Below are 115,343 nucleotides of genomic sequence, written 5' to 3'. Positions count from 1 at the left end.
GTTGCGGAACTTGGAATCAACCCTTTTTCAGCTTTGATGTCAATATAGGTATCCAAAGGAATAATCGGCATTTTTTCCAATTCCAATTGGTTATCCGGATTGGGAATATAGTCAAAATATGTGACAATAAATTCTTCTGCGGTAAGCATATGAATTCCTTTCACTGCATTTTCCGTCTGGTCGTATTTAGGGTATTCCTCATCGTTTGCCTGAGCATTATTATTAGTAATCGGTGCAATCGGTGTAGTATCCAAGTCACCGTTCTTTTCCCATTTAAGAACAAGATGTACTTTGATTTTTATTTTGATAAATAATATCTTGAACTTAAATTCAAAGAAGAGTTCTGCAAGGATCAGGAATGGTTTTTCCAGTTCCACACGGAAATAGGTAGAGAGAACTACAGAAACTTTAATAATGAAAAGATTAAGCTCTGCTCCGCCCTCAAAATACATATAACCTCCTAATTGTCGTTTTTCAAAGCTGATATATCCTCCGGTATCTATAATGATCCATGCTTTGAGAATGAATAAATTCAGGTTAATATCTATCCTCATTCCCGCTTCAATCCCTTTGGCCGAAATCATCAGGAAGCCTTGCATTTTCAGACTTAGTATATTTTTGAAAACCGTAATGGTAATTGGTTTCTGCTTAGTTCCGAAATTGATATACCAAGGTTTTTGGTTCTTGAAGAAGAAGCCCATCTGGATTTCTGCTTTAATATCAACGATATAACCGTTTTTCTTATTCAATTGATAATTGGCTCCTGCTCCTAATTCAAGTGAATCATCTCCGATAATGACAAAGGCATAGAATGGAGGTTCTTTAGGATCATCTTCAGCTAAGCCTAAACGACTGCTCAAAATGGTTAATCCTGCATCGATACAAAACATACTAGGAATGGAAAGAAGCATCATCGCTCTCAATGAAGCAATACTTCCAGAGCCATCCATCGTTCCTAACGATGCTCCAAATCCTATGGAGAATGCATTGCTGTAGCCTTGGGTATATTTCGGTCCAATGAATTTATCCATATTGATCCCCCGCTTAGGAGCAATATAGTAATCGTACCAGGAGTCATTATCTGTCATTCCTGGAACGGCTCTTTTCTCTGCTACATAACGGTAACCAATGAGCCCCCTAAACCCAAATATTCCAAAGGTTCCCAAAGGAATGGCGGAAGGAAATTCTACACTCGCATCCACAAAAAAGCCAGGGTATTTCGGGTCAAATGCCATTTCTGCGGAACCGTAGATTTTTGCCTTTGGAAGCTTAATAGAAACTTTTCCTCTGTATTCTGTAGAGACTCCCGGTTCGGGAATAGTTAATGCTCCTTTGATAATCGCTACGGCGCTGTCTGCACTTGCACTTCCCGGTATGATAAGATCTACTTCAAGTGTCGAGATGTGGAAGTATGAGTCTCCGTCTCCTCCGTGCTCGTCGTTATCATTGGTATAATAATATTTCACTCCGTTGCCTTTAACATCCAATCCTAAAGGACTTACACTGATGCCTCCATCAAAGCCGACATAATTATAGCTTCGTATCACTCCATTTCGCTCACGCTGGATTGTTCCGAAATGCAATCCTGTTACAGCCATCTTTACAGGACCAATATCAAGATGGAGATTGGTTGGAATTATGGCTGCTCCACCTATAATCTCAAATTTCCCACTAGCATAATAACGGATTGCCGGCAGATCTAACGGTTTGTTATTAAGAAGCTTTGCTCCGAAAGATCCTTCAGGAAATTCTATTTTTGTATCGGCGGTAATAAAGAAATTATCATTCTGCTTACCAATCTCAATATTCTGAAGATAAAAATCCAAAATATTAAACAAATTCATTTTCAGCCCAGGTGTAAATGCAGCTGATAATTTAAAATTTGCACTGCTCTCCCATTCCCCTAAAATATCTATGTATAAAATTTCAGGATTCCCATTGCTGTCTATTTTTTTGAATTTTTTGATCTCTAACCTTCCTTCTAAATGAGAAGAGGTAACCTGACCATGGAAGAAAGATATATCAAATTTCTTAAAGCCTAATCTCCATGATTTACTTGGCTCTTTCCCAAGACGAAGCCACATATAATCATAATTCCCTGTATAAAAAGAATTAATATATGCACGGAACTGGTCCTGAGTACTAAATTCTTCTATTGTATTTGTCCCTGCTTCTGTTACTGAAAGAGGATATTTAAAGGTGTATCGGCTTTCATCCGGAAGAGAATTGATATAATTTAACAGATCTACATCATCAAGTATCTCAACAGGTACTATTGTTTGATTGGCATCTGTTTTATATGCAGTTACAGGATAATTAAAGGTAAATTTATCTCCATAAAAAGAGGTTACGTTTCCTAAACTATCTGAAACAGCAACCGCTTCCAAGGCAAAAGTCCCCGTAACTCCTCCTGATCCTATGATAAGATTATAACCAGCTATCCGTAAAGTCGACTGAATATCCTGATCTTTACTGAACCATTTTGGAGGAAGTGTTACAGATAGGGCATCTGCATATACTCCGGTAAAATCAGCAGGATAACCAAATGCATCAGCTTCGGGAATATTTTTGGTTTTACTTAAATCTATTTTCAGTCTTTCTATCTGGATAAGAAGCCCTGTGCTGGCGATCTCAGAATAGGCAGTAGGGCCAAGCGTTCCGGCTAAATCCAGATTATATCCTATTCCCGCTTCAGTATCGGCATAAAAGATTGCTTTTGCAAAATCGAAACTCGTCTTATGGCTTTCGTCAGGATCAGGTGTTAATACCAGTGAGCCATTTACATTCTGTGCGATCCATGGCCTTAAAACATTTCTAGGAAATTCTATGGATGCAGAACTTTCCAAGGTAACTAAAGCATGAGGTTTTATGATGCTCTTAATATAGTCTTCTACATCTTGAGGAAGTATTCTCTTAAAAAACAGTTTTAGGTTATTCTTTGTATTGGACAAATTTGAACTATCCAGAATGTACGTAGCAAAAGCAGCACCCTCTCCATAACTTGCATTAATGGACTGTGTGAGCTCCTCTATTCTGTTTTCTGATGTAGGATAAGGGATAGGTGTAGATAATGATGAGCCTAATTCTGCATTAAGATCATCCACAAATTTGTGTATAGGATCTCCAGTTGTATCAGTAAATACATTTATAGCTTCATTAATAACAGTTTCTTCTGAAATATTCAGGCTGACTAAAGCTATATTATAAATTTCTTCCGGAGAGAAAGAAAAACTGTCTAAATTAAATTGCGACAGGTAGGCAATTACAGGCCAGTTGTATTGAACGGTTACAGGAAAAGAAGAAATGCTATTATCCTGATGGTCTCGGTTGAGAACAAATTTTAATCCATAAACCAAATTAAATTCCAATCTGGTTTTGGAAACTATACTCAGGCTGTAAAAGGCACTATTTCCCAATGGGCTTATACTTCCCTGATAGTTTTTATAATATATTTTTGAAAATATGCTTTGGGCAATATTTTTTACAAAATCTAATGAAGATGGCAGACTATCCAGAGTTATTAAATTAGATAACCGGGGATAATAATTGTATGGTGGTGTTGGTGTATTATTTGGCATAGTTATACTATTTTTTCATAGTTTTTTCAATGATATAATTCCCATTTTTAGTTTATATTATATCCTTAGTTTCATATAAAATTTCTATTGTATGTATTTTTTATATTCCGCAGAGTAACAAATTCTAAAAAAGTATATAATCAAATAAATTATTCTTCTAATACTCCCAACTCTACACTATAAATATCTCCTGTTTTCGGACTGATTTTCAGAAGCCAATGTTTTCTATAACTACCAACAATTATTACTTCGTAAAAAGGAACATTATTTTCATTATAAAGTTTATCCAGTCTTACTCCATTTTTACGTATTAGGAGTTTAAATTCTTCGCTTTCCAGTTTAGCATTTTTCTCTGTCAGTTCTTTGCTCCAATCTTTTTGATCATAACTGTATTTTTTTTCCTTTCATCAGTTTGGGAGTCTGCTTAAAAAATTTTTCGGGAAGTTGCTTTAATATTTCTTCTTTGGAGATTGGAAAATCTTTTTCATAATTATGTACTAAAACTCTACCATCTTGATCTACTGTTTTAATATACAAAGGATCATCGAAATTATTATTTTCATTAATACTTTTATATTTTGAAAAAGTATAGGATAAATTATCCAGATTACTACTATCATTAGAATAAGTAAATGACGTTCTATTAATGTAATCGTCTATCCTTATAGTTCTGTCTTTATATATAAGTTATAATTTCCAATAATTTATTGTTTTTGTTATATTTATTTAATTTATATACTTCATGAAAAAGGTCAGGCTGATATTTCACATATATATGATCTCTATATTCCAATTTTAGTATGCTGTTTGCTAAAATAATAGAATTATTTTGTTTAGTATTCCTTAAAATCGAATCATACTTCGCTCTTATATAAAGACCGTATGCCTCTCTATAACTCTTTCTATAAATAAAAATATCTTTACTAATTTGTAGCCGATCATATTCTCTCATAATCTTTTCAACTTCTTCATAATTTTTTCTTCCGTATAATTGTAATGTATCACTGTTCCTGTCCGAAGAGAGCAACAGAGAAAAATAAAAGCAGAGTTTTAATTAACTTCATATATCTTTTATAAGCTTATTATTAGATGTTTTCTTCACTTTTAAGTTTTGCCAATACCATATTAAAGTTCTGGTACTAGAATAATCTATTACATTATCTGTGTCATTATTCCCATCAAAGTCTTCACTACTTTGTTTAAAAGTGTAATCCCCATCTATATCAAAACTGTGATAAAGTTCTAAAGAATGCAATGCCTCGTGAGCAATTGTATTCTTATCTTTTCCTCCTTTTTCGCGTAAGTTTTTTTAATATGCTCCATTTTCATAAATAGGGTCTTGCTTTTTTCTACAGAAGTATCATATCTGGCTTTTATATCATGGTATTTTTGAAATATTATTTCCATATCCATATATTTTTTATTGGTTATTTTTTGCTGACCGTTGCAATTAATAAAGAATAATAACAACCAAATGCTTAGGGTTTTCATTATGTTATTTTGAAACCGAATATTTCTTAGTAGTTTTTTAGTCTCTAGGGATAGATAATCGTATATCAATTACCTCATTTGTCTTTCCATCAATTTTCATTTCCCAAATACCTACATGGCTATCAGGGAAAGATAAATCGTAAAGGGGATAACTGTTCTCATTGTAAGTTTTATAAATTTCTATCTTCTTATAAAAATCGTTCTTTGTTTCTATTGTGGTTTTTAGTTTTTCTTTAAGTTCCTGTACTCTATCTTTTATTATTTTTTCTATTTCATTAGGTGATGCTTTCCTTTTGTATTCTTCTTCTATATATTTTTCATATTCATCTTTGTATTTTCTCATCATGTAATCTAATGCACTATTATAAAAATTATCCGGTAAAGCGCTTAACATTTGTTCTTTACTGACTTTGAAATCTTTTTTGTAATTTCTTTCCAAAACCAATTCATTGTTAATGAATTCTTGGTCAAGCATAATATCTCTTTTACCAGGATCCTGCTCATCTTGTATATATTGTGATAAATACACTTTGTTTTTATTAAAATCATATCGTACGGCTGTCCCTTCAGCTAAATTATCGATTAAATAAACCGTATTATTTTTTTTCTCTACTGTAGCTTTCTCTATCAGTCGGTCTTTTTGATAAGTATATATAGTTTCAGATTGCCCCTCATCTTTTACAAAAATCTCCTTATCACCTTCTTGCAAAAGAAATTTAGATTCTGATTGTAGAGGGTCAATCCATTTATCATTCTTCTCTTGTTTTTCTCTTTCATATAAAGTTTTTTTTAAATATGCTCCATTTTCATATATAAGACTCTGCTTGTTCTTTTTTACGAAGGAATCGTATCTGGCTTTTATGTCACGATATTTTTGAAATGTTGTTTCCATATCCATATATTTTTTATAGGTTATTTTTCTTATATATTTTTTCTGCCCAAAACAAAATGAAACAACCAGTACAAAAATTACATATATGAATTTTCTAAAGAGCATTTCTTTAAGTTATTTAATGTTAAATGGCCTATACATATTTTCTACATATTCATTAGATTTTTCATAATCTATTGATTTTAATACTTTCAAAGTCTCATTGTCTAAATCAACTTTATATTTTTCCAATTTATCAAATTCATGAGTTCCATAATATTGTCTCCCTGTTTCATCCAAATTATAAATTATCTTTCCTGTTTTATCATTTATAATTAGCCATTCCCTCCTTTGCGGTTGCTCTTCGGGAAATCCCTTAAAATCAACTATCCAATAAGAAAAATTATACGGTAAATAAACACCTCTAAAAATAGTTATAGAAGGATAGTCATATGTATCTGCTATTTGAGCCACTTCATAATAGCTCATTTTGAAATGTTTTTCATGGTCTATATGCTGTAGCAAATTTCCCGCTTCATCATATGCGTACCAATTTCCTATAGGAAAATAGCCTTGAGGTGTATAACTAAATTGTCTAATCATTCGTATTTTTTCGTTGGAATAAAAACTTATATCTGTATTTAACCGTTGTTCAAATAATTCTTCACGAGATTTTATTTGAGGGGGGGGAATAGTTCCTATTGCTTTACCCATTCCAACTAGTTTTCCATTTTCATAAAAATAATCAAACCCATTCTTATTAAATTGCAATTTTTTTGTACTCTCACTTATTAGCTTTGAAGAATCATTTGTTTTTTCAAGTACTTTTTTATTTTCTTGGTTTACAAGATCACTTAGTTTAGGGATTTCTAAATTGTCTTTAGTAATATTCGGTATTTCCATTTTATATTTCTTTCTATGGTTTATTTTCTTTACGGGTTTCCTCTGGGCATTACAGTTAATAAACATTAACGATGCTAATAATGCAAATACTATTTTTTTCATCTTTTTATGTTTTTTTGGGCAACTATCCATTGCCAATTATCACCTTCTTGCAAAAGAAATTTAGATTCTGACTGTAGAGGGGCAATCCATTTATCATTCTTCTCTTGTTTTTCTCTTTCATATAAAGTTTTTTTTAAATATGCTCCATTTTCATATATAAGACTCTGCTTATTCTTTTTTACGAAGGAATCGTATCTGGCTTTTATGTCACGATATTTTTGAAATGTTGTCTCCATATCCATATATTTTTTATCTATTATTTTTTGTTGGCTGTTGCAATTAATAAAAAGCAAGAGTAACCAAATACTTAGGATTTTCATTACTTTATTTTGAAACCAGATATTTCTTTGTAAATTTTTTTTAGTCTTTGGGGTTAGATAATCGTATATCAATCACCTAATTCGTCATTCCATCAATTTTCTTTTGGCTTATTTAGAACTTTGGCTTTGCTTTCTGCCACCTCTCTTGTCTGAAAAGATTTTTGAAGCAGCGAAGTCGTTAACTTTTCGTATTCAGAATTCATCTCTGGAAATACCAGTTCTTTATTAAATATTTTTATTTTTTTTAGGCTTTTTAAAATTGAATACATTGTGTGAATTGAGCAAGTAGAAGCAATAAAAAGTCTTTCTCATTTTGTTTTCAATTTTTTGATAATTCTCTCACAAAATCTCTCTGTTCTTATTACATATATCTACATTTCTGATTTAAACTTAGTCCATTACTCTATTACCGTACTTAACTCGATGTGATTAATATCTCCTGTTTTTGGGTTGATTTTCAGAAGCCAGTGTTTTCTATGACTACCAACAATTATTACTTCGTAAAAAGGAACATTATTTTCACTATAAAGTTTATCCAGCCTTACTTCTTCTTTACGTATTAGGAGTTTAAATTCTTCACTTTCCAGCTTGGCATTTTTTGCTGTCAATTCTTGGCTCCAGTCTTTTTGATCATAACTATACTTCTTTCCTTTCATTAATTTGGGAGCCTCCTCATAAAATTTCTCAGGAAGATGTTTTAATATTTCGTCTTTGGAGATTGGAAAATCTTTTTCATAATTACGTACTAAAACTCTACCATCTTGGTTTACTGTTTTAATATATAAAGGATCATCGAAATTATTATTTTCATTAATACTTTTATATTTTGAAAAAGTATAGGATAAATTATCCAGCTTACTACTATCATTAGAATAAGTAAATGACGTTATATTAATGTAATCGTCTATCCTTATAGTTCTGTTTTTATACATGTAAGTTATAATTTCCAATAATTTATTGTTTTTATTATATTTATTTAATTTATATACTTCATGAAAAAGGTCAGGCTGATATTTCACATATATATGATCTCTATATTTCAATTTTAGTATGCTGTTTGCTAAAATAATAGAATCCTTTTGTTTAGTATTCCTTAAAAGCGAATCATACTTCGCTCTTATATAAAGACCGTATGCTTCTCTATAACTCTTTCTATAGATAAAAATATCCTTATGAATTTGCAGCTGATAATATTCTTCCATAATCTTTTCAACTTCTTCATAATTTTTTCTTCCGTATAATTGTAATGTATCACTGTTTCCCTGTCCGAAGAGAGTAACAGAGAAAAATAAAAGCAGAGTTTTAATTAATTTCATATATCTTTTATAAGCTTATTATTATTAGATGTTTTCTTCACTTTTAAGTCTTGCCAATACCATATTAAAGTTCTGGGACTGGAATAATCCATTATATTATTGGTTTTAACATATTCAAAAGTATAGTCTCCATCATTATCAAAAGAATGATATAGACCTATAGAATGTAATGCCTCATGAGCAATGGTAGTATCCGTAATTCCTAACGCAAAAATTCTTGCTCCCAATGCACCTCCAATATAATCATTAACAATGGTTGCTTGTCCGCCTAAGGTTGGGTTTGTAGCACTCTCATTAAAAAATAAAAGCACCATTTGTTTTTGCTGATCAGAGGTTAACAAATTTTTTACAAAATTAAACATGTTTTCATTTGATTCTATTTTTCCGGTAGGAGCATAATTATTTTTAAAATCAGTTACTGTCAGATCTACATCTGTTAAATCAAATTTTGGATCAATTAAAATCTGTCTTAAAAAGTTTTGTAAAATTTCTTTTACTTTTGTTACATTGGAGGGAGGTAATCCTTCCTTTACAGTTCCGTTCAAATCAGTTTTACAATTAACGAGAACAATTTTAATATTATATCTTTCGCTATTTTTTCTTATCCAGCATTTACCTGCTAACTTTTCATCCTTTCCTTGTACAGCAATTACTTCAATAGGTATATCTTGATTGCATTCCCTCAATGCCATAATTTTTATTGAATAATTATTATTGGTACTGGTTATAGGATTTTTGTATTTGTCGCTTGGAATTATAAATTTTCCATACTCATCATTTGCTGTTGCGGTAGCAGTACTATTATTAATGGCAATATATTTTTTATTGTACTTAATGTAAAGCTGATCAGGATTTTTATTTTTACTGAACTTTAAATTTACTGTTACTTCTTTTGCCAAAGAATGAGGTTTCGGGTAAAGCGTTAAATAAGAATCAGCATGTAAGGCTGAATCTCCGTTTGTGAAGCGCCAACGGGTGGGTTTAGAATTATATTTTAAGGCAATTAAATTAAAAAAAGTTTTTCTGTTAACTTTAAATGTATAGTCACTTAAATGTTTGACATCTAAATTTTCAAGATTCCCTGTAGCATTCTTGTAATATTTTCCCAGCAAATTTTCATAAAGTCTACCCCCATCAGATGGGGAAGTATAATAATCATGCCAGAAATAATCGAATCCACACTCATATCCGTTAAGATATGATGACAAATTATACGGTACAAAATCTACTGCTATATTTGCAAACTCTTTTCCATGTTTAAAAGCTGAAGAATAGTCTTTAGTAAAAAAGAAATAACCGTCTACAGTATAAAGGGGAATAGAATTTGCAGTATTTCCTACTGTCCCGTCTTTCTTATCAAACTGCATTTTCATTCTGTATTTTATGAAAGCTGGAGAGGTAGAACCCGTATCTTCTTCTATATTGAAAAAGAAATTGGCAGCATTGATATCTATAGTTTTAGCATCGTTTTCTAACAACAGATATTCTTTTTGGGACATACCTAACTGATATAAAGGCATATTATCATCATTATCTTTTCTGCGATATAGTAAACTGGAAAAATTTGACCCATCTGTAATAATTCCTTTCCAAATTTCCCCTCCTCTGTATATATTGTTTATATATTCCTCCATATCTTTTGCGGAGTAATAGCCGGAAGTAAGAGAGAAGGGATTATCGTCTTTTTTTTGTAATGTAGAATACTGAGGGGATAAAATATAGGTTCTTAGGTTTTTAGATAAAGCCAAATCTACATCTGCGGGATTGCCGGGTAATGCGGGAGGATTCGTATCTGCAATATAATTTCCTTCCAGGATAAGTTTGGTTTGATACATACCTATATCTCTCCCATCTTTTATCAGGATAGGTCGTAGATGGTTTACAAAAGATCCTTGTCCTGTACTGAAGTCTTCTCTTTCGAAAATAGATTTAAGATTTACATTACCGAAAAGGTTACAAAATTCATTTGGATTTGGGAAAGGCAAATCATCTTCATTCAAAAATGTAATATTAAAAAACGATGATACATTTAAATTGTTAAAAGTAAGTATGTTTAACTTAAAATTAATAAGATTAGATATTAAGTTACCTTTACGTGGAATTCTTTTATCTGAATTACTAATTTTTACTTCTTCAAAGAATAATGAATGTATGTAAGCTATATTTTTATCTGAAGAACCTAATGAAATTCCATATTTTTCATCAATTGCAGATTTTATGATCAGGGGCCATTTATTTGTCAAAAAAGATGTTGGTGTCCATGAACTGGAAGGTGTTTGATTAACATCTGTACATTGGTAATAAATTCTTTCATTTTCATTTTTATAAAATTTAAAAGATCTTCCTCTATTACTTTTTATATAAATATAAGTTTTATTCTTATTGTAAAATTTATTTACAACATTTGTATAAATCTCCTCAGGAGTTTTATAAGGTGTAGTGGGTGTTCCATTATTTATTATGCTTCCTCTTTTATTGTCTGTGCTTATGTCTGTAAGATGTGCTCCGTAATAAGCAACCGGATCTAAAAATAAATATACACTCTCTCTAAATACCTTCTCAAAATCAGGATCATTAGGTAAATTTCCGTAATCTTTAGCATCATTATTTTTATCCAGATTTAAAACACATTTTCTGGCCGTAAAATAATCCTGCTTAAAGTCAAAACCTGTATCAGTATGGTCTTGGGAAAAATCTCCTTCATCTACGACTACTTCAAAGCCAAACTCTGCCTCAAAATCCCCTATATGATCTCCTATTTTTACTTTTGGTAAGGTGTATTGGTTCTTAGTAAAAAAAGCTTGATAATTTGCCGGAATAGCAGGGGAAAAACCGATTTTATTTGCCTCAAAAGGAACTGTATTGGCATTAGCAGCTGGTATTTGGTTAAACTCTAAAAACTCATCCCAAATTTTAGTTAGGAAAGGAAGTATATTGGAGTCTTCTTTCTTTAATAATTCATCCACAGAACTTCCTCCTGCTTGAAAATAGTTTCCTTTTTTTATCCCTCTATATACATAGTATTTAATCTTAATCCCTATCTCTACAGGATTAGTCGGTTTCAGAAAAATATTGACTAAGTCCGCACTGTCTTTTTGAGGTACGATAAACAAAATTCCATCAGTGACAGCAAAAGCTTTTGGGATTTCGTTAGGTAGTGTTTTAAAAATATTTGTAAGATTAAATTGTTTTTCAGAAGCAGTACCTGTTCCTACCGGACCAAAGGCTTCACCAGGAAGCTGTGCCTGTATTTTGTTTAATTCTGTAAAAATATATGATATTGGTGTCATAAATGTTAAAATTGTTCTAAGTGATATTACAATAATTAGGAATTCAATTTCTTTTTCTCTTTAGAAAAAATTCTAAAGTGATTTCTTGGCGTACACCAAGGCCACAGAACATGATGCGGCATGTAGCAACCTGATGATGCATTCTGAGTTATTAGGTATTGTGTTTAGTGATTAAACGTGCTGTATTAGATATTCCTGAAATCAGAAATCTAAAAGGGAATTAATGTTGGAATTTTTATATTTCATATTGGCTATTTGTGTTTTGTTATTTCAAATGTATTAAATTATTTCATTCAAAAATGACTGCTAAATAGAAAAATTAAAATTTAACAGTTTTTTAACATTTCGAAATAATTTCAGGCAAAATTTATACATTTATAAGCTGTATGAATATTAATTAATACATCATTATTATATCGTTTTAATTTTAAGTCAAAGATATTTTGTAGAGCGACAAAACTTGACGCATTATACTTTATTTATCTAAATATTTTAATAAAATGCTGATATCCTTCACAGCATTGGCATCATAGAAATTTTGAAGGAAATCTCCTACCGTTTTCAGGCATTAAAAGTCCGCTAAGCCTGCTTTTAGATGTCTTCAAAACCATCCATGGCTGGTAATACTGTACTCCTATTTCTTTATATTTCTTTTTCCTTTCATCCAGTATTTCCAATCCTGCATCCAATGCCTCACCAATTGGAGATTCTCCCTCGGCCTTAAGCAACATTCTCTTAAACTGTTCTTTCTGACGCTTTAAAGAAGCAAACTGAATGATCTGCTTAACCCCGTTTCCAAAAGCAATCACACATATTTCTACGGTATTGCTCGCCAAATCATCTTTCCTGACCGCTTCATAAAAACTTTTAATTCCATCTATCAATTATTAGAACGAAAAATTTCCGTCAACAAGAATGGGTTTATGAAAACGGCTTTTAAAAGAGTGAAGTAAATTAGCGCCGCAAAGTTTCCCACTTTACAGGATAATATAAAACTCCCTTATCTTTTAAATGTGATAATGGAAACAACACAAAATACACCCCTGAAAATCAGGGCTTCTCTTTCGTGTTCCTGTTCTGCTTCGTAAAACTAAAAAAACAAGATCACTTTTGATTACAACAAAAGTCATTTTGGCTAAATTTGTTTTCTGAAGTCGTTGCGACAGATCTTTTATCAACTTTTGTGTGGACATCCGCTTAGTTTTAGAAAATTACCATGGACAGACAAACATCTAATGCGACTGTAACAATTGAGGAAATGACAACAAACAAATAAATCAGAATATGGACAAAATAAAAATTACCCGAGAAAATGTTGTTGAAGCGGAAAACAAACTTTTTTCGGCCCAACTTGTAAGTGATGTGGACATACTTAACCAACTATTGCATGATGATTTGGTTGCACTTGCACCGACAGGACAAATTCTAACTAAAGAAATGGATTTGTATGCACATAAAGCAAAAACAATGATCATTGAAGACGCTTCAACAGAAATTGACAACATTGAAATAATGGGCGACACAGCACTTTCAATCGTTACAATGACAGCGAAAGGAAAAATGATGGGAACACCAATAGAAGGAAAATTCAGATATCTAAGGGTTTGGAAACGCTTTGACGACACATTGAAAGTTATTGGAGCAAGTTTTATGCAGTTACTTGATTAAAAGTATACAAAAAAACTGCCTATGAAAGCACGTCAAGTCTGTTAAGGATTTATTTTTTTTACTTATTACAAGTAATAACCTCCGTTAGCTTAGCACAGAAATCATATCTGTATCTGTAAATTTAACGACTAGAATCAAAGAATGGTTTAGCTTGATACACAAAGATTGCTTTGAAAATCTGTGCATTTTTTGCCGCTGAATGTGTTTCCTTCACCTTTTTTTCTAAATTATTTCTTTGGTTGCTATTAATAGCTTTACCAGAAATGATTTTTTCTCAATCAACTGGCTTTACGATTCAAGATGTAAAGTTTGAAAGTCAGGGTGTCACACTTGCAGGCTCAATTTTAAAGCCAGTCGCACAGCCACTTTTATTTCCTTAAATTTTTTGACAATAACCTCTGATTTATAAGATCTTCCAAATTGTTTTTCTACTATATCACTGTAGTCTACCTCAACAGAATTTTGCGCATCAACCAAAACCTGTCTGGCTTCCTGTGGAGTTATGTTTCTAGTGGTTTGCCACCGCTATTATTCAACCCCTTCAAAAATTCCCTGATACTGAAAGGATCTGCAGATCATTTTCAGCTTTAATATTGTTTACCATAATTAAAATTCTAATGATTAATAGTATGAGTGATAACCCTATTCAGGTCATCAAAGTTTATATTTTTTCAAGTTCCTCAACAACTACTTTTGCCATTTCCTTTGAACTGAACGGGTTTTGCCCTGTTATCAAATTACCGTCAACAACTACATTGGAGGTCATCGGAATAAAAGCTTTTTTTAAGTTAGCACCCCGTTCTTTAATGGCAGCTTCAAGATTGAATGGTACCTCCTGCTTTCTTCTGGCAATTGTTTCTTCAAACCAGTCAAAGCCAGTAATTGATTTTCCTTTGATCAGATATTCAACGTTATTAAGCTTAACATTTAATAACCCACCTACCCCATGACAGATTGCTGCGACCATTTTCCTACTTTCATATTGTTTGCGGATGATTTTTTGAATATTCTCATCATCCGGAAAATCATACATGGTAGCATGACCACCAGCAAGATATACACAATCAAAAGAATCATTAATTACCTCATAGAGATTTTTTGAGTGATTCAGCTCATCCATAAATATTGGATCTTTATAATAATCTTTTGATATTTTGTCAAGAACAAGCGGTTTCAGGCTCTCAGGATCAATAGGTACATGACCGCCCTTCGGACTTGCTATCGTTATGTTCCAATTTTTATCCTTGGCCTTATGATAAATATGTGTCAGCTCACTGAGCCACAGCCCGGTTGGCAGACCACTTGCGTACTTATCGACATTGGTAACTATTAATAAAAGCTTTCTCATGGATCGTTATATTTGACTACTCTAAAATTCGCAATATAGAATGATTTAACAGTAGCTTAATTATGGAAATTTGTAACCGAATCTCTGTATTTCAAATTTCTTTTAAATCGATCTGAATTAATTTAATGATGATCTGAATTCTAATGGAGAAAGAGAAGTACGGCTTTTAAAAAGACGGTGAAAAGACTGCGGATGTTCAAATCCAAGCTGATAGGCAATTTCAGATACCGACATTGAGGTAGTCGAGAGTAATTCTTTTGCTTTTTCGATTAACCTGTTCTGGATATGCTGCTGTGTGGTTTGCCCTGTTTGAACCCTTAGCATATCGCTCAGGTAGTTGGCACTCAGGTGCAGCTGCTCAGCAACGGAGTGAACTGAGGGTATACCGCTAATGATTAATGTATCATTTTTGAAATAATCATCCAATAACATCTCTAATTTTGAAAGAAGATCACTATTCACTTTCTTTCTGGTCAGAAACTGGCGGTTATAATACCGGTCACAATATTTCAACAACAGATCAAGATTTGATATCAGTAAATCCTGTGAAAAGGTATCCATATTACCATCTATTTCTCCACCTACATTATCTATTATATCAAAAATTATTTTCTCCTCCTTTTCAGAGAGATGCAGTGCTTCATTGGCCGTATAGGAAAAATAACCGTATTCTTTAATATCGGCTGCCAGCCCATATCCATGTAGGAAATCCGGCTGTACCACCAGCGCAAACCCTTTTACTCCATTCAGGAGTACATCATCAAACTGAAGAACCTGATGCGGGGCAATAAAATACATAATACCTTCATCAAAATCATAATATTGCTGGCCATATCTGCATTTTCCTCCGGCGCAGTCTTTTTTTAAAGCAATGACATAGAAGTCAGTGGTTATGGCGCTGAGAATGGTTTCCGGTTCCAGTTTGACATCATCAAAATTAAATACACTGATCAACGGGTTCGCAGGCCTTTTTAGCCCTAAAAATTGATGAAGCGTACTTATTGATGATACTTTCTCCGGAGTTTTCATATGCTGATTTTCAGATTTATACATGACTAATTTACTTAATTATTTTATTCCCTGAAAACTGTTCGTCTTTTATGATTCCGATTCCCTGTCTATACGTTGTAACCTGAAAATCCGGAAATTTCTTTCTGAATTTTGAATCATCAAATATATTGTCATGTTCATACCTTGGAAGAAGCTCCAGCAATTCCTTTACACTTTTGTTGAAAAGTGATCCTATTTTGAACATCAATTTTGGAACAACAGAATATTTCAGATCTCTGCTGTAAATTCCTGAAGCAATTCTGATAAACTCTTTATAGGTGGGATGGCTTTTATCCACCGGGAGATGCCATGTCTGACCAAATGCGTCAGGAGTATTTCCGATCAAAGCAGTGGCACGACTCGCATCAGGAGTCCATATCAGGCTTCTTTTCTTATTTGCGCTCAAAGGTATTTTTAGCTTTTTACCATCTTTAATATTGTTAAAAATCAAGGTATTGGTAATACTCTGCGTTTTGCCGGGGCCATAAAATTCGGGAGCACGACAGATCACGGCTTCAAGCTCACCAGAATCAATTTCCTTCAACACCATTTCGGCCATTTTTCTTCTGACTCTTCCTTTTCTTCCCACAGGTGCAAAAGCTGTTTCTTCTGTCAATACATGATCATCCTGGGGATACATATACGTATTGTCAAAGAATACAAGTTTTGTATTGTTGATCTTACAGGCATCAATTACATTACGAAGGATAAGCGGAAACTGTTTCTCCCAGAGGTCGGAGCTGATTGGAAGGCCTAATGTGAAATAAGCAATTTCACTGCCTTTTACTGCTTCAATTGCTTTATCGCGAATGGATAAATCTGCAGAGAAGACTTCGTCCGTATCATTTACCTTTTTTGCATCCCTGCTGACAATTCGTATAGATGAAGTAAAATTTCTTTTAAGCTCTCTTGCGAGCTCTTCGCCAATCTGACCGTTGGCTCCTAATATTGTTTGCATATTGTTATATTTTTTGAAACCAGCTGCATAAAGTTACATCACCTTTTTTAGCCAGTGCATTTTTTTATCTGTATAAGGGGGATATTTCCAATCCGGTTCACCCCAGTTTGTTTTGTCAATCACTGATTTCTGATGGGAGAATGTAAGGAAACCGAATTCGCCATGATAATTTCCTATACCCGAGTTTCCTATACCTCCGAAAGGCAGATAATCGCTAGTAATGTGCATCAGTGTATCGTTGATACATCCACCACCGAAAGAAACCAATGTTAAAAGCTTATCTTTTTCTTCTTCACTATTACTAAACAAATAAGCGGCCAAGGGTTTTTCCCTTTCAATTATTTTATGAAGAATATCATCATAATTGTTGTATGATACGACAGGTAAAACAGGACCAAATATTTCCTCCTGCATTACCGGACCTTCCCAATTTACATTATCCATTATGGTAGGTTCAATATAAAGCGAATCTGCATTATACTTTCCTCCGAATACAATTTTTGAATCATCAACAAGGCCAAGGATACGATCAAAATTCCGTTTATTAATTATACTCGTATAATACTCCGCGCCATCTGAATAATTGGTTTCCTGAAGTTTTTCTTTAATCAATTGCAGAAGTTGGGGTTTTACTGATTCCTCTACCAGCAGATAATCGGGTGCAATACAGGTTTGTCCGCCATTCAGGAATTTTCCCCAGACCAGTCTTTTTGCAGCAACATTAAGATCTGCAGTTTCCGTGACTATGGCTGGTGATTTTCCTCCAAGCTCCAACGTAACAGGAACCAGGTTTTTTGCGGCAGCCTCATAAACGATCTTCCCAACTTTTGGACTCCCTGTGAAAAATATTTTATCAAACCGAAGTTTCAATAGTTCTGTTGTTTCCGGAATGCCTCCCTGCACGACATAGAGATAGTTTGATGGAAAATTATTGTTAATAAGATCTGCTAAAAGATGCATCGTATTTTCGGGAAGTTCACTGGGTTTGATGATACAGGTATTTCCAGCTGCAATGGCACTCACCATAGGGCTCAATGTCAATTGATAAGGGTAGTTCCATGCGCCAATGACAAGTGTAACTCCTAAAGGGTCATAATGAATATAACTCTTACCGGGTTGCAAACTTAGTACTGTTTTGACCTTTTTGGGCCTGCTCAGCTTGTCCAAATTTTTTAGAAAAAAATCTATTTCATTATACACCAGATTGAGCTCTGTAAGAAAGGTGTCAAATTTTCCTTTGCGAAAATCGTTATAAATGGCTTCATAAAGCTGCTCTTCATTTGATTTCAGGAGATTCTTTAGCTTTAACAGAGTTTCCTTTCGAAAAGCAACCCTTTTTGTTTGATGCGAATTAAAAAACTCTTTTTGTGACTGAAATATGCTTGCAAAATCCATTATTATAGTCTTTATCTTTAAAGTTTAAACCTGTTATTTCTTTGTTTTATCGAACGGTTCAGGAGTGTACAATGCGGCCTGAAATTCCGGCTGATAATCATATCTCATCAATTTTCCCAGATCCAATGATTTAATGAATTTCGATAACGGACCCTCAGTAAGATTGAGTTTCACATCTTCTTTCTTTTTACTGGTCGCTTTTTTCAGTGCCCGTACATCTGTGTATCCGTGGGTTAGTTGCCCATTTTTATCCAGGTTGATAAAGTTGGACCGGACGATTTCAGGCTCTGTGCTCTCAATATCTAATTTTTTTCCTCCTATCGAAAAATCCGGCTTACCCGATTCATCATAAAAAGTAAAGTTCATAGCGTCTCCTTTGTCACTATAATCCATCGGGATCAACCATTTCGGCAAGTTATACCCTACTACCCCCCGCACTCTGGCAAGCTCTGTATCTACGGGAAGCTTTACAACGTACCCCCAGAGACTTTTATTTTTTACTTCTCCCAGCAAAGAAAATACACCCCAGTTTCCTGTGTCAGGCTTGGTCGTAACAATAGAAATCGATAACTCGTTATAGGAATCATTATCACAATAATGATACGCATAGGCTGTTATAGCAATTAGCCCTCGTCCCGGTGTTATGGAAATTGGTTTTACAATATCACGTACTTCTTCGGGAATCAGTTTTTTCAGGGTTTTCATATCAGCCGTATAAATTGCTGTGATACTGCTGTTGCTGTAATAAAAATTAGGAGAATAAGTTGTAAATCCAACGTATTTTTTCTCTTTCCGGATGGTTTTGAACCAGCTAAGATCAATATCCGGTCTTTCTTTTTCAATGACAGGTAATGGCGGATTTGAGCGGAATCGGTCATAAAGTCCATCTTTTAACACAGAAACTTTATGACCTGCAAGATCAATAATTGCCTGTTCGGATTTGATAGTGTCCATTGTGATATGATTTTTTGGGGTTACAATTACAGTATTTAAATCAAAAGATTTTTGATATCCAGCCTCATCAAAACTGCCTGCTATTGCTTGTGAGTACATGCCTACAAGTCCTGCGGTTGTCAATATTTTAAAAATATTCATGCTCTTTTATTTTCTATGACAAAGTTCAGAACTACGAACACAACAGGAGTAGCTGGATTAAGGGAAGTTGTAACAGAATCTCTGTTTTTTTAAACAGTTACCAACTCAAATTGGAAAGGTAGAAACAAGAAAGGAAATAAAAAGAAACATTCTACTGTACATTCCTTTTATAAGCTAGATTGAGTTGATAATAAACCAACTCCAATCTAAAAAATGCGTATTTTGACAATCCGAAAAGTCCGAAAACTTAGTAAAATTAACATGATAAAAGGATTCGAGCTGTCTAAATAAAAATACAATACAAATCAACAATATATTCATAAAATCCACTCAAGATAGCGAAGTAAGGTGTTCGATGACAGTCCTTCCAAGTTCACAAAAAACTCACAATAAAAATTGTGAGTTTTTTGTGTTTTTAGACTGTCAATTCTCCTTATTTCTAATCTAAAATACATCAATGATATTTAGTTACGTCTATTGATATTAATCTTCGAAATTCATTTGATATAAAACTTTCCTAACCCTCAATATTATATTAACCAAAGTTTTTTTCAGTAAAAACAATTCAAGCTAACATCATGGTTATTAATCATGTAAAGTTGACAAACCCTAACATCGAAATATTAATGAAAATTTATTTCGTATTTTATTTTTATAATTCAAAAAAACATTCTATATTTGCACCCACAAAAAACAAGGTAATTCTTGTTAAAAAGATGACCCAATCGGGGCGTAGCGTAGTCCGGTCATCGCGCCTGGTTTGGGACCAGGAGGTCGCAGGTTCGAATCCTGCCGCCCCGACAACAATGTATTTTTAGGGTGCGTAGCTCAGCTGGATAGAGCATCTGCCTTCTAAGCAGACGGTCAAAGGTTCGAATCCTTTCGCGCTCACTTATTGATAATTAAGTCTTTACAATAATGTAGAGACTTTTTTATTTTTACTCAGGTCTGGTTTAGGGTCAGGTATTATAGTAAACAGTAGTAAAAGGAATCTAAAATTATCTTAACAAAATTCAAACTCTTCTACTTTTTTAACAAATTTCATCAACATTTTACTTTTACAAAAAACTTTAAAATTAGTTTTCTGCCACAGACCATAGAAAAAAACTAAATTTCTGAGAGGGAGCATCACCAAAATCAAAGGTAGTTAAGCCATATATAAAAGCTGTTTCAACTGTTAAAACGGGGTTTCACATTCTGGATAAAGCCACAGTTCTATTATTGCTATTTGATTTATCTAAATTGGCTATTCTTAAAATCAATTCCAAAACTGAATTTAAGTACTAATATTTCATGTGAAAATGAAATAATGCATGATGCTCAAGCTATCATAAGTTATTAATTATAAATCACTTAACATAATAAAATATTTCTTTTTTTATTGACTTATATTCATATATTTGATCTTCAATTTTTAAATTTATTACAATCATGAAAAAATTATTATTTATTGCTATGGTTGGTATAGCGGGTTTTGCAAGTGCCAAAGGAAACGTGGAGAAAGTAGATTCTAAAGCAAAAGAAGTTACAACGGTTACTAAAAAAGCTGCCTTGTCAAAAAAAAATACTAAGACTAAAGCTAAAGCAGTATTCTTTGCTGAGTGTAGAACAGTAGTAGTATCTTGCATATCTGCATATACTTGCCAAGATTGGTCTGAAGGTCAATGGAATACTTGGGGGTCAAATATTCAAAGTAATTACTGTATGTATGACAGTCCATATACTCCTTAACTATTTCACCACAATGGATATAAAGAATAAAACTTGATTAATTAGATGAATCTAAAAAAGAAATCGTTCCAAAAATAATTTGTATTTACTTTTGAAAAGTTACTTGTTTAATTACAATTAAAACAGAGTGTATACAAAGTTTTTTTGAACGTTTCTTGTAAATGATAAATTATGAATTTTATAAAAAAACAAACTTTAACAATTATATTTTTATTCATTTTCTCTATTTCGTTTTCTCAGACAGCTATGAGTGATTCTTTAAGGGGTGAATTTACCTATTTACTTCAGTACAAGCCTAATACTCTAAATCGAGATTACATTATCAAAGAACTATATTCATTACAAATAACCGATAAACGTTCTTTTTTCAGTAGTGAAAATAAACTGAAATTTGATTCTGCTTTTTCAGCAGCATATAATAAAAAAAGTAATGTTATTGATTTAAGTGGTATTCCTGCCTCGAGGTCTAACTTTTTAATTATTCAAACAAATGAAAATTCAGAATTTTACGAATCAGTAGGGATGACCCTGCTATCATACAATAGTCCAGTAATTCGTAATTGGAAGCTAATTAATGAGACAAAAGTAATTAACTCTATTAACTGTAAAAAAGCAGAAGTAAATTATAAAGGTAGAGACTGGATAGCTTGGTATTCAACCGAAATTCCTTTTCTTTATGGTCCATACAAATTCAGTGGTCTGCCTGGATTAATCGTAAAAATAACTGACAAAACCGGAGATTATGATTATGAATTAGTAAAATCAGTATCTAGTTCTAAATTAAAAGGTAAAACCATTACAATAAAAAAAGTACGATACCAAGGGGCTAAGTTAGTCACACAAAAAGAATTATCAGAAGCAAGAGCAAATTTTAGAGCAAATGCCAAACGTGAGTTAGAAAGTATGGGTACTGTATTTTCACAAGACCAGACCAGACCAAAAATAAGTGAAACAGAGAAAAAAGGACATAACCCTATTGAACTAGAGTGATGAAAAAACGTATTTATTAATACTTTTGAGGTAGCAGAATTTTACACATAAATTAAAGCATATTTTAAGCATTGAAAACAGCTACTAACTGATTAAAATTCAATCCGCCATTTGCAACAATAAAAATATTGATTATCAATAAGTTAATATAAAATATACCTTATGTGTCATTACGAATATATAGATACTAAAATTCCCTCTGAAATTTGGAGGGAATTACTTGTTCTAAACACTGTATAAGGTCTATGCCTGTCTTTTGATTTATAAAGAATTTTTATCTGTAATAATAGCTTTATAATTTGGGTGTGTTCTGGAAAATCTCAACAACTCCTCAAAATACCTGTCATATCTCCTGTTTAGTGGAACTATTTTTACCAAGTCTTTAAATCCACCAACAGTTAACTAATCAAACCATGTTTCCAAAGTTACAGCCAAAGATTCTCCTATGAGTTCCCGTAGATGAGAGTTTATAAAATATTTAAGCATTTTTAAGGATTTACATTTTTTTTATGTTTGCACCATTAATCTAAAATGTAAAAATGACAGGAGTCTGCCTTCTAAGCAGACGGTCAAAGGTTCGAATCCTTTCGCGCTCACATAAAGAGACAACTATTTGATAGTTGTCTCTTTTTTTTATATTATACAAATACATGCCCCAAACTTTTACTATTGGGACATGTATAGTTTGATTTTAAAGCAGAATATTCCCTTTTTGTAAAAATACCACTTGGATCTTGAAAATTTTTTCTTATCTTTTTTCATACTCTTAAAGATAAAGAGTATAAAAAATCTGTACTAACAAAGGCAGCAACTCTATGATCCTTATTATAATAACTAAATAGAATTGTTAATTTGTGTAACTCTACTATTTAAAAAGTTTGAATTTTTATACTTTCGTTAATTGGCTTTCGCTTCTTTGCCAAATTTTTTCAGCGTTAGAAAATGCGAGCGCAGCGCAGATAAAAAGCTCTTATTTTCATTGTAAGGCAAATTAAACTCCATCGCTGTCTTCTTCACAATAACAGAGATCTCTCCATAATGTATATGACAGACTTTAGGAAACAGGTGATGCTCGATCTGCCTGTTCAATCCACCAAGGAAAAATGCCGCGAGCTTATTGTGCGTTGCAAAATTCGCTGTTGTACGCATCTGGTGCTCCGCCCAGGCTTCCTCCATCTGCCCGGCTTCGTTAGGCACCGGGAAATTGGTACCTTCAACAACGTGGGCCAGCTGAAATACCAGTCCCATCGTCAAGCCTTCGGCAATATGCAAAAGCAGAAAGCCGATCAAAAACTGCCACCAGCTTACATCCAGCACCAATAGCGGTAATACAATAAAAAGGAAGTAATAGAGCGTTTTATAAAAAAATAAATTGAAATACTCCAGCTTAGGATGTTTGCTCTGATGTGTGCCAATTTTTTTCTGGAAAAATTTCGCATAATCCTTACGGAACACCCATGACAGAGAGGCCAGACTGTAAAGCGGAAAAGCATACCAATGCTGGTATCGCTGAATGCGATTCACTTGGTCTTCTTCAGCAATCCGGATTAATCCCGGCGCTACCTCAATATCCTCATCATGCCCGGGAATATTTGTATAAGTGTGGTGAACCACATTGTGGGTGATGCTCCAAACATAAGGATTGGCTCCAATCAGATTAAAAATAAACCCAAACAGTTTATTCACTTTTTTATTACCGGAAAGGGCGCCATGTATAGCGTCGTGACATATATTGAAGCCTACAAAGGCACTGAACATACCCAGAACTGCTGCAAGTGGTAAAAGCATCCAGATAGGCAACGGGCCCAAAATAATTATAAGGTAAATTCCGGTGAAACCTGCAAGGAAAAATACACTTTTACCCCACATGTGGGCATTGGCATGTTGACTTAATTGATGCTGACTGAAAAACTGATCTACTCTGCTCCTGAGAGTTGCATAAAAACGAGAACCAGAAGCTGATGAGAATTTTACTTTTTGTGACATAAGATATCTTGTTTGATCTACCTGACGCGAACAAACAGATGTGCTAAAATCGGGTGTTGGAATAAGGAGGGTATTAAGTTTTCCGGCACATTACCGGATTCTATATCTATATAACGCATTAATTGTTAATTTATTATATCTTCATTAAACGCACAGCTGTAAGATTATGTCATTATCTGAATTGATTGCGTTTTATATCTTATTATCTAAATAAAGACGGACAGAACATTAATATATCTCGTTCGTCAGAATGACCCAGAAAGGATTCTACTTTAAAACATAATGTTATATTATTATAAATCAATAAAATACACTCCAATCATTTGAATGTATCGAGTTTAATATCCTTTCTTTTTTTAATATCCACCTTACTCAATAGTAAGAGCCTATGTTATATTATATATTTTTTTCCATTTTGCTATAGTATTTCGGCTCAATTTGAAATGATTTGCCAATTGAGTATTATTTAATTTTTGTTTTTTTTGATAATCTAAAATCTCGAGTATCGTTTTCCTGTCGTATGAACGATGCTGCTGATTAAAATTCAGAATTTCTTTATCTTTTTTATTGAAAAGTCTTTGATTTAGTTTAATAACATCTAACATTGTAAAGTTTTCCTTACATAATATCGGAAGATATTCTTGTTTCTTTTCAGGAAATTTTTCATTAATCAAATCTGTATAAATACTTCTGTAATCCGGTTTTATTTTTTCCATAGTGTTTTCTAGCCATAGTTCAGTTCTCTTTTCTTTCAAAAAATCAAAATACCAAGAGCGCTATTATGTAATTTCCTGTTTCCATTATTACATTTGATTCTCAATATTTTTTCATCCATTTATAAAGGGTAGTTTTGGGTATCTTATATTTATCCATAACCTGCCGCATTGTCATTTCCCTTTTTCTGATTTTTTCTAACATAAATTCTATAATTTCTTTTGTATAAAGGTTCTTTCGAAATTGAGGAAGTGTGGATTTCTTTTTATTCTCTTCCGTGGTTTTATTGTAATCTACAGACGAAGGAGGAGCATACAGAATTAAATGCTGGGAATAGAGTCTGAAAAAATCATATTCCAGGAGCCTGCTCCATTTCAGCAAAACATCCGTCGGCAGATCTTTCTGTGAAAACATATGTTCTGCTTCCTGTACTGTGCACGCAAGGAGATTGCAGATACGGGATATTTCTATTTCTGATTCCGCGACACGCTTTTTAATCAGTGTACCTATATGTATATCTCTAAAGTGATGATCCATTTTTCTACAATTGTTTATTATTATGTATTTGTGTTGATTGCCCAGGGATTTTCCGGATGTGCTTAGCATTTACCCTATCATTTTCACATTCAGGAAACAGAACGGCTCCCAATCCCTATCAGGTTTTGTTTATTTCATAATACCAAACATCTGCGGGATAAAAATTAAAGCCTTCTTGCAATATTTCCAGAACTTCTTTTGGGGAAATGCGGTACTACTTTTTATATGTCGACAACATCCTTTATAAAAATCCCCAACCTGAAGCAATTTTAGAGTAAAAAATTATGAAAGAAAATTACCGGATTGGGGACTTAGTGTGTACTTCCAAAGAAAATCCTTTGACTTTTTTTATATCCTTTTTCATCTTCACCTGCTGATATGGCAATAGCTTTCACTCCTTTTGCCTTCACGGTTTCATAATTCCCGGGGAGCTGCTGCAATAGGTTTTCACATGTATACCTGTCAGGCTTTTTTGGAAACCTGACAGGTATTCTGTGTATAAATTAAAATGCTCTCCAGCCGGCATCACCCTGCGTGCCGTCACCGTTTGCATCGTTCACATACATCTCGCCACGCCCTGTTGTCGTGTTATAGCGCAATGTGCCGAATGCTGCTGTTGCCGGTCTTTGGGCCGTTGTACCCACCGGCACTTTCATACCGTCTGTCCCTTCTACTTCTAGGGTTAAATCGGGTTTGGTCGTGTGTCTGCCGCCTATTTTCGTTTTACCGCTTTTAAGGATGGTAAGGGCGTTGCTATTAGAAGTCGTCATACTATTTCCTATCTGGAATAAAGCATCTGTCGGTTCAAAATCAGATTCAGCGGAGGCAGTAGTGCGTATTGCATTGCCAACCCCTATTACAATTTCATAATGGGACGCCGCCACCAGATTAGTACCCATAGCGAATGAAAGTCTTCCATTGGCGTGTGTGTAATAACCCATAGCAGTTGAATTCCACCCGTTGGCTTCTGTAGCAAAACCCATTGCGGTTGAAGAATATCCGTTAGCTTTTGTTTGTAAACCTGCAGCAAATGAGTAATCTCCGGTTGCCACTCCCCCTCTATTCACTGCAAATGAAGAGAGGCCGCTGGCGATTGTGTTTTCACCCATAGCGACTGAACCATTTCCGATGGCCTCTGTATTATGACCCGTAGCAATTGCACTTTGTCCGGAGGCAGTGCTGACAACACCCAGAGCTACTGAACCAAATCCAGTGGCATGTGTTTGATACCCCATAGCAAATGTATTTCTTGCGCTGGCGTTTGTGTATTCGCCCATAGCGACTGCACCTTGTCCGGTAGCGGTTGTATTAAAGCCCATTGCTACAGCACCGGCGCTGCCATCTTCGGGAATGCTGCCCAAGCCAGCAGTTGTTTCATAACCCATTGCAATTGAGCCTAATCCGTTAGATTTAGTACGAGTACCAAAAGCTACCGAATTCACGCCTATTGGTGATGTACCGTTTAGTTCTTCTGCGTGTGGCACTCCCCCGCGAACAGCACCACGCACATCTAATTTTGCGATTGGGTTGGCAGTTGAGAAATCTCCCAGACCTAAATTACCGTTCTGGTAGATGTTTTGGTTGTTGGCCGTGGCAGGGGTGGTGGTAGATTCCACATTCCACGGTTCCAAACCAGCTGCGGCACCTTTGAAGGCCTGCCATATTTCGCCATCAAAATAATAATAGCCCAAAGCGGTCACGTTTGCGGTTTTGGTTGTGGTATCTGCTGCTGCCAAAGCCTCGGTAACATACACGATGGTTCCGGACTGCGGCGTCTCATACAGCCCGTCTTTGGCTTTCAGATCAGAGCCTTTTAATCTCGGGGCGATTAAGCCGTCCACTTTGGTAAGGTCTGCCGGTTTTGCTGTAATGTCCAGCGTTGCCTTAGGTGTTTCAGTATTGATGCCCACCTGAGCGTAGGCGACAGCTGAGCTTATTAAAGCTCCTAAAAGAATGATGTTTTTTTTCATTGTTTGTATATTGATTTTTTTATCCTAAAAAGTGTTCTTCGGGTTATCTCAGTAGCAGTATATTATTATTTCTGCTTCCTGTACGGTAAAAAAACGGTTTGATTTTTAGCTTGGTGTGAAACATGTGCTACCCAAGCCATTACGGCATATCTGCATATTGCTTATACGTATGGCCGCATTTCCCAGTCGGGAAAATGGAAATTTTCAAAAATTAAAAAGGGCATTGTGTTTTTTTGCGTTGTTAATAAGTTACAAATTGTTCATTCTATTTTTTCAAATCTTTCAGCATCAATGCTGATAATAATTTGCTGGTACCTATAAAAAGCAGTCTCGTGACAGACTACTTATTATTTAATACATTTAATCGTTGAAAGCTCATCATTTGTCTTCTAGAATCTTTGCCTGGCAGGAACTAAACTAAACCGCTTCCGGAATCCTTAAATGCGACTGCAATATTATAAGACTTACATATAAGGTACAATATATTGATGCGGGAATTATTGAAATACTCTCTTTTTTCCGGCAACTTTAACGGGTGATAAGAAAAACAAACAAAACACTGTTTATCAATTATTTAAACAATTAAAAACATGATAAATACAGTATTTATCGTAACAAATTACCAGTTGGAAGATGACCTGTGAAAAATGTCTCAAAAAAAATCATCTTTCCGTAAAAGTTTGACAATATACCCAAAATCCTCAAACAGCTTATAACAATATCAGATGGTTTCCAATCCTGATAATTTTAAGGGACGGATATAAGGTGTATTTTTCAGCGGAGATAAAAACTCCCCTCAAGCCTGAAATGGTAAAGTGCCTTATTTCCAAGAAATCAATTATGCAGGAAACCAGCATAGAAAGACAGACACGGAATGCTATGCCATTATCATGCTTCACATCTTCCTGCAAGTGCTGGCTCCAAGTAACCGGAGGATAAACATTTCCGGGAGTACATTCTGAAAAAGCATATCTCAGGAGCATTGCCCATTCCTGAAATACTGTCTCATTATATTTTTATAAAATTGCAGAAGGCGGGATATTTCTATCCCGCCTTTGCAACCCCTTTCCACTCATTGTCCTGGGTGGATATTTTTGTAATCCATCATTGTTATTACTTTCACCGGAACAATTCCGATGCTACTTATCTGCAATGAATCTCCTGTTGAGGCTTTTTGACTGCCCTGCGAAGGTTTGTCCAGTCGTTTACAGAATGGTGCATTTCAGCTATCAGTCACAGACCATTGCCTTACTTCACGTAAAGCTGAAGAATCCGTCCTTCATAATTGCCGCTTCTCAGGTTGAAGTTATGAGGTCTCCAGTTTGACCATCCCTGCGTACAGTCTGATGCTCCTCCAAAATCGTCTGAACTGTTGCCGCAGGTACCAATATGATGGTTCAGCTGCCGCTCACTATTAATATACAAACCAAACAAGTCGTTGATATCGTATTTTTTAAACGTGAACGTTTTGGATGGATCAGAAGTATAGGTATACGTCACATTGTTCGCAGGAATGTCTGTGGCAACATAGCTTCGGGCTCCATAAAAACCGGTAAAGAAACCTGTAGAATTATAATATCCCGGAACACTTACCCGGAAAGCAGTTCCGTTGAAAAAATAATTAGAATTCGATGCAGATGGTTTCGTCAAAGGTATATTGAAAATTTTACCTTCTTCTACATTATTCTGGCTTACATAATTACCTGTATACGGGTTTCCTCCGCCAATACTGTTGACATTCAGGTAATTTTCTTTTGCCCAGCCATCATTGACAGGTGCCGTCGTACTGTTTTCAACATCCGTAAGTGCAGTCCCTGTATGCCCCTGCTGTTTTATAATCATTCTTACCTCTTTTGCAGGGTTATTATTGCTTATGTTATTCGTTACCGAAGCAGGAAGGGAGAAATTATACTCGTTGAAAACACCCGTTTGCGTGGTAACAGTATTTACTGCCGTCTGAGCTCCTAAAGCAAAATTCTGTGTCTTATCTATGACAAGCATTTGTCTTTCAGAACGGGAGTTAATCAGCGTCCATCCTCCGTTGCTCATATCACAGTAGGTTTTGAATTTATTGTTGGAAGTATCTTTTATCCAGTAGTATCCGTCGGCTGTGCTTCCTGCATTCATAATTTCAAGGCATCTGTTGGCCGGATTTGCAAAAGTACCCACCGAAGATGCTACCGCGACAGATATGGAACAGGCCGATGACCCCGGAGCCGTAAAGCTGTAGGAATTGGTTCCTGTACTAACCGGTGTTCCTGAACCGTACAGTCTGACGGACGTAGTAGAGGCATCTACTATAATACTTCCTGAAGAGAATTTAATACCATTGATAACAGCTGTTTCTACCGTTGCTGCTCCCGGAGTTGTAACAGCGGTAACCGGAACATCTATATAATCTGACCCGTCTAAAGCTATTCCCTGGAGATAAGTTCCGTGTAGAGTGGCTCCGGCACAATTCACGGTAAACTCTGTCGTGCTGCCTTCCACATTGATACCCGGAAGCGTACAGGGTGGCGATACGTTTATTCCGTTGAACACAACAGAAGATACGGCATCTGTCTGTGGCCCGTTCGTAGGCGCTCCCTGCCCTTCCAGAACGATATTCACCGTTCCTGTTTCAGTAAAAGTCCCTGATTTGCTAAAAGAATATCCGTTGTTGGTTTTTACCAGAATGGTATAAGTTCCCGGGGAAGTAACATTCAGTTTAAGCGTATATGTATTGGCCGCGTTTAGTGAGGTTCCTTTTTTGTAAGTCCCGGCAGGCCCGCTCGGCTCAGTACAGTCTACAAGATTAAATGTTGCAGGGTCGAGCGTACCGCAAAGGCTCAGCCATTTTGAAGCTGTGCTGTCATAGTAGTTGAAACAGTTGGTAGATACGTTATAAATAAGCAATCCGTTGGCAAGTGTTGCCGGGATAGCATCTCTTTGCTCCGTCGTTAATCTCGGAAGCAAAACGCCTTTTGTACTGGAAGCAACATCCAGTTGCGCATTGGTGTCTATGGTAGAAGAGCCTACGCCTATCTGCCCTGTCTGGTAGATGTTTTCTGAATTGGTGGTAGCTCCGGTGCCGGTGGTTTTGCTGTACCAAGGCTCTTCATTTCCTCTTCCGAAGATTTGCCATACTCCCGCTACAGCATCATAATAAAAGTACCCCGACCGGGTTAAATTTATGGTTTTGTCTGTAGGGTCTGTCACTGCTGAAGTTACATACACCAGCGTGCCGTTTTGATCATTTCCGTAAGCAGTGTCTTTCGCTGCAAGTTCATCGCCTGTCAGTTTTGGAGCGATAATGCCGTCGGGCGATGTTATTTCACTGTTTTTCCCTACAACCTGTAAAGTTGCCTTAGGCGTTTCAGTATTGATACCAATCTGCCCGGAAGCGTTGATGCCCGCTATAAGAAGCATTAATAAAAATTGGATTCTTCTCATGTGTTTAATATTAAATTATCTTTATTTTCATGTGGATTTCAGGTTGTATTAGTTAGATTATCAATTACTGAATAGACCTACCCCAATAGGCTCTGCCAAATTTTCAGCTTGGCGATTGCAATATGATGTGCAAAACATCAACTCTTAACATATTATATACACCTGCAATATTATAATACTGATAATCTAAGCGCAACACAATAATGCGGTAATTATTGAAATGGTCTCTATTTTTTTTGTAACTTTAATACATTGTAAAAAAGCATACAAAATATTGTTTTTCAATAATTTACACCACTAAAAAACACGATAAATACGGTATTTTACGCAACATATTCACAAGTAGAAATAGGGATTTTTTATCTTTACCGGAAAAATACACAACAGGCTTACCATAGTCTGAAATAATGAAAAAAATAATTATGAAAAATTTTTTATTATCTCTTTTATTTCTGACCTTCTTTTTTCAGATATGCGGTGCACAGCATAAACCGCTGAATGAAAACGAAATTCAAAAACAGTATGATTATCTTGCCCAGCAAGAACATAATGAGAAATACTTTAAAGCAGTACTCCTGCTATATAAAGCCTCACAAAAAATAAATTATCAAGAAGGAATAATAAGAGGAGCCGATAAGCTAACAGACTATTATTTTACGGTAGGTGACTATCAAAAAGCAATAACCTTTAATGAAGAAGCCAAAAAACTTGCAGAAAAACTTGGGGATGCCAAAGCTCTTTCTAATGTCCATAATAATAGAAGCGTATTCTATTCTATGCAAGGTTTTGAGACAGAATCCTTCAAGGAAAATAGGCTGTCTCTAAAGTTTGCCGGGCAAATCAAAGATCCCGATCAGCGGCATTTTTCTCTTTCTATGGCATATAATAATATGGCTGCACGATATACAACCTTTAAAAAACCCAAAGATTCTATATTATTATATCTAAAAAAAAGCCTGAATGAAGCCGAACAAATAAATGATGCTAAAAAATGGTATGTAATAAAATATGACAGGCTTATATTTCAGAACAGCAATATAGGAAATTTTTATACCGGTGTACATACACCTCCCAGACTGGATCTGGCAGAGCCCTATTACTTAAAGGCATTAGAATATCAAAAGGCACATCCTGAAATTTCCAAAAAAACAAAGATGCAGGGACTGAATTTTGCCGGAAGATTTTATGTGGAAAAAGGGAATTACAAAAAAGCCACAGAACTTTCGCAGGAAGTCCTCGAGCTGGAAAAAAATAACAAGAATCCAAGGGAAAGAATGATTGCTTATATGAATCTTGCCAATTCCTATGAAGAACTGAAAGACACGGCTCTTCAGGCTAAATATACAAGTTTGTTTTCTTATCTGAATGACAGCCTCAATATGACCGCCAAATTAAGCGTGAATAAAGGCTCCCAACAGATCATGTCAGTTGAAAAAAATAAATTCTCTCAAACCACCCGGAATATCATCTGGGTGGTAGCAGGAGCATTACTGCTTATCGCAACAGCAACATATATATCATGGAAAAATACCAATAAAAAGCTTTATACAAAATATGAAGCCCTGATAAAAAAAATCAGCTTTGAAAAAGAAAAGAAAGTAACTACTTCCTCTGAAATGAAAAGGAATTCTTCCTTCAATATTCCTGATGAAACGGTATCTGCACTGCTCGCCAAGCTGGAAAAATTTGAAAATACGGAGAAATACCTGAAAAAAGGAACTGATCTTTCTTCACTTGCCCATCAGCTGAATACCAACCCCAAGTATCTTTCCGAGGTGATAAAACAACATAAAGGAAAAAACTTTAACAGCTATATCAACGGTCTCAAAATAAACTATATTACAAAAAAACTGTACGAAGATTCGCAATACAGGCAGTATAAAATAAGTCATCTTGCCGAATTGTGCGGGTTTTCTTCACGGGATGTTTTTACTTCTACCTTTAAGAAAGAGACAGGTATGAGCCCGTCCTATATCATATCCCAGCTGAATAATGAAAAAAATGAAACGAAAGAATAAATGCGGTTGCATTACCATTTCCTAACATTCTAAAAGATGTATTAGCTTTCATCTTTACTAAAGATACACCTAAAGTAGACCAGCCGTCAATAAAAACATATCATGAAAAATATTCTATTCTCTTTTTTATTTTTTGCCTTCTTTTTTCAGCTATGTAGTGCACAAAGCACTCCTGTGACTGAAAAGGAAATCCAAAAACAGTATGACCACCTTGATCAACAAGAAACCAGTGACGAAAACTTCAAAGTAATACAACAGTTATATACAACCTCACAAAAATTACATTATAAGGAAGGAATAACAAGAGGAGCCTATACATTAGCAAATTATTATATTAATAAAAGTGACTATCAAAAAGCAACAGACTTCAACGAAGAAGCCAAAAAACTTGCAGAAAAACTTGGGGACACTGGAGCTCTATTTGCCGTTCACAACAATAAAAGCAGAATCTATGCTGCACAGGGACTGGAAGCAGAATCCTTCAAAGAAAACCATTTATCAATAACATCCGCACGACAGATCAAAGATCCCGATCTGCGGCATTATACTATTTCCATAGCCTATCAGAACATAGCCGGTAATTATGAAAGTTTTAAAAAACCGCAAGACTCGGTATTATTATACCTAAAAAAAAGTCTCGGGGAAACTGAGCAGATGGGTGACGGCAAAAAATGGTACCTTAAAAAATACGATATGATTATATTCCTGAACATCAGTATAGGAAATTTTTATACCGGTATACATACTCCTCCCAGACTGGACCTTGCAGAGCCCTATTATCTAAAAGCATTAGGATATCAAAAAACACATCCTGAAGTTTTCAAAATTTCGGACATACAGGTACTAAGCTCTGCAGGAAGATTTTATGTGGAAAAAGGAGATTACAAAAAAGCCATAGAACTTTCACAGGGAGCCCTTGAGCTGGAGAAAAAGAAAAAAAATCCAAGGGAAAGAATGATTGCTTATGCAAATCTTGCCAACGCCTATGAAAAGCTGAAAGATGTAGCCCAGCAGGCTAAATATACAGGCTTGTATGCTGGATTGAGCGACAGTCTCAGTGTAGTGGCCAAAAAAAGTTTAGATAATAGCTCACAGCAGCTTGTTTCAGTAGAAAAAAACACCTATTCCCAAACCACTAGCAATATCATTTGGGCTGCAGCAGGATTATTGCTGCTTACTGCAATAGCAGCCTATATATTCCAGAGAAGGAGTAGTAAAAAGCTTCATAAAAATTATGAAGCCCTGATAAAAAAAATCCACTCCGAAAAGGATAAAAAAGTATACACAAATAATTCGTCCGAAATAAAAAGACCTTCTTTTTCCAACATTCCGGACGAAACCGTATCTGTACTGCTCTCCAAGCTGGAAAAATTTGAAAATACGGAGAAATACCTGAAAAAAGGAATTGATCTTTCTTCACTTGCCCATCAAATGGATACTAACCCTAAATATCTTTCTGAAGTGATAAAACAACACAAAGGAAAAAACTTTAACAGCTATATCAACGGTCTCAAAATAGATTATATCACAAGAAAACTGTACGAAAATCCACAATACAGGCTATATAAAATAAGCCATCTTGCTGAGCTGTGCGGGTTTTCTTCGCGGGATGTTTTTGCCTCCACATTTAAGAAAGAAACAGGCGTTAGCCCATCCTATACTATATCACAGCTTAATAACGAAAAAATGAACTGAAAAACATCATATAATTCCTTTGAAAGATAATATCGAATCTTTAGTCTGAAAACAGCAGAAATAATATGACAATCATCTTCATTATTATAAAAAAACCACCGTAAATATACAGTGGCCCTTATTCTATCATTAAAACCTTATTTCAATTTATAAGAATTTCCGTCCCAAAGATAAGTTTTCGAAGAACGTTTTTTCTTTTGCCTGTCTTTATCATCTTTTTCCATTTCTTCCATTTTAAAAATAAAAGCATTTGAAATTCCGCCTTTATCATTGGGAAAAATAAATTCTTCGGAATGATAGTAAATATCAGCATCACCCACATTCATCAATTGAGGTAAAACAATCAATTTCCTGTCCTTAAAAAGAATGTACTGGTCATAACCGGCTATTCCGCAAGCCTCCCCGGAAACCATTGCTTTTAAGGTTAACTCTACATTTTGAAGCCGATGATTACTTTCAATATTAAATGTTCCGTAACTTAGACTTTCACCGGAACCGGTATCAAAGGAAATCTCATCAACCAAAGTATTTCCTTCAATCACTTTTACAGAAGCAATATTTTGCTTAATGATAACATCAGGATACTCTTTATCTTTTTTATTTACGGTTTTTGTCAATCCAAAAAGAAAGTCGAATCCGTTTTTATTCCTGTAACCGACGCAAAGATTTCCACCCCAAAGATAACCTTCAGAAGACTTATCTCCTTTCTGATAGGATATTTTGTACCAATTTGAGCTTCTTTCTCCTAATTTGAGAATAGTTTCGTCTTGTTTAAGAATTAAAACCTGCTGATTTTCCTGTAAAGAATCCAGAATTTGTGAGTCAACATTTGGTGACTGTCTCACTCTGGCCCAATCTGTAAATATTTTTTGTGTTGTATGTTCTTCAAAATTGAAAATCCCGTTAGCATAAACAATTTCCTGTTCCTGCGCTACAACAACCTGAATTAAGCAGAAAAATAAAACGGTAAATAAAGATTTCATATACTATTCCGTTTCATTATTTTTCAAGCAACAAACTTACCCATTCTTCCCTTTGAAGCTGTTTTTCAAGCTCTAGGCCGTTCTCTTTACAAACTTCCAGAATATCATCAACATCGAAGAAGCACAATCCGGAAAGCAATAGTTTCCCACCCTCATTCAAAACGGAAACATAAGCCGGAATATCAGAAATCAGAATATTTCTATTAATGTTTGCCAAAATAATATCATAATTTTCTTTTCCTAAATTTTCAGCAGTTCCCTGCTCGATATCCAATTCAACGCTGTTTCTTACAGCATTTTCTTTTGAATTTTCAACTGACCATTCATCGATATCAATCGCCTTGGTATCTCCGGCTCCCTGTTGCTTTGCATAAATTGCCAAAACCGAGGTTCCACAGCCCATATCCAGGACTTTTTTGCCATTGAAATCAATATCCATCATTTGCTGAATCATCAGATGGGTTGTCGGATGATGTCCAGTTCCGAAAGACATTTTCGGCTGAATAACAATCTCGTGCATTCCCGGAACAGATTCATGGAATTCTGCCCTGATTAATACTTTGTCATCTATGTTAATAGGCTCGAAATTCTTTTCCCACTCTTCATTCCAATTGATATTTGGCATTTCTTTAAAAGTATATTCTATTTTCACGTTTTCATTTTCAAAAAGCGGAATTGCTTTCAGCTGATCTTCATTAAATATATCTTTCTGAATATATCCTAAAATACCTTCCAATTCTTCCGTGAAACTGTCAAAACCTATTTCGATAAGTTCTGCCATTAATATTTCGTTCCAGGGTTGAAGCGGTGAAATTTTGAAATCGAATTCTAAATAATTTTGCATGCGAATAATTTGTTGCAAAAATAAAATTACTTTTTTGATTTATTGTTTTTAAACGCAAAGAACACAAGGATTTTTTAGCTCCCTTTATGTTTTTAAGTACGTAAAGGTTGAATTGCGTTTGCAAACCTCCGGTCTGTACTGAGCAAAAAAATATTTTCACCACTCTGACAAAGGAAAAATCTATTTTAACAAAAAGCGAAAATACTCCTGAAAATTTTAGCCCCGATTGTAGTGGAAATCCTTTTTTGAAAAAAAAGATTGAAGCGAAAAGCGGGAAACAGCTTCAAAAAACCATAAATGATAAGTGTATGAATAAAAATTTATGAAATAAAAAAAAGCGGACTAAAAGCCCGCTCCTATTGATATTTTTTACAATTAAGGATTTGTAGAGAAAATAGAGCCATTCGCAATCAATGCTCTCCTGTTCATTTTCAGGATATCCCTCACCCATTCTGCGAAATCTTCAGGCTGAAGAACCGTTTCAGGGTTTCCGTCCGTCAAACCACCCTGAATAGACATATCCGAAGCAATTGTACTTGGAGTAAGGGTTATAACACGAATATTTTGCTTTCTCCATTCCGCCATCATTGACTGTGACAAAGAAACTACCGCTGCCTTTGAAGCTGCATAAGCCGACATATTCGGGCCACCTTTCAAGCCTGCTGTTGATGCTACATTTACAATATCACCTTCTCCTTTTGCCTTCATAAAGGGATGAACAGCTTTCGCTGTGTAATAAACACCGAAAAGATTTGTTTTAATTACCTGTTCCCAGGTTTCAGAAGGCATTTCTTCGATGGTTCCGAAATCACCGATACCGGCATTATTGATAAGAATATCTACTCCGCCGAGTTGGTCTGCTAAAGATTCTATCCCTGCCTTTACCTGGATTTCATTATCCACAGTAAAAACCGCATACCCGGCATTTACACCAAGATTTTTAATTTCTTCCACTGTCATTTTGAGGTTTTCCTCGTTTCTCCCCGTGATACCAACATTCACTCCTTCATGTGCCAATGCTAAAGCAACCGCTTTTCCAAGACCTCTTCCACCACCCGTTATAATGGCATTTTTCCCACTTATATTCATATTAATAATACTTTTTTCTTAATGCAAATTTACGAAAGAACATTTTTATAAAGCTGATGAATGCTCATTTTAATTACAACTTAATGATTGATAAAACAGATAATCCTATTTTATTCAACATTCCTAAACCCAGACAAAACCGACTTCACCTGAAGTCGGTTTCTATTGAAAGTATAGTAAAAAAATGAAAAAACTAAGGAATCAGAATCGCATTTTGAACGTCGAATTCTTCTGATGAAGAGAACTGGTTTCCGTACATATCCGTCGCTCTAACTTCAACTTTATGTTTTCCTAGTGTTAATTTATTTCCAAATGCTCCTTCCCAAATATGTTTTGATATTTCAGGGTTTGAAGGTCTTCTGCCCGGGAAAATATTTTGCGTTGTATCCCATTTGAATACTGACATTGCAAAATTTGGATCTATTGTTTCGTTATAATCCATTTCTTCCCATTTTCCGTTGTCAATTCTGTATTCTACTTTGTCTTTCCTGCTTCCCATGAAGAAATTAGCCAAAACTTTAGCCGAAGTTTTCGACGGAAAAGGAATTACTTTCGGAACATATAGTTTGATTTGATAATCCTCCGGTTTTCCGGCCGTTTTGTATTTAACTTTATACTGATTATCATTAAAACTGATAAAAGAATATCCTTTTGCCGTCCCGTCTCTCATAGTAGAAGTCGGTAACCCTATTTCATCTGATGTTCCTGACCACCAGTCACCGCAAGTGGTTCCTACATTATATTCATGCAAATCTTTCGCACCATTCCAGCCCGCTTGTTTTCCATAGAAAATTTGCTGCTGAATGTGAGTGTGAGCCGACAAAAGCAATACATTTGCAAACGGACTTAAAAAATCAAATAACTTCTGGCGATCAGCATTTCTAAAGTTATCTTCATTATTATGCTCCAGCGGAATGTGGAAAGAAACAACAATCAGTTTATTTTTGTCTACCAGTTTCAAGTCATTTTCGATGAACTGCAACTGATCTTCACGGAAACCTCCCCAATATCCTTTCCCATCTCTCGGATCCGGATACAAAATATCATCCAAAACGATAAAGTGAACGTTCCCATAGTTGAAAGAATAATTGGCAGGACCAAAATTCGATTCGAAAGTTTCATCCGAAAACAGATCTTCCTTCGCATCATAATTCATATCATGGTTACCCATTACGTTGTACCAAGGCAAACCGACTTCTTTCATCACATCTGCATAAGGTTTTTGTAAACTCAAATTATCACCCACCAAATCTCCTAAACTGATTCCGAAAACTGCATTTTTCTTGGTTGTTTTCACCTCATTTACAATTGCTCTTTTGAAATAATCCAATTGCTTTTCTGTATAAGGCTGGGGATCTCCGAAAACTAAAATATCGAAATTTTTGTTTTCGTTTTGTTTGTAAAGCCCAAAATTCAATTCTTTCGGAAGTTCACCCGTCGGTGCTGTACCTTTGTATTTAAAATCCGCCGGAGAACCTTTTGGCTTATACTGATAGTAATACTGAGGTAAGTTATTGCTATTTAAAGCTACCTGATAACCGGAGGGTTTAATAACAAAAACCGTTTGGTTTTCCTGAATTGGAAGACTATATCTGCCGTTTTTATCTGTCAGGACAACTTGAGCTCCGTTTGAAACAGCAACGCCTTCAATACCTTTTTCACGACTTTCTTTCTTCTGATTTTTATTGCTGTCTTCAAAAACATACCCCGAAACAGAAGCCTGAGAAAATGCCATTGCCGAAATCAATAAACAAGGCATTAAAAATTTTATTTTCATTTTACTTTTTGATTGTTTAGTTATAAAAATTATTTATTCCACCACATTTTTACATTAATGTTATCACCTCCCATTTGCTGTACAGCTTTAACATAATTATCATAATTCTGAATTTTTGTAGTGGTAGGATATAGCATTCTTTGGGGCATATTTCCATCATTCAGAAGTCCCCCGTTATTGGGAAGCACAGGAAATCCTGTTCTTCTCTGCTCATACCATTGCTGATGATCAACAAAAAACAGCGCTACATACTTTTGAAGCATTATTTTCTCTATACTTCCATCGTAAGCAACTTTTTGATTGGCGAAATAATCGGCAGGAACCGTATTCCCCCATTGCTCAATTGCCGCTTTCACTCCGTTTTCATAGAACGTTTGTGCATTTCCTGAAATCACGCCTCTATTGGCAAGCTCAGCCAGAATAAACTGAAGTTCTGTGTATGGCAGAATCAATATTTTTAATGGAGCTTTTGCTAAATTTTGATTTAAATTCGAAGGTGTATAATTGAACGTAGTTCCTAAAGCATACCCCGAAGGAGCTCCTTTATAACCAATATTTGCATTGGCAGGAATACTTTTTGCCTGTGTGAAAAATTTACTTAATCTCGGATCGTTATTATCTACTAAAGTTTGTGTAAAAAATTCTCCCGATGCTCTGTATGCCGTAAAATCCTGAGGTCTTGCCACCGGTGGTAAATAAGGAGCTACTCCTGAAATATCCAACGTTGCTCCTTCCGTATTATTCTGGAAGATAGGATATGTTGCAGGATCATTTACGATTTCGTTAATTCTTTGATACACATTCACTTCTCCATTTCTTTTCAAAATTCGCGTTAATAATCTTAATGAAAGTGAATTACAGAATTTTTTCCATTTTAAAATTCCATCCGTATTTGTTTCCGCGTGATAAAATAAATCCCCTTCAGGTAAAGTTTTAGTTACATCAAACATTGAGTTTGCGGCTTTCAAATCATCCAAAAGAGCCAAATAGATATCCTTCTGACTGTCATATTTGGGTCTTAAAAAATTTTCTTCCGTTCTTAAAGCTTCAGAAAAAGGTACATCTCCAAACGCGTCGGTAAGATTGGCATAAATCCAGGCATTTAACACTTTTGAAATGGCTACATAATTGTCGTTTTGTTCTTTTACGGCCGCTTCGTTAAGCTCTTTTACCTGTTTAAGCCATTTGTAGCTCGTATTCCAGAAACCATTTCCTGTACTTTCTGTAAAATAGTACCTGCTTATTGTATTTCCTTCATTGGGAAAGGCAAGGGCAACCTGCATAATATCGAAAGTAAAATCATTCGCCCTGTTATATCCGTAAGTTCCCATTTCGTACTGTATCGGCATGAGGAAACTTCCTGCGGAAGGATTTTTTATCTTACTGGTATCTGTATTTATTTCTTCAAAAGATCTTTCGCAAGAATTAAGGGTAAAAAGCGAAAGAGCAAAAGCTGTTGCTAATATTATTTTTTTCATGAGAATCTTAGAATTTTAAGTTAACTTGAAAACCTACTGTTCTGGCAGTCGGCAATTGCCCCATTTCAACACCTGGTGTAATTGTAGAATCATTTAAGGCTGCTACTTCGGGATCAAACATTGGAAATTTTGTCCACATCCAAAGGTTTTTCCCGAAAACTGCCAGTGTAAGCTCTGTCAATTTCAAAGGAGCAATAACATCTTTAGAAAAAGAATAGGCAATTCTCGCATCTCTTAGTTTTATAAAAGAAGTGTCAAAAGTATTTGTTTCGACATTTGCTCTTCTGTAATAATCACCATAATACGATGATACACTCACCGGAGTTGTGTTTGGACTGAAGGATCCATCCGTATTTTGCACTACACCCTGCCCGATGATCATCCCGTTAGGATTGTCTCTTCCCGGTAAAGTGTTAGTCAGCTTTCCTTGTTCAGACATTTTATGATGTGACTGAGAATAGGCCATACCTCCATATTGACCATCAAATGAGAAGCTTATTGTAAAATTTTTGATTTTGAAATCATTCTGGAAGCCAGCTCTCCATTTCGGGAAGGCATTTCCCACTTTTTCGATTCTGTCTGGTCTTGAAGGTAATCCGTTTTTATCATAAATAACGTCTCCATTGGCATTTCTTAATAATTTGAAGCCCCACAAATCACCAAGAGAACCTCCCACAACTCCGTTATAATACACAACACCCCCTACAGTTGCCATCGTATAGTAGCTTTCTCCCTGAAATTCATCCGGAAGGCTTAAAATTTTATTTCTGTTTAATGACCAGTTGGCACTTACATTCCATGAGAAATTTTTAGATTTTACAGGTATTGCATTCAAACTCATCTCTACTCCTCTGTTTCTTACCTTACCCGCGTTAATCACCCTGCTTGAGTATCCGGATTCGTAAAGAGTAGGAACTGTAATAATCTGATCTTCTGTATCGTTTTGATATAAGGTAAAATTGTAGCTTAATCTGTTTTTTAAGATTGAGACATCCATCCCAGCTTCAATATTTGTATTATTTTCAGGTTTAAGATTGGGATTCGGATATGTTCCGGGAGTTTCTACAGAACCAGGGAAATCGCTGATATTATAGTATTTCTCCAGCTGGTAATTTAATCCGGAAATACCTACTTTAGCCCAGGAAGCTCTTAATTTCCAATAATTGAATGTATTGCTTGACAGCTTAAAGATATCCGACAATATAAAACTTGTACTCACGGAAGGATAAAAGAATGATCTGTTTGCTTTTGGTAAACTGCTGCTCCAGTCATTTCTTCCCGTAACGTCTACAAAAACCAAATTATCATAGCTCATACTTACCAAACCGTACACACTGTTTGTTTGATAATCATTTGGTTTCGGGACTTTTGTAATTAATGAAATCGCATTATTTAAGCTGTAATCACCCGCAACTTTAAGCCCTTCCGCCCGATAGTCATTCATTATGTACTCATTGTAACGGATACTCCCTCCTGCATTGGCACTGATGCTGAATTTGCTGATATCTTTTTTGTAAGTAAACAGGATATCATTATTGTATTCGTGATTTTTGATATATTGTTCTCTGTAAAAGCCTTTCAGGTAATTTGCAGAACTGTAAGGTCTTTTTGTTGTTCTTTCTTCATTTAATATTTCAATTCCTGATCTTAACATTACATTAAAATCTTTCGTGAACTGATAATTCATCGTGATATTTCCCGTAATCAATTTTTTATCAACCCCATTCGTCATTTCATAAGCGATAAGGTATGGATTATCTATAAAACTACTGAAAGGATGAATTTGATCAAGCTGCTCCTGTCCCGGCTTCCAAATCGGTTTGTACCAAGATAAATCTACATTCGGATTTTGGAAAATCATAAAATAAGAAATCGATTGATTATTATACCCCGTTGCAGGAAGGTTGTCACTCTTTGTATTGCTATAATTAAATTTTGTTGAGATCTTAAATCTTGAGGTCAATTTATGATCCATCGACAAAGCCACATTGAACCTGTCAAAACCTGTATTTGGCATCATCCATTCATTATTTAGATAGGTAAGAGAGGCTCTGTAATTGGTTTTTTCATTAGAATTTTCAATGGAAACGGTGTTTGAAGATGTTGTTCCCGTTTGCCAAAACCCTTTAATATTATCTTCATAAGGTCTCCATAGTTGTCTTGTTAAACTTTGCCCTCCAACTGTAGGATCATATTGAAAATAAGACTGACCATTGAATTTCGGCCCGAAAGCACTACTTGTTCCGCCCGTACTTACTCCGTCTGCCGAAGCCCCGTAAGAATAATAAAATTCTCCTGCCGTATTTTTTGTTAATGTTCCCTGACCATATTCATACTGATAATCCGGCCATTTCAAAACAGAATCATAGCTTAAGGAGGAATTAAAAGAAACCTGAATTTTCCCGTTTTTGCTCTTTCCTGATTTTGTTGTAATCATTAACGCTCCGTTTGCAGCTCTCGAACCGTATAATGCTGCTGCGGAAGCACCTTTTAGAACTGTTACAGATTCAATGTCATCAGGGTTGATGCTATTCAGTCCATTCCCTAAATCAATAGGAACATCTCCTCCGGAACCCGCTCCATAAGCCGGAGTTCCGCTTCCTGTAGTAGAATTACTCAACGGAACACCATCTACAACAATCAATGCATAATTATTGTCCATATTCATTGATTTTTCACCTCTCAACGTTATTCTTGAAGTTCCAAGCGGGCCGGCTCCTGTTGTTTGTACTTTTAACCCCGCTACTCTTCCCTCTAAACCCTGAGCCCAGTTGTTATTCTGAATATCTTCAAACACTTCAGAATTTACTTTTTCTGCAACATACCCAAGGGATTTATCTTGCCTTTTAATCCCCAAAGCTGTTACCACAACCTCATCAATGTTTTTAATAGTGTCTTTTTTTACTTTTTGCTGAGCTGCAAGATTAACGCTTATCAATCCTAACAGCGATAAAACCAGCAACTTTTGTGTCTCTTTACGCATATCCAATTTGTTTGCGCAAAATTAAAACGACATTATGATTATGATTTTAATAACATTTTAACATTTATTAAATAAATATTAAACACTATATTAATTTATCATTAATCAAAATTTATAAAAATCTAGTTAGCAACAGGTTAAACTCATTAAGCATTTTTAATACAAATAGTTATCATTATTTATATACCTTTACCTTCGCTCTCTTATAAAACAGTATTGTTTAGATTAAAAACGTGAATTTCAAAAGGTTAAATTTTTAACCATAAAAAAAGTTTGTCCCAAAATGAGACAAACTTTGAAAAATAATATAAAAGACTTGTTTATTTTCCCTTCAACTGGTCAGGAATGTTGGTTGTTACAAATCCTATTCCCTGGGCTTTTAATTGCTCATAAACTCCAAGTTCGTTTACTGTCCATGAGTTTGTAATCAACCCTAAAGCTTTTGCCTCAGAAATCCAGGTCGGGTTTTTGGCAAAAATACTATAATGATAATCTAACCCATCCAACCCTTCACTTTTAATCTCTGCCGGAGACAATTCTCCATTCAGATATTGAACTTTAAATTTCGGCTCGATTTTTTTGATTTCCTTACAGATATTTAAACTAAAAGAAATAAACTCACTTTGAGAATCCAGCTTCATGTCTTTAACCATTTTGATGGTTTTTTTCACGATCTCATTTTCTAATTCGGGTGTTTTTGCAGGTTTGATTTCGATGATTAATTTTAAAGCTGCATCTTTTTTACCTTGCTTTAAATAATCTTTCAATGTCGGGAAATTTTCACCGTTCGATAATTTTTCTTTTTCCAGCTCTTTAAATGTAAAATCAGAGATTTCCATTTTTGCATGATGCTCATCATGATTGATCACCAAAACACCGTCTTTTGTCATTCTTACATCAAATTCTGACCCATAAATTTTTAATTTCTGGGCATTTTCTAATGATTTAATCGAATTTTCCGTTGTAGGAGGCTGGGTTTGGAAATAACCTCTGTGGGCGATAATCTGGGTTTGTGCCTTCATTGCAACTGTACTTAAAACTGCTAACCCTAAGATAAAATTTTTCATAATATAATTAGATAATTAATATATAAAAGTCTTGAAACTTTTAGATAAAGGTAATGTTTAATTGTTAAAAAGTATACTTTGCTCCTATCTGAATTTGATAAGGGTTCCCCGATAACGGCTCCAGACCATTGGTATTTTTTACATATTCAAACTGTCTGGTTGCAGTATTGAATTTCGTAGCCCTATACAACGCCATATTTCCATAGGATTTATTGACACCCCATTCTTTATTCAGCAAATTCGCCACGTTGAAAATATCAACAGAAAGCTCGAATGCACCAATTTTTTCAAACTTGATTTTCTTTGCCACACGAACATCCCAAACTCCGAAGAACCCGTTTTTACCCCCGTTTCTTTCCGCAATTTTATTATTGTAATCGCTTATATAATTTTTTAAGGCTTTCCCAACTTCAGGATCATCAATCAATGATTGAGTTAATTCAGGGAAGATATACGCCAAATCATTAGAATCAACAAAATCTCCATTAATATTTCCTCCCGCAGTTACCGAGAAGCGCGTTCCACCGATGCCTGAATACCTGATACCTAAAGTAAATCCTGCAATTGTAGGTGAATTCCCGTAAATAACCACTTTATTTCTGAATTGGTTATCAGAATAGGTCATTCTCAAATCTCTCGGATCACTCTGAACAAGAGTAGACAAAGTAGCTGAATTGGCAACGTTTCCATTGTAGGAAGTATTATCTTTAATATCTGACCATGTGTAACTCGCCGTGATTTCTCCATCTTTCCAGTAACGGTAACTTGTATCAGCTACAAAAGAAAACTGATTAACCTTACCATCGCTCACAAGCTCCAGAACCCTTCCGAAATTTTTGTTGATTCTTCCCTCTTTCCAGTTAAGCGTAACGGTATTGTTTGCATTGTTAGTAATTCCGCTTTCAGGAACAAAAACTCCTCTTCCTCCTTCGTTATCCAAAGTAATAAAAGGGTTTGACACCATGTTTCTATCGTAATAGAAGTAATTATTTCTGCCTAAAGCCATATAACCCGCAATTCCCGCTCTGAATCTTTCATTAAAGAAATGTGTATAAGAGAAATTAGCCTTGTAAACAATAGGAATTTTAGCATCTTTTCCTGTATAATTGATGGTCGGAAGCTGATATTGCGCTAAAGACGGAACTGTTCCGTAATCATTTCTATAACTGATAAAATCCGGAGTAAGACCGATTTGTGAAGGATTGATATCTACTGTTGCCAAATGTTTTCCATCAAACACCAAATTATTGATAATCATATAATTGTTAATATCTGAAGAGAAAATTCCTGCTCCGAATTTCAAGAAATCTTTATTTCCTTCATTGATATTCCAATCAAACTGGAATCTTGGCTGAATCACGAAAGATTTAATTTTATAATCTGTCCGGATTCCCATTTCGTCATACAGTTTCTGATTAAATTCCGCTTTCGGGTATCCTCCGTAATCCAATCTCACACCTCCCATAAAATCAAGACCTTTTGCTATTTTAGTTTGGAATTGTCCGTAAACACCAATATTCCAAATACTTGATTTTACCGAAGGATCATCCATCAAAGGAACCTCTCTGTAATATCTGTTTGAAATCAGATTATTAAAAGCATCCATTCCCTGGTAGTGGAATCTACCGTTGACCTCACTTCCGTAAACTGATTTTGCTTTTGTATACATTAAATCCGCTCCAAAAGTATATTTTACCTTATCTGTATTGTAATATAAATTATCTACAACTTGAATCACATTATTTCTAAAGCTTTCCTGCCCAAAGCGGTGCCCTCCAATCTGAATGCTCGTCGTTTTTGTACTTCCATCATAAATTTGTGAAGCAACTCCTTCTACAATCGCTCTCGGAACAGGATGTCCCAGCTCGTCATTCTGATAACTGTCCTGAAAAGTATATAGATATTGAGCTTTTAATTCGTTGGTTAAATTAGACTTCAAATTGGTTCTTAAAGTCAATAATAAGCTGTTGTCTAAGTTTTTATCATTTCCGTAAGATTCAAAAAAATTGATTGCCGTATTATCCCCTAAACCGTTTTTATTTAAATCATACGTAAAATTGTTTCTTAATGTTAATAAGTTTTTATCATTAATCTGCCAGTCTAAACGTAAAAATCCGGCATCAGAATTTCTTACCTTGTCAAAAGTTCCGAACTGTGGTGTATTTCCCACTCCATATTTCGCTCTTGCGATGTCTAAAAACTGATTCAGTGTCTGATTGGTGATATTAAATCTTGCTTCATCCTCATTCGACTTTACATCCGCAATAATCAACGGTCTTGAGTCTAGCTGATGATCCCAGGCCATGAAGAAGTGCAATTTATTTTTAATAACCGGACCCCCTAATGAAAACCCAAACTGAGAAGTTGAGAAATCATTTTGTCTTTTATTTCCACGAATATCATACGGACTCGAAAGCCAATTCGTCCTCAAATATTCCCATGCGCTTCCTGAAAATTTATTTGTACCGGATTTCGTAACTGCACTTACCGTACCACCCCCACTCCTTCCAAGTGTCACGTCGTATTGATTAGTTGTAATTTTAAATTCACGGACTGCTTCAATCGAGATAGAAAAAGGTGCTCCGCTTCGGCTCGTTGTGGCCCCAGCAGAGGTAGGATTTTTCGCAGTCATCCCGTCAATCGTAAAGTTGGTAGAAGAGCCAAGCTGTCCCGACAAATTCCCTCCCTTTCCGCTCAAAGGAGAAAGCTCGGTAAGATTAGCAAAATTCCTTCCGTTTACAGGTAAAATCCCGATATTCTTAGCAGTAATTGCCGTTGCAGCACCAAGATTTCCGATTTTATTCTTCAGGTTTCCCGTCACCACTACTTCTTCAATCATTTTTTCCTTACTTTCACCCAAATTTAAGTTTACAGTCACCTGATCACCGAAGTTGACGTTATAACCTTCTCTTTTTTCATCGTTTACAATTACCGTGTAAGGCCCGCCAAGAGGAATTTCTTTAAAAATATACTCTCCTTTTGAGTTGGTTTCAGTTTCAGTTTTGAAACCCGTCGACTCATTGATAATCGTCACTTTTACTTTTTCCTGAGCCATACTTCCGGCAGCAGTTACCTTTCCTACAATCGAAGCCTGTGTTGTCTGCGCATAAGCCAGCGTTCCAAAGCTTAAAAACAATAAACCTAATACAATCTTTACTTTTCTCATGTCTTCAAATTAGCTGTGCAAAGCTAACCAGACTTTTCATCGTTCCCCTTTAAGTGAATTTTAACATTTTTTTAATTATATTAAAACATTATGTTAAATAAATCTAAACAGGAAATTTATTTTATTGAAAATCAACTCGCTAGAAAACATTACGTGTTTTTAATATTCTTACAATATTTAATTCTCATATTTTTTAAATGAAATTAGTTTAGTTATTTTTGCTCAAAAGATAGAAAGACAATGTCCGAAAACATTCAACAAAAGATAGAACAGCTTCGTAAAGAACTTCATCAGCATAATGAAAACTATTATCTCCTGGATACCCCTACCATCCCGGATTACGATTTTGATATGCTATTGGAAGAACTTCGTGATTTGGAGGCAAAATACCCGGAGTTTTTTGATGAAAACTCTCCTACTGTACGCGTCGGAGGCGGTATTACAAAGGTCTTTCCAACAGTTCAGCACAAGTTCAGGATGTATTCTTTGGACAATTCTTATGATTTTAACGATCTTGAAGACTGGGAAAAAAGGATTATCAAAACCATTGATGACCCTGTAGAATTTGTAGCAGAATTGAAGTATGACGGCGCATCAATCTCCATTCTTTATGAAAAGGGAAAATTGGCTCAGGCTGTAACTCGCGGAGACGGTTTTCAGGGAGACGAAATTACCGGAAATGTTCGTACCATTTCAGATATTCCGTTAAAATTGAAAGGCGATTTTCCCGAGCATTTTTTCATGCGCGGTGAGATTTATTTAACAAGAAAAAACTTTGATAAAATTAATAAACTGCGCGAAGAAGAAGGTTTAGATCCATTCATGAATCCCAGAAATACAGCAAGCGGAAGTCTGAAAATGCAGGATAGCAGTGAGGTAAGAAAACGTGGGCTTTCATCAGTTCTGTATCAGTTTATTTCTGAAGAAAGCCCCGCAGAAAGCCATTGGGAACTACTTCAAAAAGCTCAAAGCTGGGGTTTTAAAACTTCTCAGCAGGCGAGATTATGCACCACTTTAGATGAGGTAAAAGAATTTATTAATTTTTGGGATGTTGAGCGTCATCATCTGCCCTTCGAAATCGATGGTATTGTTTTAAAAGTTAACTCATTAAAACAGCAAAGACAGCTTGGATACACGGCAAAGTCTCCACGTTGGGCGATGGCTTATAAATTTAAAGCTGAAAAAGTGGAAACAGAATTGCAAAGTGTTTCTTACCAGGTCGGAAGAACTGGAGCAATTACTCCTGTTGCGAATTTAAAACCTATATTATTAGCCGGAACTACTGTAAAAAGAGCGTCTTTACATAATGAAGATATTATCAAAAAACTTGATTTACACGAAAATGATTTCGTTTATGTAGAAAAAGGAGGTGAAATTATTCCAAAAATCGTTGGGGTAAACATCGAAAAAAGAAGTGAAAAAAGCAGAGAAATCGAATACATAAAAAATTGTCCTGAATGTGGAACTGAACTGGTGAAAATTATAGATCAGGCGATTCATTTCTGCCCGAATGACCTGCATTGCCCGCCCCAAGTCGTAGGAAGAATGATCCACTATGTATCCAGAAAAGCTTTGAATATAGAAAACCTGGGAAGTGAAACGATTGAGCAGCTTTACAGAGAAAGATTAATAGAAAATCCTGCTGATTTTTATGCTTTAACGAAAGAACAGCTGCTTCCACTGGAAAGAATGGCAGAAAAGTCTGCTCAAAACATTATCACAGGAATTGAAAAATCGAAAGAAATTGCTTTTGAAAAAGTTTTATACGGAATTGGAATAAAGCACGTTGGAGAAACAGTTGCCAAAAAACTGGTTAAGAATTTCCCAACTATTGATGATTTGAAAGCTGCTACGGTAGAAGAACTTTGCCAAGTTGAAGATATCGGAACAAAAATCGCGGTAAGTATCGTTGATTTCTTTGCTAATTCCGAAAATATTTTAATGATAGAACGATTAAAATCCTATGGGGTTCAGCTTGAAAAAGGCGAAAGCACGAATGAAGTATTATCAAATGTTTTGGAAGGGAAAACTTTCCTTTTTACCGGGAAACTGTCTTTATTTACAAGAGAATCGGCTGAGGAAATGGTAGAAAAACACGGCGGAAAAAACATTTCTGCTGTATCTAAAAACCTAAATTTCTTAGTGGTAGGAGAGAAAGCAGGAAGTAAGCTGAAAAAAGCGCAAGACATCGGAACGATCGAAATTCTGGATGAACAGCAGTTTTTAGACCTGATCAACAAGTAATAGAAATTCAATATTAAATTTATTAGATGAGCCATTAAGATTACCCTTTAATGGCTTATTTTTGTATGTTTTCACTCATAAAATAATTAAAAAAAACAATAATAACCTAAGCTCATCTCATCCATGAAAAAAATCTATTTAATCATATGCATGATTACATTTTCTGTGTTTCAGGCGCAGATTATTAATATTCCTGACACTTATCTTAAGTCTAAACTCTTTATTTACGGTGCAACAAGCGATTCCAGTGGAGCTTATATAAATGTAGATACCAACGGAGATGGCGAAATCCAAGTGTCAGAAGCTGCAGTGGTGTATAAAATGACTCTTTATAATCTTACAGATGCCATTACCAGTTTGGCAGGTCTTAATGAATTTCCAAACCTGCGTGAGCTCACATTAAATGGCCCTACTATATCATCGTATCATTTGATTTTCAGCAACTATCCTAATCTTCAGAAAATTATTTTTTCAGGCGGCAGCGTAGGTAATGTAACCATTGAAAATTGTAATGCCCTAAACTTAGCACAGCTTGGAGCTTCAGGAAATATTATCAATATACAAAACACTTCTGTACAGGAAGTTTCACTTTCCAACATCAATGAAATTAATATTTCTTCAGTTCCCAATCTTAAAAAGTTCTCATTAGGCACTTCAACTATGACTTCTTTAGATTTAAGTAATCTCCCTGCGCTGGAAGAAGTAAACGTCAGCCAAAACCAATTCCTGACAAATATCAATTTTGCAGGAGACATGGCTATAAAAAAATTAGAATTATATCGTAATACATTAAGCAGCCTTAGTATTCCTAACCCTTCTCTTGTAAATTATCTAAGCCTGTCTTTTAATCTTTTCCAGTCTTTTGATGTTACTCCTTACACCGGATTAGTATATTTTCTTTGCAATGATAACCAGATTACGAGCTTAGATTTCAGCTCAAGCCCTTTGGTTTATATGCTTTATATTTATAATAATTTGCTTTCTACTTTAACGTTTAATAATAACACTCACTTAGAGTATCTATATTCAAATAATAATCATATAACAAATAATATCGCATTTAATCAGACACCTTTCATTAAGGTTATTGAGCTTAATGGCAACTCACTTACAAATGTTGATTTATCCCATAATTTTGTTTTGACGAGTGCTGTACTTCATGATAATCTCAACCTACAGACTTTAAATCTTAAAAATGGAAAACTTGACCAAAGCATTGGCTTTTCAAATACACCACAACTGCAATATGTTTGTACTGATCCTATAGAAAATGGTTGGTATACGTCATTGGTATCAAATTATAATCAGCCCAATGTGGTAGTCAATTCTTATTGCTCCCTGACTCCCGGCGGGACTTATTATACCCTTCAGGGAACAACAAAATATGACATGAACGGAAATGGATGTGATAGTAATGATTTGGCAAAACCATTTCAAAAATTCAATATTTTAGGGCAGTCTGCCGCAATATCAGATGCTTCCGGAACTCATGTTTTACCACTAACATCGGGAACCAATTATATTGTACCTGTTTTAGAAAACCCTTCATATTTTAATATCACACCACCATCCATTACAACAAATTTTCCGACGCAGATAAGTCCTTTTACTCAAAATTTCTGTCTGACGGCAAATGGAACCCACAATGACCTTGAAACAGTGATTTTACCCGTAACAATTGCTCGTCCGGGTTTTGATGCTAAATATAAAATCATTTATAAAAACAAAGGAAACACTGCACAATCGGGAACATTGGTATTCAGTTATAATGATAATGTGGTGGATTATTTAAGTTCAACATTAGCTCCAAATTCACAATCCCCGGGAGTTTTGAGCTGGAATTTCACGAATCTTCTTCCATTTGAAACTAAAGAAATTACAGTAACTGTTCATTTGAATTCTCCAACACAAACACCCGCTTTGAATAGTGGAGATATTCTAAATTATATCGCGCAAATGAACGGAGCAACTGATGATACGCCTTTAGACAATACATTTGCTCTGAATCAAACGGTTGTCAATTCTTTTGATCCGAATGATAAAACCTGTCTGGAAGGAACTACCATCTCTCAGACTAAAGTTGGAGATTATGTTCATTATTTAATCCGATTTGAAAATACAGGAACTGCAAATGCACAGCATGTTATCATTACAGACGAAATTGATACTTCAAAATATGATTTATCAAGCTTGGTTGCGCTTCACGGAAGTCACAATTTTATCACAAGGATTACCGGAAATACTGTAGAGTTTATCTTTGAAAATATTCAATTACCTTTTGATGGTGCAAATAATGACGGATATGTTTCATTTAAAATTAAGACAAAATCCACGTTAGTTTCGGGTGACAGCTTCAGCAATACAGCGAAAATTTATTTTGATTACAATCATCCGATTATCACCAATACTTTCACTACAACGGTTCAGAATGTACTGGCGACATCAGAAACCAACAGAAAAAACGAAACTTTTACCCTCTATCCCAATCCGGTAAAAGACGTTTTATATATTACATCTAAAACCGAAATTATAAAAGCGGAAATCTATGATTTAAACGGCAGAATTATTATTTCAACAAGTGTAAACGGAAATTCAATGAACGTTTCTGAACTTGTAAAAGGAAATTATATCATCAAATTATTTGCAAAAGATAAAGTGGTAAGCCAAAAGTTTATCAAGAACTAATTGCAATTTCATATCAGGATAGATATACGGGATTCAGTGTTTGAGTCCCGTTTTTTTTTATCTATTTTTAAGCAAATAATCTCTCTAAAACCATATTTCCTATTAAGATTTTATCGTAATTTTATTCAAAGAAGTTTTAAAATTTAAAAAAAATGGATTTTCTAAAGGATCATTATGTTGTTCAGAATGAGCTGTTACTCATATTTATTTCCGTTATTCTCGGCATCTTTATCGGTGCAGAAAGGGAATACCGTAATAAATCTGCGGGCTTGAGAACTTTCATCCTCGTATGTTTTGGTTCTTGTCTTTTTACGATTCTTTCCATCAAAATCGGAGTTGAAAACCCTGATCGCTTAGCTGCAAATATCATCACGGGCATTGGCTTTTTGGGAGCGGGGGTTATTTTTAAAGGTGACAATAAAATCGACGGAATCACTACGGCGACAACCATTTGGGCAACCGCTTCTATTGGTATGGCTGTCGGTTCGGGCTACGTCTACCTATCACTTTTAGGAACGGCTTTAGTCTTGTTAATTTTAAATTCGCTTGTTTATTTACAGAATTTTATAGATAATTTTCACAAAATCAGAGAATATAAAATTGCGGTCAGAGAAGCGCAATATTTCAGACATTGTGAAGATATATTTGAACAGCACCATTTAAAATATTTGATGATGACACAACAATATACTCAGGGAAATTTAGCAACCACATGGCAACTTACAGGCAATAATAAAAATCACGAAGCTTTAATCAAACACCTGATGGCAGACGAAAAAATTATCGCTTACCAATTTTAAACAAAAAATAGAGGTTTTTAACCTCTATCTGTATCTTATTATTTTTTTTTGAAAACATATAAATCTTTGTTGGGACCATCGATCGGCTGGCCGCTCAAATCCAGCTGGGTGATTTTATTCTCACCTACTTTATATTTATATTTAGCGCTTTTCCCGTGTAATGTAACCACACTTCCTGTAGCATCCCATTCAAAAGTTCCCTTATCTTCACTCTTTGACTTTCTTTCCAGATACTCTTCAGAAATAGTGAAAGTTTTGTCTTTGTTTAAAGTTAAAACCGTTTTGATTCCCGGGCAGTCTGCACAAGGAACTACCGCTTCATAAGTTCCATACCAGTCTAAAGAATTTTCAGCGCTATGAGATGCTTCCATATTATTTGCAGAGGTGCTATCTATCGGCGCCTGAATAGCCATAGGATCTGTCTTCGGATTGATTTCAGGATTTTTATCCTTTTGAGTACAAGAAACCATAAAAGTAACTGCTGCCATTCCTAATATTTGTGATTTTTTCATGATAAGTAAATTTAAATATATTAATAATAAGTATTATGTGTGTGTGTTTAAGGAAACAAAAATTAAGCCGACGGTAAATTATAAAGTCATGAACTATAAGTTTTGATTTCCATGTATAATCTTAAAAACATAATTATTGAATAAAAAAAATCCTAATGCTTTATTTTTATTTCGGTGAATTTTTAAGCATAAATCATTTAATCGAATCGAAATTCAACTTATTTCAACTCAGAACTTATAACTCATAATTCATAACTGTAGTCTCCTTTTTTCTTCGTAAATTGGGGCAAAAATTTGATTATGACAAAAAAGATACTTTTATCTGTATTTCTTTTGCCGGCTGCAATGGCCTTTGCACAACAATACGGAGGAATGTGGATTCCGACAGAGCTTAATGAAAAGGAAATGAAGGATTTGGGAATGAAAATCTCTGCGAAAGACATCTTCAATCCTCAAAAAGCAAGTATAAAAGATGCTGTAGTGCAGTTCAACGGAGGCTGTACCGCTGAAATCATCTCTCCAAAAGGGTTGTTATTAACCAATCATCACTGTGGTTACGGTCAGATTCAGGCTCATTCAACTGTTGAAAATGATCTTCTCTCCAATGGGTTTTGGGCAAAAAATATGACCGGAGAACTTGCAAACCCGGGTGTAACCGTAGATTTCATTGTAGACATCAAAGAAGTTACTAATCAAATTTTAGAAGGGACAGACAAGCTTACAGAGCCTGAACTGTCAAAACAGATTGCCAAAAACATTGAGGTTTACAAAAACTCTCAAAAAACCGACCCTTACCAGTCAATTTCTGTAAAATCAATGTATTACGGGAATAAATATTATGCTTATACCATCGAAACTTTCAAGGACATCCGTTTGGTAGGAGCACCTCCGCAAAGTATTGGTAAATTCGGGTCTGACACAGATAACTGGGTTTGGCCAAGACATACGGGAGACTTCTCGATGTTCAGAATTTATGCGGATAAAAACAATAAGCCTGCAGAATATTCAAAAGACAATGTTCCTTACGTTCCGAAGCATTATCTTCCGGTTTCCATCAAGGATAAAAATGAGAACGACTTTACTTTCGTATTTGGGTTTCCGGGAAGAACGACAGAATACCTTCCTGCTATCGCTGTTGAAAAAATCATGACAGAGATTGATCCCGCAAGAATTGCCGTAAGAGATGTCGCTTTAAAAACTTTAGACGAAAAAATGCGTGCCGATAATGCAACACGTATTAAATATGCTTCAAAATATGCTTCCGTAGCCAATTACTGGAAAAAATGGATTGGCGAGGTAGAAGGTTTGAAAAAATCAAACGCTGTTCAGAAAAAAGTAATGTATGAAGGTTCTTTAATTGCTAAAAATCACGAGATTAAACCTACAATTAATCAGCTAAACAAATTGTACAACGACCAGGCTCCTTATGCTTTGAATAACGCTTATTACACTGAAGTTATCAGAAATGCCGAAACGTTGAAGCTTGCGGGAGATTATTACTACTACATTTCTGCTGTAGAAGCAGGTAGAATGGATGAAAAAGAACTTGCAAAAGTTAAAAACAGACTATCTTCATTCTACAAAGATTACAGTGCAGAGCTGGATGCAAAAGTTACAGCAAAATTGCTGGCGCTTTATGCAAATAAAACAGCACCTCAATTCTTACCCGCAGGATTTGACAAGTTTAAAAACGAGGCTCAGAACATTCAAACTATAGAAGAGGCTTCCAAAAATTCAATTATTACAGGCAGAACTGCCGTAAACGGAGCTTCTTTAACAGCTGATATCGATAAGGCTTTTTCAAATCAGGATAAATTGATTAAAACATTGAAAAAAGATCCTGTTTATCAGCTTTATGTTGCGATGAGAGACACCTATATGAAGGCAGCAGATCCTCAGTTTACTTCTCTTCAGACAAAAATTGATGCGTTACAGAAAACATTTATGGCGCAGCAAATCGCTACTGATAAAGACAGAAAATTTTTCCCGGATGCCAATTCCACGCTTCGCGTGACGTACGGTAAAGTAAAAGGCTCTTCTCCAAGAGATGCCGTTTCCTACGATTATCAGACACATTTAGCCGGCGTAATTGAGAAATACATTCCCGGAGATTATGAATTTGATGTTCCTAAAAAGCTGATCGATCTTTACAACAAAAAAGATTACGGAAATTATAAAGATAAAACCGGTGATGTCCCTGTAGGATTCACTGCAACCAACCATACAACCGGAGGAAACTCAGGAAGCCCGGCTCTGGATGCAAACGGAAATCTTGTAGGCCTGAATTTCGACAGACAGTGGGAAGGAACAATGAGCGACATCAACTATGACCCTCGTTTCAGCCGGAATATCATGGTTGATACAAAATATATTCTTTTCATCATCGATAAATTTGCCGATTCCAAATGGCTGATCGATGAAATGAAAATCGTAAAGTAATTTTTTAATGATAAAAACTTAGAATCTATTTAAATTTTCTCCTGAATTTAAATAGATTCTTTTTTATTTTTGAAGCATTATGATGAAGGAAAAACTGATTAATTTTTTAGCACGATTTGAAAGGGAAAATATTGAAAAAACATTTCCCTTAACCTACTGTTTGCCGGTTTATCATTGTGTTTCTGATGAAAATTTACCACATATCAAAAACATTATTGCCTATAAAAACGTAAAACAGTTTGAAGAAGATTTAGATTATTTTTCAAAATATTTCCAGTTTGTAAATTGGGGTGAATTCAAAGATTTTGTTAACGGTAATTTTAAGCCCAAAAAGAAGATTGCCTTATTAACTTTTGATGATGGATTTCGTGAGTTTTACGATATTGTTGCTCCTGTTTTAGAACGAAAAGGTATTTATTCCATTAATTTTATTAATCCGTGCTTTATTGATAACCAGGAATTAATGTTTCGCTGTAAAGCCAGTTTAATCGTTGATAAGCTTGAAAAAAATAAAAATATAAATCCTGAAATTTATAAAATTCTTGGATCGAAACAAGATATAAATCAACACATTCTTCAGATTCATTATTCCCAAAAAGAAATTTTAGACAGACTGGCAAAAGTTCTTGAAATTGATTTTAATATATTCCTGAAAAAACAAAAACCTTATTTAAATTTTGAGCAATTAAATACTCTGACACGAAAAGGATTCGGGATTTCTTCTCACAGCTGGGATCATCCTTTATACAATGAACTAGCATTAGATCAGCAACTTGAAACAACCCGTAAAACATTTCAATATTTAAAAGAGAATAATTTCCTGTATGAAAGTTTTGCTTTTCCGTTTACAGATTTTGGGGTGAATAAAGATTTTTTTGATGTATTATTTAAAAATAAAGAGCTTTTTTGTACGTTCGGAAGCGCAGGCATAAAGCTTGACAGTATTGAAAAAAATTTCCAAAGAATTCCTATGGAAACAAACGAAAATGCCGGATTACTCATAAAAAAAGAAATAGCCTACTTTAGAGTAAAGAAAATTGCAAATAAAAATAAAATTGTGAGAAAATGATACACCTTACAACATTAAACAGAAAAGAACTGGAGGAATTTGTATCATCAGGAGATTTTAAAAAGTATGATTTCCTTCCTATAACTACACACAGGGCACAATCTCATAGTAAAAATCCAAAGGCAAATGATGGGCAAACATTATTGATTCTTGCTTTTGATGATGACGAACTAGCCGGATATTTAGGATGTTTTCCTGATAATTTTACAATTGACGGAAAAATTTTCAATTACGCCTGGCTGAGCACATTATATATCAGCAATAAATTTAGAGGAAAAAGGATCGCCCAAAATCTTTTAAATAGAGCTTTTGAGGAATATAACGGAAATATTGCCATCACAGAATTTACAAAAGAAGCCGAATCTTTATATAATAAAATAGGGCTGTTTCAGTACATCGCTCCAAAGAATGGAAAAAGGTACTATTTCCGGACAGATTTTAGGAATATTATTCCGGCCAAAAAACCTGGAACAAAAGCTCTAAAACCAATTTTTAATATCGGAGATACTATTTTAAATTCCTTACTATCTGTAAAAAACAGCCTGATCAAAAAGCCCGGTTTTAAATTTGAAATTTTAGGTAAGCCAGACAGCCAAAGCGCTGATTTTGTTTCACAATTTCCCGCCAATCGTACTACTGACGATATCAATTGGTTTATCGAAAACCCGTGGGTCTTAGAAGGAAAACAGAAAGAAGAAAATTACCTGTTTTCAAGCTATTCAAGGTTTTTTAAATATTTTTGGATTAAAATTTTTGATCATCAAAATAATCTTATTACCTGTGCTCTTCTACTTTTAAGAGATGGTCATTTGAAAATTCCTTATTTATTCACAAAGTCAGATTTGGGTACATTTGTTGATTTTTTAAATTATTTTATGGTGAAGAATAAAGTTATTACTTTTACAAGCTATCAGAATGAGCTTAATCATGAAATAAAAATTTCTAAAAATTTTTCAAATATACACGAACGAAATATTGAAAGAAGGTATATGTTCCACAAACAGTTTATAGAGAATCTTCCGGCAAATTTTAGCCCGAACTTTCAGGATGGTGACGGGGATTGTGTGATGACATGATACTGCCCTCGAAAAACGGATGCTTATCTTCTGTAATTAAAACCGTTGCTTATTCACCCTTTTCTGCAATTATTGCTTTCAGGCTTTCGATTTCGGCTTCCAGCTTTTCTATATATTTTTTCTGGGATTCCCAAATGGAAAGTGGTATATTGTAATTATTTACAACACCTACTCCATAACCTGTTCCCGTAGAATTATCATTAAAAATAATAACCATACCTTCATCATTTTCGTATATATCTTCTATAGGTGTTTCTAATATTTCAGCTATTTTCTGCCACTCCTGCAAAGATATTTTTGCCGTTCCCTTTTCCCTTCTGTTATAGTTAGAAACATCTATGCAAAGGATATCTGCCATCTTTTCCTGGCTTATATTCTTTCTTTTACGAACATCAATAAGTTTTGTTTTCTGCATTTTTTATAAAGTTTGATGTAAAGATAATTTTTTTGCGAAAAATCGCAATGAAATCGCAAAAAGAAAATTATATTTGAATTGAATAAAATTTTTAGTTTTGGATTGTTAAACAAATATAAAAATTCAAAACAATGAAAAAAATTTTATTCGCAACAGCCTTCGGAGTTGCAGGATTAGTGAGTGCAAAAAGTACAGAAAACGTAAAGACTGACATACGAAAAGACAAAATTGAGTATGCCGGTTCTGAATTGAAGGAATCAAAATCCATTGTAAAGCCAATGTGTTATTCGTATGGTATTATAATCGGTTGTACCAATGATGTGGTTGTAGATACGGCTTGTGGAGCAACTTTTGCTATAGCTCAACAATGTATGATAGAAAATGGTGCTTTAATGAATGAATATTTCTGTAAATAATTAAATTGTAACAAACTTTTACAGCCTTAATGGCTGTAAATTTATTAAAAAAAAACACACAATGAAATCAACCTGTTTAGTATTTTTATTATTCTTTGGATTATTCCATGCACAAAAAGCTGACAGTTCTAGAATAGAATGTAAATACTTTACTTCCTTTCTTATTGATACGACGGATATAAGTACAAGAAAGGAAGAAATAGTTTCTCTTTTAATCGGGGACAGCATTTCCCTTTTCAGAAGTGATGCAAAAGCAAGATTTGACAGTCTCGCTTCTGATAACGTAGCACAAAGTGTAAAAAAAGCGGGCCTTATTATCATTGATTTTTCCAATATACCTAAAGCTTATTTTATCCAGGAAGTTTTATACCGCAGAGATAAGGCTGTTGTTTATGATAAAATATTACAAAATGTCTTTGCTTTTGAACCTGAAAATAAAATCACCTGGAAATTAGTTAACGAAACGAAGACGATTTCTACCTATACATGTAAAAAGGCTATCGGCAGATATGGGAAGAGGCTTATTACAGCTTGGTATACACAAGAAATACCCTTTCAGGAAGGACCTTATAATTTCAAAGGTCTGCCGGGCTTAATTGTAGAAGCCTATGATGATAATGATTTTTACCATTTTACATTAAAAAGTTTAAAAAAAGTAAAAAAACCTATTGTGACTATGAAATATAGTATGAAAACCGAATATGCCAAATTTGCAAAAAAGCGACATGATTTCCAGGAAGATCCAATAGGGGCTTTTTTTGTAGCTACAGGAAGAAACGTGACGAAAGAACAGCAGGCTAGAATTATTAAGCTTCACAGAAGTAAAAATAATTATCTGGATTAAAAATGATACTAAAAAAAGAGGTTGAACAAACTGAAAGAGAAATTAAGTCACAGCAACATTGCAAGTCTTATACAATGGTAGCTTGGTGCAAGTGCAGTGGATACAGTATGCTTATGCCTGTATGAGTGCAAATGGAGCATTATATAACGGATTTATGTGTGGCAGTGCAGATTATGGTGGATAATACTTTTTTTAAACTTTGTGTTTTCTCTTCATTATTTTATACTTCTTGCTTTTCTGTCAAAAAATAGATAGTACTTATTTAAAATGTAATCATTTGGCTACATTTTTAATAGATACGGCAAATGTTGAAACTCAAAAAAAGAAATTACTACTTTATTAATAGGAAAAAAACATCTCTTTTTAAAAGCGGCTACAAAGCTACAGCTGATTCTTTGGCTATTTTAGCTGTGAAAAAAAGTGTAGAAAATCCTGTTAATGGGCAAATTATAATAAATGGGGGATTGCTTCCAAGAGCAAAATTTAAACCTGAGGTATATTATTCAAATGAAAAATTAATAATTTACAATCAAATTTTACGGGATAAATACAATTTTGAAGCTCCCAATAAGATAATTTGGAAAATTGAAGAACAAACCAAAACTATACAAGGATATACTTGCAGAAAAGCAACTACAAAGTATGGAAGTAGGCTAATAACTGCTTGGTATACTGAAAAGACTCCTATTCAGGAAGGGCCTTATACCTTTAAAGGTTTGCCCGGTTTAATTTTGGAAGCATACGATTCTAAAGGTTATTTTAATTTTTCGTTAGTTGGTTTAAAATATGTAAAAACAATTCCTTCCATTCCTTACAGTATTACTACAACGTATGAAAAATTTCATAAAAAGCGAAAAGATATGATGGAGATCCATTGAGTTCTTTTTTTAGTACTTTTGGTAAAAGTCCTTCTAAGGAAAGTGAAGAAACAATAATAAGAAGGATAAATAATTTTTTAGACTAATAATTAAAAAAGAGGCTTAAAGCCTCTTTTTTAATATCCGAAAATCTCCTCCAGGGTTACTTCTTTAAAAGTACCCATTTTACTGACGGCCTCCATATTCAGGTTTTCTTTTTTACCAATGATAGCCGTGTTGAAATGTAACGGTTTTATTTCCGTCTGATAAAACTTTTTGATTTCATCAAAGTTTAAGCGTTGAATCTGCTCATAAATATCTTTCCTAAAATCATGGGAAATACCTATTTTTTTCAACTTTAAAGTATTGAAGAAAATGTTCGTTCTTGTAATTCTTGTAGATGCAATCTGTTTCAAAGCTGCATTTTTAGCATTTTCAAATTGAGTTGTCACTTCGGGAAGTTCATCCATCAAATCATTCATGGTATCAACTGCAACCTGAAGTTTATCCGGCTGGGTTCCGATATAGGTTGTCACATAATCGGGCTGACCCAATTCTGCGTTTGCAGCATAAGAAACGTAGGCAGAATATGCTAAGCTTTTACTCTCCCGGATTTCCTGAAAGACAATTGACGACAGGCCTCTCCCGAAATATTCGTTAAATACATTGATTTTTCCGAAGTTTTCAGTGTTTACATTATGCCCCTTTCCTACTTTTGTCATTTCCATCTGCACCATATCATAATTGATAAAATAAACCTTTCCTCCGGTTTCAGGTTGAGAATACAATTTTGGTTCGGGGATTTCAAGACTTTCCGGCTCAATATATTTCCTTATGTAATTTTTAAAAGCATCAAAATTTTTCCCGTAAAAAAATACCTGATAAGAAAATTTAAACAATTTTTTCATCCTGTCTGTAAACTCTTCCACCTTGCTGTTTTGAAGCTCTTCTTTTGAGATCACATCTTTAAAACGAGAATAATTTTCAAGTTTAGCATACGTAGACAAAGCCGTCATGATACGGTTCTTATCTTTTTTAGCTGCCTCTCTGTTTTCTAAGATAGTTTCTACAAACTGACTGTAAATTTCCTGATTAGGCAGCACATCGGAAAGCCAATGTTGAAGTAATTCTATACCTTTTTCAATATTTTCTTCCAGGCCGCTCAAAGAAATTAAAAGCTGATCCTGAGTGGTTTTAAAATCATTACTTACGCCAATTTTGAAAAACTCTTTTTTCAAATCTTCAGGGGAAAATTTTCCGGTCCCCAAATATTGAAGGACCTGAGTAGACATTCCTAATTCCCTGTCATTATCACTTCCGAAAGGGAAAATAAAATATACCTGAGCAATATCATTATATTTATTCTTTACAAAACTTATCTTCTTCCCATTAATAAAATCTGTTGATATTTCTTTCTGATAATCAATGAATTCAGGTTTGATATTTTCTGTTTTTTCGGCTAAAATCTCCTTTAAAAACTCAGATTGGGCATCACGATTGATTTTGATAGGCGTGATTCCCGGGTTATCAACTCTTAAAAGCTTATCGTTTACGCCTTTTTCCTTATAAATAATGACATAATTATCCTTGAAAAATTCATTAGCAAAATCTACAACCTTTTGTTTTGTAAATTGAGAATACACTTCCATTTCGTTCAGCTCCTCTTCCCAAGTCCTGTCCTTAATATAGGTATCATAAAGATTAGTTGCCAATCCGTCAGCAGTTTCCAAAGCTTTCATCCTCTGAAGCTTAAAATCATTGATAATTGCCGGAAGCATCCAATCCGGAAACTCTCCTTTTTTCACCAATTCAATCTGTTCCAAGACCATATCTCTGGCTTCATCCAAAGTCTGTGTTTCTTTAGGAACAGCAAGAAGTGAAAAATATCCGTATTGTTTTAAACCAACCGAAAAAGCCTGTGCCCAAAGCATTTTTTGAGTTTGATTAATGTTTAAATCCAATAACCCGGCTTCTCCTCTATTACTCAGAATATTCGCTATAACGTCCGCCAGCATCGCTTCTTTTGTTCCGTAGCTGTCAGTTCTCCAAGCCAATTGTACCCTTCCAACTGTGGGACTTTTAACTGTTCTTTTTACAATTTCCGTTATTGGCTTTTCAATAACAGGAGTTTTCTTTGGTAATCCTTTGTAAGGAATCGTTCCGAAATATTGATCAACAAGCTGAATGGTTTTTTCAAAATCCAAATCACCTACCAAAACCATCGCATAATTATTAGGAACGTAATACTCATCAAAATATTTATGAATGGCCTTCATAGAAGGATTTTTCAAGTGTTCCGGCTTACCTAAAGTTGTTTGCTGCCCATTCGGATGCGTGGGGAAAAGAGCGTCCATCAGTTCATAATTTACCAATCTGGAGTCATTATCCTGAGCCCTGTTAAATTCCTCATAAACCGATTCCAGCTCTGTGTGAAAAAGACGTAAAACCATCTCTGAAAATCTTTCTTTTTCAACTTTCAGCCATTTTTCAAGTTCGTTGTTCGGAATATTATTTTTGTAAACTGTTTCATCAAACCAGGTGTGAGCATTAGTATTGGTTGCTCCCAGGGAAGAAATTACTTTATCATATTCGTTAGCAATTGCGTATTGGCTTGCTTCTTGGGAAATTTCATCTATTTTTTTATAGATTTCCTTCTTTTTTTTTACATCTTGCTCAGCTTTATGCTGTTCGTATAAATCTGAAATTTGATTTAATAACTTACTTTCTTTTTCCCAGTTTTGAGTACCTAATTTTGAAGTCCCTTTAAACATCATATGTTCAAGATAATGTGCCAACCCTGTATTATCAGAAGGATCATTATTACTTCCCGTTCTCACCGGAATGTACGTCTGAATTCTCGGTGCATCAAAATTTTGAGCAAGAAAAACCTTCAACCCGTTTTTCAGGGTATAGATTCTTACTTTATTTTCGTCCTGAGCTATTGTGATGTATTCGTAGTTATTTTCATCTGTATGAATCGTCTCCCTATATCTTTTGTCAATCATATGTAAATTCGTTTCCATTCTTTTTTTTAAAATCAGAATGCCTTACAAATGTAAGGAATCAAAAAGGAATCTATTTGATTTATAAATAGTAAAATCTAATAATTGGTATTCGCTTTTTATATTTAAGTTTGTATAGTTTCCAAAAATTACACACATTTACGGAAACACTATTATCAGATCGCTCCTGAAATTATCCGGAATGGTTCTTTCAGAGAAAATTTTAACTCGTAGAGAAGATTAAAACGCAAAATTGAGAGTTATGGAAGAGAAATCCTATAAGCCGGCAATATTTTTTTCAACTCAGGAAAAGTTCAGAGAATGGCTGGAGAAAAACCATAAAAAAGAAACCGAGCTTTTAGTGGGGTTCTATAAAGTCGGAAGCGGAAAACCTTCGATGAACTGGTCTGAATCTGTTGATCACGCTTTATGTTTCGGCTGGATTGACGGGGTAAGAAAATCCATTGATAAAGAAAGCTACAGCATCAGATTTACTCCCAGAAAACCTACGAGTATCTGGAGTGCCATCAATATAAAAAAAATCGAAGAGCTTACCCAATCCGGACTTATGACTCACGAAGGGCTGAAAGCTTTTGAATTGAGAAAAGAAGAGAAATCAAGAATTTATTCTCATGAAAAAGAGGCCGTAGAACTATCTTCTGAATATCAAAAACAATTTAAAGCCAATAAAAAAGCCTGGGAGTTTTTCATCAGCCAGGCTCCATCTTACAAAAAAGTAATGATTCACTGGATAATGAGTGCGAAACAGGAAAAAACAAGATTGTCGAGATTGGAAAAGACTATTAAGGAAAGTGAGCAAAACAAAAGGGTTCTGTAAGATTTAAATAACTAAATTTGCTTTTTTAAAGTCCCAATCGTATAAAAATAGAGACAGAAGACAATTAAGAATTATGAATATAGAAACATTAGATTTTTGGGTAGGAAATTTCAACAGTGAGGATGATTTTTATGAATTTGTGGAAGAAGATGAAAGCTATTACACAGAAGAAGAGTCTGACGATATACATATCTCAAAATTTGCAGCATCACAAAGCACAATCTGGTTTGATCATGATCTTGTAGAATATGGTTTTGAAGGCGGAGACAGGGGTATTTATGAAAAATTTGCAGAATATTCATTTGCAGAACAATGGCTTCCAATCCTGATCAACCGAATCAATGAACTTGATCTAAATTTTGATATCAATTCTTTAATTTTTGTCAAAAGAGGACAAATTGCTAAACCTGCTTCTGTGGAAAATGATTTATTTACAATGGTTTATGTTGGCGGGATTGAATATGAGTTTTAAAAATTTTTAATAGATAACTATTTAGTTACAAAAGCAAGCTCTCATATGTGAAATTCATCTTTAAGAAGATACCTTCTAATCTGAATATTAAAAATAAAAAACTTCCGCCTTTCGGCGGAAGTTTTCGTATCAAACCAATAATATGTGCCTTACGGCACATGCTCAACTGTCAATTTTTATTTATAATTAAATGGAGATTACTTATTAGTGCACACAATAATAATTGCGGCTAATGCAGAAAGCAGTAATGTTAAAAAAAATGCAATTTTTAATAATCTCATTTGTGTTGTTTGTGTTTCGTTTTACAAACATAAGATTTTTATCAGAAAAAACAAACAGTAATAACCAGCTGAAAAACAATTCAATAAGTAATATTTAAATTCATATTTCAAATACGAAAAATAATTTTAACCTTTTATAAAATTTAACCTCATAAACAAAAAAACTTTCACTAAAAAAGTGAAAGTTTTTTTTGTTTATATTTTGCTGAAAATATTTTTCTTACCAGGCTGAATAGAACTTCATCTTTTTAATGTGCCTCAAGCCAGTTATTCCCTACTCCAACTTCAACCAACAATGGAACCTCTGTTTCAATCGCACTTTCCATTTCAATTTTAATAATATTTGAAGCTACTTCTACCTCATCAATGGGGGCTTCAAAAACCAATTCGTCATGCACCTGAAGTAACATTTTTGTCTCCAGCTTTTCTTTCTCCAATTCTTTTTGAATTTTAATCATCGCTACTTTCACAACATCTGCTGCACTTCCCTGGACAGGCGCATTCACCGCATTTCTTTCCGCATGACCTCTTACTACAAAATTGTTGGAATTAATATCCTTCAAATGACGTTTTCTGCCCAAAAGTGTTTCCACATAACCCATTTCACGTGCTTTTCTTACCTGCTCGGCCATGTATTCCTTTAATTTCGGATAAGTTTCAAAATAGGCTTCAATCATGTGTTTTGCCTCCGTTCTTGATAAACCTGTCTGCTCTGCCAAAGCAAAAGCACCCTGACCGTAAATAATCCCGAAGTTTACTGTTTTTGCCTGGCTTCTCTGTATTTTAGAAACTTCTTCCAAAGGGATTTTGAATAATTTTGCGGCCGTGGAAGCATGAATATCTTCCCCATTCTGGAAGGCCTTAATCATATTATCTTCTCCGGAAATTTCTGCAATCAAACGAAGCTCAATCTGTGAATAATCGGCTGAAATAATCTTCTTCCCTTCTGCGGAAACGAACGCCCCACGAATTTGCTGGCCTCTCAGCGTTCTGATCGGGATATTCTGCAGATTCGGGTTTACACTCGCCAAACGACCCGTTGCAGCCGTAGTTTGTGAGAAATTGGTATGAACCCGGTTATCTGATTTTTCGATTTGTGAAGGCAGCGCATCTACATAAGTTGATTTCAGCTTCTGGTACGTTCTGTATTCAAGAATATGCTTGATGATTTCATGTTTTGAAGATAACTTTTGAAGAATATCCTCCGAAGTCGCATATTGACCTGTTTTTGTTTTCTTTGCTTTTGGGTCAAGCTGCATTTTTTCAAACAAAATATCCCCTAATTGCCTTGGCGAATTCATATTAAATTCTTCTCCGGAAATTTCAAATATTTTTGATTCTAACTGTCTTAAATCATTCTCTAAATCAATACTTTCCTGCGCCAGCCATTTTTCGTCCAAAGAAATCCCCGAAAGTTCCATTTTGGCTAAAACTTCCATCAACGGCATCTCTATATTAAAGAACAAATCTTCTAAATTTTCTTTCTTTAATTGAGGAGCAAATAATTCGTATAACTGAAAAGTGATGTCTGCATCTTCTGCGGCATAATCTGTCTGCGTCCTCAAATCGGCATCTCTGAAATTGCCCTGGTTCTTGCCCTTTTTACCAATAATTGTTTCAATGGAAACAGGTTTGTAATTCAGATAAATTTCTGAAAGGTAATCCATTCCGTGGCGTCCGTCAGGATTTAGAAGATAATGAGCAATCATTGTATCAAACATTGCTCCTTTTACGGTAACGTTATACTGCTTCAGAATTTTATAATCGAATTTCAGATTGTGAGCAACTTTAAGCAAATCTTCTTTCTCAAAAAACGGTCTGAAAATTTCCAAAGTCTGTAAAACTTCTCCTTGGTCCTCAGATAAAGGCACATAATAAGCTAACCCTTTTTTATAGGAGAAGCTCATTCCCACCAGCTCGGCTTCCAGTTCGTTCAAAGAAGTGGTTTCTGTATCAAAACACACAACTCTTTGCTTTAATAAATTTTGAACTAAAACTTTCTGAGCTTTTGGGTTATCAACAAACTGATATAAATGATCATTGTGCTCAATGGTTGATTTTGTGGAAGTTGCCTGATCCAATTCTTCATAGGTTGCAAAAAGATCAAGCTGACCAACCGCCTGCGCAACTTTTTGCTGTGCAGTTTCAGCTGATATTGTTACCTCAACTTCTGTAATAACAGCCGTTGCTGTAGTTGCAGGCGCAAATGCACGGTAAAGATTTTCATATAATCTTCTGAATTCAATTTCGTCAAAAACTTCTTTTACCTTTTCAAAATCAGGGGTTTCAAGATCGTATTGTTCCTGGTGGAATTCAATAGGGGCGTCACAAATAATGGTTGCTAATTTTTTAGACAAAATTCCACGTTCAGCAGATGCTTCCACCTTTTCTTTAAGCTTGCCTTTTAGTTTATCCGTATTAGCCAAAAGATTTTCAATACTTCCGAATTCTTTAAGGAATTTCATCGCTGTTTTTTCACCGACACCTTCCAGTCCCGGAATATTGTCAACCGCATCTCCCATCATCGCCAGAAAATCGATCACCTGTTTAGGATCTTCAATTTCGTACTTAGCTTTGACTTCTTCAACACCTAAAATTTCTATATCGCCGCCTTTTAAACCCGGTTTATAAATTTTAATTTTATCTGTGACCAACTGGGCGAAATCCTTGTCCGGTGTTACCATAAAGGTTGTGTACCCTTCTTTTTCCGCTTTGCATGCAATAGTCCCGATAACGTCATCCGCTTCATAACCTTCTACTCCCAAATAAGGAATATGCATAGCTTCCAAAATTTTGTGAATGTATGGAACGGCAATTTTAATAGCCTCCGGAGTTTCGCTCCTGTTTGCTTTATAAGCAGCAAAGTCATCTGTTCTTACACTCGCCTGTCCTACATCAAACACCACTGCCAAATGAGTGGGTTTTTCTCTCCTGATCAATTCTATCAAAGAGTTGGTAAAACCAAAAATAGCAGAGGTATCCAAACCTTTACTTGTAAGTCTTGGATTTCTTATCAATGCATAATATCCTCTGAAAATCATCGCATAAGCATCGATGAGAAATAACCTTTTATCTTGAGTTGCGTCCATATTTTCTATAATGAACAAATATATGAATTCTTATCTTTTTCTCTTGTCTTGAAATGGAAGATTCGGCGTAATCAGACAAAAGAGGGGTCAAAAATTCCTTTGGAATTTTTGACGGGGTGGTTTTCAGCAACGTGGTTTTCCTAGCCCCGATAGAAACGGTTACCCCGCAACAGGAGCTGGCTTATGGAAGGGTTTTGATGTTGGAAAGTTCAGGCGTGAGGAGTATGAGTGAATAGCGGGAAATAGCTTCAAAAAAAGACCTCAATATAGAGGCCTTTTGGTATTTTAAATGAAATTCTAATCCAATTCTGCTCTGGAAAATAAATCCTGAATAGCTAATTCATCTTCACAGGTCTTTTTAAAATCCAGAACAAACTCTTTTAATTTTTCGGGGTTTGAAGAATAGGCACAAAACATATCTGCCTCAGGATCAAACTTTATCTCTTCGGCAATGTCCGGTCTTTTTTCATTTACAAAAACTTTCGCTAAAGACACCCAGTCGTACCCGTTTCCTTCAAAACCCTCGTCTTTTCTCCAATCGAAAATATCGGGTTTATACGTTCCTGCATTTAAACATACTGAAAAAGTTTTTTCTGAAGCTACCCAGAAAAAAGGTTTAATGGTTGTTTCAAAATTGTAGGCTTCCATACTGTTTAGTTAAATTTTATTATCAATATAAAGATACTAAAATTCTCTTTTGGAAGCTTTTTTATAACATTTATTAACTTTTTAATCAATTATTTTCTCTTCTAATTTCTTTGTCAGTTCATCATGTGGAAGTGATTCTGCTTCAAAGATAAATGATAAATAAGGTTGAATTAATGGATGACTGATTCCTTCATTTGACAATCCCTGCCGCTTTCTACAGATTAAAATACTTATCATTTCCAGGGGAAAACTTTTCCAGCAATCATGGTTAAAAGTATCCAAATATGATTCTCCCGGATTATTGATATGAAACTGAGCTAGTTTTTCCAATACTTCGTTTACGACACTGATATCTTGGCTCAGGTAATTTTTAATAGCAAAATCATAGTGAGATTCGACCGGTACGTCAATCATTTCGTTGAAAGGATAATTTTCTTCTTTTGAAAGAAGTTCTTTTAACAATTGAAATACATCAGCATAGCCATAATATTTATCATACTTTCTCTTTTCAGGTAAAATCTTTTCTGATTCTTCTTTTAAAGATTGCTCGTACTCAGTTTCCAAATAATTCAATGTTTTTTGCAATGCCTGCGGATAAAAACAATACGCTAGAAACGATGCAAAAACTGTATCCTGAAAAAACTCGCCTTTTACATCCTGCTTATTTTTTAATCCTTTGATAAAAGCTAAATTGAGCCAATAGTAAGAGTTTGCTAATTTTTTAAAATTTTCAATATTAGTGTCTTTAACAAACTGAATTATTGCGCTTTCTGACTTTTCGTAAAATATTTTCTGGATTATCCCTGAAACATTATATTTATTCTCAAACTGCATTCCAAATTCGGTAAAAGCCTGAACAAACTCTTCCTTATCATCTTCGATAAACTCATGAATACAATTATAAAAAAAATCAAAATCGTTATTTTTTAATCTGCTGCTGAGATTTGATTCCGTTTTTTTAATTTGAGTATCTAAATATTTTTTATAATTCATATATGTTTAAAAAATTTAACAAATTATTGATATAATTTACCTATTTCGTCCCAATCAGACATTCTTGTTTTTTCAACAAACCATTTTCCTTTTTCACCTCGTCCTACATAAACATCCACTAAGAATTTATCGCCAATATTGGATCTTATTCTTTCTGCCATCTGAGGAGATATTCCATAGGTTCCGGTTCCTGCTTTTTGATCACTCAACACATCATTTATAAAGGCTGAAGGATTTGCCTGTCTATCGGAAAGTTTTCCTACATTTCCTGTAATATTGGTTTTAACTTCAAATACATCGAATTTCCCATCAGGTCTTAATCCAACAATATCAATACCATGGTTGGATGCATTTTGAACTTGAAATATACCTCCATCAACATATTTTCCACTCTGTTTTAGGCCATCAATTACTTTATTTTCTCCAAAATTACCCAGCCTCTGAACAAATGTATCAAGCCCGTAAAGATCATATTGAGTTAAATTATCCCAGACATAGCCATATACGGTTGGGTTTCCACCTTTTAATCCTATTGGATCCTTAGAAATATAATTTCCCTGCCCACTGTCATAATATCGAAAGCGGTTGTAATAAAGCCCGTTTAGTTCTTCATCTTCATACTGACCTAACTGTCTAAAAGGGATAAAACTTCTATCTCCTTTTAAATTTTTAAGCTGGCCCAATATATCATATCCTGTACTCCAAAACAATTCTCCGTTTTCATTATAAGACTGTATCGGTCTTCCTATATAATCTGAAATAATTGTAAATCTTTCTTTATTAATTATTTTAGCACACGGAACATGACTTCTTGCTTCGTAAACCCAGGTAATAATATTTTTAAGAGGTTCTTTTTGAGCAATTACATTTCCGTCGTCATCAACAAAAGTTTTCGATTCTTCTTCAATATCATAACTCCACTCATGCAAAAGAACATTCCCATCCCAAATATACCGAGTTATTTTTTTGTTTCCAATTTTTGAAATTCTTCTTCCAAGGGCATCATATCCAAAACTGACCTCTTTTCCGTCCGGTCTTTTTACTTTTGCCAACATTCCGTTTATATTCCATGAATAAGCCCAGTCTCCAGACTCCCATTCAGGGTTTTGAATTTCTGTTGGGGAGCTTTCATAAACGTTAGGTAGAATATTTATATCAGGTAATTTCACCTCTTTCAGCCAGTCTGCTGCAATGGATTTATAGTAAGGATGAATCTGATTTTCTTCTTCTTTGTTATCTGATTTTACATTATTTATTGGTCGTTTGCTTTTTAACAGTAAATTTCCTTCTTCGTCATAATGATAAAACCAGCTTTTATCACGCATCAGTTTTCCGCCTTTGTCATAAATACGGTCTGTTCGTTTAGCACTTTCATATAAACAACCTGCTTCATCAGGATTTTTATACTGAATTTCACCATTCGAATATTCTGTAGCAACCAAGCTTCCGAAAGCATCATAATCAAATCTGCTTCTTCCTCCTGTAACTTTATCTAAAATTTGTAATAACCTATTTCCGGCTGCCCAATGATAATCTTTATGAAAAACAGTATCAGTTTTATTAACTGTAACTTTCTGGCTTATCGGCATTCCGATGTGATCAAATTCAAAAGAACTTTCAACACCGCCTGTCATCTCGCGCGAAAGTTTTTCACCGTTTTTACCCATGCTCAGATTCATTTGCCAAGGTTCCTGAATATTTTTTGTAGCAGCATTAACTTTTTTAAGCTGTCCCAAATTATTGTAAGAATAATCAATTTCAGCTCCTAAACTGCTTCGCAAACCCATTAGATTTCCCTGCTGGTCATATTCATAATTAATGGAATGTTCGCCTTGCTTTTCGCGGGTCACCAATCCTAAACTATTCCTTTGAAACGAAACACTGCTATCTTCATTATCAGCTTTAATAAGCATTCCTGAAGAATCATACTGATAAGCCTCCCAGGTAGCATCAGGATAATGAACCTGCGTTAATCTTCCCGCCAAATCATATTCGTAGAAGATATTTTTTCCATTCGGATTCCGAGTTTGAATTACCAATCCGTCTTTATCTCTTTTAAATATTTTTTTCTGTCCGTCAAAACCTGTTTCACCGATAACGTCATTATTATTGTTTCTTTCAAAATGATAGACTTCTCCTTTTTCATTGGTAATGCTCATCAAATTTTCATAAGCATTGTAGCCAAAAACCAGAGTTTGCTCTTTTCTATAGGTTAAAGCGTTCCGGCGAACCTGACGTTTCAGGCTTCCCATCGGGGTATAGCTCATGAGCCATTCTGCTCTTCCGTCTGTAGCATACACCGGAAGATCATAAGCATCATATCGAAGTTTCAAAGGCAATTGTCCCTGTTCTTCCACTTCAACAATTCTTCCCATTTTATCTCTTTTCCAGACCGTTTTATTTAAGGGTTTTGGACTAAAAACCAACAGTCTTCCATAGTCATCATATTTCCAATATTGTTCAGCGCCAGTATTGTTAGTCAGTTTTATGATTTGTTTTCTTTGATTATATTCATAATGAGTCTCAATTTCCTGTTTTATGCTGCTTTCAGGAAGTTTATCTTCATTAAAATATTTATAGAAAATAATTTCCCCCATTGGATCTGTATAGCTTAGTAATCTTCCCTCATCATCATAATTCCAGATTTCGGAAGTTCCTGAAGGTGAAAATCTGGCGATAACCTGCCCAAACTCATTATACTGATAATAATATTCTTCTCCGTCAGGTGTATGGAAAACCGAAATATTCCCCATTTCATCATAAGTATATCCCTGAACCCTGCCTTCCGGCGTTCCAATCATTTTTAGTTCGTTGTGAGAAGTGTAATCATACCATGTTTCTCCACCTTCGCCATCTATTTGTTTGTAAACCAAAAGATCTTCATCATAATAATATCTTTCCGTTTTATCCTTTTGTCTCGGATAAATAACTTCTGTATAGCCTTCTTCCTCGTTGTAATTTAAAAGTCCTTCCATGAAACCTTCCGAACCTCTGGTATGAATCACTCTACCCTTTTTATCATACTCCCATTGATAGTTCATTCCGTTTCTGTTGGTACGTCCAACAACACGATTAAACCCGTCATATTCAAAAATGATAGCTTTTTTGTGGATATCCCAAACGTGAGTAAGATTTCCGTGGTCATCATAATCATAACGAACCTGCAGATCTCTCTGATTTTTATAACAGTAATAAACTTCTGTAATTTTTTTGAGCTCAGGATGAATCTCTGTTTCTATCCTGAAACTGCTTTTTACATCTTTAATGCTTTTCAAGACAATATTTCTGTCCTGGTAATCATATTCTCTCACTGTTCCGTCTCCGTACTCAATGAGAACAACTTTAAAAATATCTCCCTCTACAGGATGATTAAATCGTTTATAAGTATAAATATCTGTTCCTTTACGAACGATCCAGAAATTATAATCAGGACGATACTGCCATATTTTCTGACTTCTGTAATAAGTTAATGTTTCACCAATTTCAGGTACAGGAATCGGCATTGGCTGAAGCTCTTCAGGATGAATCCAGGCTGCTACATCATCTTCCGGAACAATATAAAGGTCATGAGAATTAAAGATTCCGTTTCCAAGTGCTCCTTGTGTATAAGGTCTGTCGCTTTGCCAGATATTTGTCCATTTTAAAGAGGTTCCGGCTTCAATTTCAAAATCATCCCATTCAAAAAACATAGCTCCGGAAGCAAAATTCACTGGTTCCAAACCAACTTTACACAAAGCTCTCGAAACAGGATTTGTCTGTCCGAATTTACGTTGCAGCATGTGATTAAACTTAGTGATACCTTTTCCTAAGCTTTTCGTAAGACTTCTCATCAAAAACATTCCCGCAAAACGCATCAGCATCTCTCCCGGTGTGTAAACATGCGGAACAAAAGCTCCTCCTACCAAAACAGGGCCTCCCGAATTAATCTGAATGTACATGCTGGAAAAATTATTATAAAAAGCAAAATAGGCAAGCGGGTTTTTCTTCGGTTTATCTGGCATTGCAGGAAGCATTGTCATCCCGAAAGGGATTCCCATACATGTTAAAACCTGTTGTGGCTGGTTTCCGCTCATTTTACTTCCTTGGGCCAAAACGGTTTGAGCCCCATAATACACTTCCCCTTCATGTGGGGCTTCCTGTGGAAAAGGAATCATGTAAACGGGAATCAAAGAAGTCACGTGTTTAAAAGGAATGACAACGCCCATTACAGAGGTTGTAGTGGTTGCTTTATGTCTTCCATGAACAAATATGGAACCTCCCATCGGAACACTTTCGGGAAGTGATGGAAACGCATCTCTCACAAATTTCGGAATCGTAATTGTAAACCTGATATAATCCATAACATCAAATACAATTCCTATAAAAGGATGCGGTAACGGAAGCGGAATGATATTAAATGATGGCGGTGGCGGGATAAGCGTCCAGTGAATATCAATCGCCAATACAATATCAAAATGCTTACTTGTATGCTGTATTGCGGTAGGAGTAATTGCAGGAGTCTTAACTTTGATAAGTTTTACCTTGCTTTCTGAAGATTCTTCCACAGTAACATTAGAAATTCCTGAATCTCCACTGTCTCCTGATTTTTTATCATCATTTTGAAATGATGTCACGAAAGAAACAGGGTTCAGAGACTCAGCATTATTTTTTATTCCGTTTTTCCAGCCTTGTGTGGTTTTTTCCCAACTCACAGAAGTGACGTCCGCAGAAATAGATTTTGTACGATCCGGATTCATATTGGGTTTAGAAACCTTTATTTTGTTTATCCCGTTTTTATTTTGATCTGCCATGATAGTTTTTTTGAGGATTCACCTATTTTGGTTGTTCTACTTCTACCTTCCAATCATCACCAAAATATTTTTTCATTTCATTGTCTAAAGCTGACTTTTTTTCTTGGTCACCTTCGTATTTTATCATTAATAATGAAGCTACGAACCGTAAACTGCTTTGATCCCGCTTTTCAGATTCCAGCTGTCTTCCTATTTCAATACATTTTTCAAAATATTCTATCAGTTTGTTTCTGGTAAGAACTGTATCATTCAAAGTACCTATTATTCGATAACATTCGATTGCCATTGCATATTCTCCGATTTGCTGTGCGATATTGGCTGCTTTTTCAAAGGCTTCTTCTGCTTTGCGCTTTTTAGAATGTCCCAAAACATAACTTCCATAGTTCATATACATCTGAATTTCCAATGGTGAATTGGGTTCAACTTCACTAAATATCGTTTGGAACGCTTGTTCAGCCTTACCTTTCTCTCCATCAGCAATGTAAGTTTGAGACAACATAAAATAAGCAGATATTTCTCCTTCTTTATTTTTTTGTTCTTTAGCTAATTTTATCGCTGTTTTTAATGAATTTTTGGCTTCTTTATATCTTTGTTTGCTTAAATGATTACTAGCAATCAGAATCTGCTGTTGAAAATCTGTATCAGTACTGTTTTTCTTTCGGTTTGTATTGGCTGCAGTGTTCTGCATCAACTGATGGATGTCTACTTCCACTCTGAAACTGTGAGCTAAAGAATTACTAGGCAATGTTTTATATTCGTGATGTTCTGCCCAAACTAGTTTAATATCATTAATTTCTGCTTTTTTACACAGTTTACACCATTCTTTCACCCAAAGCGACAGCTCTTCTACATTACTAATTCTTACAGGAGCGATGTATAAATAGATTTTTGAATCTTTTAAATGAGGAAATTTTTTCTTTAAATCTATTAAAGGATAAAATGCTTTATACGCATCTGTATCAAGCTTTTCGTCAATATATCTCATTTCCCATCCGGGAATATTTTCATGACTTTTTTCTAAAACATCATAAAACTCTTTCCATTCTTCCCATAATAATTGCCCGAAAGAATCACTTCCATTAAATTCCTGATAATGAATCAAATAAACATCATCCCCATCATAATCATCAGACATTCTGGATTTTATGAATCCGTCGAACAAATCCGTCTCATGTTTTTCTCCAAGACAGATAAACATGGGTTTTTCTTCATTTTTTGAAACCACGTTTTTCCATTGTCTTTTGATCTTCACCAATTCCAAATCTACGGGATTCATGTATGCTAGTTTAGTTTTACAGTTCCACTTACAATATTAGTTTCGCTTCCTCCGCCGATGTTTATTTTTTGACTGCTCAGGTTTGCTTCAGTTTCAGCTCCCATCGAAAGCGTTTTTGTTCCGACATCCAGCGTGCTCGACTGAATTGCAATTCCCGACGTAGGATCTCCATCTTCAGGACCAACACCTATGCCGACGCTTGTTTTTGCCCCAACACCAATATTTTCACCCTGAATGATGATTTCTTTCCCTTTTATCTGAATATTTCCATCTTTATCCATGAAAATTGAGCTTTGCCCACACGTCAGGGTAATGGAAATTTTACTGTCAATATTTATCTTTCCGGCTCCGTCCAGAAACATACTGTTTTGATCTTTATCCCGCACCGTGATTCCTCCGCCATCATCTAAACTTATGGTATGACCGCTTTTACTGCTGAGACTTTTAATATTATTCCCGGCTCCGCCACCGCCACCAATTCCTCCGTGAAACATTCCTCCCATGACGAAAGGTCTGTCCGGATGCTGATGAACAAAATTGACAATAACCTGATCCCCAACTTCCGGGATGGCCATAAATCCACGATTTTTGCTAACTTTTTCACTGCTTCCTCCATCCGGAGTCATGACACGGATAAATTCTGTGCTGCTCTGCCCATTTTGCCAGTCGAACTGAGCCTGAACTCTTCCCTGATTCAGAGGATCTGTATTTGAGATAACAGTTGCTAATTGAGCATCCGCCTTTGGAACATGAAATTCCGGACGAGGAATATAACCGGTATCGGAAGCAATTGCTTCAAAATTACCATTATAATAGCCCCTTGCGTCCACCTCATGAGTTACCTCCATGATCATTAATTTTGTGAAATATGATGTTTCATTGCTTTCCGTTTTACGCATATCGATATCAGCAACACAACCGGGATATAAAAACGGAACCGTTGTACTTCCAAGCGTAACAAAGACATCTGCCGCTTTACTTCCTGCAGCTCCTTTTTGAGATGAATCAATATCCATCATAGAAGAAGCTTTTATGGGAGCTATCCTCAAAGATGGTGTTGTAAAGGTTTTTTCGGATATTTCATATGCTCTTTTAGCGATATCAGAAGTATGATTTATTTTTGAATTCCCTGTTGTAAGCTTTTCATTCTTACTGCTGTTATAACCATAAAACGAAGGGTTCACGTGTTGTGCCTTCATTTTGATTTTTACATCATTTACACTGCTTCCATAGGTAAGCTTTACGGGCTTTTCCTGAGGAGGAAGCTTTCCGAAATGAAGAACTTCACCATCATAATAAAATTGCTCTCCGTATGCCTCAGCTATTCTCGCTAAATAATTATAATGAGTTTCCTCGTATTGAGAACTGTAGGAAACATTTCCGTGTTGGGCATCAACTCTGTAGTCGAATTTGTTTTGCCCCAAACCTTCTTTTATTACCTGATCTGCAATACTGTTTAAGCTAATTTCCTGTTTCCCTCCAAAACTCTGAATATGGGGAGCCGCATCTAAAAGCACAGTCGGGCTATTTCCCATTAAAACAATATTTCCCAGACTTCCTTTTTCCTGACTGAAACCCACTTCTGTAATCACTCCTACAAAACTCCTTTCAGGGCCATCTTCTACATCTTTATATCTGAAAATTACAGTAACACGTTTTCCCAAAAAATTTTGGGCTTCCTCAAGATTATGGTTTTCCGCGCTTCCCAATGTATCGTGGGAAAGCATTAAACTAAACTCATGGTGCTTTACTGTACTCTGAGTCAGTTTGAAATGTTTAAAATGATTGATGACTTTGCCTTCAACCACTATTTCAAGTTTTACCACCCTATTGATTCCCATAATCTGGCTTTCAGGAATTGCTCCCGCGTTATGGATTTTTGAGGTAGGCTGTTTTGACCAGAATTTGTCTTCTGTGATGCTTGGCGTGTTTGGTTGTAAAACCTGATTCATCAGCATATTGGATGAACTTTGGATGACGCCAGTATATGCTTGAGCCTGAGAAAATTTCCGGGTAACTTTCTGAACCTTTTCGTTCTGCTGGATTTTCTCTCCGGCTTTGTTTACCATTTCTTTCTTTACCAAATCCTCCATCTGCGCACTATTTACAGAGCTTTTTCCCATCTTGGAAGTCGGTATTTTTGATGATTTATCGTCCTGAAACATCTTGTGTTATTTTTTTAAGTTAATATAATGGAAAGGTGTTTTTTAGCATTAGAAAATTTTTGGAATTTCAAGACCAAAAACTGTCTACGATTCAACTCTAATTCATCACAAATAACTGATATACAGGTATATAAATTGATAAAATTTTAGATTATGTCATTTCAAAAAAGAAAAAAACAGAATAGCCAGCTCTTTAATGAGCACACTATTCTGTTACTAAATTTATTTTTACTAAGATGATTGTAGGTTTTAGTTACCCGGCCAGATTCCTTCGTATGCAGAATTACCATAATTGATTTTTTCTGCGCTTACGATGAAGCTGATCAACATACTGTTTTCGTCTACTGCATCGAAATCTACTTCGTGCTGAATTACATATCCGTTTTCCCAGTTCAGAGTAATCAAAGTTCCTTCTTCGTGAGATTTGTTGAATGTAATTTCACCTTGTGTAGGCTTGTATTTTCCGTTTAATAAACTTTCTAATACATCAGATTTTTCTGTAGCCTCGATAGTAAGCTTGATGATTGCGTTAGAAGGATCTGAAGCTACTCGACCTGATACGTCTGTTGATCTGGAAACACTATAATTTAGCCTCAATAATTTTTGACCTTCTCCTCCGTTGAATTTTAAGATTCCTCTTGAATTTGCTGCCATTTTTGTAAATTTTAATCGTTAATATTTTGTGATTTGGTGATTGATTGTGAAGCAAAGATAGAACGGTTAATTTTAACCCAAAAGGATTTAAATGTAAATTTCATTTTTTGTAGTATTTCTACGACTTTGTGTAGTAATTCTACTACTTTAGATTTAATTAAACCTTAAAAACCCTTTATTGATAATAGTTTTAAAAGATTTTGATTAACTTAAAACATTTAAATTTTAACACTAAAAAGGGAAATATTAAGATAATTTTAAGACACAATAAAAAGAAATTTTAATAAAAAAAATGACAATTTAGAAAAACTGTCATTTTTAATTTGTAGAAAATTGAAAACTTATTTATAAGATTCGTGGAACTCTCTTTCAGTTTGAAAAACCCTTGTGCTGTCCGCCGGTAGTGGTTCACCGTTCAAAAGAATCTGAAAACTGCTGTTATCCTGAGAAACTTTAAATTCTAAATTTCCTTTACTTCCCGCTTTTCTGAAAATTTCATTAGCTTTTTCCCAACTGAAATAAGCTCTTCCCACGAACTGCTGATTGGCACCCGTTTCCCAGGTAAAATTAATTTCTTTAGGAACTGCTCTGTCTTTTAGCGGAACATTGTCAATCCAAGGCCGCAATATAGCTTCTGCTTCGCCATTGAAATAAATAATATTCATTTCAAATCTCTTAAGATTCTTATTTTCAGATGAAATCGTAGGTTTCCAACTATATCTGATTCTGTAATCTTCCCATTCTTTAGGACTTATATCTAAAAAACGGTTTTGCTTTAACTCTGCTCTTGTAACAGATAATTTTGAGAAAAATTTCTTTTCAAGCTCTTTATCATCTTTAATAATTTCTGCCTGAAATTTCCCCAATTCTATTTGAACAATACCATATCGAAGCCAGACAACTACCATACCTTTCGGTGCAAAACCAAAAACCAGTGTCGTAAAACTATTATAGGGATTTTGAGCACTGTTAAAGCTTTCATTCCGTCCTAAGATTTTATATTCCTGAAGCGATTCTTCCGACATTGAAACCTCACTCTGGGCATAAGCACGCTGCATATATTCTTTAATTTTATCAACCGGAAAATCAACTTTCAAATGATAAAAAGTGTCTTCATATCTTGAAAAATACTTGATGTCTGCACCAATCGGAGTTCCGTACTGCTCGGTCCATCCTTTCCCCGAATTTCCCCATTCTCCCGAAGTGCTACCATAAGGTAAGCTCGCAGCAACACCTTCCAGAGTAATAATTTTATCCTCAACAGGGCTTATATCCAGCTTGTTTCTGGGGTGGCTTATTTCTACTTGAAATTCAGGTAGTTTTTCGTTTTTTTCTTCTTTCATTTTTTGGCAACTAATATTTTGGGCAAGGAGTGTAAAAAAAAATAAAAATTTCAATACTGTTTTATCCATCTTGTATATATCTTTTTCTGAATTTGGCCTCAAGCGCACCTTTTGCTTTCGGAGCATCATTATTGGGTTTTGCATCCAAACCAATTTGGTTTGCTTTTACCGACCAATGCAGATATTCATTTCTTAAAGTCTTTAAATCTTCAGGATCAATATGTCCTAAATACGATAATTTTTTAATATCATTAATATAGTCTGATTTTGAAGGTTTTTTACCTGCATTATATTCATCTACATACTTATTTCTTATATCGTTACAGGCATTCATATAAGATGATAGCTGGGAATAAACTTTTTGCAGAAAGCTTTCATTTATACTATGATCTTCTGTAATTCTGTCCTCTATATAAACAACATCATTATTTTTAGAATAATGAAACATTTGGTTTAATGGAATTTTGTCATATTTGTTATAAAGCTTTCTCGTTCCTACCAAACCGTAATACTGCGAAATTTTATTCCACCATCTGTCGTAATTTACATCTTTTTGATCGAAATATTTTATTTTCAGCTGATCTTCCCTGTACCAGCCTTCTTCTACGACAATTTTTTTGAATGCTTCACATTCTTTATGTGTTTTGTAATTTTGATAAACATCGAAAGAATCACAATATAAAACAGAAATCTCCGTATCTCCGTCACCATAAGACCCGCCAATATCAGAGTGAACGCCGGGAAGTGTAAATTCCAGACCGTAAAGTCCTGTACTGTTGATATTCGTTAAATCAAAATTATCTCTATACTCATCACCGGAAGCCAAATGTAAAACAAAATTTACCTTACCGCCGCCGATGGTGTCTAAACCTAATTGTTTGGTATCGTTATCAATTCCCCAGCCACCTCTGTGATTGAGCCCGTAAGATGCCACTGTATCATAAAGCCCTGCAAATCTGAATTTTATCTGTTTTACATCTAACTCCTGTTCCAAAAGACACGCTCCAAAATAACCATATTTACTAATAAAACTTGCTTTTGAACCATCTTTATCATTAAGCGTGAATACTCCTTTTTCAATAGATTCGGGAGGAAAAACCTGTAACACCTGCCTTCCGAAAGGATAGGTAAAAGTAGCCGGAGAATTGGCAACATGCACAAAATGTCTCGCGGCGGCGGCTCCTCTGCTGAAACCGAAAACGTTTACCGTAAGAATGCTAATCGGTTTTTTTAAACTTTTAAATCTTTGCGAAATTGCTTCCGCACCCTTTTTACAGCCTTTGGCGACTTTTGCAACGACACCTGTACTTCCAGTTCCCTGTGCAACGCCTTTTAGAATGCTGTCACTTTTTTTATCTTCAGTTCCGATACCCTCAATATACCATGAAACCTGATTTTCTGCACTGGCATCAATTGCATCATATCCTCTTGCGACATTGGTAAACTCATTATTGTAGCTGTCATCTTTATCGCTGCTGGCTTCTTTGAAACTACCTCCAAGTTGTGTGTTTGTTTTATTATTTTGAGTTCCGTCAAAAAATAAATTTAAAGTGACATTGATAGAATTTACCGGTTTATCATTCGGGTTTACCGTTTGAGCCTTATTATAACTCACTCCCGAATCTTTTCCTTTCTGTTCAACGGAAACCGCACTGTTGTGATCGATACCTTCTTTGGCATACGTCAAGTAATTACCTCCCGTTTGAGTGGTTGTTTTACCTTCTACAAAATACTCGATGCTCATTTTTAGTGATTTTTAGATTTCTCTCCACTATTGTTCTGAACTTCTTTTTCAGCGTGATGTTCTACCTTTCCCTGACTGTTTACTTCAACACCTTTAAGGCTTGTAAGTTTATGTTCCTTTTCCCCAAAAACTTCCATGTCACCTTTTACATAGCTGCTTAGTTTTCCGACAACATTTGTAGTAAAATCAGCACCTGTGGAAATATATTTTCGGGCTCCGACACTTTCTGTATGATTCAGCGTTACTGAATCTGTTTTATGCATTCCGACATTGGTATTCATATTTTCACCAACGTTGATATTCATGTTTTTACAGTTTAATGTCATGGTTTCAGGAGCAGTAATTGTAATATTGCTTCCTGTGGTATCCAAATGAATTTCGTTACCTGATTTATCCGTAATAATGATGCTTTCATCTTCTGTAAAAATGATTCTGTGCCCGCTTCTGGTTTGAATAGATTTTACCCTGTTATCAACACCTCCGCCAAGGCCAACAGCTCCGTGAAACATTCCTCCCATTACAAACGGCCTGTCCGGATGACTGTGAACAAAGTTTACCATTACCTGATCTCCCACTTCGGGAATCGCAACGTAGCCTCTGTTTTGAGAAACCTGATCTGTTCCCCCCGCATCAGGGCTCATCATCCTGATAAAATGAGTCGTATCATTTGTTTGCCAGTCAAATTTTACCTGTACTCTTCCCTGACCTTCGGGATCTGCATTGGAAACTACCGTTGCAATTTGTGGTTCGGCTTTAGGAACATTAAATTCCGGTTTCGGTAAAAATCCTGTATCTGATGCAATTCCTTCAAAACTTCCTTTGTAATGGCCGATTGTATCGATTTCATGAGAAACTTCCGTTACCATAATTTTGGTGAAATAAGCACTTTCATTAGTGTCCGGTTTTCTCATCTGAACATCAACCACGCAACCCGGATGTAAAAACGGAACCGTAGTATTTCCTGATAATGTAAATACGCTTACAGCTTCACTTCCAGATGTACTTTTTTGAGAATATTCTACATCAAGATGTGTTGATGCTTTGATTGGAGCCACCTGAAGCGCAGGAGTTTTATAAATCTTATCGTTATGAGAATATGCTGTCTTTGCTAAATCTCCAACATGCTGTATCGGTGTCTCTCCAGAAATTAATTTCTCATTTTTACTGCTGTTGTAGCCATAAAACTGAGGTTTTGTATGAACAGCTTTTAATTCAACTTTTACATCATTGGCATTGCTTCCGTAGATTAATTTTATAGGTTTATTCTGAGCCGGAAGTTTCCCGAAATGCAAAACTTCACCATCATAATAAAACTGCTCTCCGTAGGCTTCCGCCATTCTTGCCAGATAATTATAATGCGTCTCATCATATTGGCTGCTGTAAATGATTTGAGAATAATCATTGGTATCAATTCTTACATCAAAACGGCTTTTATCAATTCCTTGTTTGATAACAGCCTCGGCAATGATTCCCATATTAACAGGCTGATCACCGCCAAAACTTTGAATATGAGGTGCGCCATCCAACAATATCGTAGGGCTGTAACCTGACAAGACAATATTTCCCAGACTCATTTTCTCCTGGCTGAAACCCACTCCGGTTATTATTCCCACAAAAGTTCTTTCCGGACTGCTGTCAATATCTTTGTAGGAGATAACAGCTGTTAAACGTTTTCCTAAAAACTTATTGGCTTCTTCCAAGGCATGGGTTTGTCTGTCACCCAAAGCATCATGCGCCAAGGTAAGAAAAAACTCATGGTGACGTCTTGCGCTTTGTGTAAGCTTAAAATGCTTGTAATACTTAATAACTTTACCTTCGATAACCAGAGACAATTTCACCAGCCTGTTGATTCCGGTGTGATGACTTTGAGAAACTCCGTCTGCATTTTGTGATGGACGGAACGAAGGGCTTTTTAGTATATTTTGTGATTCTGTTTTCATATTACCTGTAATTTGGATAGATTAAACATTATCGCTTAGTGTTTGCTTATTGTTTGGTGTTTATTATGTTTCCCTCTTTTATCGATCGGGAAAGTATTTTGTTTTTTCTTAATAAAAAGTCAGGCATCAAATCTGTTGGCAGATATAACATACTTTCCCCTTTATTTTCAAGTTCTTCAGTAATTCCCGGATTCCATGCGAGAATTTTGTTTACGTCAACGTCTAATTCGTCTGCAATGACATTCAAATTAAAACCTGCATTAATTTCAGTTTCAGATAAATTGGAATTATATTTTTTAGATCCTGAACCTGCAAAAAATACGGCATTCATTCTTGAAGAATTATAATTGTTTAAAACGCTTGGTAATTCCCCTGTTGCATAACAGGCATTCAAATATTTTTTAACGTGATTAATGGTTTCTTCCGGCAAATATTTATAAAAAACATGGTACTGAGAAGATCCTGCTGCTGCCATTGCTTTGGCAACATTTCCTTCTCCACAATTGTATGCTGCAACTACTGTCACCCAATTGTTATATTTTTTATAAAGATTTGTCAAAGAAACTACCGCTGTTTTTGTGCTCTTATACAAATCATTACGGTTTTGCTCTGAAAGCCCGTACTGATTCGCATGAGAAGTCATAAACTGCCAAACTCCCACCGCTCCGGCTCCGGAAGTAATATTTCTGTTAAAATGAGATTCTATCAAAGCCAGGTTTCTCAAATGTCGCGGCAAACCTTTTTCAGCAAGAGAATATTCGATAAAATCAACTATTTCTTTATTCGAACTAATGATTCGCTGATATTTTCTCACACTATTTTCCGAAGTGTCTGATGCGGAAAGAAACTGTGCGTTCACCATTTGTGAACAGCTCATTAATATTATTCCTAAAAAGATATTTTTGAGATTCATATTAATTTCTTTTGGTAAGTTTTACCGTTTGTCTTCATCTACTTTCCAACTTAATTTTTCTTCGTTTTTATTCCAGTCTACATCAATTGTTTGTCCGGATTTCACCTCTTCCCTCACAATCATTTTCGAAATCGGTCTTGCCAGCTGCGATCGAATAACCCCGGAAATCTGCCTTGCTCCATATTTACTGCTGAAACCTCCTAAGGCTAGGTTTTTCACGGCTTCGTCTGTGATTTTCAGGGTAATCCCCAATCTCGTTAATGAAGTATGGAGTGATTTTAACTGAATATTAAAAATTCTCTCGGCAATAGATTCCGTAATAGGTGCAAAAGGGATAATTTCCGTAATTCTTGCTAAAAATTCCGGCCTGAAACGTCCTGAATTTGACATAATCTGCATTAATGAAGATGATTCCGGTACTTTACCTTCTTCAAACTGCTTTACAATTTCTTCACTTCCAATGTTTGAAGTGAATAAAATTAAAGCATTACTGAAATCTCCTTCTTTCCCAAGCTTATCATGAACTTTTCCTTCGTCCATAATCTGTAAAAAGACATCAAAAACCGAGTGATGCGCTTTTTCAATTTCGTCAAATAGCACAACCGTATAAGGTTGTTGCCTGATTTTATTCACCAACATACCTCCTTCCTCGTAACCAACATATCCCGGAGGGGCACCGTATAAAAGTGCTGCTGAATGTTCTTCTTTAAATTCGGACATATCAAAACGAACCATTGCTTTTTCATCATTGAAAAGCAGTTCCGCCATAGATTTTGCCAACTCAGTTTTCCCGGTTCCGGTAGGTCCCAGAAGGAAGAATGACCCGATTGGCTGCCCTGGTTTATTCAATCCGCTTCGGTTTTCAACAATCGCATCCGAAAGGATCTTCAAAGCATGATCCTGCCCGACAACCCGATTCATTAAAAGACCTTCCATATTCAACAGTTTTTCCTTTTCCTGAGCCTGAATCTTGCCAATAGGAATGTTGGTTTTTGCTGCCATTACAGCCGCCAGTTCCAGACGATCTACTTTTTCTCTCTTTACTGACGCATGTTGAAGAAGTTCAGAATAGGTTTCTTCAATTATTTTCTGAATTTCCTCCACAGGCATAGAATTGTCGATTTGAGGCTGCTCACTCAAGGAACCCCATAAAATCGGACTAATTTTATCTCTTAATAAATTATACGTCCAAATCAATTCATCGGCTTTATCTTTTTCATCAAAAAATTCTTCTGTTAAGATTTGATCATAGCTTGTTTTCCAGCTTTCCAGTTCTTTCTCTGAAAGTTCGTCAAGCATTTTGATCGCTGCCATTGTTCTGTCTAACAAGTCAATAGCTGCATCCGGTAATTTTTTCCCTTTAGCATACCTTTTTGCCAAACGTACACATTCCGGCAATGCTGTTTTTTCCACTTCAATTCCATGGTGCTTTTTGTAACCTTCCAAAAGAACGTCAATCATTTTGACACAAGTTTTTTCATCAGGCTCATTCACCGTCAATACTTCAAAACGACGGTTAAAAGCCTGTTCCGGCTCAATAATTTTTCTGTATTCTTCCTGGGTTGTTGCCCCGATTACAGTAATTTCACCTCTTGCCAATTCGGGTTTCAAAAGATTGGCAACATTTCCAATACTCCCTTTCGGATCGAGAAGTGTGTGAATTTCATCGATGAAAAGAATTGCTTTTTCAATCTTTTTACATTCATTGATTACTTTTTTAAGACGATCTTCGATTTCACCTTTATAAGAAGTTCCTGCTAATAACGCACCTGTATCCAATTCTAAAAGAGTACCGTTTTTCAACATTTCAGGGACATTCCCTTTTGTAATTTCAATCGCAAAACCTTCTACTAAAGCTGTTTTGCCTACTCCAGGTTCCCCAATGATAATCACATTGGGTTTACTTCTCCGGCAAAGAATTTCAACCAGCATTCTGAGTTCCTTATCTCTCCCGATGATATTTTCGAGTTCCCCTTTTCTGGCTTGAGCTGTTCTGTCTACACAATAGCTCTTAATTGAAGGAAAAGAATTATCTGAATACTCTGAACCATTTGAAAAAATCGACGAAAAGTTTCCATTTTCTAAATTTTCGTAGGGAGTATCTTTTCTATATAAATTAAAAACCTCATGTTCTCTAAGTGGCAGAGATTTAAGCTGTTGCAAAGTAAAAGCAACCTGAGGTTTTACAATAGCAGTCAAAATACAAATTGGGGTAATTTCGTCCAGACCAAGTTTTAAACGAATATCATCTGCTTCTTCCACAATGTTATTCACCAATTCATCCTCTCCCACCTCATTTGGAAGATGCGTAGTTTTGGGATAATCTTCGATTCTCACATCGGCCCATTCATAAAAATAGCCGGGATCCTTATCAATGCTTTTCAGAAATTCATTGAGACCAATATCTTTATGCATTAAAGCCTGTAAAATATGAGGTCCACCGTATGTTGCATTATAATTTTCCCTTGCGATAGACTGGGCAATATGAAAAAGCTGTTTTACTGTTTCGTTGGTTACTAGTACTCCCATTGTTGTATTTTTCTCAAATTAATAATATCTTTTGGTGATGGTGTATTCTCTAATGATTATGTTTTTGTTAAATTTTAATCAAAAATCAATCCGTTATCATTAAAAATTTTAATTAAATACTAAGATATTAGTTTTTTTTGACAACATAAAATATGTCTTAAAAATGTGACATACAATATTATTCAAAGCATAGTATTTTTATTCCCAAAATGGAAAAAAAAGACCGTCTTTTTGGGACAGTCTTTTGATATCTGAATGTTAAATTTTAATTATTTAAAATTAAGCTCCCGGCCATAGACCTTCATAAGCTGCATTACCGTAGTTGATTTTCTCTGCACTTACGATAAAGCTGATCAACATACTGTTTTCGTCTACTGCATCGAAATCTACCTCGTGCTGAATTACATATCCGTTTTCCCAGTTCAGAGTAATCAAAGTTCCTTCTTCGTGAGATTTGTTGAATGTAATTTCACCTTGTGTAGGCTTGTATTTTCCGTTTAGTAAGCTTTCTAATACATCAGATTTTTCTGTAGCCTCGATAGTAAGCTTGATAATTGCGTTAGAAGGATCTGAAGCTACTCGACCTGATACGTCTGTTGATCTGGAAACACTGTAGTTTAGCTTCAATAATTTTTGACCTTCTCCTCCGTTGAATTTTAAGATTCCTCTTGAATTTGCTGCCATGATTTGTAAATTTTAATCGTTAATATTTTGTGATTCAGTGATTGATTGTTACACAAAGATAAAACCGGAAAATTAGTTTTGAAAATTTTTCACAATTAATTTGAATTTTTGTCGTAATTCTACGATTTGATGTCGTAATTCTACGACAAATGACTTAACATTAATTTAAAATGTCTTTATTAATAATAGTTTAAAACATTTCATCAATAATTATATGGGTGAAATGTTTTGCACCAAACCGGGAAACGGAATAATAAATTTCTGCTTTTTTTATGATTCCATTTTCAGGATGAAGACTATACTCTCCTTTGTATTTTACGGCGTTTTCTTCCATTCTGCCAATCTGTAGAAAATCAAATTCCTGAGAAGAATTATTTCTTACCTTTTGTTCAATATCAAGAAAAATATCATCATAAATGAGTTGTTTGAAATAAGATTTACCATTCCTAAAATCATTTCTTACAGGAGCAAAATAAGTTTTAATAAAAGTATCTTCTTTCATTCTTTTATTGAAAACTTTATCATTTAAAACTGCATATTCAAATTCATCAATATAAATCCTTGCATATTGATCAGGAAATAGATCTATCAGTCGCTCTTTTATATTTTGAAAACCATCAATAATCTCTTTTTGAAGACTGATACTCACAATAGCTCCTCTCGAATCTGTCCTGATAACAAATTCTTTTAAGGAACGGATACATTCTGTTGCCAAATCTGTCATTTTACAGTCGTTACTGCCGGAAATTTCATTTTTAAAAAAATGAAAAACATGATTTTCTTCTTCTTTCCTGATCCACTTCAGATGTACTTCAAAAAACAGAGAATTTCTAGTGATTCCATCATCTTTCTCTTTAGTTTCTATGATATCAACAGTATATTTTTTATTTAAAGTTTCAGGATTAAATATAATTTGAGGATTTTGAGCCGGACTTTTGCAGGGAGCATCATTCTTCTCGTTAAATTCTATGATTTTAATAGCATCAGGAATCAAAAGTTTTTTTCTGGGAATCAAATCTTCATGAATATAATCTTCCTTTGCACATAGTTTATTATGATAATCTTTTAAGTATTGTGGATTTTCTAATTTTATATCCTCAGAGACACTTTCTAAAGTTTCTCCGGGAAGAATAAAATGAACAATCATATTTTTGTTTTTTGGTATAAACCAAATTTATCTAAAAAATTTCTTACTCAAAACAGTTTTTAATTAATTTAATTTCACGAAAAGCTAATATTAATATATTTTAAACAAAAAAACAGTACACAAATGTATACTGCTCTTAAAAATATATTAAATATTAATCTGAACTTCTAAATCTAAACCGTCTAATTAAGAAATAATATTAAAAACAGAGGTTCTATCTTTGAATCCGGTTACAAAATTAATCATTATGTTGTGATAAATAACAAACCCCATTTAGAATGGTTAATTACAGCATATTCTTTTCAAATTTTAAAGAATAAATTATTCTAAAAGATAATTTACATTAAAATTCTATTCCTAAAAGAAAAAAGAGACTCTAAAAGCCTCTTTCATTTATTCCATTCCCGGGAGAGCAACGCCACCCATTTTTGTTTCTTCCCAAACATTTTTAAAATCAGGAAGATGGTAATAGTTATTCTTTTTAAATTCATGTTCATATTGTTTTCCGTCTATTGAATTTAAAGAGCTGAAAAACTGATACTGCATTCCCACTTTTTCTCCCATTTTTTCTCCATAATAAGCCAGCTTACCTAATATTTCTGCTTTTTTCGCAAAACTCATACTAGATTTTTTATTTAAAATTTCTTTTACAATATACTCCTGAATCGCTGCAAGATAAGATCTCTGCTCTTCAGATTTGGAATGAGAAATCACGTCCATCACTTCTTTGTTGAAAACAATCTCTCCGCTACATCTCTTATTCCAAAGAATTTTTTCAAGTTCTGGTGGGTTTTTGTAATCACTATTTAATACGAAACTTAACAGTTCAGGATCTTTTACATAACCAAAAGTTTTCACTAAAGATTTTAAAAATACCTCATCATTTGTTTTCAACCAAACAAAGTCTGCTTTGCTGTTATTAAAAAGATATTTGTTTCTAGCGACTATCGACTGAATGTTTTCGTATCTTTTTTGTTTCAAATCTTTTTCATTCATCCATTTTTTCATGACGACTTTATCACCTTCGGGACTTTTGTAATCACCGGAAAGATTTTCTTCAAAATGAATTACTTCAGGATATTTATCCTGATAATCAATCAGTTCAGGAATCGCAAACAATGGAGCAATAAAATTATTTTTTTTATAAACAAAAATACCATCATAATCAATCAGATTATTTTTATAAAAAACAACCTCATTACTACAAGGAGCTATTAAATTGACATACAAATATTCTTTATCAGACGCCGTATCAATCTGACGCTGAAAAACTTCCTTGATCCTAGCATTGAATTCATCATTTGTTAAAGGTTTGTAGCCATTTTGCTTCAAAATATCCTTTACAATTTGTCCTTCTGCTTTCACATCTTCATCATTATATTCAATTTGATAATCCACAGCATCTCCCACGGTTGCTTTTAAACCTTTTTTCAATTGATTTTTTAAAATATCTACTTCTTTATTCATAGAAATGCTGTTTTGTGATTGATAATTTTTATCATCCTTTTGAGTCTCTTTTTGACAAGAAACTAAAAATGTGATCAATAAACTTGTAAGTACTACTCCTTTTTTCATAAATCTATTATGTAGTTTTTCCACTGATTTCCTCATTAGATTTTTTAAGTAAATCACTCTTATTTAATGCTTTTGGATCTAATTTCTTTTCATCTGCTGTAAACTCGTCTGCAGCGTTATCTTCATAATCTTCGGGCAGAAAATACCCTACAATTGTCTGCCCGTAATCTCCGTCCGGGCTCCTGCTGCTGAATTTCAGGCTACTTCCCTGATTCCCTCCAATAGGAACGATATTTCCGTTAGATTCGTATCCGTAATGGAAACCAACGTGTCCTCCGCCCCCTTTTTTATTTTTCCAGACAACGATACACCCATAAGTAGGCTTTGTAATTTTTCTCATTCCCGAAGGTCTGTCTGGTTTATCAGGCCCGTCGTGCATATAGGCTGGATTAAATTCTAATGCTCGACACGAACTCGGATTGGCATATCCTGCCTTTTGTAAGCACCAACTTGCAAAAGCCGCACACCAGGAAATGGATGTAGGATCTGTTTTGTTGGTTGTAAATTCGTTTTTAATTGAAAAATATTCACCTTTAATTCTTGCATTCAAAGGATCATCACCTTCATCATAGCCTCCATAATTTTTGGCTTCTGCCATCACGGTTGTCATCCAGGGTGCTCTGGTCCCCGTTACTTTTTTCTTTTCTTCAGGCTTATCTTCACAGGTTTCCTTAAAAACGTGTCCGACACCTAAATTATAATGTTCTTTCGTTAAAACATCCGTCACCTCCCAGACATATGTTTTCCCATTCTCAAAACCCCTTCTGCTGATCAGTCCTTTTGAATAAGATTTAAACTGTCTTTTATTCGCAAATTCTCCTTCTTCTCTCATAAATGCGGGGTTACTGGAATATCCGTATTTTGTAACCCAGGGTTCCTTGCTCAAATTATTTACGTTGTAAGGCTCATCCGGAACGGAAACGCTTTCATCAAACAAAACATAATCCGGATTTCCGCCTTGTCCTACTGCATTCTGTTTTAAAACTAAAAGATAAAGATCCGTCATTGTATTCAGAGAATCTTTTTTCTTCTCGAAATACTTTTTGACATAATCCATCTGTTCTATAAAAGTCATTTTTCTCAGCTCCGCTCTCGTACTCCCAACAGATTTTGCAGAAGCATCGCTAAACTGTATCAATCCGGAATATCCTGCTCCATTATCTTTTGAAGGATCGAATGTTGCAGCGGTTTCCAGATGCATTACAGACATCAGTTCGCTTGCTTTTTGGGCTTTTTTATCTTCACCCCATAATGAGGCGCAAACTTCTAAGACCTTTTTACGTTGTTTACAGGTTAATTTATTACTCCAATAAAATTCGTTTTCTTTTTTCTTACAATAGCATTCGCCCGGAGCAGATTTCTGCTCTGTTTTCACAACAGTTTCCGTTTTTCCTTCAGGTTTTTGCTGAGTAGGCTTTTTTTCAGGTTTTACGGTTCCTTTGCTTTCGCCCCAATCCCATAACCAGTCTGTCATGGTATCCCAAAGACCTTTCTCTTCTTTTTTAGACTGAGGTTTCTTTTCTGCAGGAGAACCCTGAGCTTTCGGCGGAGCTGCAGGCTGTGCAGTTTTAGGTTTCTGTGCCGGAGCCTGAGGCTTTGATTGCTGAACAGGTGGTTTATAATCTGGATTTTTAACATCAACGTTGCCTGTTGCATGTTTTTTATCCTGATAATATTCCACCGTCACATAAAATTCCAGTTCCTTTGGATCGGCTTCTCCCTGCACTGCTTTTTGCATCAATGCTTTTGTCAGCATAAAATCAACCTGCGCCAATCCGTCTTTATTTACCGTTCCTTTTTTAGCATCTACAAATAAATTTCCGGTATTATGCCCTTCACCTTTTGCATCGTCTTCCCATAAAGTAAACAGTAATTCTTTATTGGATAGATTCACAGTATGTGCTTTTGCGACCAGTTTTTCAGTATAGCTAAAGACGCTTCCTTTAGAATCATCGATATAATGAAGTTCTACTTTATTGATTTTTGGAACAGCATTCGCCTGTGGATTAATTTCAATAGTCATCGGCCCTTTGCCTTCAGGATCATGAAGATAAGCTTCCAGACGATAAGTGTATTTATGAGCAACTTCCCCAAAAGTAAAAGTCCCGTCACCTTTTTTCTTAATATTGGTAGAGGTAAATTTTCCATTGGAACGTTTTTTAAACAATTCCCAAGTGACCAAAGCCGGATTTCGGCTCTCTTTTGGTGTCGCAGGATACCATTCTACAACACTGTATGTAGTTTTTTCTCCTACTTTTGGAGAAGGATTTCCTGTTATTTTTAAAACTCCCTGTTTTGCCATGATGAAAGTGTTTTAAAGATTAATAAGCGTCTATCTCACTTTCTTCTACAGTCTCTTTGAAATCATCCATTTTCACGAGAGGATTTACATGCTCTACCGTTTTGTTATCAGCATTTTTTACATTTTGCTTGCTCATTTCTCCCCGTTGCCCGTGATCTTTTACCGTAATTTTTCCTCCAATCACGCATTGTAATTCAGAAATTTCTGTAACGCAACTCTTGCCCATAATTTTTACTTTTTCATAGGTCTTCTGCCATTTTCCGGCAGGGGCAAACGAACAGGGAAGATAACCTCCGGATGTAGGTTTAAGCTTGCACTGCCCAAAACTGGGACCAGGCGGGTTGAATTGTAAATCGTCCTCGGTTACCGCAAGATAATCTGCACTGCCTTCTGAATCGTTCCAAAAATGTTTTTGATGCGCAGTTACTTTATACTGAGGAAATTGATTTCCCTGATTACATTGAGCTTTACCCTTTTGCACGACAAAATGTTTGCCGTCATGGGATGATGATGCTTGAGTTGACATATTCGTGTGATTTGGGTACTATCAAAGATAGAAATTTTTCAACAAAATATAAAAAAAGCAGAAATAAAATTCTGCTTTTTAATATTATAAATTATTAATGTTTAGTATATTCCGGCTCTTCAACGGGTAACATTGTTGGCATAAAGTATTCATTCAGCCAATAAAACTCCTGTCCGTTTTGCTTTATTTTCACGGCCGGATCGTTTCTGTGTGTCAACATTCTTTCTGCTAAATTTTTATAATTGCTAAAATATGTTTTCACAGTTTCATTGGTAACAACGCTGGATTTCCTCCAGCCTTTAAGCATATATTTATCCATCAATTCTTCTTCAGAATTATCAAAACCTGTACTTACTCCAACAGCGTAAGACATTGGCTTTTCATACAAATCACTTTTATCTAAAAATTTAACCGTAGGATTGTATTTCTTCAACAGTTTAATATATTCCTTAATCGCCCTTGACTGATTAAAATCTGCTCTTCCAGCACCGGTTTTTTCATAAACTTCAGTATAAAATGCCTTCAAATCATCATATTCTGTTTCAGAAATTAAAATACCTTTTTCCAGACCCGGTTTAAAATCTTTCAATTCTTTTGGAATATAACCTTTTACCAAGAATGGGCTTCCGTAGTTGATCAACTGCGCTGCAATACCTGCCGGAACAGGATTGGTAAGCCCGGGATAAAGATATTTGTATTTTAAATCAACATCAGTCCTTCCCGCTCCTACTGAAGAATGGAAATATTCGTTTAATGATTTATCAACTCTTGTATTATCTAATGTAACCTGAGAAATTAAACTGTCTACAGATTTTTTCAGGTATCCGGGAGCTGCAATGTCCCCTTTTTTAGGGAAAATCACAAAACCTTGAGCCATACTCTGTTTTGGATAATCCAGAGAAAAGAAACCTTCATCACCTTCCACAAGGCTGAAATTATTTTTTGTCAAAACATCACTTTGATTAATAATTTTCTGCTTTTTCAATTCAGCAATATTTTTAGCTGTATTGGTAACAACATTTTCAGCAAGCAAAACAAAATCATTATAAGTATCGGAAGCTCTTGCGCTTGTCTGGAACATAATCAATCTCGCCTGCGCCTGCGTCAATGAATTGATAACTCCATACATATTTCCGCTTTGGTTTGCCGAAGTTCCTACCGTTACCACAATATTGGTTTCGTCAGGGAAGTTTGAAAGAAGATTTCCGGCAGCCATCAAACCTTCATTTACAGGCTGATATCCATTATTGCTCGGACAATTCATTTCATTCGTTTTCTGATCGATGAAAGTTGTAATTTTACTGTAATCTGCACTCAGAGGCGAAACAGCCACGTTATCTCCACAAGAGTTATTTTTATATAAAACAACCCCATATTTAACCTGATTAAAATAAGACGGCTTCTCAAATCTAAGCTGTAAATCTTGCAATAAAGATTTTACAATCGGAGCATAAGGTGCATTCGGGCCACTGATATCTAAAGTAAAAACAATATTAATTTTCTTATTTCTCTCGGTGATCTCCCGGTAACGGTCAAAATAAATTTGCTCTCCTAAAACGTTGAAAACATAATTTTTACTGTAATCTAAAATATTCGTAAAATATTTCGTTTTAGAATCAGGTGTAGGCGTTTCGTTTAATGCTAAATTTATCGGAAAAATATTATCTAAAGGAGGTCTTTTATTAACATCCGTCAAAAGAACTGCCGTTTTATTTTCTGCATCAGGCATTCCCGGAGCGCCTTCGTGAATCCCCAGCGTGCTTTCTGTAACGCCTGTTGTGTTTTTCATTTTCACGGCAGAACGCTCCCCCCAAGCTGAAACTACGTTGGAGCTTACCCAGCCGTACAGACTTGAATTAATACTGTCTATATCAACTGTCGGTTTTTTCCCAACTAAAAATCTTTTGTTGTTTTCCGCTTGTTTGTAAACATAAACCATTTGTCCGTTCGGGATTTTCACGTTCGCCTGCTCTATCAAACTTGGCGAATTGAAAACCATGATAGAATCATTCTTGTAATATCTTTCCGCACTTCTGATAACATCACTGTTACTCGGAACTACTGCAACTCTTACAGGAAATCCTGTTTTTTCGTTTTTCAAAGAATTACTCCAAAGAAGAAGATCAGATTCCGGGATCCAGCCGTATGTTTTGATTTGTTTTGACGAAACTTTTTTCATTAAAGCATCGGGAATGTATTCCGCTACTTTTACCATTCCATCCCTGTGTTTTAAAACCATTAAAGGCTCTAAAAATTTGACTTCTTTATATGATTTTTCGTCACTTTTATCAAGATAAGCCGTATTTCTGGAACGATCTGAAATGGCAATCCACGGAACTGATTTTTTAGGATATCCGTTGATTACAGATGAGTTATCAATTTGACCATATTGTGACGGCTCGGGAGTTTTTTTCGATGGTAATTTTACCTGACAGCTCGTTAACAACACTGAAACTCCTATATAATAAGCTGCTAGAGGAAATCTATTTTTCATCCTAATTTTTCTTTTATGATTGGTTGACACCTGAAAAAGAAATTCAGGTGTTAGTTTTTATTTGCTTTGATTGATATCTACTTTGGTTACACAATTTTGTGTATCGTCGAAATTTACTTTCACAGTCTGAATGACGTTATTTTTGTCAAACTGAAGCCCCGCACAATACATGTAAAAATTGTTTGCTTTACTGTCATTTACTTTCACAACCGTATTTTCGTTGTTGCATAAATACTTTTGAAGTAAATAGTTGTAATGTACATTGAAACTGTTTCCGTTTGCTATCTGCTGTAGATGATACTTAAAATCATTATCTACTTTTTCGTAAGCATCTTCCACGGTTACTTCCTGATCATCCAAAGGATCATAAGCCGGAAGAATTTTGATATGATGCAGGATTGGCTCAGCATTTTCGTCTGTATACAGCGTAACGGTGTAATCTCCGGGTTTTTTGTAGGAATAAGTTGATAATTTTTCTTTAGAATCAATATTTCCTGTTTCCCCGAATTTCCATGTAAACTGTTTTGCATCAGAAATTGCCCGGAACTGCACGTTCTCAAACTGCATAGCCTGGGTTTGTGCATCAATGGATGTGGTAGATCTCATACTGTCTTTCGGTTTAGGAATGCCCCTTGCAGACACCAAAACCGGAAAAGATTTGGAATATTTATTATCCACAATCAAAGTGACCTGATAATATCCCGGCTTGTTATAAAAGTGAAATCCTTTACTCTTATCGGAAGTCGTACCATCTCCAAAATCCCACTTCTTGAATTTTGCGAATTTTGTTTTATCTTCAAAGGAAAGCGTATCTCCTACAGCTACCGAAGATGGGTATACAACGCCTACAATGTCATCCGCAGAATGGATAACTTTTTTCTGCAACCACAATGCTACCAGAGCGGCAACAAGCAGCGTTGCAATAACACCGATAATAATGTTCTTTTTGTTCTTTTGAAAATAATTCATAGTTAATAATTGTGATGTGTTCTGTTTGTATAATGTATTCGAAAGGTATTTTCGTAATTATTAATTTCGTGATTTTAAAGCATTTTCACGCTGGATAAGCTGATCTTTTTTCTCTTTAAAACCGATGGAACAATCCTGAAATTGTTTTTCGAATATTTTAATGTTTTCAGATTTTTTTGAAACCAATTTTTTGTCGTCGAAATACATTTTATAAAACTGCGCAACCTGAGGATATGCTTCTTTGCGCAAATCAGCAATGCTTGCATTTTCAAAAGAGTTGGCAATATCATTTATCCCGTATCTGATATTATTTTCCTCAAAAGGCTGAGGCACCTCGTCTGTCAACTTACTGATTTGAGTAAAAGTACTGTCTAACAAAGGCTGAACAATTTTTTGCTGCTGATCAAACTTTGATTTTTGCTCAAGCGTCTGAATAGCAATCATGTCTGAAGATGAAAACGGCGATTCGAATCCTTTTAAAAAGATAATTCCCAAAAATAGTAATGCCGCAAGAAGCATAAGTACCAGGTAAACAAACTGGTAATGCTTTTCTTTTTTGGATAATGTAATGTGTCCCTGCATAACTCTTGATTTTATCTTCTTTTTCTACTCCCTGTAAACTTTCTGGTAGGATCTACCCGCAATTCGCTGTTCACTCTTCCCACTTTTCCCATACATTCATTAAGATCTCTTAAAGCAGTTTGCTCTTTATTCGAAATATTAATGATTTGAGTTTTTAAGGCTAACATCGGTTCCAAATTTTTAAGCAAAATAGAATAGTGCTTAAAATTTTTCGCACTATCTGCTCCCATGATGTTTTTAGCATCTCTTACATTATCCATGATATAATTTCTCAGGAATATGTCATTCTCCACTTTATTGATATCAAGCAGAGTCATTCTATAGTATATACTATCGACCTGTATTTTCAGGAGCTCGTTTCGGCTCAAAAGATTTTTATACTCATCTACCTCCTTCTGAATGCCTTTTCTTTGCAAGTCGTAACTTTTAAAAAAGAAAAAAACAGATAAAAAGGATACCGCAGATAATACTGCAAAAGACAGAACAAACTTCCAAATGCCTATCCTGACGTCTGACTTGTTTAATTTTTTCTCCCTGTTCGAAGACATAATTTTGTGATTTGTTTGGAGCGTGAATTTATAAAAAAAATAATTTATGCACAAAATTTATCTTTTTTAGTAAAAAAATAAAGCTTTGTTAATTAATTTAAGATTAATTTTCACTTTAATAAGTTTTTCATAAATTAGACCACCAAAATTTTAATATACCACACCAAACTAAATATTAAAGTGAGCAAACTTTTAAGCAATACTGTGCGATTTTCAATAGCAGACAGTGATTTTTACTTTAAAAAAATAATGATCAAAACGCTGCAGGAAAACCCGTTTTATATGCTTCTTAATGACTGTAACAATGGCCATGAGCTTGTTAACAGAATTTACAGAAGACAGGAAGACGTGTTTATTGTCGAACTATTCATGCCGGTATTAAGTGGAATTGAAGCCATAAAATATATCAGAAAAAGTAATGCAGAGACGCCAATTATTACTTATTCCGGGACATACCAGGAAGATATGGCGGAAATTCTTTCAAAAATTCCAAACATTTATTATTGTCAGAAAAAAAGTAGTATTATCAAAGATATCGTTAAAGGAAAAATAGCCTCCGACACTTTTGATTATGAAACCTATTCAAAGGAATGGGAGCAGCAGCCACTCGCCGTTCAGGAATATATGGACAGGCAGAAAAAGAGTCAGGAAGAGCTTTCATCCACCGAAATTCAACTTATGAAATTCTGCTATGAAGGCTTTAGCAATAAGGAAATCGGGGAAAAGCTGAATCTCAGTACAAGAACCATAGATACCTATATTAACAGGCTTACAGAAAAGCTCGGGCTAAAGACAAAACTTCACCTTATCCGCTTCTGCGTGGAAAATGGCTATTACAACTCCAGCATGTAAAGGTGATTTAACTAAAAATTAATATATAGTAAACCTAAAAGTTTCAACCCTTTATCAAAAAATATTTTGTCACTAATTTGCTAATATTCAATTTTTTTAACTAAATTTGCACACCTAAAATTTAAAATTAAAAAAGGAAATGACAAAGGCAGAATTGGTAAACACCATCTCAAATAAATTGGGAACAGAAAAGAATGAAACACAGAAAGTTGTAGAAGCTTTTATGCAGGAGATCAGGACTTCTATGTATAATGGAGATAACGTTTATTTAAGAGGTTTCGGTTCTTTTATCATCAAAACAAGAGCTGCTAAAACAGGAAGAAATATTTCTAAAAACACTGCAATTGAGATTCCTGCTCATAACATTCCTGCTTTCAAACCTTCAAAATCTTTTGTAGAGAAAGTAAAAACAAAAGTTGCAGTAAAATAAGACATTAACTGAATATTAACTAGTTACTAAAAAATTAAAATTATGCCAAGCGGAAAGAAAAGAAAAAGACACAAGGTTGCAACTCACAAGAGAAAGAAAAGAAGAAGAGCAAACAGACATAAGAAAAAATAATCTCTTTTTCTCGAGATTTACAATATAATAATATAGTTGGTGATTTTATATTTTAAAAATTCACCGACTATATTTTGTTTTGCAACTATAAGATTTCATGGAAATATGCTGGATTATATTTTTCACAATATAATAGGCCGGTTTTAATATAATCCTTATATTTAAAACCTGTTTATTTAATGAAAACATCACCTATTTCTATAATCTAAAAAAAATTATTTATCTTAACAAAATGAAGAAAGAACTAATAGTTTCTCATGAGGATGAGCGTACAAAAATTGCACTGCTGGAAGACGGAAGACTATGTGAACTTCATGAAGAAGAGGACAAAAGTGATTTTATAGTTGGAGATTTGTTCATAGGAAAAGTAAAAAAACTGGCTCCAAACCTTAATGCCGCATTTGTAAACATCGGCTACGATAAAGATGCATTTTTGCATTATCAGGATTTGGGACCACAGTATCTTACCTATAGAAAGTTTTTAAGAGATACAATTTCTAAAAAACAAAGTACTTCAAGCTTAAAAAATTTCGAATTACAACCCGAAATTGACAAAAACGGAACAGTAGACAAAGTAATCACTAAAGATGATCTTGTTCTGCTACAAATTACCAAAGAACCCATTTCCACAAAAGGACCGAGAATTTCTACACAAATCTCATTAACAGGACGCTTTTTGGTACTAATACCTTTCGATAATAAAGTATCTATTTCCAAAAAAGTGAGTAACTATGAGGAAAAAGAAAGACTAAGAACCTTAATCGAGAGTATCAAACCTGAAGGATTCGGTGTTATTATAAGAACCGTTGCCGAAGGAAAGAAAGTTGCAGACCTGCATAATGATATGAATCAGCTGATTCAGAAATGGGAAAGCACTTTTAAAAATATTCAAAAAAATAAAGTACCGTCTAAAGTTTTAAGTGAAGAAGACAAAGCCTCAGCTATTTTAAGGGACAATTTTAACCAGGATTTTGTAAGTATCACTTGTGATGACGAACAAATGGTAATTGAGATGGAAAACTATCTGGAGGTAATTGCTCCTGAAAGAAAAAACATCGTTCATTTTTATGATTCCCACGTCCCTCTTCTTGAATATTACAATGTAGAAAAACAGCTTAAACAAAGCTTTGGAAAACATGTAAATATTCCCAGTTCAAAAGGTGCTTACCTTGTTATAGAACATACAGAAGCACTGCACGTAGTTGACGTAAACTCCGGAAACAACATCACAACCGGAAACTCAGCCAATAAAGAACACGCACTTAACGTGAACAAAATGGCTGCAACAGAAATCGCGAGACAATTGCGTCTTCGTGATATGGGAGGTATCATCGTTATCGATTTTATAGATATGCCAAATCCCGACCACAGGAGAGATTTGTTTGAACATCTGAAAGAAGAAATGAAACGCGACAAAGCCCGTCACAAAATTCTTCCACCGAGTAAGTTTGGACTGATACAGATTACCCGGCAGAGAAACCGGCAGGAAAAACAAATCGAAACTAAAGAAGACAACCCTAACAAAGATGGAGAAATTGTAGCTCCTATTGTTATTGTAGAAAGAATGGAGGAAACCCTGAGAACCATCATGCAAAAGGAAAAAGGAAAACTTTATCTGCATGTACACCCCTTCGTGGAAGCTTACCTTACAAAAGGCATTAAAAGCATCCAGATGAAATGGTTTATGAAGTATAAAAAATGGGTAACCATTATTCCAAGAGATTCTTTCAAGTACTTAGAATACAGAATTTACAATTCGAATAAAGAAGAATTGATAGGATATTCTAATTAGTAAAAAATTCAAACCTCCAGAAAAACTGGAGGTTTTTTTATTATAGTTTACAGTCTTAAAAAACACATCCACAATGACAAAAAATTTATTCCTTGTGCTGCCTCTTGCAGTACAGATTGTTTTTGGACAAATCATTTCTAAGGATCTTTCTGTCGCCTCAAACGGGATATACCCTGTCACAGACAACAATTCTTGGTCGAGAATGGTACAGAACCTGGATGGAAGCCTTTATTTTACTCACAGCAAATAAAATTAAACCAGATGGAATATTAGATAATTCGTTTAATTTTGATCCGCCATCTCTTCCTTTTTCTACATGGATTTTAAGTATTATTGAAAAAGATGAATATTACTATATTGGAGGAATGAACGAAAGGGATAATGTGAGATACTTTATTTCCAAACTAAATCAAAATGGTACAATAGATTCTGGTTTTAGTTATTATTCAGAAACCGATCCTGAATTAATGTTAGAAAATTTCTTTAATCTCACAAAAAGTATTTGCGTAATTTTAGCAGGTATTTTTTTATGTCTATACCTAATCTATTATAAAAATGAGCAAAGAACACCATTACAAAACCACTATTCAATGGACGGGAAATAAGGGAACGGGGACCAGCAACTACCGAAACTATGAAAGAAACCATACTATCTCTGTGGAAAATAAACCAATTATTGAGGCTTCATCAGATCCAGCCTTTCGTGGTGACAAAACCAAGTATAATCCCGAAGAAATGCTTTTATCATCTCTTTCATCTTGTCACATGCTTTGGTATCTCCATTTCTGCGCAGAAGCAGGAGTTATTGTAACTGATTATGTAGATAATGCAACCGGGACGATGATTGAAACGAAAAACGGGAGCGGTCATTTCTCTGAAGTTATATTAAATCCTTTAATAACAGTTTCTGAAATATCAATGATTGAAAAAGCAAAGGAACTTCATCATAAGGCAAACGAATTTTGTTTCATCGCGAACTCTGTAAATTTCCCCGTAAAACATATCCCTGTTGTGTTAGTTAAATAATTTAAAACTTCTTACTCAAAATGGAATTTTCAACACTTTAAATAAACTCTTGAAATCCTTTTTTTGAAAAAAGATTAAAACGAAAAGCCGGAAATAGCTCCTGAAATAATTTTAACTTATTTATTAATCTTTTTTCCCTGCTTTTTATCATTAATTAACATTCCCGCCTCTTCTTTTCTTCAAGATATATTGCTAAATTTGAAGTATGAGTTTTGGAAAAGATTTATTAAGGAAAATAAAAGACACAGAATTACCTGGGGAAAATGCTCACGGAGTATTCTCACCACCCTACCGACCGGTTTTCAGTTATGATGAGGTTTTGACTAAAAACCCGAAATTTGCGGCGGTAAATATTGTTTTGTATTTAAAAGACAATGAGTGGTATTTTCCGTTAATCCAAAGAACAGTAAACGAACACGACAGACACAGCGGGCAGATATCTTTACCCGGAGGAAAACGTGAAGAAATGGATCAAGATTTTGCCCAAACGGCAGTTCGCGAAACTTCAGAAGAAATAGGAATAGATAAGCATTATTTAAGAATTATCCGAGAAATGTCTCCGATATACATTCCGCCAAGTAATTTTTATGTCTATACTTATATTTCGTATACTAAAAAGAACCCTACTTTCGTTTTACAGCAGAGTGAAGCGGTAGAAACCATAGAATTCCCGATTACCTCATTTTTAAATCTTCCCGATCAACCCGAAATTATGGCTTTACCCAGTGCAGGAGGGAAAGAAGTTCCGGTAATAAATTTCAATGGATACATCATTTGGGGAGCTACAGCAATGATATTGAGCGAATTCAGTCAATTATTGAAAAAAATGTAACTTTGCACTATCGTGTTTAATTGAGAGATGGCGAAGAAAAATATTTTCACCGATGCATTCGGGACACCTTATTTTTTAAAAAGGTTTATTATTTTCATTTTAGGAGTTGTATCTTACAGAAGATTCAACGGATTTAATAAATTGAAAATAACCGGCACCGAACACCTTGTGGATCTTCCAGATTCAAATGTGCTCTTCGTGTCAAATCACCAAACCTATTTTGCTGATGTGGCAGCAATGTATCACGCTTTCTGCGCTGTGAACAACGGATATTTAAATACAATTAAAAACCCAATCTATCTGCTTAATCCAAAGATAGACTTCTACTATGTAGCAGCAGAAGAAACCATGAATAAAGGTATTCTTCCTAAAATTTTCAAAGTGGCAGGAGCTGTTACCGTAAAAAGAACATGGAGAGCTGAAGGCAAGAATGTCAACAGGATGGTAGATTTGAGCGAGGTTGATAATATTATGAAGGCCTTAGACAACGGCTGGGTAGCTACTTTCCCTCAAGGTACTACATCTGCTTTTGCTCAAGGAAGAAGAGGTACTGCAAAATTGATTAAAAATCAGCGCCCTATTGTAATTCCTATTAAAATTAACGGGTTCAGAAGAGCGTTTGATAAAAAAGGGCTTCGTGTAAAGGTTACAGGTGTAAAACCTACCATGGAGTTTAAAGCACCTCTGAATATTGATTATGATAATGAAAAAGCACCTGAGATTTTACTGAAAATAATGACTGCCATTGAGCAGACAGAAGATTTCAATTTACTACACAATTATGATGAAGAACTTAAAGCTAAAAAATTAGAACAAAAAGATTCAGAATAATTAAAGTAAATTAAATATGAAAAGAATAATAGGGATCTTATTCGCAATCATAGTATTAGTTTCGTGTAACAGCCAAAAGGTATATTCAGATTTTGATATAAGTTATTCTAAAAGCGGAGGGTTTGCTCCAATTTATGAAAATTTATTAATCAAAGAAAACAAAGCGTTTTACTCTTTTGAAGGGCAAGGAAAAAAGTATACACAAGATTTTAAACTTACAAATCAAGATTTAAAAAAACTGGATAACGTTCTTTCCCAAAACAGTTTTAGAAAAATACAGGAAGATCATAAAAAATTGTATGACAATGTATCGATTTCCATTAACATTAAAAAAGGCTCAAATCAAGGTAGTAAATCAGACGCCAGCGCTATAATGCCAAATTATAAAACAAACTGGGCGAATATTACTAATGCTTTTCAGGAAATTATTAATAACAACGTAAAAAACAGTAAATAAAGTTGAAAACCCACTTCATTGCTATTGGCGGAAGCGCCATGCATAATCTTGCCATTGCATTAAAAGATAAAGGATATCAGGTTACAGGTTCGGATGATGCTATCTTTGAACCTTCAAAATCAAGACTGGATAAGAAAGGAATTTTACCTGCAGAGATGGGGTGGTTCCCTGAGAAAATCACCTCTGATATTGATGCTGTAATCCTTGGAATGCATGCACATCAGGACAATCCTGAGCTGGCAAGGGCAAAAGAACTGGGCTTAAAAATTTACTCTTATCCTGAATTTCTTTACGAACAGTCGAAAAACAAAACCAGGGTTGTCATTGCCGGCTCGCACGGAAAAACTACCATTACATCAATGATCCTGCATGTTTTGAATTTTCATCAAAAAGACGTTGATTTCATGGTTGGAGCTCAGTTGGAAGGTTTTGATTGTATGGTAAAGCTGACTCAGGACAACGATTTTATGATATTGGAAGGTGACGAATATCTTTCTTCTCCTATAGATTTACGTTCAAAATTTTTATTATACCAGCCGAATATTGCTCTGATAAGCGGAATTGCCTGGGATCATATCAATGTTTTTAAAACATTTGATGATTATATCGAGCAATTCAGAAGATTTGTCGCAAGTATTACTGCCGGAGGAATTTTGGTATATAATGAAGAGGATGCAGAAGTTGTAAAAGTTGTGGAAAATGCTGAAAATTACTTCAGAAAGATTCCTTACAAAACTCCTGAATATGAAATTATTAACGGAAAAGTTCATTTAAAAACAGAAATGGGAGATGTTCCGCTTTCAGTTTTTGGGGCTCATAATGTATTGAATCTGGAAGGAGCAAGGCATATTTGCCAACATTTAGGCATAATGGATGAGGATTTCTACGAAGCCATCACGAGTTTCAAAGGGGCTTCAAAACGTCTTGAAAAAGTAGAAAGAGAAGACAATGGAATACTTTACAAAGATTTTGCCCATGCTCCGAGTAAGGTAAAAGCTGCTGTGAAAGCCTTTAAAGAACAATTTAAAAACGAACAGAAATACGGTTTTCTTGAGCTTCATACATATTCAAGTTTAAACCCTATTTTCCTTGAACAATACGACCATGCCATGGATGGTCTGGAAGAAGCAATAGTTTTCTATTCTGAAGATGCTTTGAAAATCAAAAGGATGGAACCAATTTCTCCCGAGCTGATTAAAGAAAAATTCAAAAATGAAAATTTAAAAGTTTTCACCAACGCTGAAGAACTTCATGCGTACTGGAATATGCTGGATAAAGCTCATGGAGTTTATCTTATGATGAGTTCTGGTAATTTTGGTGGTTTAGATTTAACTAAATGATACCGCTTTTCAGATAAAAATAAACTCCTTTCGATTGGAAAGGAGTTTTTTATTGTAGGTACTTCAATTATTTTGGTACATCACTAAATATCTGCCACAGAATTCAACATTTTTTCTTCCCAAGCCGGATCTTTCGGATCAAAAAACAATCTTTTTCCCGTATCTAAAGAACGGACAACATTCATTTCATCTTCTGTCAGTTCAAAATCAAAAACGTTGAAATTTTCTTCAATCCTGGAAGGTGTCACAGATTTCGGAATCACGCAGAACCCCTCCTGTAAATGCCATCTCAAAATAACCTGGGCTACAGTTTTATTATATTTTAAAGCAATATTTTTTAGTTCTTCATTATCTAAAAGTCCTGCATTACCATTCCCAAGCGGGCTCCAGGGCTGAGTAATAATATTATTCTCCCTGTCATACACCTGAAGTTCTTTTTGCTGGAAAATTGGGTGTAATTCAATTTGGTTGATAACAGGAAGAACGGTTGAATTTGCTTTTAGTTCCTCCATTTTTTCAATCGTAAAATTACAAACCCCGATTGCCTTTATTTTCCCTTCATGGTACAATTCTTCCAATGTTTTCCAAGCTCCCAGGAAATCCCCGAATGGCCAGTGAAGAAGATACATATCAAGATAATCTAACTGCAATCTGTTAAGAGTTCTCTGAAAAGCGCTTTTCGCCTTTTCATAACCGTGATCCTGAACCCAGAGTTTTGAGGTGATAAACAATTCGTCTCGGTCTGTTCCACTATTTTTCACAGCATTTCCCACAGCCGTTTCGTTTTGATAAATAGAAGCGGTATCAATCATTCTATATCCTGTTTCAATCGCTTTGATTACGGAATTTTCACACTCCTGCAAATTTTCCATCTGCCAAACTCCGAATCCTAAAGCCGGAATATCTACTCCATTATTTAATGTAATTACAGGTTGCCCCGGGTATGTTTTTTGTTGCATATTATTTTTATTTTTTGCTATAAAGTCAAACAAATTTCCGACAAAATTTTGGAATTTCAGATTACCAATTTTACTTAAAATTAAGTTTTATTTAAAACTTGTCACTTTTCAGCTGCCTGTTTTTTTTATTTTACAAATCTTCATGGAAAGAAATTTTCACAATTCTGATACTACCTTCCAAATCTTTACTTTTGTAAAAATTTAAAACCATGTCATTCCAAATAGATTAACAAGCTCCCGATATTAACCGAAAGTTATAGAAATCTTGGGATGAGCAGGGAAAAGTTTATTATTAATATGAATTTATAAATGAAAAATTACACTTTCCATACAATTAATTCCAGTTCGGAAATTCCTTATGAACTGCTTTTGCTGGCTGATGAAACGATGGAAGCCATTAATCAATATATCTTCAAATCTGATATTTATATTTTGAATGATAACTTTCAGAATATTGCCGTAATGGTATTATATAAAATCAATGATAAAGAATTGGAAATAAAAAATATTGCAGTCATTGAAGCTTACCGAAATCAAGGAATTGGAAGCATTTTAATCAATAAAGCGAAAGAAATTGCTAAGGAAAATCACTATAATTCTTTGATTGTAGGGACTTCAGATACGGGATTTCAGCAGATAAAATTCTATGAAAAGAATGGTTTTGTAAAAAAGGGTATGCGTAAAAACTTTTTTATAAAAAACTACCCTTTCCCTATTTTTGAAAACGGATTACAGATGCGCGACATGATCATTCTTAGTCATAACCTTTCGGAATAAGCCTTTAATATGATCAATTTCATCAAGATAATTAGTTTTTTTCCTGCACCCGAAATACAAGGTATTTTCTAATTTCTTCTCCCCTTCCCAGATTAATTTTACTTCACCATTTTCAATTTCATTTTTGCACAAAAAATCAGGAACGACAGCCAGTCCGGTTCCACCTTTCAGGCAACGGATAATTGAATTTAAATTCGGTACGATATAATTCGGACGAAAATTGGGCTTATGCCCGAAATTAAGAATCCAGAACTGAAAAAGATGCTCCATATCTCCGGTTGTTCCGTACCATTTCTCCTGTTTCAGCCATTCTTCAATATGCTCAATTCCTTTTGATGTTACAACCTCGTTGAAACTTTCTGTATCAACATCTTTTCCCCCAACCAAAATAATTTGTTCTGAAGAAAACGCTTCATGTTCAATATTAAGAGAAACTCCCTTTTTAGGGGTAATAATTAAATCAAGAATTCCTTTATCAAGCTGGTCTATCATTTCAGGATATTCGCCAAAACTTATGATTAAATTAAAAGGTAATGTCGAAACATATTGCTCTAACGTTGTCTGAAAAGTCTCAAAACACATCCCTACGCTTATGGTTGGCGTATGTTTTTCGGTAGATTTCTGGAAATTCTTTTCTACGTCTTCTAACTTTGTCAATGGTTCATAAATCGCATTAAATAAAACCTTCCCTCTTTCTGTAGGAATCATTTTTCTTCCCGTTCTGTCAAATAATTTGTACCCGACGTATGCTTCTAATGAACTTAAATGTAAACTCACTCCGGGTTGCGAAATAAACAGAGAATCAGCAGCTCCCGTCAATGTTCCCGTTTTATAAATTGCTTTAAAAGTTCGGTACCATTCTAAATTAACCATGATTTCAATTATTAATATTCTGATACAAAGCTATAAAATAATTACAATACTGATGCCATTTCATCCCTTAGAATGAAGCATAATCCGAAATTTCATTTTTTTTCAATTTCGTGAGTAACTTCTTCCAGAGGGTAATTAACTGGACTATTTCATATATAATTTTTCCTTCATCTAATAGCCAGAATCACATAGGAAGCCAGTCTGTTATCTTTTTTGAACGCCCCACCTAACCGCAATTAATTTGTTAAACAATTTATATGACAAAGACTGAAACGTTATTTAAATTTCCTATGATATGTAATCATGATTTCAAAATTCAAACTATTATAATTATAATAATTGGCTATGATTTATATTATTTTTATTATACAAAACTGCAACCTAACTTTGCAGAGTAAAATTTAACAATCATACAACAATGAAAAAAGTATTAATTATTAACGGTGGACAAAACTTCGGACATTCCGGAGGAAAATATAATCAGACAATCGCAGACAACACGTTGGAAGTTCTAAAAGAATTTGGAAATGTAGAAGTAAAGATCACAAATGTGGGCGAAGGTTACGATAAAAATGAAGAAGTGGAAAAATTCGTTTGGGCAGATTATATTATTTACCACACCCCAATCTGGTGGTTTCAGCTTCCGAATGGTCTGAAAAAATATATAGATGAAGTTTTCACAGCCGGTCATGCAAAAGGAATTTACATGAGTGACGGCAGAACTTCCGAAAATCCAAAAATCAACTACGGAACCGGAGGAATGCTTGGCGGAAGAAAATATATGGTAACGACAAGCTGGAATGCACCTGAAACAGCTTTTACGCTTCCGGGAGAATTTTTCAACGAAACAAGTGTAGATAATGGGCCACTATTTGGCTTTCATAAAATGAATGCTTTCGTTTCATTAGAAAAAATGGGAAGTTTTCATTTTCATGATGTAGAAAAAAATGCCAATGTAGAACGTGACATGAAAATCTATAAAGAACATCTTAAAAATGTTTTTCAACAGGAATTAAAACCACAATTGGCCTAATGAAAATATATCTCACAGCCATTATAAAAGCCAAAAAAGAATACAGAACAGAAGTTTTAGAGGTTCTTCAAAATATGGTAAAAGAAACCCAAAAAGAAGAAGCCAACGAACTGTATAGTCTTCATCAGAGTATTGAAGACAAAAATCAATTTGTTTTTTACGAAATCTGGGAAAATGAAGAAGGATTGGCTCAACATAACCAGCAACCTTATATTCAGTCCTTTGGAGCTTTGGTTGATGAAAAATTACAGCAACAGCCACAAATTTATTTAGCCAACATTATTTAAATATGAAAAAATTAGTGTTTTTACTACTTGCCATTTTTATGATAGGGCTTGCACAGTCACAAACAAAAGAATCTACATCTGTAAAAAAGAAAATTTTATTTGTCGTTACCAGTCATGACAAAAAAGGGGAAACAGAGGAAAACACAGGATATTACCTTGGTGAAGTTTCACATCCTTGGGAAGTCCTTCACAAAGCAGGTTACGAAATAGATTTTGTAAGCCCGAAGGGAGGAACTCCTCCTGTTGACGGATTTGACTTAAAAGATCCCGCAAACAAAGAGTTTTGGGAAAATAAAGAATATAAAAATAAAATTGATAATTCTTTAAATCCTTCTCAGGTGAACCCAAACAATTATTCTACCATATTGTATGCAGGAGGTCACGGTGCGATGTGGGATTTTGCTGACAATACAGAACTGGCAACAATTGCTTCAAAAATTTACGAAAACGGCGGAATTGTAGCTGCAGTCTGTCACGGCCCTGCAGGTCTGGTTAATATAAGACTGAACAATGGTAAATATTTAGTAGACGGAAAAAAAATCAATGCTTTTACTAATGAAGAAGAATCTGAAGTACAGTTGACGAATGTTGTTCCTTTTCTTTTGGAGGATAAATTAAAAGAAAGAGGTGCAAAATTTGAAAAATCAGGACTTTGGCAAAATCATGTGGTAAGTGACCAAAGAGTGATTACAGGGCAAAATCCTCAATCTGCAAGAAGTGTAGGTGAGGCTATTTTAAAGGAATTAAATAAGTAATAGTTAAAACAGTAAGAAAAAATGAAATATAGAAAATTAGGGAATACTGATTTAGAGCTTTCAGTAATTACTCACGGGGCATTCGCCATCGGTGGAAATATGTGGGGCGGAAATGAAAAGCAAGATTCTATAAACTCAATTCATGCTTCTTTAGACAATGGTGTAACTTCTATTGATACAGCTCCTTTCTACGGTTTTGGGCTGAGCGAAAAGATGATCGGAGAAGCTATTAAAGGAAAAGACCGTTCAAAAATTCAGTTGTTAACAAAATTCGGATTGGTTTGGGACGGAAGTAATAATTCAAACGGTGAATTTTTCTTCGATGCAGAAGATAGTGGCACAAAATTTCCTGTTTATAAATTAGCTTCAAAACAGAATATCATTAAGGAAATTGAAGAAAGTTTAAAAAGGCTGGGAACAGATTATATTGACCTTTTACAGCTTCATTGGCCGGATTCTACAACGCCAATCAGCGAAACGATGGAAGCGCTGGAATTGTTGATTCAACAAGGAAAAATCAGAACTGCCGGTGTTAGCAATTATTCCGTAGAGCAGATGAAAGAAGCTGATAAAACATTGAAATTAGCAAGTAATCAGGTTTCTTACAGCATGTTGAATCGTGCAATTGAAAATGATTTGGTTCCTTATTCTCTGGACAACAATTCAGGAATTATTGTTTACAGCCCGATGGAAAGAGGTCTTCTGACAGGAAAATATTTTAAAGAAATACAATTAAAAGAAAACGATCACAGAAACGGATATTTTTCTCAGTTTGATTTACATAAAGTAAAAAATTTCTTAGAGAAAATTGTACCAATTGCTCGAGAAAAAGAGGTCTCACTTTCACAGCTGGTTTTACGTTGGACGACTTTGCAGCCTGCAATTACAGTAGTTTTAGCGGGAGCAAGAAATGCCCAGCAAGCCATTGAAAATGCCCAGGCAATCTCTTTTGATTTATCACAGGAAGAATTGAATTTTATAAATTCTGCATTAAAAGAAATGTAAACAGATTGATTGCCGGTTTGACAAATTTAATTTTAAATATAATTGATTATGAGTTTATTGAAAAACATTATTTTATTATCTACAATTTTAATAATAAATATTTTTTCGGCACAGCAAAAAGAAATTTGCAGATATATAAAAACTCCTACAGGATACCTGATGGTACTGCGACAGGGTGATGATGTGATTGCAAATATTGAAAATCTGGCGAAAACAGAAAATATTCCGTCAGCAAGTTTTACAGGGATCGGTTTTGCATCTGATATAACCTTCGGATTTTATGATTTTAATACAAAAAAGTTTAATCCTAAAACTTTTTACAAAGTAGAAATGGGAAGTCTCACGGGCTCTATCGCGTGGAATGAAAAAGGTGCGTCTGTTCACATTCACGGAGTTGCAACTGATGATAAATTCAATGCTTATGGCGGCCACATTTTATCGTTGCATGTGGGAACCGGTTCTATGGAAATTTATATAGCCCTGAATGAAACAAAATTAGAACGGAAAATTGAACAGCCATTAAATGCTAATGTTCTGCAGCTGAATTGCCAGCAATAAATTACCAATTAAATTTTTAAAACAATGGAAAATATAAATAAAGGTTTTACACGTGCCAATCATGTTGGGATCACTGTTAAAAATTTAGAAAAATCAATTGACTTTTATGAGGCATTAACCGGAATAAAAGTCTCAAATATAGATGAAATCGGCGGACAGAGAATGGCCAAAACACAAGGACTGGATGATACTAAAATCAAATATGCCAATCTTCATCTTGACAATTTGAACATTGATATTTTAGAATATGTAGAGCCTGAATCTGAAAAGGTAACATATAAAAACAATCAAATCAGTGCAATGCACCTTTGTTTTGAGGTAGACAACATTGATGATGCAATTCAAAGATTAAAGAAAATTGGTGTAAATACAGAAGGTGAGCCCATTACTTTTCAGGAAGAAGACGGCCTGAAATCTGGCTTTGGGACTTCTGTTGCATATTTTCAGGATCCTGATGGAACAAATCTGGAAATTATCGCTCCGCAAGGTCCGTTTAAAAGGAAAAACTCTTAACCCAATTTTATAAACATAAAAGCTCTTCAAAATTTGAAGAGCTTTTTAATAAATAATTTTAAATATCTGAAATTTATTTTGCAATCGGCAAATGTGTGCTTATCGCAATTCTATTCCAGGAATTAATGGTAATAATTGCCATGATAATTTGTGCAATCTGATTTTCATCAAAAAACTGTTTTGCTTTGTGATAAGTTTCCTCTGTCAGTCCTCTTTGGTTGATTAAAGTAATCTCTTCAGTCATTGCCAAAATCACTTGTTCTTCTTCTGTATAAAGTTCTAAAGCTTCTCTCCAGGCATTCAAAAGATATATTCTTTGTGGAGTTTCGCCGTATTTCACTGCATCTTTTGTGTGCATATCCAGACAGAAAGCACAACCGTTGATTTGTGAAGCTCTGATTTTGATTAATTCTTTTTGAATGTGATTTAGAGAAATTGTCTGAAGGTAACCTTCCAATCCCATCATTGCTTTGTAAGCAGCAGCATCTACAGTTGCAATATTAATTCTTGCGCTCATATATTTATATTTTTTAGGTAAATTATCTATTGTCGATGAATATTTTACTTGGTTTGCTCATAAAAATGCTGAAAAAAGCACTAAGCTTTCAGGAAGAAAAAAGGACAATTATTTCGTCCATTTTTCGAAACTCTCCCAATTAACTTTTTTCAAAATTCCGAATCGGCCAGCAATTGCATAGCACACTGTCACAGACATTGCCCAACTGTGAAAATTGATAATTTTTATCTGCCATTCCCCCTTTGTTTTTATTAACAGGACAAAGTTGCGGCTTTTAAATTGTAAAAAACTTAAACTGGTTTAAGAACGTAATTTGGCTCTGATTTCACTCAAATATTCAGGGGTAAAACCTAAAAAAGAGGCTACCAGATACTGTGGAATCCTTTGAATAAACCAAGGATATAACGTACTAAAATGCAAATAATGTTCTTCCTTCGTCATCTCATAGATATAACGGATTCTTTTTTCGGCAGCTGCATAGGCGGTCTGGTACACCATTCTGAAATAACGCTCCATAATCGGGTGTTTTTCCAATAAAAGCTCCTGAGACTGATAATCAATGATCAAGAGTCTGGAATTTTCTACAGACTGGATATTGAAGCTTGACTTTATTTGTTTTTCGTAAGCAAAAGTATCAGCAATCCACCAGTTTTCTATAGCAAATTCTGTAGTTTGTTCCACTCCCTTTTCGTTGACAAAAAACTTTCTCAGGCATCCTTCCAAAACGAAATATTTGAATTTGCAGACATCACCTTCAAGCATAAGATTTTCTTTCTTTTTCGTTTTTAAAATCTGAAAAAATGAAATGATAGAAGCAAATTCTTCCTCGCTTACCACAATAAATTTATCCAAATGTGCCTTGAAAGTTTTCATTTTTGAAATTGTATTACCAAACTTAACTTTATTTTTTTAGTTTTACAATTCCAAAACAATAAATCATGGAAATCGTAGCAAAAATTTTAGTTGCAGTTGTAGCTCTCGAACATCTTTATATTCTTTGGATGGAAATGTTTGCATGGGAAACAAAAGGAAAAGAAGTTTTTAAAGCTGCCCTTCCCGCAGAAATGTTTAAACCCACAAAAGGTCTGGCTGCTAATCAAGGGCTTTACAATGGTTTTCTTGCTGCAGGATTAATCTGGTCTCTTTTAATAAAAGATGAACAATGGCAGACAAATGTTGCATTATTTTTTCTAGGATGCGTGGCTATAGCGGGAATTTATGGTGCAGTTTCAGCAACGAAAAGAATATTTTTCGTTCAGGCTTTACCCGCTATTTTGGCGATTATTGCTGTTTTATTACAATAAAACTTAATGATATTTAGTAAGTTTAAAAAAACCGGCGTTATCTACGGGAAATAAAAAATCACAAAGCAGAAATTTCCAACAGCTTCTGCTTCATTTTTTCAGGCTTTAATTGCCCTTCATGATACTCAACTAAGTTTTGATTTTTATCTAAAATAATCCACAGCGGATAAACGGGCTGATTTTTATTTTTTAACAGAGCTAAAGCCAGTTCGTGAATTCCGGAATTTCCATTCGGCAAATAATTAAATTCCTTTCCCTGAAAACTGATTTTTTCTTTCGTTTTCTCCGCTTCGAAATTGATAAAATAGAAATTTTCACTGAGCATTTTCACTAAATCTTTATCCTTATTCAATTGGAAAGATTC

The 115,343-nt window shown here is 34.8% G+C and carries 91 protein-coding genes and 2 tRNA genes (2 of these 93 cut by a window edge); 37 read left to right on the top strand and 56 right to left on the bottom strand.

All coding sequences use genetic code 11. The features are described 5' to 3' along the window. The 7 genes from ACM39_RS03620 to ACM39_RS03575 all read right to left on the bottom strand — a co-directional run. Positions 1–3,578: the 5' portion of a hypothetical protein gene (locus tag ACM39_RS03620; protein ID WP_048509666.1), read on the bottom strand. 2,875 nt of this gene lie to the left of the window's left edge; 3,578 of the gene's 6,453 nt are visible here — the first part of the coding sequence; the start codon lies at positions 3,576–3,578; its stop codon lies off the left edge, out of view. 1,528 nt (positions 3,579–5,106) lie between these two features. Next, positions 5,107–5,961, bottom strand: coding sequence for a hypothetical protein (locus tag ACM39_RS03600; RefSeq protein ID WP_131701398.1), 855 nt, complete (start codon positions 5,959–5,961; stop codon positions 5,107–5,109). Positions 5,962–6,075: 114 nt separating this feature from the next. Then, positions 6,076–6,945, bottom strand: coding sequence for a hypothetical protein (locus tag ACM39_RS03595; RefSeq protein ID WP_131701397.1), 870 nt, complete (start codon positions 6,943–6,945; stop codon positions 6,076–6,078). Beyond that, entirely contained in the window at positions 6,942–7,265 is a 324-nt protein-coding gene (locus ACM39_RS03590) for a hypothetical protein (protein WP_048509660.1), read from the bottom strand. The genes ACM39_RS03595 and ACM39_RS03590 overlap by 4 nt, the downstream gene beginning before the upstream one ends. A 398-nt stretch (positions 7,266–7,663) precedes the next feature. Then, positions 7,664–8,581, bottom strand: coding sequence for a hypothetical protein (locus ACM39_RS03585; RefSeq protein WP_048509659.1), 918 nt, complete (start codon positions 8,579–8,581; stop codon positions 7,664–7,666). Next, complete coding sequence (locus tag ACM39_RS03580) at positions 8,578–11,871, bottom strand: hypothetical protein (RefSeq protein ID WP_048509658.1); 3,294 nt, start codon at positions 11,869–11,871, stop codon at positions 8,578–8,580. Before ACM39_RS03580 ends, ACM39_RS03585 begins: the two co-directional genes overlap by 4 nt. 527 nt (positions 11,872–12,398) lie before the next feature. Next, positions 12,399–12,755: a vWA domain-containing protein gene (locus ACM39_RS03575; RefSeq protein WP_048509657.1), complete on the bottom strand. Its 357-nt coding sequence runs from the start codon at positions 12,753–12,755 to the stop codon at positions 12,399–12,401. A 400-nt stretch (positions 12,756–13,155) separates the two neighbouring features. Here ACM39_RS03575 and ACM39_RS03570 point away from each other — a divergent pair, with 400 nt between their 5' ends. After that, positions 13,156–13,539, top strand: a complete 384-nt coding sequence (locus ACM39_RS03570; RefSeq protein ID WP_048509656.1) for a nuclear transport factor 2 family protein — start codon at positions 13,156–13,158, stop codon at positions 13,537–13,539. Between the two features lie 170 nt (positions 13,540–13,709). Next, a complete protein-coding gene (locus ACM39_RS18985) occupies positions 13,710–13,919 on the top strand; it encodes a hypothetical protein (RefSeq protein WP_117590721.1) in 210 nt (69 codons plus the stop codon). A 281-nt stretch (positions 13,920–14,200) separates the two neighbouring features. Here ACM39_RS18985 and ACM39_RS03565 read toward each other — a convergent pair whose 3' ends face one another. From ACM39_RS03565 to ACM39_RS03545, 5 genes are all read right to left on the bottom strand, one after another. Beyond that, positions 14,201–14,887, bottom strand: coding sequence for a type 1 glutamine amidotransferase domain-containing protein (locus ACM39_RS03565; protein WP_048509655.1), 687 nt, complete (start codon positions 14,885–14,887; stop codon positions 14,201–14,203). A gap of 117 nt (positions 14,888–15,004) precedes the next feature. Next, on the bottom strand, positions 15,005–15,916 hold the full coding sequence (locus ACM39_RS03560) for a helix-turn-helix domain-containing protein (RefSeq protein WP_185097445.1): 912 nt from the start codon (positions 15,914–15,916) through the stop codon (positions 15,005–15,007). Between the two features lie 31 nt (positions 15,917–15,947). After that, positions 15,948–16,895 carry an NAD-dependent epimerase/dehydratase family protein gene (locus tag ACM39_RS03555; RefSeq protein WP_048509653.1) on the bottom strand — a complete coding sequence of 316 codons (948 nt, stop codon included), beginning with the start codon at positions 16,893–16,895 and terminating at the stop codon, positions 15,948–15,950. 33 nt (positions 16,896–16,928) lie between these two features. Then, positions 16,929–18,290 carry an aldehyde dehydrogenase family protein gene (locus tag ACM39_RS03550; RefSeq protein WP_048509652.1) on the bottom strand — a complete coding sequence of 454 codons (1,362 nt, stop codon included), beginning with the start codon at positions 18,288–18,290 and terminating at the stop codon, positions 16,929–16,931. A 33-nt stretch (positions 18,291–18,323) separates the two neighbouring features. Beyond that, positions 18,324–19,385, bottom strand: coding sequence for an acetoacetate decarboxylase (ADC) (locus tag ACM39_RS03545; protein ID WP_228377051.1), 1,062 nt, complete (start codon positions 19,383–19,385; stop codon positions 18,324–18,326). Positions 19,386–20,111: 726 nt separating this feature from the next. On the opposite strand from ACM39_RS03545, the gene ACM39_RS03540 reads away from it, so the two are divergent. The 4 genes from ACM39_RS03540 (at position 20,112) to ACM39_RS03525 (ending at position 22,106) form a co-directional block, all read left to right on the top strand. Beyond that, positions 20,112–20,186: transfer RNA gene (locus ACM39_RS03540), tRNA-Pro, on the top strand. 16 nt (positions 20,187–20,202) lie between these two features. Continuing rightward, positions 20,203–20,276 (top strand) — tRNA-Arg (locus ACM39_RS03535). A gap of 540 nt (positions 20,277–20,816) precedes the next feature. After that, on the top strand, positions 20,817–21,116 hold the full coding sequence (locus ACM39_RS03530; protein WP_048509651.1) for a hypothetical protein: 300 nt from the start codon (positions 20,817–20,819) through the stop codon (positions 21,114–21,116). Positions 21,117–21,287: 171 nt separating this feature from the next. Then, a complete protein-coding gene (locus tag ACM39_RS03525) occupies positions 21,288–22,106 on the top strand; it encodes a GLPGLI family protein (RefSeq protein ID WP_048509650.1) in 819 nt (272 codons plus the stop codon). An 897-nt stretch (positions 22,107–23,003) separates the two neighbouring features. Here ACM39_RS03525 and ACM39_RS03520 read toward each other — a convergent pair. The 7 genes from ACM39_RS03520 to ACM39_RS03495 all read right to left on the bottom strand — a co-directional run bounded on the left by ACM39_RS03520 (position 23,004) and on the right by ACM39_RS03495 (position 30,745). Continuing rightward, a complete protein-coding gene (locus ACM39_RS03520) occupies positions 23,004–24,092 on the bottom strand; it encodes a fatty acid desaturase family protein (protein ID WP_048509649.1) in 1,089 nt (362 codons plus the stop codon). 386 nt (positions 24,093–24,478) lie between these two features. Continuing rightward, a complete protein-coding gene (locus tag ACM39_RS03515) occupies positions 24,479–24,808 on the bottom strand; it encodes a transposase (RefSeq protein ID WP_048509648.1) in 330 nt (109 codons plus the stop codon). A 100-nt stretch (positions 24,809–24,908) separates the two neighbouring features. Beyond that, the gene (locus ACM39_RS03510) at positions 24,909–25,343 is read right to left on the bottom strand and encodes a hypothetical protein (RefSeq protein WP_048509647.1); all 435 of its coding nucleotides are present in this window, start codon (positions 25,341–25,343) and stop codon (positions 24,909–24,911) included. A gap of 311 nt (positions 25,344–25,654) precedes the next feature. Next, the gene (locus tag ACM39_RS19525; protein WP_262483785.1) at positions 25,655–25,783 is read right to left on the bottom strand and encodes a hypothetical protein; all 129 of its coding nucleotides are present in this window, start codon (positions 25,781–25,783) and stop codon (positions 25,655–25,657) included. Between the two features lie 63 nt (positions 25,784–25,846). Continuing rightward, on the bottom strand, positions 25,847–27,313 hold the full coding sequence (locus ACM39_RS03505) for a hypothetical protein (protein WP_048509646.1): 1,467 nt from the start codon (positions 27,311–27,313) through the stop codon (positions 25,847–25,849). A 710-nt stretch (positions 27,314–28,023) separates the two neighbouring features. After that, positions 28,024–28,296, bottom strand: coding sequence for a hypothetical protein (locus ACM39_RS03500; RefSeq protein ID WP_048509645.1), 273 nt, complete (start codon positions 28,294–28,296; stop codon positions 28,024–28,026). A gap of 265 nt (positions 28,297–28,561) precedes the next feature. Continuing rightward, positions 28,562–30,745 (bottom strand): fibrinogen-like YCDxxxxGGGW domain-containing protein, encoded by a 2,184-nt coding sequence (locus tag ACM39_RS03495; protein ID WP_117590720.1) that lies wholly within the window; start codon positions 30,743–30,745, stop codon positions 28,562–28,564. A 422-nt stretch (positions 30,746–31,167) separates the two neighbouring features. On the opposite strand from ACM39_RS03495, the gene ACM39_RS03490 reads away from it, so the two are divergent. Next, positions 31,168–32,763 (top strand): helix-turn-helix transcriptional regulator, encoded by a 1,596-nt coding sequence (locus ACM39_RS03490; RefSeq protein ID WP_165585085.1) that lies wholly within the window; start codon positions 31,168–31,170, stop codon positions 32,761–32,763. Positions 32,764–32,865: 102 nt separating this feature from the next. Continuing rightward, complete coding sequence (locus ACM39_RS03485) at positions 32,866–34,458, top strand: helix-turn-helix transcriptional regulator (RefSeq protein ID WP_082140515.1); 1,593 nt, start codon at positions 32,866–32,868, stop codon at positions 34,456–34,458. 137 nt (positions 34,459–34,595) lie between these two features. On the opposite strand, the gene ACM39_RS03480 is transcribed toward ACM39_RS03485, so the two are convergent. The 8 genes from ACM39_RS03480 to ACM39_RS03440 form a co-directional block, all read right to left on the bottom strand. Then, a complete protein-coding gene (locus ACM39_RS03480; protein ID WP_048509641.1) occupies positions 34,596–35,441 on the bottom strand; it encodes an SH3 domain-containing protein in 846 nt (281 codons plus the stop codon). A 16-nt stretch (positions 35,442–35,457) separates the two neighbouring features. Further along, complete coding sequence (gene prmA / locus ACM39_RS03475; protein WP_048509640.1) at positions 35,458–36,285, bottom strand: 50S ribosomal protein L11 methyltransferase; 828 nt, start codon at positions 36,283–36,285, stop codon at positions 35,458–35,460. A 375-nt stretch (positions 36,286–36,660) separates the two neighbouring features. Then, on the bottom strand, positions 36,661–37,374 hold the full coding sequence (locus ACM39_RS03465) for a 3-ketoacyl-ACP reductase (RefSeq protein WP_048509638.1): 714 nt from the start codon (positions 37,372–37,374) through the stop codon (positions 36,661–36,663). A gap of 193 nt (positions 37,375–37,567) precedes the next feature. Next, positions 37,568–39,151: a calcineurin-like phosphoesterase C-terminal domain-containing protein gene (locus ACM39_RS03460; protein WP_048509637.1), complete on the bottom strand. Its 1,584-nt coding sequence runs from the start codon at positions 39,149–39,151 to the stop codon at positions 37,568–37,570. A 29-nt stretch (positions 39,152–39,180) separates the two neighbouring features. Continuing rightward, entirely contained in the window at positions 39,181–40,629 is a 1,449-nt protein-coding gene (locus ACM39_RS03455; RefSeq protein ID WP_048509636.1) for a SusD/RagB family nutrient-binding outer membrane lipoprotein, read from the bottom strand. A gap of 7 nt (positions 40,630–40,636) precedes the next feature. After that, positions 40,637–43,612 (bottom strand): SusC/RagA family TonB-linked outer membrane protein, encoded by a 2,976-nt coding sequence (locus tag ACM39_RS03450; protein WP_048509635.1) that lies wholly within the window; start codon positions 43,610–43,612, stop codon positions 40,637–40,639. A 320-nt stretch (positions 43,613–43,932) separates the two neighbouring features. After that, positions 43,933–44,679, bottom strand: coding sequence for a glycerophosphodiester phosphodiesterase family protein (locus ACM39_RS03445; protein ID WP_048509634.1), 747 nt, complete (start codon positions 44,677–44,679; stop codon positions 43,933–43,935). Between the two features lie 64 nt (positions 44,680–44,743). After that, the gene (locus ACM39_RS03440) at positions 44,744–47,845 is read right to left on the bottom strand and encodes a TonB-dependent receptor (protein ID WP_048509633.1); all 3,102 of its coding nucleotides are present in this window, start codon (positions 47,843–47,845) and stop codon (positions 44,744–44,746) included. 240 nt (positions 47,846–48,085) lie between these two features. Between ACM39_RS03440 and ligA the strand changes: the two genes are divergently transcribed. The 3 genes from ligA to ACM39_RS03425 all read left to right on the top strand — a co-directional run bounded on the left by ligA (position 48,086) and on the right by ACM39_RS03425 (position 53,574). Beyond that, on the top strand, positions 48,086–50,089 hold the full coding sequence (gene ligA / locus ACM39_RS03435; RefSeq protein ID WP_048509632.1) for an NAD-dependent DNA ligase LigA: 2,004 nt from the start codon (positions 48,086–48,088) through the stop codon (positions 50,087–50,089). Between the two features lie 150 nt (positions 50,090–50,239). Further along, positions 50,240–52,774: a T9SS type A sorting domain-containing protein gene (locus ACM39_RS03430; RefSeq protein ID WP_048509631.1), complete on the top strand. Its 2,535-nt coding sequence runs from the start codon at positions 50,240–50,242 to the stop codon at positions 52,772–52,774. Positions 52,775–52,926: 152 nt separating this feature from the next. Next, complete coding sequence (locus ACM39_RS03425; protein WP_048509630.1) at positions 52,927–53,574, top strand: MgtC/SapB family protein; 648 nt, start codon at positions 52,927–52,929, stop codon at positions 53,572–53,574. A gap of 38 nt (positions 53,575–53,612) precedes the next feature. Here ACM39_RS03425 and ACM39_RS03420 read toward each other — a convergent pair whose 3' ends face one another. After that, positions 53,613–54,086 (bottom strand): copper resistance protein NlpE, encoded by a 474-nt coding sequence (locus tag ACM39_RS03420; protein WP_048509629.1) that lies wholly within the window; start codon positions 54,084–54,086, stop codon positions 53,613–53,615. A gap of 300 nt (positions 54,087–54,386) precedes the next feature. On the opposite strand from ACM39_RS03420, the gene ACM39_RS03415 reads away from it, so the two are divergent. The 3 genes from ACM39_RS03415 (at position 54,387) to ACM39_RS03405 (ending at position 58,670) form a co-directional block, all read left to right on the top strand. Further along, positions 54,387–56,525: a S46 family peptidase gene (locus ACM39_RS03415; RefSeq protein ID WP_082140513.1), complete on the top strand. Its 2,139-nt coding sequence runs from the start codon at positions 54,387–54,389 to the stop codon at positions 56,523–56,525. Between the two features lie 79 nt (positions 56,526–56,604). Next, entirely contained in the window at positions 56,605–57,594 is a 990-nt protein-coding gene (locus tag ACM39_RS03410; protein ID WP_228377050.1) for a polysaccharide deacetylase family protein, read from the top strand. Then, positions 57,591–58,670, top strand: a complete 1,080-nt coding sequence (locus ACM39_RS03405; RefSeq protein ID WP_048509628.1) for a GNAT family N-acetyltransferase — start codon at positions 57,591–57,593, stop codon at positions 58,668–58,670. Before ACM39_RS03410 ends, ACM39_RS03405 begins: the two co-directional genes overlap by 4 nt. 49 nt (positions 58,671–58,719) lie before the next feature. Here ACM39_RS03405 and ACM39_RS03400 read toward each other — a convergent pair whose 3' ends face one another. Then, positions 58,720–59,085, bottom strand: coding sequence for a helix-turn-helix transcriptional regulator (locus ACM39_RS03400; protein ID WP_048509627.1), 366 nt, complete (start codon positions 59,083–59,085; stop codon positions 58,720–58,722). Positions 59,086–59,216: 131 nt separating this feature from the next. Between ACM39_RS03400 and ACM39_RS03395 the strand changes: the two genes are divergently transcribed. The 3 genes from ACM39_RS03395 to ACM39_RS03385 all read left to right on the top strand — a co-directional run bounded on the left by ACM39_RS03395 (position 59,217) and on the right by ACM39_RS03385 (position 61,223). Beyond that, a complete protein-coding gene (locus ACM39_RS03395; RefSeq protein WP_048509626.1) occupies positions 59,217–59,501 on the top strand; it encodes a hypothetical protein in 285 nt (94 codons plus the stop codon). A gap of 61 nt (positions 59,502–59,562) precedes the next feature. Next, positions 59,563–60,345 (top strand): GLPGLI family protein, encoded by a 783-nt coding sequence (locus ACM39_RS03390; RefSeq protein ID WP_048509625.1) that lies wholly within the window; start codon positions 59,563–59,565, stop codon positions 60,343–60,345. Between the two features lie 305 nt (positions 60,346–60,650). Next, positions 60,651–61,223: a GLPGLI family protein gene (locus tag ACM39_RS03385; protein ID WP_048509624.1), complete on the top strand. Its 573-nt coding sequence runs from the start codon at positions 60,651–60,653 to the stop codon at positions 61,221–61,223. 116 nt (positions 61,224–61,339) lie between these two features. Here ACM39_RS03385 and ACM39_RS03380 read toward each other — a convergent pair whose 3' ends face one another. Beyond that, positions 61,340–64,225 (bottom strand): M16 family metallopeptidase, encoded by a 2,886-nt coding sequence (locus tag ACM39_RS03380; protein WP_228377049.1) that lies wholly within the window; start codon positions 64,223–64,225, stop codon positions 61,340–61,342. A gap of 241 nt (positions 64,226–64,466) precedes the next feature. Here ACM39_RS03380 and ACM39_RS03375 point away from each other — a divergent pair, with 241 nt between their 5' ends. Both ACM39_RS03375 and ACM39_RS03370 read left to right on the top strand, forming a co-directional pair. Continuing rightward, entirely contained in the window at positions 64,467–65,042 is a 576-nt protein-coding gene (locus tag ACM39_RS03375) for a YdeI/OmpD-associated family protein (RefSeq protein ID WP_048509623.1), read from the top strand. A gap of 73 nt (positions 65,043–65,115) precedes the next feature. Beyond that, positions 65,116–65,514, top strand: a complete 399-nt coding sequence (locus tag ACM39_RS03370; protein ID WP_048509622.1) for an immunity 22 family protein — start codon at positions 65,116–65,118, stop codon at positions 65,512–65,514. 529 nt (positions 65,515–66,043) lie between these two features. Here ACM39_RS03370 and polA read toward each other — a convergent pair. From polA to tssO (ACM39_RS03265), 21 genes are all read right to left on the bottom strand, one after another. After that, positions 66,044–68,884 carry a DNA polymerase I gene (gene polA / locus ACM39_RS03365; protein ID WP_048509621.1) on the bottom strand — a complete coding sequence of 947 codons (2,841 nt, stop codon included), beginning with the start codon at positions 68,882–68,884 and terminating at the stop codon, positions 66,044–66,046. 297 nt (positions 68,885–69,181) lie between these two features. Next, a complete protein-coding gene (locus ACM39_RS03360) occupies positions 69,182–69,532 on the bottom strand; it encodes an immunity 51 family protein (RefSeq protein WP_048509620.1) in 351 nt (116 codons plus the stop codon). An 81-nt stretch (positions 69,533–69,613) separates the two neighbouring features. Beyond that, positions 69,614–70,525 (bottom strand): hypothetical protein, encoded by a 912-nt coding sequence (locus ACM39_RS03355; protein WP_048509619.1) that lies wholly within the window; start codon positions 70,523–70,525, stop codon positions 69,614–69,616. A gap of 23 nt (positions 70,526–70,548) precedes the next feature. Beyond that, positions 70,549–75,315: an RHS repeat-associated core domain-containing protein gene (locus tag ACM39_RS03350; protein ID WP_082140512.1), complete on the bottom strand. Its 4,767-nt coding sequence runs from the start codon at positions 75,313–75,315 to the stop codon at positions 70,549–70,551. A gap of 22 nt (positions 75,316–75,337) precedes the next feature. Further along, complete coding sequence (locus tag ACM39_RS03345) at positions 75,338–76,591, bottom strand: tetratricopeptide repeat protein (RefSeq protein WP_048509618.1); 1,254 nt, start codon at positions 76,589–76,591, stop codon at positions 75,338–75,340. A gap of 5 nt (positions 76,592–76,596) precedes the next feature. Further along, complete coding sequence (locus tag ACM39_RS03340) at positions 76,597–78,756, bottom strand: type VI secretion system Vgr family protein (RefSeq protein ID WP_048509617.1); 2,160 nt, start codon at positions 78,754–78,756, stop codon at positions 76,597–76,599. A 249-nt stretch (positions 78,757–79,005) separates the two neighbouring features. Further along, complete coding sequence (gene tssD / locus ACM39_RS03335) at positions 79,006–79,410, bottom strand: type VI secretion system tube protein TssD (protein ID WP_048509616.1); 405 nt, start codon at positions 79,408–79,410, stop codon at positions 79,006–79,008. A 341-nt stretch (positions 79,411–79,751) separates the two neighbouring features. Beyond that, positions 79,752–80,753, bottom strand: a complete 1,002-nt coding sequence (locus tag ACM39_RS03330; protein WP_228377048.1) for a DUF2931 family protein — start codon at positions 80,751–80,753, stop codon at positions 79,752–79,754. Positions 80,754–80,814: 61 nt separating this feature from the next. Next, complete coding sequence (locus tag ACM39_RS03325) at positions 80,815–82,497, bottom strand: T6SS phospholipase effector Tle1-like catalytic domain-containing protein (RefSeq protein WP_048509614.1); 1,683 nt, start codon at positions 82,495–82,497, stop codon at positions 80,815–80,817. 2 nt (positions 82,498–82,499) lie between these two features. Further along, positions 82,500–84,437, bottom strand: coding sequence for a type VI secretion system Vgr family protein (locus tag ACM39_RS03320; protein ID WP_048509613.1), 1,938 nt, complete (start codon positions 84,435–84,437; stop codon positions 82,500–82,502). 46 nt (positions 84,438–84,483) lie between these two features. Next, a complete protein-coding gene (locus tag ACM39_RS03315) occupies positions 84,484–85,350 on the bottom strand; it encodes a lytic transglycosylase domain-containing protein (RefSeq protein WP_048509612.1) in 867 nt (288 codons plus the stop codon). Between the two features lie 21 nt (positions 85,351–85,371). Beyond that, positions 85,372–87,879 carry an ATP-dependent Clp protease ATP-binding subunit gene (locus tag ACM39_RS03310; RefSeq protein ID WP_048509611.1) on the bottom strand — a complete coding sequence of 836 codons (2,508 nt, stop codon included), beginning with the start codon at positions 87,877–87,879 and terminating at the stop codon, positions 85,372–85,374. A 279-nt stretch (positions 87,880–88,158) separates the two neighbouring features. Beyond that, a complete protein-coding gene (tssD, locus tag ACM39_RS03305) occupies positions 88,159–88,563 on the bottom strand; it encodes a type VI secretion system tube protein TssD (protein WP_048509610.1) in 405 nt (134 codons plus the stop codon). Between the two features lie 190 nt (positions 88,564–88,753). Beyond that, complete coding sequence (locus tag ACM39_RS03300; RefSeq protein WP_048509609.1) at positions 88,754–89,710, bottom strand: hypothetical protein; 957 nt, start codon at positions 89,708–89,710, stop codon at positions 88,754–88,756. A gap of 393 nt (positions 89,711–90,103) precedes the next feature. Beyond that, positions 90,104–91,285, bottom strand: a complete 1,182-nt coding sequence (locus tag ACM39_RS03295) for a hypothetical protein (RefSeq protein WP_131701396.1) — start codon at positions 91,283–91,285, stop codon at positions 90,104–90,106. Positions 91,286–91,292: 7 nt separating this feature from the next. Beyond that, on the bottom strand, positions 91,293–93,587 hold the full coding sequence (locus ACM39_RS03290; protein WP_048509607.1) for a CHAP domain-containing protein: 2,295 nt from the start codon (positions 93,585–93,587) through the stop codon (positions 91,293–91,295). A 19-nt stretch (positions 93,588–93,606) separates the two neighbouring features. Then, a complete protein-coding gene (locus ACM39_RS03285) occupies positions 93,607–94,113 on the bottom strand; it encodes a DUF4280 domain-containing protein (RefSeq protein ID WP_048509606.1) in 507 nt (168 codons plus the stop codon). A 94-nt stretch (positions 94,114–94,207) separates the two neighbouring features. Then, positions 94,208–96,607, bottom strand: coding sequence for a type VI secretion system protein TssR domain-containing protein (gene tssR / locus ACM39_RS03280; RefSeq protein WP_048509605.1), 2,400 nt, complete (start codon positions 96,605–96,607; stop codon positions 94,208–94,210). Positions 96,608–96,664: 57 nt separating this feature from the next. Beyond that, the gene (locus tag ACM39_RS03275; protein ID WP_048509604.1) at positions 96,665–97,576 is read right to left on the bottom strand and encodes a PKD domain-containing protein; all 912 of its coding nucleotides are present in this window, start codon (positions 97,574–97,576) and stop codon (positions 96,665–96,667) included. Positions 97,577–97,636: 60 nt separating this feature from the next. Further along, on the bottom strand, positions 97,637–98,158 hold the full coding sequence (gene tssO / locus ACM39_RS03270) for a type VI secretion system TssO (protein WP_048509603.1): 522 nt from the start codon (positions 98,156–98,158) through the stop codon (positions 97,637–97,639). Positions 98,159–98,169: 11 nt separating this feature from the next. Further along, positions 98,170–98,706: a type VI secretion system TssO gene (gene tssO, locus ACM39_RS03265; RefSeq protein ID WP_048509602.1), complete on the bottom strand. Its 537-nt coding sequence runs from the start codon at positions 98,704–98,706 to the stop codon at positions 98,170–98,172. A 180-nt stretch (positions 98,707–98,886) separates the two neighbouring features. Between tssO (ACM39_RS03265) and ACM39_RS03260 the strand changes: the two genes are divergently transcribed. The 10 genes from ACM39_RS03260 (at position 98,887) to ACM39_RS03220 (ending at position 106,398) form a co-directional block, all read left to right on the top strand. Then, positions 98,887–99,558 carry a response regulator transcription factor gene (locus tag ACM39_RS03260; RefSeq protein WP_048509601.1) on the top strand — a complete coding sequence of 224 codons (672 nt, stop codon included), beginning with the start codon at positions 98,887–98,889 and terminating at the stop codon, positions 99,556–99,558. Between the two features lie 139 nt (positions 99,559–99,697). Further along, complete coding sequence (locus ACM39_RS03255) at positions 99,698–99,988, top strand: HU family DNA-binding protein (protein ID WP_002984212.1); 291 nt, start codon at positions 99,698–99,700, stop codon at positions 99,986–99,988. 364 nt (positions 99,989–100,352) lie between these two features. Next, complete coding sequence (locus ACM39_RS03250) at positions 100,353–101,912, top strand: ribonuclease E/G (RefSeq protein WP_048509600.1); 1,560 nt, start codon at positions 100,353–100,355, stop codon at positions 101,910–101,912. 73 nt (positions 101,913–101,985) lie between these two features. Further along, positions 101,986–102,162 carry a hypothetical protein gene (locus ACM39_RS19150; protein ID WP_165585084.1) on the top strand — a complete coding sequence of 59 codons (177 nt, stop codon included), beginning with the start codon at positions 101,986–101,988 and terminating at the stop codon, positions 102,160–102,162. After that, positions 102,131–102,517 carry a hypothetical protein gene (locus tag ACM39_RS03245; protein WP_048509599.1) on the top strand — a complete coding sequence of 129 codons (387 nt, stop codon included), beginning with the start codon at positions 102,131–102,133 and terminating at the stop codon, positions 102,515–102,517. Before ACM39_RS19150 ends, ACM39_RS03245 begins: the two co-directional genes overlap by 32 nt. After that, positions 102,468–102,938 (top strand): OsmC family protein, encoded by a 471-nt coding sequence (locus ACM39_RS03240; protein WP_048509598.1) that lies wholly within the window; start codon positions 102,468–102,470, stop codon positions 102,936–102,938. Before ACM39_RS03245 ends, ACM39_RS03240 begins: the two co-directional genes overlap by 50 nt. Positions 102,939–103,143: 205 nt before the next feature. Then, positions 103,144–103,770, top strand: a complete 627-nt coding sequence (locus ACM39_RS03235; RefSeq protein WP_048509597.1) for an NUDIX hydrolase — start codon at positions 103,144–103,146, stop codon at positions 103,768–103,770. Positions 103,771–103,797: 27 nt separating this feature from the next. Further along, positions 103,798–104,601, top strand: a complete 804-nt coding sequence (locus tag ACM39_RS03230; protein WP_048509596.1) for a lysophospholipid acyltransferase family protein — start codon at positions 103,798–103,800, stop codon at positions 104,599–104,601. 16 nt (positions 104,602–104,617) lie between these two features. Beyond that, a complete protein-coding gene (locus ACM39_RS03225) occupies positions 104,618–105,058 on the top strand; it encodes a hypothetical protein (RefSeq protein ID WP_048509595.1) in 441 nt (146 codons plus the stop codon). A 2-nt stretch (positions 105,059–105,060) separates the two neighbouring features. Then, positions 105,061–106,398: a UDP-N-acetylmuramate--L-alanine ligase gene (locus ACM39_RS03220; RefSeq protein WP_048509594.1), complete on the top strand. Its 1,338-nt coding sequence runs from the start codon at positions 105,061–105,063 to the stop codon at positions 106,396–106,398. An 83-nt stretch (positions 106,399–106,481) separates the two neighbouring features. On the opposite strand, the gene ACM39_RS03215 is transcribed toward ACM39_RS03220, so the two are convergent. Beyond that, positions 106,482–107,357 carry an aldo/keto reductase gene (locus ACM39_RS03215; protein WP_048509593.1) on the bottom strand — a complete coding sequence of 292 codons (876 nt, stop codon included), beginning with the start codon at positions 107,355–107,357 and terminating at the stop codon, positions 106,482–106,484. A gap of 309 nt (positions 107,358–107,666) precedes the next feature. On the opposite strand from ACM39_RS03215, the gene ACM39_RS03210 reads away from it, so the two are divergent. Beyond that, positions 107,667–108,134, top strand: a complete 468-nt coding sequence (locus ACM39_RS03210; RefSeq protein ID WP_048509592.1) for a GNAT family N-acetyltransferase — start codon at positions 107,667–107,669, stop codon at positions 108,132–108,134. Here ACM39_RS03210 and ACM39_RS03205 read toward each other — a convergent pair. Next, on the bottom strand, positions 108,087–109,007 hold the full coding sequence (locus tag ACM39_RS03205; protein ID WP_048509591.1) for a LysR family transcriptional regulator: 921 nt from the start codon (positions 109,005–109,007) through the stop codon (positions 108,087–108,089). The genes ACM39_RS03210 and ACM39_RS03205 overlap by 48 nt on opposite strands. 418 nt (positions 109,008–109,425) lie before the next feature. Between ACM39_RS03205 and ACM39_RS03200 the strand changes: the two genes are divergently transcribed. The 6 genes from ACM39_RS03200 to ACM39_RS03175 are packed head-to-tail and all read left to right on the top strand — an operon-like array spanning position 109,426 to position 113,158. Beyond that, positions 109,426–110,040: an NAD(P)H-dependent oxidoreductase gene (locus ACM39_RS03200; RefSeq protein ID WP_048509590.1), complete on the top strand. Its 615-nt coding sequence runs from the start codon at positions 109,426–109,428 to the stop codon at positions 110,038–110,040. Beyond that, a complete protein-coding gene (locus ACM39_RS03195; protein ID WP_048509589.1) occupies positions 110,040–110,327 on the top strand; it encodes a putative quinol monooxygenase in 288 nt (95 codons plus the stop codon). The genes ACM39_RS03200 and ACM39_RS03195 overlap by 1 nt, the downstream gene beginning before the upstream one ends. 2 nt (positions 110,328–110,329) lie before the next feature. Further along, a complete protein-coding gene (locus tag ACM39_RS03190) occupies positions 110,330–111,082 on the top strand; it encodes a type 1 glutamine amidotransferase domain-containing protein (protein WP_082140511.1) in 753 nt (250 codons plus the stop codon). A 21-nt stretch (positions 111,083–111,103) separates the two neighbouring features. Further along, positions 111,104–112,087 (top strand): aldo/keto reductase, encoded by a 984-nt coding sequence (locus tag ACM39_RS03185; RefSeq protein ID WP_048509588.1) that lies wholly within the window; start codon positions 111,104–111,106, stop codon positions 112,085–112,087. A 48-nt stretch (positions 112,088–112,135) separates the two neighbouring features. After that, positions 112,136–112,645 carry a PPC domain-containing DNA-binding protein gene (locus tag ACM39_RS03180; RefSeq protein WP_048509587.1) on the top strand — a complete coding sequence of 170 codons (510 nt, stop codon included), beginning with the start codon at positions 112,136–112,138 and terminating at the stop codon, positions 112,643–112,645. 24 nt (positions 112,646–112,669) lie between these two features. Continuing rightward, positions 112,670–113,158 (top strand): VOC family protein, encoded by a 489-nt coding sequence (locus ACM39_RS03175; protein ID WP_048509586.1) that lies wholly within the window; start codon positions 112,670–112,672, stop codon positions 113,156–113,158. A 73-nt stretch (positions 113,159–113,231) separates the two neighbouring features. Here ACM39_RS03175 and ACM39_RS03170 read toward each other — a convergent pair whose 3' ends face one another. Together ACM39_RS03170 and ACM39_RS03165 are read right to left on the bottom strand one after the other, a co-directional pair. After that, positions 113,232–113,675 carry a carboxymuconolactone decarboxylase family protein gene (locus tag ACM39_RS03170; RefSeq protein WP_048509585.1) on the bottom strand — a complete coding sequence of 148 codons (444 nt, stop codon included), beginning with the start codon at positions 113,673–113,675 and terminating at the stop codon, positions 113,232–113,234. A gap of 300 nt (positions 113,676–113,975) precedes the next feature. Continuing rightward, entirely contained in the window at positions 113,976–114,548 is a 573-nt protein-coding gene (locus tag ACM39_RS03165; protein WP_048509584.1) for a Crp/Fnr family transcriptional regulator, read from the bottom strand. A gap of 65 nt (positions 114,549–114,613) precedes the next feature. Here ACM39_RS03165 and ACM39_RS03160 point away from each other — a divergent pair, with 65 nt between their 5' ends. Further along, positions 114,614–114,979, top strand: a complete 366-nt coding sequence (locus ACM39_RS03160) for a DUF1304 domain-containing protein (RefSeq protein ID WP_048509583.1) — start codon at positions 114,614–114,616, stop codon at positions 114,977–114,979. 58 nt (positions 114,980–115,037) lie between these two features. On the opposite strand, the gene ACM39_RS03155 is transcribed toward ACM39_RS03160, so the two are convergent. Then, a protein-coding gene (locus ACM39_RS03155) for a thioredoxin fold domain-containing protein (RefSeq protein ID WP_048509582.1) crosses the window boundary here: on the bottom strand, positions 115,038–115,343 show its 3' portion. It continues 162 nt past the right edge of the window; the window shows 306 of its 468 coding nt (coding positions 163–468); its start codon lies beyond the right edge, outside the window; it ends in the stop codon at positions 115,038–115,040.

This window comes from Chryseobacterium sp. FH2, from assembly GCF_001045455.1.
In the GTDB taxonomy this organism is placed as follows: Bacteria; Bacteroidota; Bacteroidia; order Flavobacteriales; family Weeksellaceae; genus Chryseobacterium.
The sequence above is the reverse complement of the archived record's forward strand: the minus strand, read 5'-3'. Positions and strand labels throughout refer to the sequence as shown.

What these genes read in the sequence shown, in the direction of transcription:
- ACM39_RS03600 (WP_131701398.1), bottom strand. Translation starts at nt 5,961, where the DNA reads ATGGAAACAACATTTCAAAAATATCGTGACATAAAAGCCAGATACGAT.
- ACM39_RS03595 (WP_131701397.1), bottom strand. Translation starts at nt 6,945, where the DNA reads ATGAAAAAAATAGTATTTGCATTATTAGCATCGTTAATGTTTATTAAC.
- ACM39_RS03590 (WP_048509660.1), bottom strand. Translation starts at nt 7,265, where the DNA reads ATGAAAATCCTAAGTATTTGGTTACTCTTGCTTTTTATTAATTGCAAC.
- ACM39_RS03585 (WP_048509659.1), bottom strand. Translation starts at nt 8,581, where the DNA reads ATGAAATTAATTAAAACTCTGCTTTTATTTTTCTCTGTTACTCTCTTC.
- ACM39_RS03580 (WP_048509658.1), bottom strand. Translation starts at nt 11,871, where the DNA reads ATGACACCAATATCATATATTTTTACAGAATTAAACAAAATACAGGCA.
- ACM39_RS03570 (WP_048509656.1), top strand. Translation starts at nt 13,156, where the DNA reads ATGGACAAAATAAAAATTACCCGAGAAAATGTTGTTGAAGCGGAAAAC.
- ACM39_RS03565 (WP_048509655.1), bottom strand. Translation starts at nt 14,887, where the DNA reads ATGAGAAAGCTTTTATTAATAGTTACCAATGTCGATAAGTACGCAAGT.
- ACM39_RS03560 (WP_185097445.1), bottom strand. Translation starts at nt 15,916, where the DNA reads ATGAAAACTCCGGAGAAAGTATCATCAATAAGTACGCTTCATCAATTT.
- ACM39_RS03555 (WP_048509653.1), bottom strand. Translation starts at nt 16,895, where the DNA reads ATGCAAACAATATTAGGAGCCAACGGTCAGATTGGCGAAGAGCTCGCA.
- ACM39_RS03550 (WP_048509652.1), bottom strand. Translation starts at nt 18,290, where the DNA reads ATGGATTTTGCAAGCATATTTCAGTCACAAAAAGAGTTTTTTAATTCG.
- ACM39_RS03545 (WP_228377051.1), bottom strand. Translation starts at nt 19,385, where the DNA reads ATGAATATTTTTAAAATATTGACAACCGCAGGACTTGTAGGCATGTAC.
- ACM39_RS03530 (WP_048509651.1), top strand. Translation starts at nt 20,817, where the DNA reads ATGAAAAAATTATTATTTATTGCTATGGTTGGTATAGCGGGTTTTGCA.
- ACM39_RS03525 (WP_048509650.1), top strand. Translation starts at nt 21,288, where the DNA reads ATGAATTTTATAAAAAAACAAACTTTAACAATTATATTTTTATTCATT.
- ACM39_RS03520 (WP_048509649.1), bottom strand. Translation starts at nt 24,092, where the DNA reads ATGTCACAAAAAGTAAAATTCTCATCAGCTTCTGGTTCTCGTTTTTAT.
- ACM39_RS03515 (WP_048509648.1), bottom strand. Translation starts at nt 24,808, where the DNA reads ATGGAAAAAATAAAACCGGATTACAGAAGTATTTATACAGATTTGATT.
- ACM39_RS03510 (WP_048509647.1), bottom strand. Translation starts at nt 25,343, where the DNA reads ATGGATCATCACTTTAGAGATATACATATAGGTACACTGATTAAAAAG.
- ACM39_RS03505 (WP_048509646.1), bottom strand. Translation starts at nt 27,313, where the DNA reads ATGAAAAAAAACATCATTCTTTTAGGAGCTTTAATAAGCTCAGCTGTC.
- ACM39_RS03500 (WP_048509645.1), bottom strand. Translation starts at nt 28,296, where the DNA reads ATGCTCCTGAGATATGCTTTTTCAGAATGTACTCCCGGAAATGTTTAT.
- ACM39_RS03495 (WP_117590720.1), bottom strand. Translation starts at nt 30,745, where the DNA reads ATGAGAAGAATCCAATTTTTATTAATGCTTCTTATAGCGGGCATCAAC.
- ACM39_RS03490 (WP_165585085.1), top strand. Translation starts at nt 31,168, where the DNA reads ATGAAAAATTTTTTATTATCTCTTTTATTTCTGACCTTCTTTTTTCAG.
- ACM39_RS03485 (WP_082140515.1), top strand. Translation starts at nt 32,866, where the DNA reads ATGAAAAATATTCTATTCTCTTTTTTATTTTTTGCCTTCTTTTTTCAG.
- ACM39_RS03480 (WP_048509641.1), bottom strand. Translation starts at nt 35,441, where the DNA reads ATGAAATCTTTATTTACCGTTTTATTTTTCTGCTTAATTCAGGTTGTT.
- prmA (WP_048509640.1), bottom strand. Translation starts at nt 36,285, where the DNA reads ATGCAAAATTATTTAGAATTCGATTTCAAAATTTCACCGCTTCAACCC.
- ACM39_RS03465 (WP_048509638.1), bottom strand. Translation starts at nt 37,374, where the DNA reads ATGAATATAAGTGGGAAAAATGCCATTATAACGGGTGGTGGAAGAGGT.
- ACM39_RS03460 (WP_048509637.1), bottom strand. Translation starts at nt 39,151, where the DNA reads ATGAAAATAAAATTTTTAATGCCTTGTTTATTGATTTCGGCAATGGCA.
- ACM39_RS03455 (WP_048509636.1), bottom strand. Translation starts at nt 40,629, where the DNA reads ATGAAAAAAATAATATTAGCAACAGCTTTTGCTCTTTCGCTTTTTACC.
- ACM39_RS03450 (WP_048509635.1), bottom strand. Translation starts at nt 43,612, where the DNA reads ATGCGTAAAGAGACACAAAAGTTGCTGGTTTTATCGCTGTTAGGATTG.
- ACM39_RS03445 (WP_048509634.1), bottom strand. Translation starts at nt 44,679, where the DNA reads ATGAAAAATTTTATCTTAGGGTTAGCAGTTTTAAGTACAGTTGCAATG.
- ACM39_RS03440 (WP_048509633.1), bottom strand. Translation starts at nt 47,845, where the DNA reads ATGAGAAAAGTAAAGATTGTATTAGGTTTATTGTTTTTAAGCTTTGGA.
- ligA (WP_048509632.1), top strand. Translation starts at nt 48,086, where the DNA reads ATGTCCGAAAACATTCAACAAAAGATAGAACAGCTTCGTAAAGAACTT.
- ACM39_RS03430 (WP_048509631.1), top strand. Translation starts at nt 50,240, where the DNA reads ATGATTACATTTTCTGTGTTTCAGGCGCAGATTATTAATATTCCTGAC.
- ACM39_RS03425 (WP_048509630.1), top strand. Translation starts at nt 52,927, where the DNA reads ATGGATTTTCTAAAGGATCATTATGTTGTTCAGAATGAGCTGTTACTC.
- ACM39_RS03420 (WP_048509629.1), bottom strand. Translation starts at nt 54,086, where the DNA reads ATGAAAAAATCACAAATATTAGGAATGGCAGCAGTTACTTTTATGGTT.
- ACM39_RS03415 (WP_082140513.1), top strand. Translation starts at nt 54,387, where the DNA reads ATGACAAAAAAGATACTTTTATCTGTATTTCTTTTGCCGGCTGCAATG.
- ACM39_RS03410 (WP_228377050.1), top strand. Translation starts at nt 56,605, where the DNA reads ATGATGAAGGAAAAACTGATTAATTTTTTAGCACGATTTGAAAGGGAA.
- ACM39_RS03405 (WP_048509628.1), top strand. Translation starts at nt 57,591, where the DNA reads ATGATACACCTTACAACATTAAACAGAAAAGAACTGGAGGAATTTGTA.
- ACM39_RS03400 (WP_048509627.1), bottom strand. Translation starts at nt 59,085, where the DNA reads ATGCAGAAAACAAAACTTATTGATGTTCGTAAAAGAAAGAATATAAGC.
- ACM39_RS03395 (WP_048509626.1), top strand. Translation starts at nt 59,217, where the DNA reads ATGAAAAAAATTTTATTCGCAACAGCCTTCGGAGTTGCAGGATTAGTG.
- ACM39_RS03390 (WP_048509625.1), top strand. Translation starts at nt 59,563, where the DNA reads ATGAAATCAACCTGTTTAGTATTTTTATTATTCTTTGGATTATTCCAT.
- ACM39_RS03385 (WP_048509624.1), top strand. Translation starts at nt 60,651, where the DNA reads ATGTTGAAACTCAAAAAAAGAAATTACTACTTTATTAATAGGAAAAAA.
- ACM39_RS03380 (WP_228377049.1), bottom strand. Translation starts at nt 64,225, where the DNA reads ATGGAAACGAATTTACATATGATTGACAAAAGATATAGGGAGACGATT.
- ACM39_RS03375 (WP_048509623.1), top strand. Translation starts at nt 64,467, where the DNA reads ATGGAAGAGAAATCCTATAAGCCGGCAATATTTTTTTCAACTCAGGAA.
- ACM39_RS03370 (WP_048509622.1), top strand. Translation starts at nt 65,116, where the DNA reads ATGAATATAGAAACATTAGATTTTTGGGTAGGAAATTTCAACAGTGAG.
- polA (WP_048509621.1), bottom strand. Translation starts at nt 68,884, where the DNA reads ATGGACGCAACTCAAGATAAAAGGTTATTTCTCATCGATGCTTATGCG.
- ACM39_RS03360 (WP_048509620.1), bottom strand. Translation starts at nt 69,532, where the DNA reads ATGGAAGCCTACAATTTTGAAACAACCATTAAACCTTTTTTCTGGGTA.
- ACM39_RS03355 (WP_048509619.1), bottom strand. Translation starts at nt 70,525, where the DNA reads ATGAATTATAAAAAATATTTAGATACTCAAATTAAAAAAACGGAATCA.
- ACM39_RS03350 (WP_082140512.1), bottom strand. Translation starts at nt 75,315, where the DNA reads ATGGCAGATCAAAATAAAAACGGGATAAACAAAATAAAGGTTTCTAAA.
- ACM39_RS03345 (WP_048509618.1), bottom strand. Translation starts at nt 76,591, where the DNA reads ATGAATCCCGTAGATTTGGAATTGGTGAAGATCAAAAGACAATGGAAA.
- ACM39_RS03340 (WP_048509617.1), bottom strand. Translation starts at nt 78,756, where the DNA reads ATGTTTCAGGACGATAAATCATCAAAAATACCGACTTCCAAGATGGGA.
- tssD (WP_048509616.1), bottom strand. Translation starts at nt 79,410, where the DNA reads ATGGCAGCAAATTCAAGAGGAATCTTAAAATTCAACGGAGGAGAAGGT.
- ACM39_RS03330 (WP_228377048.1), bottom strand. Translation starts at nt 80,753, where the DNA reads ATGAAAGAAGAAAAAAACGAAAAACTACCTGAATTTCAAGTAGAAATA.
- ACM39_RS03325 (WP_048509614.1), bottom strand. Translation starts at nt 82,497, where the DNA reads ATGAGCATCGAGTATTTTGTAGAAGGTAAAACAACCACTCAAACGGGA.
- ACM39_RS03320 (WP_048509613.1), bottom strand. Translation starts at nt 84,437, where the DNA reads ATGAAAACAGAATCACAAAATATACTAAAAAGCCCTTCGTTCCGTCCA.
- ACM39_RS03315 (WP_048509612.1), bottom strand. Translation starts at nt 85,350, where the DNA reads ATGAATCTCAAAAATATCTTTTTAGGAATAATATTAATGAGCTGTTCA.
- ACM39_RS03310 (WP_048509611.1), bottom strand. Translation starts at nt 87,879, where the DNA reads ATGGGAGTACTAGTAACCAACGAAACAGTAAAACAGCTTTTTCATATT.
- tssD (WP_048509610.1), bottom strand. Translation starts at nt 88,563, where the DNA reads ATGGCAGCAAATTCAAGAGGAATCTTAAAATTCAACGGAGGAGAAGGT.
- ACM39_RS03300 (WP_048509609.1), bottom strand. Translation starts at nt 89,710, where the DNA reads ATGATTGTTCATTTTATTCTTCCCGGAGAAACTTTAGAAAGTGTCTCT.
- ACM39_RS03295 (WP_131701396.1), bottom strand. Translation starts at nt 91,285, where the DNA reads ATGAAAAAAGGAGTAGTACTTACAAGTTTATTGATCACATTTTTAGTT.
- ACM39_RS03290 (WP_048509607.1), bottom strand. Translation starts at nt 93,587, where the DNA reads ATGGCAAAACAGGGAGTTTTAAAAATAACAGGAAATCCTTCTCCAAAA.
- ACM39_RS03285 (WP_048509606.1), bottom strand. Translation starts at nt 94,113, where the DNA reads ATGTCAACTCAAGCATCATCATCCCATGACGGCAAACATTTTGTCGTG.
- tssR (WP_048509605.1), bottom strand. Translation starts at nt 96,607, where the DNA reads ATGAAAAATAGATTTCCTCTAGCAGCTTATTATATAGGAGTTTCAGTG.
- ACM39_RS03275 (WP_048509604.1), bottom strand. Translation starts at nt 97,576, where the DNA reads ATGAATTATTTTCAAAAGAACAAAAAGAACATTATTATCGGTGTTATT.
- tssO (WP_048509603.1), bottom strand. Translation starts at nt 98,158, where the DNA reads ATGCAGGGACACATTACATTATCCAAAAAAGAAAAGCATTACCAGTTT.
- tssO (WP_048509602.1), bottom strand. Translation starts at nt 98,706, where the DNA reads ATGTCTTCGAACAGGGAGAAAAAATTAAACAAGTCAGACGTCAGGATA.
- ACM39_RS03255 (WP_002984212.1), top strand. Translation starts at nt 99,698, where the DNA reads ATGACAAAGGCAGAATTGGTAAACACCATCTCAAATAAATTGGGAACA.
- ACM39_RS03250 (WP_048509600.1), top strand. Translation starts at nt 100,353, where the DNA reads ATGAAGAAAGAACTAATAGTTTCTCATGAGGATGAGCGTACAAAAATT.
- ACM39_RS19150 (WP_165585084.1), top strand. Translation starts at nt 101,986, where the DNA reads ATGACAAAAAATTTATTCCTTGTGCTGCCTCTTGCAGTACAGATTGTT.
- ACM39_RS03245 (WP_048509599.1), top strand. Translation starts at nt 102,131, where the DNA reads ATGGAAGCCTTTATTTTACTCACAGCAAATAAAATTAAACCAGATGGA.
- ACM39_RS03240 (WP_048509598.1), top strand. Translation starts at nt 102,468, where the DNA reads ATGAGCAAAGAACACCATTACAAAACCACTATTCAATGGACGGGAAAT.
- ACM39_RS03235 (WP_048509597.1), top strand. Translation starts at nt 103,144, where the DNA reads ATGAGTTTTGGAAAAGATTTATTAAGGAAAATAAAAGACACAGAATTA.
- ACM39_RS03230 (WP_048509596.1), top strand. Translation starts at nt 103,798, where the DNA reads ATGGCGAAGAAAAATATTTTCACCGATGCATTCGGGACACCTTATTTT.
- ACM39_RS03225 (WP_048509595.1), top strand. Translation starts at nt 104,618, where the DNA reads ATGAAAAGAATAATAGGGATCTTATTCGCAATCATAGTATTAGTTTCG.
- ACM39_RS03215 (WP_048509593.1), bottom strand. Translation starts at nt 107,357, where the DNA reads ATGCAACAAAAAACATACCCGGGGCAACCTGTAATTACATTAAATAAT.
- ACM39_RS03210 (WP_048509592.1), top strand. Translation starts at nt 107,667, where the DNA reads ATGAAAAATTACACTTTCCATACAATTAATTCCAGTTCGGAAATTCCT.
- ACM39_RS03205 (WP_048509591.1), bottom strand. Translation starts at nt 109,007, where the DNA reads ATGGTTAATTTAGAATGGTACCGAACTTTTAAAGCAATTTATAAAACG.
- ACM39_RS03200 (WP_048509590.1), top strand. Translation starts at nt 109,426, where the DNA reads ATGAAAAAAGTATTAATTATTAACGGTGGACAAAACTTCGGACATTCC.
- ACM39_RS03195 (WP_048509589.1), top strand. Translation starts at nt 110,040, where the DNA reads ATGAAAATATATCTCACAGCCATTATAAAAGCCAAAAAAGAATACAGA.
- ACM39_RS03190 (WP_082140511.1), top strand. Translation starts at nt 110,330, where the DNA reads ATGAAAAAATTAGTGTTTTTACTACTTGCCATTTTTATGATAGGGCTT.
- ACM39_RS03185 (WP_048509588.1), top strand. Translation starts at nt 111,104, where the DNA reads ATGAAATATAGAAAATTAGGGAATACTGATTTAGAGCTTTCAGTAATT.
- ACM39_RS03180 (WP_048509587.1), top strand. Translation starts at nt 112,136, where the DNA reads ATGAGTTTATTGAAAAACATTATTTTATTATCTACAATTTTAATAATA.
- ACM39_RS03175 (WP_048509586.1), top strand. Translation starts at nt 112,670, where the DNA reads ATGGAAAATATAAATAAAGGTTTTACACGTGCCAATCATGTTGGGATC.
- ACM39_RS03170 (WP_048509585.1), bottom strand. Translation starts at nt 113,675, where the DNA reads ATGAGCGCAAGAATTAATATTGCAACTGTAGATGCTGCTGCTTACAAA.
- ACM39_RS03165 (WP_048509584.1), bottom strand. Translation starts at nt 114,548, where the DNA reads ATGAAAACTTTCAAGGCACATTTGGATAAATTTATTGTGGTAAGCGAG.
- ACM39_RS03160 (WP_048509583.1), top strand. Translation starts at nt 114,614, where the DNA reads ATGGAAATCGTAGCAAAAATTTTAGTTGCAGTTGTAGCTCTCGAACAT.